Raw genomic sequence first — 114,207 nt, forward strand, 5'->3', positions numbered from 1 at the left:
AGGAGCTCGGCTTCCCCCGGCCGGACGAGGACCGCGTCAAGATCGGCCTGGCCTACACCACCCGCCACTTCCGCCTGCGCCGCGACCCGTACGGCGAGGACCTGTCGATCAACCCCGTCGCCTCGCCCGCGAACCCGCGCGGCGCGTTCTTCCCCAAGTTGCCCGGCGACATGAGCATGCTCTCCCTCACCGGCATCCTGGGCGACCACCCGCCGGCCGACCTGGAGGGCTTCCTCGCCTTCGCCAAGTCCCTGCCCGTGCCCGACGTCTACGACGCCGTCCGCGACGCCGAACCGCTCGACGAGGGCGTCACCTTCACCTTCCCGGCCAGCGTGCGGCGCCGCTACGAGCGTCTGCCCGCCTTCCCCGACGGCCTGCTGGTGCTGGGCGACGGCGTGTGCAGCTTCAACCCCGTCTACGGCCAGGGCATGACCGTCGCCGCCATGGAGGCGATGATCCTGCGCGAGCACCTCCAGGCGGGTGCGGTGCCGCCCTGGCGGGCCTTCTTCCGGGACATCTCGCGGGTCATCGACGTCCCGTGGGACATCTCCGCCGGCGCCGACCTCGCCTTCCCCGGGGTGGAGGGCCGGCGTACCGCCAAGGTGCGCATCGGCAACGCCTACATGGCGCGCCTGCACGCCGCGGCGGCCCGCGACGGCGCGGTCACGGCCGCGTTCATGCGGGTGGCCGGGCTCGTGGACCCGCCGCAGACGCTCATGCGGCCCGCGCTCATGCTGCGGGTCCTGTGCCAGAGCGGCGGCGGCCCCGCGCCGGCCGCCGCCCCCGAGCAGCGCCCGCAGGTGCCGCTGCTCAAGTCCTGACCCCGTCCGAACGACGAGAAGGACGCCGGCGGAGCCCGCCGGCGTCCTTGTCGTCGGTACGGCTACCTCAGCGAGCGGGCGAACGCGCGGACGTCGCCCACCAGCAGCTCCGGCTGCTCCATGGCGGCGAAGTGGCCGCCCCGCTCGAACTCGGTCCAGTGGCTGATCGTCGGGATGTCCCGGTCGGCCAGCCGGCGGACCGGCACGAAGATGTCCCTGGGGAAGACCGCCACGCCCACGGGCACGGTGATGGGCGGCGGCCGGTGCCCTTCGGCGGCCATCTTCAGCCCCGCCGCGCCCTCGTAGTAGAAGCGCGCCGACGACCCGGCCGTCGCGGTCAGCCAGTAGATCGACACGTTGGCAAGCATCCGGTCCCGGTCCACGGCGTCCTCGGGCGACTTGTCGGAGTCCGTCCAGTCGTGGAACTTCTCCACGATCCAGGCCAGCTGCCCCACGGGCGAGTCGGTGAGCGCGTACGCCAGCGTCTGCGGGCGGGTGGACTGCAGCTTCATGTAGCCCGACAGCTCCTCGTCGAACCGCGCCAGCCCGGCCAGCCGCCCCTGCTCGGCGGGCGTCAGGCCGGCCAGCTCGGCCGGGTCGCCCGAGGGGAAGGCCATCAGCATGTTGACGTGCGCGCCGATCACGTGCTCGGGGGCCAGCCTGGCCAGCTCCAGCGAGATCACCGCGCCGGCGTCGCCGCCCTGCGCCAGGTAGCGGTCGTAGCCCAGCCGGCGCATCAGCTCGGCCCACGCCAGCGCCACCCGGTACGGATGCCAGCCCGCCTCCCTGGTGTGCCCCGAGAACCCGAACCCCGGGATCGACGGGATGACCAGGTGGAAGGCGTCGGCCGGGTCGCCGCCGTGCGCGCGCGGGTCGGTGAGCGGCCCGATCACGTCCAGGAACTCGGCGACCGAGCCCGGCCAGCCGTGCGTCAGCAGCAGCGGCACGGCCTGCGGCTCGGGCGAGCGCACGTGCAGGAAGTGCACGTCGGCGCCGTCGATCTCGGTCACGAACTGCGGGTGCCGGTTCAGCTCGGCCTCGGCCGCCCGCCAGTCGAAGCCGTGCCGCCAGTGGTCGGCCAGCTCCTTGAGGTAGCCCAGCGGCACGCCGCGCTCCCAGCCGGTGCCGGGCAGCTCGTCCGGCCAGCGGGTGGCGTCGATCCTGCGGTGCAGGTCGGCCAGGTCGGCCTCGGGGATGTCGATGCGGAATGGACGCATGGGTGGGTTCGCCCTTCTCTTGTCAGGGGTGGGTCGAGCAGGTCAGCCGGTGCCGGTGCGCCGCAGCTCCTCGAAGGAGGACAGGTCGGGCACCGTCCAGCCGTCCAGGTCGTACTCGCCGAGGCAGCGGTCGACGAAGGCCGCGTACTCGTCCAGCTGGCCGCCGGCCATCTGCGAGAACAGCAGCTCGACCCGGGTGTTCTCGTGGTTGCCGCCGTAGTTGCGCTCGTAGAGCTCGTGGCGGCCGCCGAACTCCGAGCCGATCGCGTCCCACAGCAGCTTCATCACCTTGACGCGGCCCTCGGCGTCGGTGCCGTCCGAGCCGCGCAGGTATTTGTCCAGGTACGGGCGGATGTCGGGGTTCTTGAAGTCGGCCGCGCCGGAGTTGACGTAGATGAGCCCGCTGGCCACGTCCTGAAGGACGATCTCCTTGATCCGCGGGTAGCCGATCTGCATGAACCAGCGGTAGGCCAGACCGTACTGCGGGTTGGGCAGCAGCGCGCCGTTGCGCCACTCCACCGGGTTGCGGGCGGCGGCGTCCGACAGCGCCCAGAACAGGTTGCGCCAGGCCAGCACCTCGCCGATCCGGGTCTGCACGCCGCGGAAGTCCTTGGTGCCGGTGATCTCCAGCGCCCTGACCAGCAGCCCGGCGATGAACTCCAGCTTCACCGCCAGCCGGGTGCAGCCGTGGAAGGTGAACCGCTCGGTGAAGCCCGACTGGCCGGTGAACAGCTGCGCCTTGCCGAGGTCGCCGTAGATGAACACGTTCTCCCAGGGGATGAGCACCTTGTCCAGGACGAGGATGCTGTCGTTCTCGTCCAGCCGGGAGGAGAGCGGGTAGTCGAACGGGCCGCCGGTCAGCGCCGCGTTCATGCCGTAGGACGGGCGGCAGATCAGCTTCAGGCCCTGCGCGTCCATCGGCACGGTGGCCACCAGCGCGAACTCGCGCTTCTTGACCGGCAGGCCGTAGTGGGCGATGAAGTTGTAGTGCGTCAGCGCCGAGCCGGTCGCCACCACCTTCGCGCCGCTCACCACGAGCCCCGCGTCGGTCTCCCGCTCGACGTGCACGTAGACGTCGTTGACCTCGTCCGGCGGCCGGTTGCGGTCGACCGGCGGGTGCACGATCGCGTGGTTCCAGAACAGCACCTTCTCCTGCGACTCGCGGTACCAGCGGCGGGCGTTGCCGTCGAAGGGCGCGTAGAAGCCGGCGTTGGCGCCCAGCGTGCCGAGGAAGGAGGCCTTGTAGTCGGGGCTGCGGCCCATCCAGCCGTAGCTCATCCTGGCCCACGTCGCGATGGCCCGCTGGTCGGCGACCAGGTCCTCGACCGTGCGCGGGGTGGTGAAGAAGCGGTGCGTGTAGCCCTCGCCGCCGCTGTCGGTGGGGCAGGTCAGCAGCTCACGGGTGCCGTCGGCGTGGAGGGCGTCGTAGAGCCTGGCGGTCATCCGCACCGGGTTGTGGAACGCCGGATGCTCGGTGACGTCCTTGACGCGGTCACCGTAGAGGTAGATCTCACGATCGTCACGCAGGCTCTCGACGTACTCGCTGCCCGTGAGCGGGCGGGTCTTCGGCGCGGCATCGGGCATCGGACATCTCCCTGGGCAGGCAGCACGGTGCATCCTCAGCGTGGCACCCGCGCGCGCGGCGGCCATCTCGCGATGTGCGCTGTTCGGCCGGCGCGGGCGCGGGCGGCATTCTGGAAGGTGCCCGTGCGCGCGCCCCGATGTGACGATGACCGCGTGACGGAGCATCGCCTGTGGGCGCTGGCCCACCTCGGAACCCCGATGGCGATCCGGGTGGCCGCGACGCTGAGGATCGCCGACCGGCTCGCCAAGGCGCCGGCCACCGGCGCCGAACTCGCCCCCGCCGTGGGCGCCGACCCCGGCGTGCTGGAGCGCCTCATGCGCTACCTGGCCGCCAGGGGAGTGCTCGGCCGCGACGACGACGGCAGGTACACGCTGACCGCCATCGGGGAGGAGCTGCGCGACGACCATCCGGCCGGGATGCGCGCCATGCTGGACATCGAGAGCTGGGAAGGCCGGGCCGAGCTGGCCTTCGCCCACCTGCTGCACAGCGTGCGCACCGGCGAGGCCGCCTTCCCCCGCCAGTTCGGCCGCTCGTTCTGGGCGGACCTGGCCGCCGACCCGGCCCGCGCCGCCGCGTTCGACGCGCGCATGGCCGCCGAGGTCCCCGGCCGGGCCCCCGCCATCGTGGCCGGCTACGACTGGGGGAGCCTCGGCCGGATCGTCGACGTCGGCGGCGGCGACGGATCCCTGCTCATCGCCCTGCTCACCGCCTACCCCGGCCTGCGCGGCACGGTCGTCGACCAGCCCGCCACCGCGCGGGCGGCCGCCGCGGCGCTGGCGGCCGCCGGACTGTCCGGCCGCGGCGAGGCCGTTTCGGGCAGCTTCTTCGACCCGCTGCCGCCGGGCGCCGACGGCTACCTGCTGTCGTGGATCCTGCACGACTGGAGCGACGACGACGCCGCCGTCATCCTGGGCCGCTGCGCCGAGGCGGCCGGACCGGGCGGCTCGGTCTTCGTGGTGGAGGACTTCGGCCCCGACGGCGAGTCGCCGCGTACCGGGATGGACCTGCGCATGCTCGTCTACTACGGCGGCCGCGAGCGCGCCGTCGCCGACCTGCGGGCCCTGGCCGCGCGGTGCGGCCTGGAGGTCGCCTCGGTGCATCCGGCGGGCGCGCTGCGGATCGTCCGGCTGGTGGCACGCCCGTGACCCCCGCCGAGATCGTCGCCGCCCTGGTCGCCCCCGAGGGCCGCCGCGACCCCTACCCGCTGTACGAGCTGCTGCGCGCCCACGGCCCCGTCGTGCCGGTACGCCCCGGTCTCACCGTCGCCGTCGGGTACGCCGAGATCAACCGCGCGCTGCGCGACAACCGCCTCCGCGTCCAGGACGCCGCCGGGTACGACCACATCTATCCCGCCTGGCGCTCGCACTCCTCATTGCGCGGTTACACCGACTCCATGCTGTATCGCAACCCGCCCGGCCACACCCAGACCCGGCGCCTGGTCAGCAGCGGCTTCACGCCCGCCCGGGTGGCCGGGATGCAGGAGTCGGTCGAGCGGATGGTCCACCGGCTGCTGGACCGGCTGGCCGACCTGGGCGCCGGCGGCACGCCCGTCGACTACGTCGCCGAGTTCGCCTCCCGGCTGCCGATCGCCGTCATCAGCGCGCTCATCGGCGTGGCCGAGGAGGACCAGAAGTGGTTCCGGCAGGTCGCCTCGGACCTGACGATCGCCCTGGAGGGCATCACCAACGTCGCCAGGCTGTCCATCGCCGACAAGGCCATGGACGAGCTGGCCGGCTACTTCGGCGAGCTGATCGACGACCGCCGCCGCCACCCCGCCGACGACATGCTGACCGCACTCGTCCGCGCCCACGACGACGGCACCCGGCTCAGCCACGACGAGCTGGTCGGCAACCTCATGCTGCTGCTGACCGCCGGGTTCGAGACGACGAGCTTCCTGCTCGGGCACGGGCTGCGGCTGGCGTTCGAGCATCCGGGCCTGGCCGCGCGGCTGCGCGCGGAGCCGGGGTTCGCCACCGCGTACGTGGAGGAGGTCCTGCGGTTCGAGGCGCCCGTCCAGGCGACCAGCCGGTGGGCCGAGACGGCGACCGACGTCTCCGGCGTCCCGGTGCCGGGCGGGACGAAGGTCGTCCTCATGCTCGCCGCCGGCAACCGGGACCCGCGCCGCTTCCCCGATCCGGCCCGCTTCGACCCGGACCGTCCGGACGTCCAGCCGCTCAGCTTCGGCGCCGGGCCGCACTTCTGCCTGGGGGCGCCGCTGTCGCGCATGGAGGCCCGCATCGCGCTGCCGCTGCTCCTGCGGCGTTTCCCGGCGCTGTCCGCGGCCGAGCCGCCGGACCATCGCGACCGCTGGGTGGGCCGCGGCCTCCACCGCTTCCTCGTCACCACCTCCTGACCTCCAGGCGCCCGCAGGACATCGTGCGGGCACCAGGCGGTCACGCCCTGACGCGCATCCGCCGGGCCGCCGCCAAGGAGGTCACCACGAGAACGGTGAGCACGCTCCAGTACAGGAAACCGCTCACCCGGGTCACCAGCAGGTTCTCGGCCAGGTGGACCAGGCCGGGAACCAGGTAGACGGCGGCGGCCAGCGCCCAGCGGCCGTCCCGGGCGGCCAGCGTGGCGGCCAGCACCAGCAGCAGGGCCACCACCTCGACGCCGGCCCGTACCACGCCCCAGACCGTCTCGTCCGCCGGCCCCCGCGCGAGCTGCAGCGCCCAGCAGACCGGCGGGACGACCAGCCACCACGGCGACCGGACCGGCATCGTCGCGCCCCACCACCGGGCCTGCCCCGACGCGCGGCCCGCCCCGGTCCGCCGGACGGCGAGCACCGCCGACGCGGCCGCGACCACCCAGTAGGGCGCGACCGGCCCGAGGTCGCCGTACAGCGGGCCGACGTCGACCACCGGGCTGTGCCACCATCCCAGGACGATGGGCCAGCTCGTCAGGAGCGCGGCGATCGCCGCGACAGGAGCCGCGACCCGCGTCCATCCCCGCACCAGCGCCACCACCAGGACGACCCCGACCCCGGTCCACACCTTGAAGACGAGGTAGGGCAGGACGGGCAGCTGCGCGACGGTGACGACCGCCACGGCCAGCGCGCCGAGGTGCAGACCGTCGGCCCACCCCGGCACGCCGGCGCGGTAGCCCTCGGGACAGGCGCGCAGAAGACGGCGGTACCGCTTTTCGAGAACGTGGCCCATACGCTCCTCACCCCGTCCGGCCGCAGGACAAGTGCGGCGGCGCGCCACGACCGGACCATCGCCGCCCCCGCGCTGCTCACTGAGAGCCTGCCGCAAATGTCGCACAGGTGGATCGATCCCTCAATGCCGGCCGGTTGGCGACGTGGCTCATAACGCTTCACGACGATTCGTCCAAGTAGGGGTGTGGCACTCACAACTTTGCGAACAGGATTAGTGGCCGCCGTACTGGCCGGTTCCTTGGGAGCCGTCACGGCTCAGGAACCCTCCCTCGCCGCGGCCCCGGCAGGAACCGGCCCGGTCGTGACCGGTAGCGTGACGCTCCTGACCGGGGACAAGGTGACGGTCAGCGGCCGGGGCCACCGGGTGGAGAGCGCCCCCGGCCGGCGGGTCCGCTTTTCGACGCAATTTCGCGACGGACACCTCTACGTGATCCCCTCGGACGCGTTCCCGCTGGTCAGCGAGGGCCTGCTCGACGATCGGCTCTTCGACGTGACCCGGCTTCTGGCGTGGAAGTACGGCGACGCCGACACGGACGAGATCCCGCTGATCAGCCAGACCCTGGGGGAGCAGCCGGCCCCGGCACTGAGCGGCACCCGCCTGACCCGCAAGCTCGACGACCTCGGCGTGGCGGCGGTGCGGCTGCCGAAGAGCACCGCCGCGCGGACGTGGCGGGACCTGGTGAGCGGGGCTCGTACGCCGGCCGCGGGGAAGGGCAAGATCTGGCTCGACGGGCGCCGGTCCTTCTCGCTGGACCGCAGCACCGCGCAGATCGGCGCGCCCGAGGCGTGGAAGCAGGGGTTCACCGGCCAGGGCGTCACGGTGGCCGTGCTCGACAGCGGCTACGACGCCGGTCATCCCGATCTCAAGGGCGTCGTCACCCAGGAGCGCAACTTCTCCGACGAGCCGGACATGACCGACCGCGTCGGCCACGGCACGCATGTCTCCTCGATCGTCGCCGGAGCCGGGACGAAGTATCGGGGCGTCGCGCCGGGGGCCCGCATCGCCGTGGGGAAGGTGGGCGGCGTGGACGGCATCGCCGACTCGGCGTTGCTGGCGGGCATGGAGTGGGCCGCCACCGAGGTCCGCGCCAAGGTCGTCAACATGAGCCTCGGCACGGTGGACGAACCCGGCGACAATCCCGTCGAGCAGGCCGTGAACACCCTGTCGGAACGGACGGGCACGCTCTTCGTGGTGGCGGCCGGCAACGGCGGCGGCGAAGGGACCGTGTCCAGCCCGTCCACCGCGGACGCCGCGCTCTCCGTGGGCGCCGTCGACCGGTCGGACCAGGTGTCCAGGTTCTCCAACCAGGGCCCCAGAACGGGCGATCACGCGATCAAGCCCGAGATCACCGCCCCTGGCGTGGACATCGTCGCCGCCGCGGCGGAGGGCACCGCCGACGGGCCGTACGTGGCGCACAGCGGGACCTCCATGGCGGCGCCGCACGTGAGCGGCGCGGCGGCGATCCTCGCCCAGCGACACCCCGGCTGGACCGGGCAGCAGCTCAAGGCCGCGCTGGTCGACAGCGCCAAGCCCACCAGCGGGACCGGCCTCTACGAGCAGGGCGCCGGGCGGGTGGACGTGCCCCGCGCGCTGGCGCAGCAGGTGATCGCCGCTCCCGCCACCGTCTGGGCCGGTTTCCCGTGGCAGCACACCGGCGGCGACCAGGCCACCCGGACGATCACCTACACCAACGACGGGGACTCCCCCGTCACCCTGAACCTCACGACCGACACCGACGTGCTGAAGCTGCCGCAGGACAAGCTGGAGGTCCCGGCGCGCGGGCAGGCGTCCCTCACCCTCACTCTCGACGTCACCGGCAAGCCCGCGGGCGACTACCCGGGCGTGCTCACCGCCACCTCCGGCGACACGATCCTGCGCACCCCGGCGGGCGCGTACGTGGAGCCGGAGTCCCACGACGTCACCGTCACCGCTGTCGCCAGGTCGGGCGCCGCGCCCGGCGTGGTGTTCGGAATGGTCTACGACCAGGCGCGCGGCGCCCAGCGGATGCTCACCTTCCGCGACGGGGTGGCGAAGACACGGCTCCCGAAGGGCGCCTGGAACCTCTACACCGAGATCTACGACTTCGACCCCGTCGTCCTGACGGTCGGGCACCGGCCGCTCGCGGTCGGTGCCGACGACCTGCGCGTCACGGTCGACGCACGCGAGGGCAGGCAGGTCCGGTTCGCCGTGGACGACCCCACCGCCGTGGCCGACCGGGAGTTCGGCCTCTACCTCGCCAACGGTCCATGGCAGTACGGCTGGTACGCCTCCGGCCAGGACCCCAATGCGGGCTACTACGTCATTCCGGTCCGCCAACCCGGGCTCACCTACGAGTCCTGGACCGTCTGGCACAAGAAGGACGCCGCGCCCAGCCCCTACCGTTACGACCTCGTCGACCGCCGCACCGGCGGCATCCCGGACGACCCCACCTATTCCGCGCGGACCAGGGACCTGGTCAAGGCGTCCGAGACGTTCCGCTCCACGGGCGCGGCCGGCACCGGCACCATGTGGACGGGACCGCTGGACCCGGCCGGCACCGGAGCGCTCACCCTGCCCACCAAGGACATCCCGCTGCCCTCCGCCATGACGCACTACCGCAGCCCCGGGCTCGCCTGGTCCTCGGAGTTCCAGACAGGCGGTTCCCGGCAGATCGGCACGAGCCCGGTGCGCGAGCGCGGCTTCTCCGAGGTCTGGAACGCCGCGGTCGCGGGCCCGTCGTTCGCCACGCCCGGCGGCAGCCGCACCGGAGACACGCTCCAGTTCTTCGCGGGCCGGCTCCACACCGACGGCGTCGCGGGGCTGACCGGCATGGACGCCACCGCCACCGGCACCCTGACCCTCTCCCGCGACGGCAGGCAGCTCGCCACCAGCGACATCGCCGGGTGCGCGCCGGGCGACAGCGACCAGTGCGCGCTGTCCGCGACGCTGCCGCAGGACGCCGGCACCTACACCCTCGCCGCGTCCTCGCGCCGGGACACGTCCGTGAACACCCTGTCCACGGGCGTCTACGCCGTCTGGACGTTCCGCTCGGCCCGTACGGCGCAGGCCACGCCCCTGCCGCTGACGGCGGTCAGGTACGCGCCCAAGGGCCTCGACACCGCGAACCGGGCCAGACCCGGGTCGCGAACCCCGCTGTCGATCTGGATCGAACGCAACCCCGGCGCCCGCGGCGCCGCGGTGCGCACGGTCGAGCTGGAGTTCTCCACCGACGACGGCGCCACCTGGCAGCCCGTCAGGACCCGGGCGGCCGACTCCGGCTGGACGGCGACCGTCGCCAACCCGGGCTCCCCGGGGTTCGTCTCCCTGCGCGCGACGGCCAAGGACACCGCCGGTGACGGCGTCACCCAGACGGTGACCCGCGCGTACGCGGTCGGCTGACCGCGCCCGGGCCGCGGGACGTCCCGCGGCCCGGTCCTCGCCTGGGACGTCCCGCCCCGGCCGCGCCCCGGGGCGGTCTCAGCCGGTCACGGTGAGGACGAGCTTGCCGCGGGTGCGGCCGGTCTCCAGGCGGGCGTGGGCCGTGCCGGCCTGCTCCAGCGGGAAGGTCTCCGCCACCTCGACGGCGACCTCCCCGGCGTAGATCAGGCCGGCGATCGTGGTCAGCGCCGCGCCGTCCGGCTCGACCGGGTACGGAGTGACGCGCACGCCGGCCGCCTCGGCGGCCCGGGCCAGCTCCGGGGACACACCGGCCGTGAGGGCGACCAGCAGGCCGCCGGGCCGCAGGACCTTGAGCGATCGGGTGCCGGTCCGGTCATGGGCGTCGCCCACCAGGTCGATGACGACGTCGACGTCGGTGGCGGCGTCCTCGAAGCGGGTGGTGGTGTAGTCGATGGTCTCGTCGGCGCCGAGCTCCTTGAGCCACGGGTGGCGTGCGGCGCCGGCGGTGGCGATCACGTGGGCGCCCAGGCGCCGGGCGAACTGGACCGCGAAGTGACCGACCCCGCCGGCGGCGGCCGTGATCAGGACGCGCTCGCCGGCCCGCACGTGGGCGGCGTCGGCCAGGGCCTGCCAGGCGGTCAGCGCCGCCAGCGGCACGGCGGCCGCGTGCGCGTGGTCGAGGGTGGACGGTCTGCGGGCCCACTGGCGGGCCGGTGCGGTCACGTACTCGGCGTAGCCGCCGGCGGCGCGCGGGAACCACGGCATGGCGTACACCTCGTCGCCGGGGGCGAGCGTGGTGACGCCGAAGCCGACCTCTTCGACGACGCCGGAGACGTCCCAGCCCAGGATCAGCGGCAACGTCTGCAACTCCGCCATGCCACGACCCTCGCGGGTCCTCCAGTCCACCGGGTTGACGCCGGCGGCGTGCACCCGCACCAGCACCTCGGTCGGCAGCGGCTCGGGGCGCGCGACCTCCTCGACGGTCACCACCTCCGGCCCGCCGAACTCCCTGACGGTGACAGCCCGCATGATGTGCTCGCTCATGTCCGTCTCACTCTCTGTTCTGCCGGGACCGGCCGGCATCGACCTGTGCCTGCACCTGGTCCGGCTGGACCACGGGGCGGCGGTGGCCTCGACCGCCGCCCGGCACTGCGTGGTGGCGCCGTGGCGCGAAGGCGGGCAGGCGCAGTTCATCGAGCACCCGGTTCCGCAGGACACCGGCCGTTCCACCTCGGCGACCCGGCAGTGGGCGCTGGACCGGCTGGCCGAGCCGGTCACGCTGGAGGACCTGGCCCGGCACGCGCACATGAGCGTGCGCACCTTCACCCGGCGGTTCCGCGGCGAGGTGGGCAGCAGCCCGCAGAAGTGGCTGGCCCAGCGGCGGCTGGCGCACGCGCGGCTGCTGCTGGAGTCCACCGATCTGAGCGTCGCGCGGATCGCCACCGCCTGCGGCTTCGGCGACCCCGTCGCCCTGCGCAAGCACTTCCACACGTACCTGGGCCTGTCACCGCTGGCCTACCGTCGCGCCCACAACGCACCGGATCCGACGACGGCTCGTCAGGGTTGCTTCAGTCCGTAGGCCCTGTGGATCGTCTGGTCCACGGTGTTGCCCTCCTGGTCGGTGGCCTGGGCGCGGAGGCCGACGGCGCCGTCGGTCCGGGACAGGGGCGGGTGGGTGATGGTGCCGGTGAAGGCGTGGTCGCCGGAGGCCGACATGGGGACGGGCACCCAGTGGGCGCCGCCGTCGTAGGTGGCCGAGAGCCGGAGCGCGGTCAGCTTGGCGTCGGGCTGCCCGAAGGAGCCGTTGTAGCCGGTGACGGTGATGCGGCGGGTGGCCCCGGCCGTGGCCTGGTTGTCCAGGTCGAGGTCCAGGTCGTAGCTGAGGCTGAGCCGGCGTACCGGCGCGCAGGGAGCCAGGACCTGGGTGACGAGCCAGCCCGCGCACAGGCCGTCGGTGAGGTCCTTCATCCCGGATTCGGGGCGCTTGGAGCGGAACGTCCAGGCCGTTTCGACGTCGGTCGCGAACCGCTGTCCCGGTTGCGGGGTGTGGAAGGTGTCGGTGAGCCGGTATTCGGCCTCATCGGGCGGAAGGGTGAAGGTCGGCAACTTGATCGCGACGGGACCGAGCGCGCCGATCTTCTCCTCCAGGGGAACCTCTCGGCCGTCGCGGTAGAGGTGCAGCTCGTCCTTGCCGCCGGCCCACGCCTGGAAATTGGCGCTCCAGGTGAAGGGCTCCTGGTGGTGGGGTTCGGGGCCCATGACGGGCACCGCCGAGGTGAACAGGTCGCCGGTACGGCACGCGAAACAGGTGACCGTGCCCGAGTCGATCACGCGGTCGCCGTCGCGCGGGCCGCCGGGGACCCTGGGCTGCATGCCCCACCGCTCGGTCCGGCGTCCCGCCTTGGTGAAGACGTCGAGCGCGACCGTGTTGTAGCCGGTCCTGGAGAGGTCGCCCTCGTCGTACCGCATCCTGACCTCGCGCTGCCAGGTCACGTCGGGCGAGACCGGCCCGACGTACTCGGTCACGGTGGTCCGCGCCTGCCAGGCGCCGCCGAGACCCCACGCGGCGAACGGTTCGGGGCCGTTGATCAGCACGGGGGTCCAGCTCATGCGCACGGCGCCGGGGCGGTCGGAGTGGAAGCGGTCGTCGATCTCCTGGAGGTTCTTCCTGGTCACCCGGTAGTCGAGGCCGGCGGGGATCCGGCCGCGCTCGGGGAAGAACAGCGAGTACATGTACGGCGTGGCCGGGCTGCCCTCGACCTTGACGTCCACCGGCTTGCGGGCCAGCGCCCTGCCCTGGTCGGCGGGCAGGCTCATGGTCGGGATCGGGTAGAAGGCCCAGCTTCCGGTCGGGTCGAGGAAGGCCCGTCCCGACGCGCCGTAGCCGAGCACGCCCACCGCGCCGGCGGCCGCCAGGGCCTGCACGCGGTCGAGCCCGTCGCCGGAGCAGGTCGTGTCCGGGCAGAGGTCGCCGAGGTCGAGCAGGGCGAGCTTGCCCCGTACGTCCAGGCCGGACAGGTCGGCGCCGTGGCCCACGTCCACCAGCGGGAGGGTCTGCTTGCCGGTCAGCTTGGGGAGGTCGGGGGTGACGCCCGCGTAGCGGGGGGCGAGCGTGCGTCCGCCGGCCTTCATCGTGACGAGCGGCGCGCCCTGCCAGAACTGGCCGGTGAGGTCGAGAGCGCCCTGCTTGACCGGTTCGGTGGGCAGCATCCAGTAATGGTGCAGCCCGTACGCCGGGTAGGAGGAGAGGAAGTCGGCCACGACGCCGTTCGCGGTGGTGCGCCGCAGGGCGTAGTGGGACAGGTAGGTCTCGGTCGTGCGGGGGGTGTCCAGGCGGACCTCGCGGGCCTTGCGCAGGTCGAGGGTGACCGTGGTGTCCCGGTCCACCTTGACCTCGGGGGCGGTCGGCAGCGACTGCTGCCACTCGCCGTCCTCACCCCGCCAGGCGGCGATGGTGTTGACGCTGAAGGTGCCCGGGTAGACGCTCGCCTCGCCCTCGGCCGTCTGGTAGAAGGAGTCCAGGTCGTCACGGTCGTCGGTACGCAGGAACAGCCACGGGACGGAGACCGCGTCGGCCGCGCCGTCCGGCATGATCAGTTCTGTCTTGAGCTTGACCCTGCGCGGCTCGACGAACGCGCCCACGGCCGTGCGCACGACCACGTCGCCGCCGGTGGCGGCCACCGAACCCGCGTACCAGGTGGCCGGTCCTGACGGGTCGAAGGCGACGGCCACGTCCGCGGCGCCGTGGGCGGGGACGGTCACCGTGTCGCGGTCCAGCTTGAGCGCCTGCTCGGGGGCGGTGCCGCGGTGGGCCGTGATGCTCGCGCGCAGGGTCAGCGTCACCGGCTGGTCGCCGTCGTTGGTGTAGGTGATCTTCTTGGTGACCGGGCCGCTCTGCGGGGAGGTCAGGAAGCCGAAGTCGAGGTTGCCCGAGCCGCGTACCTGCTGGGTGACCGCCCTGGCCACGTCGATGCGCCCGGCGCCCTGCTGGTAGGCGGTCAGGCCGTCGTCCTTGGCGGTGCCGATGAGCGCCGCCTTGAGCTGCGGGCCCGTCCAGTCGGGGTGTTGCCCGGCGAGGATGGCCGCCGCGCCCGACACGTGCGGGGTCGCCATCGAGGTGCCGGAGGCGGCGGTGTGGAGCTCGTCCACGGGCGAGCCCATCGACGTCCCCCGCGCGCGGGCCGCGACGATGCCGACGCCGGGCGCGACCACGTCGGGCTTGAGCCCGTAGTCGAACGGGGCCGGGCCTCTGCTGGAGAAGGGGGCCAGTCTCTCCTCACGGTCGACCGCGCCGACCGTCAGCGCCGCCGCCGCGGATCCCGGCGCGTTGACGGTACGGCTTCCGCCGTCGTTGCCGGCGGCCACGACGAACAGCGCGCCCGTCTCGGCGCTGAGCGTGTTCACCGCCTGGTTGACGGGGCCGTTCTGGTCCTCGTACTCGCCGCCGATGCTGATCGAGACGACCTTGGCCTGCGCGGCGGCCCACTGCATGCCCGCGATGACCTGCGACGAGGTGCCCGTGCCCGACGAGCTGAGCACCTTGCCCACCAGGAGCGTGGCCTCGGGCGCCACGCCCGTGTACCGGCCGGAGCCGGCGATCGTGGAGGCGACGTGGGTGCCGTGGCCGTGGCCGTCGCGGGTGTCGGGATCGTCGGTGAAGTTGGCCGTCGCCCCGATCCGGCCGGCCAGGTCGGGGTGGCCGGGATCGACGCCGGTGTCGAGCACGGCGACCTTGACGCCCTTGCCCCTGTAGCCGGCGGCCCAGGCCTGCGGCGCGCCGATCTGCGGCACGCTCTTGTCGAGCACGGCCTTCATCTTGCGGTCGAGCCAGATCGCCGTCGGCGCGGTCGCGCGCACGGAGGGGGACACGGTGGGGGACACGGTGGGGGACGCGGTGGGGGACGCGGTGGGGGAAGCGGCGGCCGCGGCCCAGAACTCCCGCGCCGCCTTCTTGTCCACCTTGACGGCGGCGCCTCCCACGCTGGCCAGGGCGACGGGCGAGGCGGTGGCCGGGAGCGCGTCGGCCCGTGCCGACAGCGTCGCGGCGGCCTGCTCGGCGGCGCCGTACTGGACGATGACCGGCAGGGTCGGGCGTTCGGCGTCGGTGTAGCCGTTGGCGGCCAGGTACGCCACGTCGAACAGGCCCTTGTCCACCTGGCCCGAGGCCACCGGGGCCAGCGCGTCGGAGGGGAAGACGTAGAAGGAGTCGCCCTTGCGCAGGGTCATGAAGGACACCGGCGCTCCTCCGGCGCGCCTGGCCGGTTTCACGTCGGCGCGCGGGGTGCCGTCGGCGGCCTTGGCGTACGTCACCACGTCGCCGGTGATCAGGGTGAGCTGGGTGGCGGCGGGTAAGGCGCCCGGGGCGGGGGCCGGGGTGTCGGCGGACTCGGGTGAAGGGGAGGGCGTGGCCATCCCCATGGACAGGACCAACCCCAACGCGGTCAGCCCGGCGAGCGGGCGGCGAGCCATGGTTCTCCTCGGAGTAGTTCATGATCGAGCACACAAAACCTCCCATTCCGCGCCATATCCGGAAAGATGACCTTTCGTCCTCTTCACGCCGTTGGCGGGAAGAGGACACGATGGGCGCATGCTCGAATCCCTGGGCCTGTCGACGGCCGAAGAGGCGCTGTACCAGACGCTGATCGAGGTCTCGCCGATCATCGCCGCCGACCTTGAGCGGCTGGCCGGCCCGCAGGCCGCGCTCTGCGCGAGGCTCCAGGAACTCGGCCTGGTCACCCGGCTGCCGGAGGACCCGCCCAGGTACGCCGCGGTCGCCCCGAGCATGGGCCTCGACGCGCTGATCAGCGCCAGGGCCAGGGCGCTGACCGCCGCCCGGGCCCGCATCGCCGGGCTCAGCGCCGCCTTCCACCGGGCGGGCACCGAGCGCGACGACGCCGGGCTGGTCGAGGTGGTGATCGGCAGGCAGGCGGTGAACGACCGCTTCGAGCAGGTCCAGCGGGAGACGCGCCGCTCGATCCGGGTGTTCGACGCGCCGCCGTACGTGGGGGTGGTCGGGGCGAACGCGCGCGAGTTCGACCTGCTGGCAAGGGGAGTGAACTACCGCGTCCTGTACGACAGGAAGGCGATGGAGCTGCCCGGGGCGCTGACGGTGGTCACCGACTACATCACCGCCGGCGAGCAGGCCCGGGTCGGCGAGGTGCCGATGAAGCTCGTCCTGAACGACCGGCCGACGGCGATCGTGCCGCTGCGGCACGACCGGCACCTGGTCGAATCCGCGCTGGTGGTGCACGACCCGACGCTGCTGGCGGCGCTCGGCGCGCTGTTCGAGATGAGCTGGCAGCGCGCCGTCCCGCTGGGCGTGCGGCAGGGGCAGGCCCGGCTGCCCGAGGAGCGGAGCCCCGCCGACGCGCACGAGGACCTGCTGCCGCTGCTCATCTCCGGGCTGACCGACGCGGCCATCGGGGCGCAGCTCGGCTGGAGCGTGCGCACGGTGCGCAGGCGGGTGCAGGCGATGATGGTCCAACTCGACGCGCAGACCCGGTTCCAGGCCGGCTACCAGGCCGTCCTGCGCGGCTGGCTGCGGTGACGCTCGAAGCGCTCGGGCTGGGCCCGGCCGAGGAGGAGCTCTACGAGCTGCTCGTCGAGTGCTCGCCGGCCACCCTCGACCGGCTCGCCGCGGGCTTCGCCGGCTCCGGCCTGCCCGCGCTGCTGGCCGGGCTGGAGAGCAAGGGCCTGGTCGACCGGCTGCCGGACGAACCGGCGCGGTACGTCGCCGTCGCCCCCGACGTCGCGCTCGACGCGCTGCTCACCGTCGCCGAAGAGGGGCTCGCGCGAGCCAGGGAGCGCGCCGCCGACCTGGACGACGCCTTCCAGCAGCGCGCCTGCGGGCAGCAGCAGCCGCTGGTCGTGGAGGTGATCACCGGCGCCGCCGCGGTACGGCAACGCCTCCTCCAGCTCCAGCGCGCGGCCCGCCACCAGGTGCGGACCTTCTCCCAGCCGCCGTACTTCGACCGGCACGCCAGCGTGGCCGCCCACCGCGAGCTGCTGGAGCGCGGCATCACCAGCCGGGTCATCTACGAGCGCGACTTCATCGACCGGCCGGGCGCGCTGCGGCTGATCGAGGGGATGATCGGCGCGGGCCAGCTGGCGCGGGTGCTGCCCAGCCTGCCGATGAAGCTCTACCTGGTCGACGACCGGTTCGCGCTGCTGGTGCTGCGCTACGAGTCGCCCGACTCCGCGGCGCTCCTGGTTCACCCCTCCGGGCTGCTGGAGGCGCTGAGCAGGCTGTTCGAGGGGCTCTGGGCGCGGGCGCTGCCGATGCGGCTGACCGGTTCGCGCGAGGCGCCGCAGGACGACGAACGGCTGATCGCCCTCCTGCTGACCGGCCTGACCGACGAGGCCATCGCCCGCCAGCTCGGCATCGGCTACCGCACCGCCCAGCGGCGCATCGCCGAGCTCATGGCCAGGCTCGGCGCCCACACCCGCTTCCAGGCCGGCGTGCAGGCCGCCCGCTCCCAGGCCCGGAGCACCCCGCAGGACCCGCACGGCCCGTACGGGCGGCCGGGCTCATGAGCCTTCCCGGCCGGCCGACAGTGGGGTGACGGTCGGCCGCCTGGTGCGCATGGCCACGGCCCCGAGGACGGCCATCGCCGCGAGACAGAGCCAGGCGAACACGTCCCCGATACGCGCATATATCGTCGGATCACTGGCGACAGGCACATACGCCGCCATCGTCTGCTGCCTGGTGGTGAAGTAGTCGGCCGAGGTGAGCGTCCGGCCCTGCGGGTCGAAGACCGCGGCCAGGCCGTTGCCGGCCTGCCGGATCAGCGAGTAGCCGTTCTCCACCGCCCGGACGGCCGCCTTCTCGGTGTGCGTGGCGCCGAAGCCGTACCAGTCGTTGGACGGCACCAGCATCAGGTCCACGTCGGCGGCCTGCCTCATCAGGGCGGGGAAGTCGGCGTCGAAGCAGATGACGTTGGCCAGGCGGCCGAACGGGGTGTCGGCGGTGGGCACCCTGCCGTCCCCGGGGGCGAACGGGTCCATGCCCGGCACCGGGCGGGCCTTCTCGTACGTCCATCGGGCCCGTCCGTTCGGATCGACGAGCACCGTCTCGTTGCGCATGTACGGCGGCGCGCCGGTGATCACGATCAATCCGGCGTCCACATAGCTGCCGGTCCGGACGGCGACCGCGGCGATCGCGTCGATCAGCCGCTGCTTGTCGGCCTCGCGTGCCGCGCCGCCCGCCTCAGGCCAGACCACGATCCTGGCTCCGGCGCTCGCCTCCCGTTCGGTGGCGGTCAGCAGGGAGTCGTTGACCGGGGCGAACGCCCGCCGAACCGTGTCGGGATCGGCCCCGGCGAGCTGTTCCGGCGAGGGGAAGCCGTTCAGGGCCTTGTCGGACGCCTCCAGAACCGAACGTGCGGGACTGACCCCGGCCACCCGCACGGTCTCGCCGGCTGGCGCCGCGAGCGCCAGGCGCATGCTTCCGCCGACGAGCACGAGCGTCAGCACGGCACCGAAGGGCGCCACTCGCCGCCAGGTGAATCCGTCCTGCCAGAGGTGGTTGCAGACGGCGGCGAACCAGGCGATGAGGAAGCTGACGCCGTAGCCGCCGGTCACCGAGACGAGCTGGAGCAGCGGGAGGTTGTCGTGCTGGGTGGCGGCCAGCGAACTCAGGATGTTGCCGACGGGACTGACGTTCGCGAGCGCGTACTCCACGCCGACCACCCCGAGGGGGAAGACCAGCGTGGCCCACGCGCCGGGTAAGCGCGCCGCGACGAGACGGTCGAGGGCGTACGGCACGACGCCCGTCAGCGCCATGACCAGGGAGAGCGCCAGCACCGGGCTGAACACCGGCAGCCCGCTCTCGTAGAGCCAGAACGTGGTGGACACCACGGTGGCGAGTGCGATGCCGCCCAGCGCCGGAAGCGTCCGGCTCGTGCGGGAGAAGCGCAACAGCAGGATCAGATGGATCCACGCCGCCCCGGCCACCTCCCATCGGCCGTGCGCGGCCACGAGCGAGAGGGCGGTTCCGGCAGCGAGCGCCGCCCAGCGAGTCACATGATTCATGCGGCGAATGTAGGCAGCGCGGCCCTCACCTCCCCATCCCGAACTCCCCCGAACCGCAGTAGGGAATACCCCCGGCAGTGGCGGGCCGCCGGGACGGCAGGGTGCCGGTGGCGCGGCGGGGCCGCGCGGCATCACGGTGAACGTGGTCGCGCCGGGGTTCATCCAGGACACCGAGTTCTTCGGCGGCGCCCTGGACGACGACCGCCGCGCCACCCTCGTCGCCCAGACCTGCACCGGCCGCCCCGGGACGCCGGGAGACGTCGCCGAGACCGTCCACTGGCTCGCCTCGCCCGGCGGCAGTCATGTCACCGCCCAGGTCGTCCAGGTCAACGGCGGCGCCGAACGTGGCCGCTGACCTGCCCCGCGACGGAGCCGACGCGATCCAGGACGCCTGGCGGCGTGAGCTGCCGGGCGTCCCGGTGGACTCGACCGGGGTCATCACCCGCATCTGGTGGGCCGCCAAGGTCTTCGGCGACGAGCGCCGCCGCCTGCTCGCCGGTCTCGGCGTGGACGTCGCGACGCTGGACCTGCTGTCCACCCTGCGCCGTGCCGGGCCGCCGTACCGGATGAGCCCCGGCGCGCTGGCCGAGGCGTGCATGGTGACGCGCGGCGCGATCACCCAGCGCGTGGATCGGGCCGTCACGGCGGGGCTGGTCGAACGGACCACCGCCGGATCGGGCTACCACACCCGTGCGGTCACCCTCACCGAGGCCGGCCACGCCCTGCTCGACCGCGTCGTCGCCGGTCTGCTCACCGCGGAGGACCGCCTCGTCGGCCACCTGCCGCTCCAGCGCCGCGAGCAGCTCGCCGACCTCCTGCGCGAACTCCTCGCCGGATTCGGCGGCCCCGCGCCGACCGGCCAGGTCGGCGACTGACTCCCGGACGGCGGCTGCCACGCCGACGTGACGCTCGTCCACCTTCCCATCGACCGCAGGCGCGAGCCTCGGCGGCGGGTTCTTGCTCAAGAAGCCGGGGCTCGTCCCAGGCTTCTCCGCCGCCGGGTCAGGGCGGCCGCGGCGGTGAAGGCCAGGGCCGCGCACCCGAGCTGGGCAAGGGCCGTGAAGGTCGGCACCGACGGCAGGTCCCCGAGGTCGCCGAGGGCCGCCGCGGGCACGAACAGCAGCAGCGCCGCCCGCCGCCCCACGGCCGACCGGCACGCGTACCCGGCCGCCAGCCCGACCACGACGAGCCACGGCACGGGTTTCCAGCTCACGATGTCCTGGTGGGTGATCACGTCCACCCAGCGCACGATGGCCTTGCTGGCGGTCAGCCCGACCAGGGCGAGCGGCCCCCACAGCAGGAACGCGCGCCGCGGAACGGCCGTGATCGCGCGATGCGCCGCGGGCGCGAAGGCGATGGCGACGGACGCGAGCTGGGCCAGCAGGACCGGGCCGTGGTTGGGGAACAACAGTGTGTCCAGATCCAGGAGACCGGGAAATGGATTGCCTGCCTGATACAGCGCAAACGCGACCACGCCGAGCACGGCGATCCACCGCCGACCGAGCAGCACGGCCAGCGCCGGCAGGGCCGCGATGACGATCGGCCCGGCCAGGTACAGGATCCAGACCGGCCGCTCCACAGCGGCGGCCCCTACGCCTTCTACGGCTTCGGCCCCCTGAAGCAGCCCGGTCGCCAGCGCACCTGCCAGCATCAGGAACGGCCACAACGCCACGGCGAGCGCCAGCCCGGCGCGCCAGGCCGGCGAGGATACCGGGCCGAAGGCGCGCCGCCCGTGGACGCGCAGCGCGCCCCACAGTAAGTCCGCCGCGTCGGCCGGATGAGGACGGGTCTGGCCCGGCCGCGCTCCGGCGAGGAGCACGCCGATCATCTCTTCCTCATGCCGCGCCCGGTGGTCTCGCGGGTAGGTGGCCAGGAGGCGGCGGTAGCGGGCTTCGAGCAGGCTCATGCCACGCCCCCCGAACCGATCGCGCGCAGGCGTGCGGTGGCCGCCTTGGCGTGCCTGCGCATCCGCTCGGCCTCCGCCGCCAGTCTCGCGGCGCCGTCGCCGGTCAGCCGGTAGTAGCGGCGCACCCGGCCGTCGACGATCTCCTCCCGGTCCTCGGCGATCAGGCCCTCTTCCTGGAGCCGGTCGAAAGCGGCGTACAGGGTGCCGGCGCGCAGGCGGACCTGGCCGTCCGAGATGCGCTCCACGTCGGTGATGATGCCGTATCCGTGTTGTGGACCGGCAGCCAGCGCGGTCAGGATCAGGAAGGTCGGCTCCTGCATCTGTCTCATGTGATCAATATATACCGGTCACCTACCTATCGACGGTACGGCCTTCACAACCGATCCGCTCTAGCGGCGACGGCCGGTGGATTTCCTGGTGCAGGTGGTGCAGCGGCGGTTCCATGACGGTGTCGAACCGCCGTCGTCGTCCGCGCAGGAGGCGCCGATCGTCGTCGAGCAGCTTCCGCTGTAGGTACGCGTACGGGTGCCGCCGTCGTCAGTGACGGTCGGGGGCTCCTGCTCGACGATCGCCTTGCTGCCCTTGCCGCCGCTCGGGCGCGCCCTGAACCATGAGGAGTTCCCGTTCGAGAAGAAGGAGCCCTTCGCGGCCTTCTTGCCGACCGCGGGGATCTGGCCGGACAGCAGAAGGTAGTACCAGCCGTAACCAGACCTGTCGTTCTCGCAGTGCTTGTCGGCGGCGCGGACCCGGGTCTCCTCGCGGACGCAGATCTCGATGCGGTCGTCCTCGTCCAGGATCATGTTCGTCACGCCCTTGCCGCCCTTCCTGGGAGCTCGGTACGTCAGGCCGGTGTACTCGCCGGTCACTCCCTTGCCGACCTTCCTGCCGATGGCGGGGATCCTTGCGGTGCCGGTCAGGAGGCGGCGGGCGTAGCCCTTCACCTTGTCGTCGCAGAACTGGTAGTCGACCCTGACCGACGTGGCCTTCCTGACGCAGACCTCGACGCGATCGTCATCCGCGTCTTCCGTGCTGCCTGCCGCGGAGTCGCCGCTCCAGGCCTGCGAGGGCTGGACGGCCTGCTCGGTTGCAGGGGGTGCGGCGGAGCAGCCTGTGGCGAGGAGGAGTGCCGCCAGAGAGAGGCAGGCGAGGCGTAAGACGGTCGGCGACAAGGGACCCACTTTCCGGAGATGTCGGCATATCGCAGTCGTGACGATCAACGGCTCGCCTCAGAACCGGGGTTCCCCCATTCAGGTAGGGCGGACTTCCCCTTCGAGCCGGCCGCCGGCTAGGGACACGCCTTTCTGTACGGCAGCGCGTGTACGATCACCCGCCACTGGGCCGCGCTCAGCCCGCCCGCCTTCGCGCACACCGCCGCCGCCACCGCCTCCCCGCCCACGGCGTGCCGCCTGACGAGGCCGTTGCCGTCCACGGTCAGCACCGCCGACCCGTCGGCGGTGAACGCCACGTCGAGCGGCTGCCCGATCTCCGGGTCCTGACCGCCGCCCTCGTCGAGCAGCGTGCCCAGGTCCGTGCCCGACATCACGTCGACGAGCCGCACCCTGCCGCCCACCTGGAGGCTGGCCAGCAGGTCCTCGCGCGGCGAGTAGGCGGCGGGGACGTCGAAGCCGCGCGCGGTGGCGAGCCTGCGGCGCGTGGCCACGTCCCAGACCGTCATCCGACGCCGCGCGTCGAGCACCACGACCGCCCTGCCGGAGCGGGTGAAATACGCGCGCACCCCCTCGGCGTCCCTGCCGCCGCCGCCGAACGCCGGCGCCATGGCCTTGCCGCCGGCCGTCTCCAGCAGGTGCACCCGGTCGCCCGCCACCACCAGCGTCCGCCCGTCGGCGGAGAAGGCCGCGTACGTCGCCGCGCCCGCCTTGGCCGACCACACCCGCCGCCTGGTCCGCCGGTCCCACAGCTCGACCCCGCCCTGCTCGGTGACCACGGCCAGCCTGGCGCCGTCGGGGGAGAAGGCCGCCTGCGCGGCGGACGTGCGCAGCGTGCCCTGGACGGCGGCCGAGGCGGTGTCCACGATCCGCACCTCGGGCCCGTACATGGCGACGAAACGGGCATCCGGGCTGAACACCGCGTTCTCCGCCTCCGGCAACGCGCCGATCTTCCGCCCGCCGACGGCGGACAGCTCGCCGTCGCGGACCACGAGGCGCCCGTCGCCGCTCAGCGCCGCCATGCCCACGAGGTGATCGTCGTTCTCGACGCTCAGGTCGGCCACGTCCACCGAGAAGACCTGGTCGCCCAGCAGGTAGCGGAAGGTGCTTCCGTCGAAGGCCCCCTGCACCGCCCCCTCGCCCCCACGTACCTGGACCGAGGTGAGCAACTGCGTGTCCGACCTGCGCCAGAACTGGATGGACCGCGGTCCCGCCGTCGCGATGAGGCCAGGGCCGAACACGGCCGCGCCGCCGTTCCAGGTTCCCTGGGTGCCGGCGCCGTCCTTGTCGCCGATGACGTCCTTCGCCCCGGTCCTCAGGTTGGTCAGCTCCAGCAGGCGACCGCGCTGTGCGGCCCGCCAGACCCCGTCCCGGCTGAACGTGCCCGCCGGGGCGGGCCCGAGCGCCTTGGCGGCGCCGGTTCGCAGGTCCCAGCGGGTACGCCGGTCAGCCTCCTGGAGCAGGACGGAGTCGTCCCGCTCGAACGTCACGTCGACCCACTCGCTCGTGAAGTCCTTGGCAGTGGGGAAGGCGTGGTCGCTGATCGGCCTGCCACTGGCGAGGTTCACCGCGGTGGCGCGACTGGCCGTCACGGTCACCAGCACCTTGCCCGACGGGCTCAGCGTCACGCTGTCCAGCGGCTCGGCCGCCCGGGTGGCGAGCGTCCGCAGGAGGCGGCCGTTCCGCACGTCCCAGACGCGGGTCGTGGTGGAGTCGGCGCTGATCAGCGTGCGGCCGTCGGCGCCGAGCGTCCGTACCGTGTCGCCCGCGGTGGACGGGTCGCCGAACATCGCCGTCTCGCGTTGCGCCAGCGAGGCCACCAGGGCCGCTCTGGTGGCCGGCGTGTGGTCCAGTCGCCAGGCCGCGAGGCTCGCCAGCATCGCCTGGCGCGGGTCGCTCCGGCGGGTCGTGGCCGCCGCCGCCAGCCTGGCCGCCTCCGATCTGGTCAGCTGCCCGGCGATCTGCTCGGCCCGGTCGTCGGCCACCGCGCTCTGCTGCACGGCCAGCCCGCCGGCCACCAGCGCGATCACCAGCAGCCCGCCCAGGCTCAGCGAGGTCAGCCGGGCGCGCCTGGCCCTGTGCCTGGCCAGGGTGGCCGCCGCGGCCAGGAAGTCGCGTTCGGTGGGCGACAGGGTGATGTCGCGGCGGGCGGTGGCCGCCCACTGCATCGCGTTCTCCAGGTTGCTCCCCTGGAACAGGTCGCCGTCCCGGCGTCCCGCCGCCTCCCAGCGGCGCGCCGCGGTGAGGATCTGCCGGTGTACGGCCAGGCCGTCGAGGTTGGACTCGATCCACCGGCGGTACCGCGGCCAGGCATGGGGCAGGGCCGGCCTGGCCAGCCGCACGCCACCGTCCTGGTCGGCCAGGAGGTAGCCGAACACGGCCAGGATCCGCCGCACGGCGGCCGCCTCGCGCGGCGCCCGCCCCTCCACGAGCTCGGCCAGCTCGGCGTGCCGGGCCGACAGCTCGCCCGCCTCGTCCACCGTCACCAGCCGCAGGAACACCTCGGGGACCAGCTCGCGCTCGGCCGGATCGAGCATCGTGTACGCCTGCTCGGCCAGCGTGCCGAGCGCGGGATCGTGCCCCTGCGCGCCGATCCCGGCGGCCCGCCGGCCGCCCTGGGCCAGCAGGCGGGCCGTGTCGAGGGCGCCGTCGCCGCTGACCAGCGCCAGCAGCAGCTCGCGGGCGGTCGGCCGCTGGGCCGGCTCCTTGGACAGCGCCGAGGCGACCAGCCGGCGCAGCGTCCTGGGCAGCGCGGACAGGTCGGGGGTGGCCGACAACACCTGGTGCATGATGCTTCCCAGGTTCTCGGCGTGGAACGGATCACGGCCGGTGGCGGCGAAGACGATGACGCCTCCCCAGGCGAACACGTCCGCCGAGGCGTCCGCACGCTGGCCGATGAACACCTCAGGGGCCATGTAGGTGGGCGTGCCGCTCACCACGCCGGTCGCGGTGAGCGACATCTCGGCGGTCCTGGCGATGCCGAAGTCGATCACGCGGGGGCCGTCCGGGCCCAGCAGCACGTTGTCGGGCTTGAGGTCGCGGTGGATCACCCCGGCGTCGTGGATGGCGGTCAGCGCCGTCGCGATGGCGGTGGCCAGGCGGTGCAGGTCGTCGCCCGCGAAGATCCGGCCCGCCGTGCGCAGGCTCGGGCCCTCCACGTACTCGCTGACGATGTAGGGGCGCGGGCCCTCCAGCCTGGCCTCGATGATCGGCGCGGTGCAGAACGAGGCCACCCGCTGGGCGGCCGCCGCCTCCCGGCCGAGCTGGGCCGCCTGATCGCCGTGCAGCACCTTGATCGCCACCCGGCGTCCGTCCTCGGCGTAGGCCTCGTACACCACGCCCTGGCCGCCGGCGCCGAGCCGCCCCGCCAGCCAGTAGCGGCCGAGCCGCTGAGGGTCTCCTTCGATCAACACGCTGGGTTTGATGCGCTCATCACGGATGAAGTTCCGCCCAAAATGCCGTGAAAACAGTGCCGAACCCTTCTTGATCCGGACGCATCCAACCCTGACATGCACAAGATTCAGAACCTTGCCGCCCTGGCCGTGCTCCCCGTCGCCGCAGCTCTCGTGGCCCTCCCCGCGCAGGCGGCGGAGCGTCCCAGCTGTCCCGCCCCCTCCAAGGCGGACGTGCGGCGCTCGTCGGCCGCGAAGGTGGACAAGCCCGCGCGAGGCGCGGCGGCGATGAAGGGGGTCCGCGTCGACCACATCCCGAAGGGCTTCACCTACGGGCAGGTCCTCGTCAACAAGCACGACGGCATGGTCGAGTACAGCTACCAGTGGTCGGACGACCGCGACGACATGAGCCGCCGGCACCGGTCGCTGTGGGTCAGGGTGGTGTGCTGGCCGAAGGCGACCTCGGTGGCGCAGCTCAAGAACGCGCCGTTCCACATCGGGACCTTCTCCGGTGACACGACCACCACGAAGATCGGCGATCGCGAGGTGCTTCGCCAGGGGGGTGACGGCGCGCTGGGTGCCGGTGTGTACTCGGGCTGGGTCGAGCGCCCCGGGGTCGTCGTCACCGTGATGGCGACCCCGCCTCTCGTGCCGGGGCTGACGAAGATCATCAAGGGCATCCGGCTCTGATCCTGCCGATTAGGTTTCCGCGCCGCGTCCGTCTGTACACACGTGACATCGACTCACGGAAGGCCGGCACGATGCGGAAACTGATCTTCGGCATGAACGTGACCCTGGACGGCTACATCGCCGCGCCCGGCGACGACATCGGCTGGAGTGCGGGGGAGGGGCCGGACTCGTCGCCGAGCGCCGAGCTGTTCCAGTGGTGGTACGACCAGATGCGGGCGAGCGAGCTGACGCTGTACGGCCGCAAGCTGTGGGAGGCGATGAGCTCCCACTGGCCGACCGGCGACCAGCGGCCCGACGCCACCCCTGCGGAGATCGCGTTCGCGCGCCTGTGGCGGGACATGCCGAAGGCGGTGTTCTCGTCGACGATCGACAAGGTCGACTGGAACACCCGCCTGGTCACCGGCGACGCGGTCACCGAGATCACCAGGCTCAAGGCCGAGGACGGCGGCCCGATGGACATCGCCGGCGCGACGCTCGCCGCGGCGGCCATGCGGGCCGGGCTGATCGACGAGTACGCGATCGTCACCCATCCCGTCCTGGTGGGCGGCGGCACGCCGTTCTTCACCGCGCTGGACGGCTGGGTGAAGCTGAACCTGGTCGAGACGCGCACCTTTCCGGGCGGCGTGGTGCTGACCCGATACGAGACGCGGCGATGAGCACAGGGCCGACGCGCTGAGGACGAGGAGGACGGTGACGCCGGCCCGTGCGCCGGCCCTGTCCGATCACAGCGTCGCGGGCAGGCTCAGCCATGGTTTGTCGGTGGCGTCGAACCCGGTCAGCTCGGCGATCCTCCCGTCGGCGATGCGCAGGACCGCGATGGTGAACAGACGGTGTTCCGGGCCGTCGGCGGTGCGGAGGTACAGCGCGGCGGCGGGCATGAGGTTGACCGTCGTGGCGATGCAGCGCCAGTCGTCGTAGCCGCGCTGGAAGAGCCCGTGGGAGACCCAGCCGTCCACCGCGTCCTCGGCCGTGACGATCAGGGTGCCGGGGTCGGGCAGCATCGTGAAGCGCAGGTCGTCGCGGAGCAGGGCCGTCAGCCCGTCGAGGTCGTTGCGTTCATGGGCGTCCATGTACGACTTCACCACGCCGCGCTCGTCACGCGACAGCTCGTGCGTGGCAGGGCTCCGCCAGTCGAGGCGGCGGCCGGGCAGCTGCTCGCGCATCGTCACGCGGGCCCGCTGCAGTGCGCTGGTCACCGATGCGACGGTCAGCTCCAGGGCGCCGGCGGCCTTCGAGGCCGGCCAGCCGAGGACGTCGCGCAAGATGAACACCGCTCGCTGCCGCGGCGGCAGGTGCTGGACGGCGACGATGAACGCCAGCTCGATCGTCTCCCGCGCCACCACCGATTCCTGCGGATCCTCCGGGAGCATCCGGTCCGGGTAGGGCTGCAGGTGGCGCACTTCCGAGCCGGCGCCCGGCAGCTCGGCCGGCACGGGTGTGCGGTCGTTGCGCTTGTCCAGGAAGTCGAGGCAGGCGTTCGTCGCGATCCGGTACAGCCAGGTCCGCAGCGCGGCGTGGCCCTTGAACGACTCCCGCTTGTGCCACGCCCGCAGGAACGTCTCCTGCGTCATGTCCTGGGCGTCGTCGTAGTTCGCGAGCATCCGGTAGCAGTGCACCTGGAGCTCACGCCGGTAGGGCTCCGTGATGAGCGCGAACCGTGCCGCGTCATGCGAGCGGGCCACCGCGATGAACGTGGCTTCGTCGTCGTCTGCCGGTCTGGCGTCGGTCATGGTCGTCAATCCTTCCGCGGGTGGCGAGGGGCTGCCAGTACTGACGATGTGGCGGAGCATTTCTGAGCGGTGCACCCGCTGACACCGGGCCGCTCGTCAGGGAGGCCCGCTCGCCTTGACGTATCCGGCTCCGAGGACGTCCAGAAGCGCCAGTGCCTCGGTGCCAGTCCGGAAGGCGCCAGTGGCAGTCGCCCTCGATGCACAGTTCGGTGGTCGTCCCGCCCAAGCTGCTTGAAGGTGATCGCGCCGGTGACGGTTTCCCCGCTCAGCCGTCCGTTCTTCAGCAGGGCGGCCAGGGTCGCGGGCTCGGCCGGGTTGACGAGTTGCTCGTCATGGCCGAGCAATTCGGTGTGCCAGAGGTGCAGCCGGTGATTGTCCTTGCGCCGGCGTTCGGCTCGTTCGCCGGCGCCACCTGACAGGGTGGTCGTCTCGGTGAAACGCATGCCGTGTCCGGCCGCCAGCACGGCCTTCACCGCCTGCACGGGATCCTTGCTCACCCTGCGCGTGGGCCTGCGGAGGCGGGGGCGTGTTCGCGTTCTGGGGAGCGGTCGAGTGGGGGGCGATTGAGCAGTAATTTGTCCAATTTGTCCAAGCTTCGATCTTGTGAGCGGACGCGGGCTACAGTGACGACGGCCAGCAGTCAATGGCAGTAAAGGCTGGCCGAAACCCGAGGAGAAGATGAATGAGAAGAACGTGGCCAATGGCGTTGGTGGCGCTCGCCGCTGTCGTCATGGGCGGCGCGACGCCGGCGAGTGGCGACGCCGGCGATCCGGCGACCAAGACGGCGACGACGGCGACGACGGCGACGACGGCGACGACGGCGACGACGGCGACGACGGCAACCAGAACAGCCACGGCGACGGCGAAGGCCGCGGTCTGCGGAAGCGCGTCGCTGAACGGCCCCACCACCCCGCCCGCCGGCGCGGAGGTGGTGCCCGCGGGCGACAACAGCGGCGTGAATTTACGCAAGGCGAACACCACGTACTACTTCGAAACCGGCACGCACACGCTGGAACAAGCCCAATACGCCCAGATCCTGCCCGGTGAGAACGCGACGTTCATCGGCGCGCCCGGCGCGGTGCTGGACGGGAAGGGCGTGAACCAGTACGCGTTCGGCGACACGGCGACCGGCGTCACCATCCGGTACCTGACCGTCACCGGGTTCGTCGCGCCGCAGGAAGAGGCCGTGGTCAACCACAGCGCCGCCGACGACTGGATCCTGGAGCACAACACGTTCCGCGACAACTCCGGCGCGGCGCTGATGGCCGGGGCCAGGAACCAGATCCGCGGCAACTGCATCAAGGACAACGGCCAGCTCGGCCTGAACGCGTCCCAGCACGGCGACCACATCACCGGCCTGGTGGTGGCGGACAACGAGGTCACCGGCAACAACACCGACGACTGGGAGCACCAGGGCCAAGGGTGCGGATGCACCGGCGGCCTGAAGTTCTGGGCGGTGAACGGCGCCGACGTGACCGGCAACTGGGTGCACCACAACCACGGCCCGGGGATCTGGGCGGACACCAACAACAACGACTTCCTTATTGAGAACAACCTCATCGAGGACAACGAGTCGATCGGGATCTTCTACGAGATCAGCTACAACGCGGTGATCCGGAACAACACCCTCCGCCGCAACACCTGGAAGGCGGGTGCCGAGCGGGCGGCGAAGGGCGACTCGTTCCCCGACGCGGCGATCTACCTGTCCGAGGCGGACGGTGAGCCGCGCATCCCGGCGCGGACCGGCAAGATCGAGGTCACCGGCAACCTGCTGGAGAACAACTGGGGCGGCATCACCGCGTGGGCGAACGCCGACCGGTTCTGCGGCAGCGCGGCCTCGACCACCAGCGACTGCACGCTGATCGTCGGGCCGGCCAACACCTCGAAGTGCGCGCCGCCGGCCATCAAGGACGAGCCGCTCTACACCGACTGCCGCTGGTGGACGAAGAACCTCGACATCCACCACAACACCTTCTCCTTCGACCCCGGTGCCGTCGACGGCGGCTGCTCGACGCAGTACTGCGGGCAGATGAGCCTGCTGTCCAACTGGGGCACGGCGCACCCGGAGTGGTCCCCGTACCTGGGGGAGAAGATCGAGAAGTCGATCGTCTTCCAGTCGAACAACTCCTGGCACGACAACACCTACACGGGGCCGTGGCAGTTCAGGATCTACGACATGGGCAGACGCGTCACGGCCGCGGAGTGGGTCGGCCCCCAGTACGGCCAGGACGCCGGCAGCACGTTCGACGGCAAGGCGCCCGAGGTGCCGCCGATCACCGAGCAGACCTTCGAGGACGTCTCGACGGCGCCCTACTCCGCGTGGTACGGATCCAGCCTGGCGCACCAGACCGGCGACGCGCACGGCGGCACGGGCTCGCTGCAGCTGACCAGCACCGAGGGGTCGGGCAGCGCGGTGGCGCTCGACAAGTACCCCGGATACAGCGGGGTGATCGCCGGCAAGAGCTACCGCGTGTCGCTGTGGCACCGGGAGGCCGCGGCCACGATGCCCACCGTCACCTGGAACGTGCGCTGGCGCGACGAGGACGGCGCGGTGTTGCGCACCGACCCCGTCCCGCTGCCCCGGAAGACGGCCTGGACCGAGGCGGCCGGCACGTTCACCGCGCCGGCGGGCGCGACCCGCGTCGACTGGACCTTCGTCTGGAGCGCCCCCACCGGGTCCGCGTTCCGGATCGACGACGTGGCGATGCGGGCCGCGCAAACGTAGTAGGCATGAAGAACACCGAGGCCCCTCCGGTGGGGGGCCTCGTCCCGACGCCGTCGTTCCGGCACCGAAACGCAGACGGAGGAGATCACTCATGCCTGATCAACCCAGGCTCATGCGGACGGGACGGGCGATGGCGATCGCCACCTTCGTCTCAAGGGCCACCGGCTTCGTCCGCACGCTGGCGCTGGTCGCCGCGCTCGGGCTGGGAACCAAGCTGCTGGACGCCTACACCGCGGCGAACGTCACCCCCAACACCGTCTACGAGCTCGTCTTCGGCGGCGCGCTGGCCGGCGTGCTCGTTCCGCTGCTGGTCCGCACGGCCGCCGACCGCGACATCGACGACGACCTGTTCGCCCAGCGGCTGCTGTCGCTGGTGGTGTACGGCCTCGGAGCCGTGGTGATCGTGACGATCGTCGCCGCGCCGTTCGTCGTGGACCTCTACGTTCCGGGGTTCAGCCCTGACCAGCGGCATCTGGCGGTCGTGTTCACCCGGTACTTCATGCCCCAGATCCTGTTCTACGGAGTGAGCGCGACCCTGGCCGCGATCCTCAACGCGCGCAGCCGCTTCGTCTCGCCCATGTGGGCGCCGGTGGCCAACAACCTTGTCGTCATCGCCACCGCCTCGGTCTTCCTGCTGATCGGCGGCACCGGGAAGCTGGAGTCGCTGACCGGCGTCCAGGTGCTGCTGCTGTCGATCGGCACCAGCGCGGGGGTCGCCGCCCAGATGACGGTCCTCGTCGTGGTCAGCCGGCGAACCGGGTTCCGGCTGCGGCTGCGCGCCGACCCGCGGGGCATCGGCGTCCGGCGCATCGTCGCCCTGGCCGGATGGACCATCGCGTCCGTGGCCGCGGCCCAGGCCGTCTTCCTCGTGATCACCCGGATCGCCTCGCAGGCCGGGCCCGGCGCCGTCGCCGTCCACTCCAACGCCTACACCCTGTTCCAGCTGCCCTACGCGGTCATCGCGGTCACCGTCATCACCGCGGTCCTGCCCAGGATGAGCCGGGCGGCGGCCGATCGTGACCTCGCCCGGGTGACCGCCGACCTGTCCCGGAGTCTGCGGCTCACCGGCGTGGTCCTGGTTCCCGTCGCCGCGGCGCTGATCGTGCTCGGCCCGCAGCTGACGACCGTGCTGTTCGCCCACGGCAACGCCTCGCCCGCCGCCGCCCGCCTCACGGGCTCGGTGCTCGCCGTCCACGGCCTCGCCCTCGTCCCGTTCGCCGGCTACCAGATCATGGTGCGGGTCTTCTACGCGCTCGGCGACACCCGCACCCCGGCTCTGCTGAGCGTCGGCGTCTCCGCCGTCACCGTCGCCGCCGGCCTGACCGCCGCACGACTCGCGCCAGGACCGAACGTGGTCATCGCCCTCGCCGCCTGCTCCGCCGTCGCCTACACCGCGGGGATGCTCCTCACGGCCCAGATGCTGCGCCGCCGGATCGGCAGAGTCGACGGGCACCGCCTTCTCGGCACCCACACCCGGATGCTCGCCGCGGCGATCGTCGCGGGTCTGGCCGCGGCCGTCGTCAACCGCGTCCTCGGCGCCAGGCTCGGGACGGACTGGACTGGCTCGCTCGTCACCCTCTGCACCGCGGCCGCGATCGGCGCCGCCCTCTACGCCCTGGCCGCGCGGGTCCTGCGCATCACCGAGTTCAGAGCCCTCACCGCCGCCCTCCGGTGGCCGGTCAGGCCTTGACGGCGAGGCCGCCGTACATCGAGACCATGGAGTCCTCCACGAGCAGCGCCCGGTCGTCGGGCCGCCACCGGTGCACCGGCACCACACCCGGCTCGATGAGCTCGAACCCGGTGAAGAACTCCTCGATCTGCGCCCTGGTACGGGCCTTGGACATGATGCCGCGCCGGTTGTACTGGGCGACGGCCTCGCTCACCAGCCGGCTCGGCGCGCTGTCCAGCGTGATGGTGGACAGGGCCAGAAAGCTGCCCGGCGGCAGCGGCTTCATCAGGTGCTCGATGATCGAGCGCACGTCGGAGTCGTCGGGGATGAAGTGCACCACGGCGATCAGGCACAGCGCGACGGGACGGGTGAAGTCGAAGGTGTCGCGGACCTCGGCCGAGCCGATGATGGCGTCCGGGTCGTTCAGGTCGGCCTGGATGTAGCGGGTTCTGCCCTCCGGGCTGCTGGTGAGCAGGGCGCGGGCGTGGACGAGGACGAGCGGGTCGTTGTCCACGTAGACGACCCGGGCGGCGGGGTCGGCCTGCTGGGCCACCTCGTGCAGATTGGGCGAGGTGGGCAGCCCGGTGCCGATGTCGATGAACTGGTCGACGCCGCGCTCGGCCGCCAGGTGGCGGGTCACCCTGACCATGAAGTCGCGGTTGGCGCGTACGGACGTCGGCATGTAGGGGGCGATCTTGATGACCTCCTCGGCCGCCGTGCGGTCGGCCGCGAAGTTGTCCTTGCCCCCCAGGAGGTAGTCGTAGACCCGCGCCGAGTGCGGCACGTTCGTCCTGAGATCGACCCCCGTCCGCCTGTCGCCGGCCACCCCCGCACCTCCGCGTTGATCAACTGCCATGTGCCCCACGTTAGCGGGATTCAGGGGGTGGAATCCGGCGAATCCCACCTGGAACAACAACATCCTGGGCTCAGCGAGACGAGGGCTTGCTCTTCTTGCGGGCGCGGCGGTCGGGGACGGGGGAGCGGCCCGCGGAATGGTCGGCGAACGCCTCGGCCGCCTTGGCGGGGTCGCCGTCGCGCAGCAGCGAGACCAGGCGGCCGTGCTCGTCGGCCATCGCGTGCCAGTCGCCGTCGAAGAGCGGGTCGGCGATGGCGCGCAGCGCGCGCAGGCTCGGTTCGAGGACCTCCCACATCCGGGTCAGGAACGGGTTCCCCGCGATCTGGCTGACCCTGGTGTGGAAGGCGATGTCGATGTCGCGGAACTTGCCGACGTCGTTCATCGCCACGGCCTGGTGCATCTGCTCGACCAGGTCCTCCAGCTCGCGGAGCTGGTCGTCGGTGACGTGCCCGGCGGCGAGCTGGGCGGCCAGGCGTTCGAGCGGCTCGCGCACCTGGCGGGCGTACTCGGCGTGCTCGGTGGAGATCTCGACGACGAAGTTGCCGCGGCGTGGCACGTGCACGAGCAGCCCCTCGCGGGCCAGCTGCTTGACGGCCTCGCGAACCGGCGCTTGACTCACGCCCAGACGGCGTGCGATCTCCGACTCCACCACGCGCTCGTTCGGCGCGAGGTCGCCCTCGACGATGGCCTGGCGGAGCAGCTCGTACACCCGATCGGAGATCAAGGTGGGACGGACCGAGTCTTTGCTCGTGGCCAGTCTGGAGGCGAAGTCACTGTTGGCTTGCCGTGTCGATGCCATGAAGTCCTCATCATGCGATCTCGCGCGTCCCCGATCCCCGCTGTCATGATACGCGATCATCGGTTAGCAGGTATCGATTGCAGCCGGTCCGCCAGCCAGGCGAGCTTGACGGCCTCGTGCGCCGGGCCGCCGCCCTCGTGGTCGTTGAACGGGTAGACGCTGATCCGCTTGCGCGCCTCGGGCAGGTCGTGGAGCGCGCCGTAGTGGTTGAAGGCCGCGTACACCGTCGAGGGCGGGCAGATGCGGTCCATGAGGCCGACGGAGAAGAGCGTCGGCGCGTTGGCCCGGCGGGCGAGCGTCGCGCCGTCGAAGTACGACAGGGTGCGCATCGCCGTCTCGGCGTGTTCCCGGTGCAGCTTCACGAACCGGGTGAACTCCACGTACGGCGGCTGGTCGGTGAAGGTCGTCGCCCGCCCGAAGTGGCACAGGAACGGCACGTCCGGCATGACGGCCACGAGATCGGGGACGAGCCCGGCCACGGCCAGGGCGATCCCGCCGCCCTGGCTGGTCCCGGTCACCGCGATCCTGGACGCGTCCACCTCCGGATGCGTGCGCACCGCCGCGACGGCCCGCACGGCGTCGGTGTACAGGCGGCGGTAGTAGTACCGCTCGGGGTCGAGCACGCCGCGGGTCAGGAAACCGGGGGCCGCGACGTCGCCGGTCGCGGGATCGGGGTCGGGCGTCTCGGCGCCCTGGCCGCGGGTGTCCATGACGAAGTGCGCGTAACCGGCGCACGCCCAGAGCCGCTTCTCGTGGGCCACCCCGCGGCCGCTGCCGTAACCGAGGTACTCCACGACGGCGGGCAGGGGGCCGGTCCTGGTCACCGGCAGGTGCAACCAGCCCTTGACGGGGTGGCCGCCGTAGCCCGCGAACGTGACGTCGAAGGTGTCGATCGTGGCCAGCCCGTTCGGCGCCGGCTCGGCCGTCATGGCGAGGTCGATGCCGCTGGTCCCGGCGAGCGTCTTCGCCCAGAACGCATCGAAGTCCGCCGGTTCCGGCAGGGTCGGCAGGTACCGTTCGAGCTGGTCCTGGGGCAGGTCGAAATGGGCCATCGATTAACCAATCATCGCTTATCGATCAACTGTCGCATCGAAGCAGGGGCTCCGGAGCGTTGTCAACCGGGGGTGCCAGGCGGTACGCGCGTTCGGCGGTCGTGCGCAGCACCCGTTCGCGCTCCGCGGCCGTCAGCCCGGCGAGCCCGAGCGTGGCGAGCCGCAACGACTCGGCACGGGACCCCCGGGGCAGGCAGATCGGCCAGTCGGACCCGACGACGCACCGGCCCGCACCGAACGCCTCGACCACGTGGGCGACCAGTGCGGCCACCCGTTCCGGCGGCACGCCGTGCTGCTGGGTGAGCAGTCCGGAGATCTTCATGATCACGTTCGGGGTGCGGGCCGCCCGCCGCACGTGCTCGCGCCACTCGCCCGGGTCGGCCGCCAGCAGGTTCGGAGGGTTGCCGAGGTGGTCGACGACCACGGTCAGCTCCGGGTGCCGCGCGGCGACCTCGGCCGCGACGCCGACGGCGGCGGCGTGCAGGTTGAGTTCGAGCGCCACCCCGAGCTCGGCCAGCACGGGGACGAGCGCGCGGGCCGAGGCGGGCGTGGCCGCCCACGAGGGGCCGCCGAGCCGCATCCCGTTGGGGCGGGCCTCGTCCATGAGGTCCCGGAACCGGGACGGCTCGATCCCGGCGTGGACGTTGAGGTTGCCGACGTGCCCGGCGATCAGGCCCGGGTGACGCAGGCGCAGGTCGCGCAGCCGCCCGGTCTCGCCGCGGTCGCCCCTGGACGCCTCGACCAGGATCGTCCCGGTCAGCCCGAGGCCGTCGCCCGCCGCGGCCAGGTCGCCCGCCGTGAACGACCGGTGGTGGGGTGACTCCGGCGTGATCCACGGATAGCCGCCGTCGAGGTCCCAGAGGTGGGCGTGGCAGTCGATCACCTGTGCTCCGTATGTTCGGCCAGTATTGACACGTTGATCCGCGCTCATGATGATTCTAGTCATCGGCTATCGATCAGCGATTACAGGTGTTCTCATGCGCATGGCAGCAAGACGTCCCGGCGGCGCGGCGGAGCGGGGTGGCAGGCGGTGACGGCCTTCGACGCCTCGCGCGTGCCGGAGGTGCGGGCCTCCCGCGGACTGACGACCCCGCCGCGGTGGGCCGTGTTGGAGCGGGAGCTGTTCGCCGTCCAGGACAAGGCGTGGCGGATCTTCGCCGACCGCTACACCGAGGACGACGGCCGGCTGGTCTTCCGCGACAGGCTGGGGGAGGGGCTCGACGGCCGCGACGGCGTCGACGACTTCTACGAGGCGTTCTTCAACTGGCCGACGTTGTACCTGCTCGGCGGCAGCGCGGACGTCCTGGCGGCGGCGCGACGGCACTGGCGGGGCGTCACCGCCCAGCTGACCGGGATGGGCATGCTGGTCGACGAGTTCGAACGCGGCTACGACTGGTTCCACCAGGGCGAGGGCATGCTGCTGTTCTACGGGCTCTGCCTCGCCGCGCCCGGCGACGGCGAGCTCAGGGAGCTGGCCGGGCGCTTCGCCGACCTCTACCTGCCCGGCGCCCCCAACTACGACCCCGAGCACCAGATCATCCGCGCGCCGCACAACGGCGCCGCCGGCCCCCGCTGGGGTTTCAGCGACCACGACGTGTACTTCCCGTGGAGCCTGGCCCTGCGCCCCTACGGGCTGCCCCTCGACTGGATCGCCGAGGCCGCGCCCTTCGACGACCTGGCCGCCGATCCGGCGCGGGCCCGCGCGTACGGCCGCGTGATGTGGGAGCGCATGGGCCGCGGCGACACGATCGTCAACCTCTGCGCGACCAGCCTCGTCACCAACGCCTACCTGCTCGGCGGCGAGTCCCGCCACGCCGACTGGGTGGTGGAGTACGTCGACGCCTGGCGGCGGCGGCTGGACGGCCGCGACGTCGTCCCCGACAACGCCGGCCTGCACGGCGTGGTCGGCGAGCACCTGGACGGCCGCTGGTACGGCGGCCACTACGGCTGGTCCTGGCCCCACGGCCTGCCACCCGTCGGGACGGCGGCGATCGTCGGCGCGTCCAACGCGACGTTGCTGACGGGCGACGCCTCCTACCTGGACCTGGCCAGGAACCCGCTGGACGTCGTGCTCGGCCGGGCCGAACGGCGCCGCCCCGCCGACGTCTCCACCATCACCAAGCGCTGGCGGCCCCACCTGCGCGGGCTGGAGCACGAGCCGACCCTCATGGCGCCCATGCGCCGCGACGACTCCGGGTGGTTCGACCACAACATCATGCCGACCCAGCTGCCCGTGGCGTTGTGGCAGTTCAGCCGGGCCGCCGCCGACCGGGAGCGCGTCGACCGGCTCCGCGAGGAGGCGAGCTGGGACTGGACGGCGGTGCACACCCAGCGCACCAAGGAGGAGTCCGGGCACGAGGAGCCCTGGTACGAGTACCTCGCCGGCCGCAACCCCGGCTTCCCCGAGCGGATGCTGCGCAGCGCCATCGACACCTGCGCCCAGCGGCTGGAGTCCATCGCGGCCGACCCGGTGGACCCCGCCGTCGGCCCCGACGCGTTCGGCATCCACGACTGGCAGGACCGCAACCCGGTCGTCACGGAGGCGCTGCTGCAGCTGACCACCGGATCGCCGCAGGTGCTCTACAACGGCGCGCTGGCGCAGATGCACCTGCGGTACTTCGACGCCGAGGAGCGCCGTCCGGGCCTGCCCGCCGACGTCGCCGCGCTGGTCACGAGCATCGACGCCGAGCACACCGTGGTCGAGCTGGCCAACCTCGGCCAGGCGCCGCGCTCGCTCGTGGTGCAGGCGGGCACGTTCGCCGAGCACGTCATCCACGAGGTCCGCGCCGACGACGAGCCGCCCACTCCCGTCGGGGGGCCGCATGTCCACGTGCGGCTGCCGGGCTCGACGCACGTGCGGCTCACCCTGACGATGACGCTGCGCGGCGGGACAGCCACCTACGAGGCTCCGCCGATGCAGGTGCGGCGGTGAGGGCCGAGCTGCCGCGGCTGGGCCTCGGCACCGCCCCCATCGGCAACCTGTTCCAGGACGTCTCCGAGCAGGACGCGGCCGCCACGGTGGCCGCCGCCGTCCAGGAGGGCGTCACCTACTTCGACACCGCGCCCCGCTACGGCCACGGGGTCGCCGAGGAACGGCTCGGCCGCGCGCTCGCGACCGGTGGCGGGGCCGCCGAGCCGGTGATCTCCACCAAGGCGGGCTGGCTGCTGCGCCCCGGGCAGAAGGTGGTCACCGACTGGACGGAACGCGGCATCCGCCAGTCGCTGGAGTCCAGCCTGGAACGGCTCCGGCGGCCCTCCGTCGACATCCTGTACCTGCACGACCCCGACGACTTCCCCGAGGACGTGCGCCGTACCGCCTACCCGGCCGTGCGCAGGCTGCGGGAGGAGGGGCTGGCCGGGGCCGTCGGCTTCGGCATGAACCACAGCGAACCGCTGGCCGCGTACGTGGCCGAGTTCGACGTGGACGTCGTCCTCATCGCCGGGCGTTTCTCGCTGCTCGACCACGACGCGCTGACGACCCTGCTGCCGCTGTGCCTGAAGACCGGCACGGCGGTGGTCGTGGGCGGCGTCTTCAACACCGGGCTGCTCGCCGATCCGCGTCCGGAGGCCATGTTCGACTACCGGCCGGTGCCGGGCGGCGTGCTGGCGCGGGCCGAGCGCTGCCGCGCCGTCTGCGCGGAGTTCGGGGTGCCGCTCGCCGCGGCGGCCGTCCAGTTCCCCTTCCTCCATCCCGCCGTGCGGTCGGTCGTGGTGGGCTGCCGGTCGGCGGCCGAGGTGAAGGGGAACGCGGCCGCCTGGCGTACGGACATCCCGCCGGAGCTGTGGCGCCGGCTCGCCGAGGAGGGCTTCGTCCCTCCCGAGCTGCTGGACGGATAGAGGAAGACCCCGGCGGGGCGGGTTCGCCGCCCCGCCCCCGTTTCTCAGTCGTTCTCGCGAGCGGCCAGGTACTCGGCGAGGCCGGCTCCGGTCAGCGGGTAGTAGTCCGACAGCCGGCCGCCCTCGTCCAGGCGGCGGCGGGCGAACTCCTCGCGGTCCTGGTGCAGGAGGGCGTCCTCGGCCACGGCCAGGGCGCTGCGCTGCGGGACGACCACCGCTCCGTCCTCGTCGGCGACGATCAGGTCGCCGGGCGTCACCAGCGTGCCGCCCACCCCGACCGGGACGTTGAAGGCCGAGGGGAACAGCTCGGCCTGCGAGGCGTAGTGCGGCGTCACGCCCGTGCACCAGATCGGCACGCCGAGCGCGCGCACCCGCTCGGCGTCGCGCACCCGCCCGTCCACGACGATGCCGGCTCCGCCGCGCAGCTTGAAGTAGCGGACGAGCATGTCGCCGAGGCAGCCGGTGAAGTGGCTGGCCTGCGCGGAGACGACCAGCACGTCGCCGGGCCGGATGGATTCCAGCACCGCCCACAGCGCGGTCTTGCGTTCGGCGTCCTCCTGTCCGGTGCCGGAGAAGACGTCCTCGCGCTGGGGCAGGAACTGCAGGGTCACCGCGCCGCCGGTGATCCGTACGCCCGGCTCCCGGTGCAGGGGGACGGGGCCGTCGATGAAGGTGCGGGTGATGCCCATCTGGTGGAGCTTGGCGCACGCGGTGGCGGCGCTCACGTCCGCGAGGGCGTCCACCAGGCCCGCGCCGGGCCGGACGAAGGGCGAGGAGTGCGCCGGTCCCAGCATCGTCTCGTAGACGCCCGTCTCCGGTGCCCCGACATGCCCGTTCGTGGTCATTTCTGCCTCATCCCAACACATCGACAATTATCGCCTATCGATGGTAGATGTAACTGCCGACCGATGAGGGCTGTCAACCGTGAGAGGAGACCGGGATGCCGGCGGGGCCGACGGAGTGGTTCGAGGAAGCGCGGTTCGGGATGTTCGTCCACTTCGGGCTCTACAGCCTCGCCGCCCGGCACGAGTGGGTGCGCAGCCGGGAGAAGATGTCCGACGAGGACTACGACCGCTACCTGGAACAGTTCGACCCCGACCTGTTCGACGCGGCCGAGCTCGCCAGGAACGCCCGCGCCGCCGGGATGCGCTACGCGGTGCTGACCGCCAAGCACCACGACGGGTTCTGCCTGTTCGACTCCGAGCTCACCGGCTACACCAGCGCCCGCGCGACGGGCCGGGACCTGGTCGCCGAGTTCGCCGCGGCCATGCGGGCCGAGGGGCTGCGCGTGGGGCTCTACTACTCGCTGCTCGACTGGCGTCACCCCGACTTCACCATCGACCAGTACCACCCGCTGCGCGACAGCGCGCCGCCGGACGCGAACGCCACGCGCGACATGGCCCGCTACCGGGCGTACATGAACGGGCAGATACGCGAGCTGCTGACCGGGTACGGCCCGATCGACCTGCTCTTCTTCGACTTCACCTACCCGGCGAAGGGGCCCGCCGACTGGGGCGCGGAGGAGCTGATGGCGACCGCGCGCGCCCTGAACCCGCAGATCGTGGTGAACGACCGCCTCGGCATCCCCGGCGACTACGTGACGCCCGAGCAGTACCAGCCCGACCGGCCGCTCACCCGCGACGGCGTCCAGGTCAGGTGGGAGGCGTGCCACACGCTCAACGGCTCCTGGGGCTACGACCGCGACAACCACGACTACAAGGACCCGGCGCTGCTGATCCGGATGCTCGTCCAGTCCGTCGCGTGCGCCGGCAACCTGCTGCTCAACGTCGGGCCCACCGGCCGGGGCGCGCTCGACCCGCGAGCCCGGCACACGCTGGGCGCGATCGGGGAGTGGATGTCCCTGCACGCCAGGGCCGTGCACGGGGCTGGGCCGAGCGCGTTCACCCCGCCGCCCAACGCCCTCTACACCCAGCGGGCCGGCCGCCTCTACCTGCACCTGCTGTCCTGGCCGCTCAAGCACGTCCATCTGCCCGGCCTCGCCGGGCGCGTGCGCTACGCGCAGTTCCTCCACGACGGCTCCGAGGTGCGCTTCCACCAGGCGGACGGAGACCTGCACGAGCACAACAACCTCGCCCTGCCGGGCCAGCCGCCGGGCACGCTCACGCTGACCCTGCCCGTCGCCGCGCCGGACGTGCCGCTGCCGGTCGTCGAGCTCGTGCTGCGCGACGACGATGGTTCCTGACGTCACCGCGCGGCCGGTGTGGGACGCGGTGCCCGCCGAGGCCCGCGACGCCGTCCTGGCCGCCGCGGCCGAAGAGCTGGCCCGGCCGGCCCCGCGCCTGTCCCCGGACGACTGGGCCCGGACGTTCCGCGACGGGGCGCGGGCCGTCCACGAGGACAAGGCGCGGCGGCTGCGCGAACGCGTGGACGTCCTCGCCCTGGCCGCCGTGCTCACCGGCGAGGTGGCCCCCGCGACCGCGCCCCCCGGAGCGTGCCCGCACCTGGACGCCGTCGTGGACGGGCTGATGGCGCTCGCCGAGACGAGCACGTGGTGCTGGGCGCCGCACGATCGCGGGGCCGCGGCCCGGGGCGAGGTCGTGCCCGATCCCGACGACCCCTTCCTCGACCTGGGCGCGGCCGAGATCGCGGCGCTGTTCGCCTGGGCCGACCACGCGCTGGGCCCGCATCTGGACGTCAGGGCGCCGGGGCTGCGCCGCAGGTTGCGCCGCGAGGCCGACCGGCGGGTGCTCACCCCGTTCGAGCGGGTGCGCGACTGGCACTGGATCGGCCGCGGCGGCCGGGCGAACAACTGGAACCCCTGGATCCACGGGGCCGTCCTGGCGGCCGCGCTGCTGCTCTGCGACGACGTCCGGCGGCGCGAGCGCCTGGTACGCCTGGTCGCCGAGGGGCTGGACCACTACGTCACCGGGCTGCCCGACGACGGCGGGATCGACGAGGGCATCGCGTACTGGTGGCAGGGGGCGTGCCGGCTGCTGGAGGCGCTGGACCTGCTGGACGACCCCGGCCCGCCGGTGCTGCCTGCCCTGCTCGCCTACCCGCCGCGCATGCACCTCGGCGCGGACTGGTACGTCAACACCGGCGACGCTCCGGCCCGGCTCACCGGCGAGCGGCCGTGGCAGGTGCTCTTCCGCTGGGGCGAGCGCCTGGGGCGACCGGAGACCGTGGCGTACGCGGTGGCCGCCGCACGCGCGTCCGGCGGCGTCGTCCAGCCCAGGGCCGGGCTCGGGCGCGCCATGACCGCGCTGGCCGACCGGCGTTGGCGCCGGGCGGTCGCGGCCGGCGGGACGCCGGACGGCTCGCCCTGGCTGGCCCGCGAGTGCTGGCTGCCGCGCATCCAGGTCATGGTCGCGCGCGAGCGGGCCGGGAGCGCGGACGGGCTGACCGTGGCGGCGAAGGCCGGCCACAACGGCGAGCACCACAACCACCTCGACGTCGGCTCCTACTGGGTGGCGCTCGACGGACGTCCGATGGTCGTGGACGTCGGCCAGCCGACCTACACCGCCGCGACGTTCGGCCCGCGCCGCTACGAGGAGTGGCCGTTCCAGAGCGCCTGGCACAACGTGCCCGAACCGGGGCACGGGCAGCTCCCGGGGCCGGAGCACGGCGCGCGGGACGTCGCCGTCCGGTTCGACGAGGGCCAGGCCGTCCTGCGGGCGGACCTGAGCGCCGCCTATCCGGCGGGCCTGCTCACCCGCTGGGAGCGCGTCGTCCGGCTGGTGCGCGACGGCCCGGAGCCGTACGTCACCGTGGAGGACGAATGGGCCGCGGGCCCGCGGACCGTGCTGTTCCGGCACGTTCTCGCCGGCGAGGTCGAGTGCGGGCCGGGCCGGGCGGTCGTCACGGCGGACGGGGGACCGCCGCTCGAACTGCGCTGGGATCCCGCCGTCGGCGCCGCGTCCGTCGAGCACCGGGACATCGACGACCCGCGCCTCGCGCGCAGCTGGGGCTGCCGGCTGACCCGGCTGACGCTGGCCGTCACCGGCCCGGGGAGCGGCGGCCGGTTCGCCGTGAGCTTTCGCCGGCACGCACGAAATGACTCTTGAACAAGTTAGGTATGCCACATAACATCACCTATCGATAGGCGATGGACGTTGATGGTGGTCGATGTCGCCGCGTCGATCGTGTCGAGCCGTCACGCCGTCCGCCACGCCGGCCCGCGCAGCCCGACCCCCTCACTCAGGTGGCCCCCGGGCGGGCGGCTCCCGAAGACGGCCAGTCCACCCCCGACCTTCCACCGGTCATGACTATGCAATTGGAGCGTGCAGCGGATATGGGAACACAGTTGCGCCGGGCGTGCGCGGTCGCGGTCGCCGCCACCACCGTGGTGGCCGCGGCCACCGCCTGCGGCGGCGAGGACCCGGCGCAGGCCGGCGCCACGACTCTGCGGATCATCGTCAACATCAGCCCGAACCTGACCGAGCAGTACTGGAAGGGACTGTTCGCGAAGTACGAGCAGAGCCACCCGGGGGTGAAGGTCAACCTGGAGCTCACCGGGACCGTCTCGGCGACCGCCAAGCTCACCCAGGACCTCGCCGCCGGCGACCCGCCGGACATCGCCCAGCAGATCACCCCGACCAAGGAGAACGCCGCCCTGTTCGCCGACCTCACCGGCGAGGCGTGGACCGGCCAGACCCCGCTGGCCGACCAGTACGCCGTGGACGGCAAGCGCTACCTGGTCGGCGTCGGCCAGCAGATCCAGTCGCTGGTCTTCTACAACAAGGCCGCCTTCGCCAAGGCCGGTCTCGACGCCACCGCCATCAAGACGCTCGACCAGTTCCAGGACGCCATGGCCAAGCTGAAGAGCGCCGGCTACACGCCGCTGCAGAGCGCCGGGCAGTGGGTGCCGGGAGCGCAGTTCTCCCTGATCGCCGACTCCGGCGTGCTCACCGCCGACCCCGACTGGACGGTCAAGCGCAAGCAGAACCAGGTCTCCTTCGCCACCGGCGACTACCTGAAGTACCTCCAGCGCTTCCGGAGCTGGATCGACCAGGGCTACCTCGACAAGAGCGCGCTCGGCCTGACCTACGCCGACGGGCAGACGTCCTTCCTCGACGGCAAGTCCGCGATGTACGTCATGGGCTCCTTCTTCGTCCCGGCCGCCGACGCGGCGAAGAAGAGCGACGAGATCGGCGTCTTCTCCATGCCGACCGACGGCTCCCACCCCACCGGCCAGTACGGCAACATCGCCAGCCCGTACGTGGTCGTCAACGCCTCCAAGCACAAGGCCGCCGCGATCGACTTCGTGAAGTGGCTGGTCACCGACCCGGCCGCGATCGAGAGCCAGCTCGCCGCCGACGGCAACCTGCGCAAGGGCTTCACCTACAAGATGTCCAGCCTCGGCACGCAGGTCCAGAAGATCCTTGAGGAGGCGCCGTCCGTGCTGGTCAAGTCGGGCGAGCGCCAGCCGGTCGAGGGCTATCCGGCCGAGCTCAACACGCAGGTGCAGAAGCTGTACACGGGCGCCACGGCCGAGCAGGTCGCCGCCGGTTTGGACAAGTGGTGGAACTCGCAGAGCTGACCCGGCGGCCGGAGCGGCAGGCGTCCGAGCCGCGGCGCCCGCGCCGCGAGTGGCTGCCGGCCAGGTACCGGGCCAAGGCGGTGACCTTCGGGCTCGTGGCGCCGTCCGTGCTGGTCTACACGGTGATGACCGTCGTCCCGGTGGGCGTGGCGGTCTACCTCAGCCTGACGGACTGGAACGGCTTCTCCGACGCGGTGTTCGTCGGCTTCGAGAACTACCTGCACCTGTTCGACGACCCGAGCTCGACCAGCGCCTGGTACGTGACCGCCCTCGTCGCCGTCACCGGCACCCTGCTCATGATCGGCGGCGGCCTGGCGTACGCGCTGCTGCTCAAGGAGCGCTCGCGGACGAACTCGTTCTTCCGCACGCTCGCCTACTACCCGCACGTGATCAGCGCGCTGATCCTCGGCTTCCTCTGGGCCGCGATCCTCGGCACGAACGGCGCCGTCAACAGCACGCTGCGGCACTTCGGCGTCGGGCCCGTCGGCTTCCTCTTCGAGGAGAACCTCGCCCTGGTCTCGCTCATCGCGGTGATCGTGTGGGCCGGCTTCGGGTTCAACGTCGTGCTGTTCGTCGCCGCGCTCCAGACGGTCCCCGCCGAACTGCTGGAGGCCGCGGCGATCGACGGCGCGACCCGGCGCCAGGCCAACCTGCGCGTGGTGATCCCGATGATCTCCCCGGTGGTGACCGTGGCCACCGTGCTGAACCTCATCGGCCTGATCAAGACCTACGACCTGGTCGTGAGCCTCACCAACGGCGGGCCCGCGGGCGCCACGCAGACGTACTCGTTCCTCATCCTGGCCAGGTCCTTCGAAGGGACGAAGGTCGGTTACGCCAACGCGCAGGCCGTCTTCCTCATGGTCGTGTGCGCCGGCCTCGCCCTGCTGGTGACCGCCGCGCGCAACCGGCAAGACCGCGCCACGACGAGTTAGGGGACGGTGATGATCGAACAAACGCAAGCCGGCCACGGCAGGCGCCGCTCCTTCGTGCGCCCGGTCATGCTGGCGCTGCTCCTGGTGGCCATGACCGTGCCGGTCTACCTGCTCGTGGTCAACAGCTTCAAGTCCCAGGACGACATCCTCGGCAACCCCTTCTCCCTCCCGTTCGGCGACCTCACCTTCGACTCCCTCGCCAACGCCGTCGACAGCCCCCAGTACAACGTGATCCGCAGCTACGGCTTCACGCTGTTCCTCGTCGTCGTCGTGGACGTCCTGTGCATCCTGCTGGCCGGCCCCGCGGCGTACGCGATCGCGCGCAGCCTCAGCCGCCGCTCCCAGCTGCTGCTGCTGTACTTCCTCGCGGGCACCTTCATCCCGGGCGCCGCGCTGGTGATCCCGGTGATCTACGTGCTGCGCTCGGTCGGCCTGGCCAACACCGTGGCCGGCCTCGTGGCCCACGACGTGGCCTCGACCCTTCCGGTGAGCATCTTCCTGTTCGTCGGCTTCATCCGTACCATCCCGGCCTCCATCGACCAGGCGGCGATGATCGACGGCGCGGGGCGGCTGCGCACGTTCTGGACGATCATCTTCCCGCTGATGCGGCCCGCGGTGGTCACCGTGCTGATCCTCAACTCGATCGGGATCTGGAACGACTTCGTCAGCCCGCAGATCCTGCTCAGCCCCGGCTCCGGCCGGTACACGGTGACGACCGCCATCTACGCCGGGATCAGCCAGTACTCGACCGACCTGACGCGGGTGTTCCCCAACCTGCTGCTGGCGGTGGCACCGGTCGTCATCTTCTTCGTCTACATGCAGCGCCACATCATCAGCGGCCTCACGGTCGGCGCGGTCAAGGGCTGAACGGCCCGTCACGGAAAGAAGGACCATGACGTTCTCACGCAATCGGCGGCCGCTCGCGGCCATGGTGATCGCGACGGTGCTGGCAGCCCTCCCGGCCGTCCCGGCGGCGGCCGAGCAGGGCACGAGCGCGGGCGGCACCACCTACCACGTCGCGCCGTGGGGCAGGGACTCGGCCGGCGGCCGGTCGGCCGCGACGGCCTACCGCCACATCCAGCGGTGCGCCGACGTCATGACGCCCGGCGACACCTGCCTGATCCACTCGGGCACGTACAAGGAGACCGTCGTGCCCGCCCGGTCGGGCGCCGCCGGACTGCCCATCACCTACCGGGCGGCCCCCGGCGCGCGCGTGACGGTGAGCGGCGCCAAGCGGATCAGGGGCTGGTCCCCGGTCACCGGCCAGGACGTGGCCCGCATCGCGCAGTCGGACCCGTACGCGCCGGGCTCGCCCTTCGCCCAGGCCGTGCGCGACGGTCACGTCTACAGCGCCCGCGCCGACCTCGGACCCGACGTCACGACCGTGCAGACCTTCACCGACAAGCGGATGAACGTCGAGGCCCAGTGGCCCTATCCCGGCCTCGACCTGCTCGAACCCGCGGTGCGGTACGCCGGGCCGGGCAGCGCGGAGGCCACCGTCGCCGACGACGCGCTGACCCGCCCGGCCGGTTACTGGAACGGCGCCCGCGTGACGACGAACTACTGGTACATCACCGCGACCTCCACGATCAAGAGCTCCGACGTGGGCTCGGTCGTGCTCGACGTGGCGCCGCCGTGCGTCCACAAGGTGATCCCGAAGGACACCCGGTACGCGCTCACCGGCAAGATCGGCGAACTCGCCCACCCCGGCACCTGGTTCTACGACCCGGCCGGCAAACGGCTCTACCTGTACAGCGAGGACGACCCCGACCGGCACGTGATCGAGGCCAAGGCCCGCACGCTGGCCTTCGACCTGCGGAACGCGAGCCACACGACGATCGCCGGCGTCGGCCTGTTCGCCTCCACCGTCGAGACCGGGCCCGGCAGCAGCCACGTCGTGATCGACGGGATCACCGGCACGTACCTGTCGCACTACACCGACATCACCCGCGGCGCCGCCGACTGCGGCTCCACCGTCACCCGGGGCGTCGCCGACACCGGCATCGTGCTCAACGGCACGGACAACAAGGTCGTCAACAGCGACCTGTCACTCAGCGCCGGCAACGGCATCGCGCTGCGCGGCATGCGGAACACCGCGACGAACAACGTCATCCACGACGTGGACTACCTGGGCACCTACGCGGCCGGCGTCGCCGTGCAGGGCAACAGCCAGACGGTCACGCACAACACCATCTACCGGGTCGGCCGCAGCGGCGTGAACCTGCAGTGGGACAACGCCGCCGGCGGCACGCCGGGGCCGGACCGCATCGCCTACAACGACATCTCCCAGTACGCCCGGCTGAGCCTGGACGTGGCCGCGGTCTACACCTGCTGCGGCTCCGACATGCTGGGGACCTCGATCGACCACAACGTGCTGCACGATCCGGCGCCGAGGTGGGGCGCCACCAAGTTCGGGGTCACCGGCGTCTACGCCGACAACGGGCAGAGCAACATCACCATCGCCGCCAACGTGGGCTGGGGCAACCCCGAGGGGACCGTCATGCTCAACGGCCTCGGCGGCGGCTCGCACAACAACGGCGTCTACAACAACACCGGCGGCATGACGATGTTCTACGTCAAGGAGCCCGGCAACTCGACCGGCACCAAGGTCTACAACAACATCGGCCCGATCCGCGGCCTCGACGGCGCCACGAACGGCGGGATGGTGCTGTCCAACAACCTGCCGGCCGACGTCGACCCGCTGTTCGTCGACCCGGCCGGGCGCGACTACCGGCTGTCGGAGGCGTCCCCGGCGCGCAACCAGGCGATCCCGCTGCCCGGCGTCAACGACGGCTCGACGGACCCGCTCCCGAGTCTCGGCGCCTACCAGTACGGCGCCCCCAAGTGGGTGGCCGGAGCGACCCGGTAGGACAGAAGCGGCCCGGCGTCCGTGGCCTCCACCATGGGCGCCGGGTCCGGCGCGCGGTGCGCCTTCCGGGAGGTCGTCAAAGGGCGCGGTGCATGATGTGCAGCCCGACGTAGCCCTTCGCCGGGCTCCGGAAGCCCTCCGGCACGGTGCAGAGCACCTCGAACCCGAGCTTCCGGTACAACCGCACCGCCGTCTCGTTGGTCTCCACGACCGCGTTGAACTGCATCGAGCGGAAACCCGAGGTGCGGGCCCACTCGATCGTGTACTCGCACAGCGCGCGGCCCACACCACGCCCGGAATGGGCTGGATCGACCATGTAGCTGGCGCTCGCGACGTGCGAGCCGTTGCCCATCTGGTTGTTGTTCATCTTCGCGGTGCCGAGGATCGTCCCGTCGTCGTCGACCGCGACGACCGTACGGTTCGGGGCGGGCAGCAGCCACCAGCCGCGCCCCTCCTCCTGACCGAGATCGAGCGGATAGGTGAAGGTCTCACCGGCGGCGACGATCTCGCGGAAGAACGGCCAGATGGCCGACCAGTCGTCCACGGTGGCTTCCCTGATCAGCATCCGCCCAATATACCGGCGACGCCGAGACGTCAGCAGAGCCTCCGGAGCGCTCTGATGCTGTCCTCCCGCAGGGGCCGTACCCGGATGCGGACATGACGCGGCTGGCGCAGAACGGCTGCCTTCCCAGAATGCGCATCAAGAAGTCGAAAAGGGATGACATCGGGATGGCGTGGGTCGGGCCGGCCCCGGAGGACTGGCCTCGTCACAGGACCGTCTACTGCCTGGCCGTACGCATGGACGGCAAGAAGGCGACAGGCCGGGTGGTCGAGTGATCACCGATCCATGGCGGTCATGACCGCGGCCGTCGTCAGGTGGACTTGATGAAGGTGTGCAGGTCGTCGTTGAAGCGGTCGCGGTGGGTGACGAACAGGCCGTGCCCGCCGGTCGGGTGCTCCAGGTACGTCGCCCCGGGAACCAGCTTGGCGGTGCGCCGCCCGCTGACGGCCACCGGTATGGAGGCGTCGGCGGCCCCGTGCACGACCAGCGCGGGCACGGCGATCTCGGCCAGCGAGGCCCGGTGGTCGAAGGTCATGGCGGCCCGCTGGTACTGGCGGATCGCCCACGGCGAGACCTCAAGGCACTGCCGCAGCGTGAATTCCACCTGTGCGGGGGAGATCTCGTTGCCCAGGTGCGTGGCGAAGAACGCCTGCGCCCGCTGGGCCAGCCACTTGGGACGGTCGGCGTCCAGGGCCGCCATCGAGGCCTCCAGCGCGGCGCCCGGCACTCCCTCGGGGTTGTCGTCGGTCTGCAGCAGGAACGGCAGCATCGCCGAGACGAACGCCACCCGCGCGACGCGCTCGTCGCCGTGACGGGCCAGGTACCGGGCGACCTCGGCGCCGCCCATCGAGTGACCGACCAGGGTGATGTCACGCAGGTCGAGCAGCTCGATCAGCTCGGCCAGGTCGTCGGCGCCGGTGTCCAGGTCGTAGCCCGTCGAGGGACGGTCCGAGCGGCCGTGGGCCCGCCGGTCGAGGGCGACGCACCGGTAACCGCGCTCGACGAAGTACGGGATCTGGTACTCCCACATGTCCGCCGAGAGCATCACGCTGGCGACGAAGACGATGGGCTTGCCCTGGCCGTAGTCCTCGTAGGCGAGGCGGGTGCCGTCCGTGGTCTGGAAGAACATCTCATGACTCCTTATGTCGTGCGATGTCCTGAGTTTTTCAGTCAGAGGTAAGGGCGACAATTACGTCCCAGGTAAGCGTGCCCGCCATCCCTCGCCTCGGCATGTTGACGCTGTTGGCGCCGCATGTTGTGATCCACACAGGCGTATTTCGTACTTAATTAGTATGAAATGAGGTGGTCATGAGGCTCCTCCAGAGTGCGGCCGCGGTTGTCATGCTCCTGGTGAGCGCGGCCGGCATCCAGACCGTGCAGAGCGGACCGGCGCAGGCGGCTCTGCCCACCGCCGCCGTCGCGCTCGGCGACAGCTTCATCAGCGGCGAGGGCGCGGGGAACTACCAGCCCGTCGTCGACGCCTCCGGCACGGCACAGGCCTTCCCCGGCTGGTCGGCGGCCAACAGCAACGCCTACTTCTGTCACCGGTCGGCGAACGCCTCGGTGTTCGCGGCGTCGCTCCCGGGCATCCAGCAACGTTTCAACCTCGCGTGCTCGGGCGCCCGGCCCGCCGACATCGCCGCGCCCTCCAGCGCCCGGGCCGAGGGCCGCACCGTCGCCTCGCAACTCGACCAGCTGCGCGCCGTCGCCCGGACGAACGACATCGACGTCGTCCTCGTCGGCCTCGGCTCCAACAACACCCAGTTCACCTTCGGCGACGTGGCCACGCTGTGCGCCAACCGCTTCATCGCCGACGCCTGGACGGGCTGGTGGGAGTTCTGGGCCTACCTGAAGGGCGAGGTGCCGCAGCGGCCCTGCACCGCCTCCGACCTGGCCACCGACACCGAGGTCGCCGCCGCCACCGCCGAGACCACCGCGGCCCTGCGCCAGATCCTGGACACCCTCGACCAGATCGACGCCGACGGCGTCCACCAGGTGATTCTGCAGACCTACACCAACCCGCTGCCGCCCGACGTCGCCCCGCAGTACTACGACGAGGACGGCCGCACCGACACCCGCGACAAGTTCCGCGCCCTCGGCGCCGAGCGCTACGCCGCCGGGTGCCCGATCCACCGCGCCAGCCTCGCCCCCGGACACGTGTTCTCCCAGAACCTCGGCCAACTGGTCAAGAACGCGTTCACCACACTGGCAGCCGAACGCCCGGCGGCCGACCTGCGCGTCCTGGACGTCCAGAGGGCCTTCGACGGGGCCAGGCTCTGCGAGAACCCCGGCAGCCCGGCCGGTGCGCTCGCGACGCCGGTCCGGGTGCAGGACGGGCCGTCCGGCACGTTCATCACCAGCCTGTCCGGCTGGGACAAGATCGGTATCCAGCGGGCGGCGAACACCTGCGTCACCTACTTCCAGACCTGTCAGGAGTCGTGGCACCCCAACGCCGCGGGCCACACGGTCCTCGGCCAGTGCCTGGCCGGCGCCCTCGCCGCGACGCCCCGCGCGATCGTCACGTGCGCCCGTAATCCGGACGGCACGCTCACCATCTCCTGAATTCGAGGCGGGTGACCGGCGGGGACGCGCCGCGACTGAGGCGCCGGCTCAGGAGCCGCCGGCTTCGAGAAGACCGTGTTCTCGTACGAGGTCCAGGAAACCCGTCGTCAACGGGCCGGACCGCCCGTCCTTCCACACCACGGCAATCTGCCATTCGGCCGCCGGATGGCGAATCGGCGTGATCGTGACCGAGGACGGCGCGATTCGGCGGGCGCTGGCCGGCACGAAGGCGACCCCCGCGCCGGCCGCCACCAGCGCGAGCACGGTCTGCAGGTCCTGAGCCTCCTGGACGACGGCAGGGCGGACCGCGACGACGGTGCACAGGTGGTTGATCTGCCGTACCAGTCCGGGCCCTCTCTCCTGCGCCAGCTGGAGGAAGTCGTGGCGGGCCGCCCATCTCGCGAGATCTCCGACGTCGTGCGGGGGCCGGTCGTCATGGTCGGCCCAGGCGAGGGCGAGGCGGTCGCCGGCCAGCGGCAGCCGTCCCCATCCGCCGTCGAGCGGCAGCCGGACGAAACCGACGTCGAGGTCGCCCGCGTCGATCCGGTCAAGCTGGGCCTGTGACGACATGTCATCCAAAGTGACGTGCGCGTCGGGGTGGCGCCGCCGAAAGGCGGCGACGATCCGAGGGGCCAGATCGATGCTCGACAGCCCGAAGCCGACCGACAGCCTTCCGATCTCGCCGGTGGCCATTCTCGCCATCCGCCGGGTGAGCGCGTCCGCCCGCCGCAGGAGAGCCTGCGCGTCCGGGAGCAGGACGGCGCCCAGGTCGGTCAGCACGGCGCCGTGCCGGCCGCGGTCGAACAGCCGGCCTCCCGCCTGCGCCTCCAGCGACTGGATCTGCTTCGTGAGCGTCGGCTGGGTGACGTTCAGCGTTCGCGCGGCGCGGCCGTAGTGACCGTGCTCGGCGACCGTGAGGAAGGCGCGAAGCAGAACCAGATCCATTCCGCGACTCTATCGAACAGCGAAAAAGATTCATTGGACGAATGAGACGCGCATGCGGTCTGCTGGTGAACCACCCCGAGGATCCGGAGATTCGAGATGGCAGAAAACGACGAGGCGGCCGAGACCCCCACGCCGACGTTGCGGTGCGCGACCGTGCAGTTCGAGCATCGTCCCGATGACAAGACCTACAACCTGGCCCAGGTCGAGCACCACGTGCGCGTGGCGAGCGCGGACGGCGTGCAGGTCATCGCCTTCCCGGAGATGTGCCTGCTGGGGTACTGGCATCTCCGCCGCCAGACCCCCGAGCGGCTGCGGGAGCTCGCCGAGCCGGTGGACGGTCCGTCCGTCACGGCGGTCCGCGCGCTGGCGGCCGGGCACGGCGTCGCCGTAGGAGTCGGCTTCCTGGAGAGCGACACGGACGGGCGGCTGTTCAACAGCTATGCCCTCTGCCTCCCGGACGGATCCGTCCACCGTCATCGCAAGCTGCACGCCTTCGAGCACCCGGCGATCAGCAGCGGCGACGCCTACACCGTCTTCGACACCCCGTGGGGCGTCCGCATGGGCATCCTCATCTGCTGGGACAACAACCTGGTCGAGAACGTCCGCGCCACCGCGCTGATGGGCGCCTCGATCCTGGTGGCGCCCCACCAGACCGGCGGCACCGCCTCGCGCAGCCCCCACGGGATGCGCCCGATCCCCGTGGAGCTCTGGCGGAACCGGCACAGCGCCCCGGAGGCGATCGAGGCCGAGCTGCGCGGCCCCAGCGGACGCCAGTGGCTGATGCGCTGGTTGCCCGCCCGGGCTCATGACAACGGGCTGTTCGTCCTGTTCAGCAACGGCATCGGCGAGGACGACGACGAGATCCGCACCGGCAACGCGATGATCATCGACCCTTACGGCCGCATCCTCGGCGAGACCTGGGCGGCCGGTGACGACATGGTGACCGCCGACCTCGACCTCACCCTGCTGCCGCTCTCGACCGGCCGCCGATGGCTCCAGGGACGACGCCCGGAACTCTACGGCATCCTCACCCACCGGTTCGGGGACGAACGCGAGCCTCGCGCCGCCCGCTTCGCCACCGACCCGGTGCCACTCCTCCGCACCTCCGGCAGCGGGGCCGGCGACGATGTCCTCGGTCTGCCGCGCCACTGAGCCGTTCCAGCGAAAGGAGAACGCAGGCATCTCGTCGATCGGCGATGGAGGGCACATGCGCGATGAACGGTTCGTCCGCACGGGTCACCGACCCAGGCGTTCCACGACGACGCGTCGGCTCGTTCGGGCCGGCTGCTCCGTCCTGCTGCTGACCGCGACCGTCGGGCTCGGCCGGGCCGCCGCTGCCTCCGCAGGCGCCCCCGTCACCTGCGGGAGCGTCCTGACAGCGAGCGTCACCCTGACCGGGGATCTGACGTGCCCCGGTGACGCGCTGATCGTCGGCGCCGACGACGTGACCATCGACCTGGCCGGGCACACCCTCCAGGGCGCGGGCACCGGCACCGGCGTCCAGGTCAGCTCCCAGGGGACCGCCTGGACCGGAACCGTCATACGCGACGGCCGGATCGAAGGGTTCGCCACCAGCGTCGGCGACGACGCCCTCACCCCCCACATCACTGTCGCCCTTCGCGACATGACGATCACCGGCGGCCCCGTGAAGCTGCGCGGCGGCGCCTGGCCTGAGCTCTCGATCAGCGGTTCCCCCCGCCGATGCGACGTGGACGCCGTGGACGCCCGCCAGATCCGCCTGGCCATCGACGGCTGCACTCTGCACCGCGTCTCGGCCCGCAGCACCTACACGACGCTCACGTCGAGCAGAGTGATCTCGGGCAGCCTGTCCTTCAACGAGAACAACGCCGGACTCGTCACCGGCAACGTCTTCGACAACGCCCCGATCAGCTCGGACGACAACAGCTGGAACGTCGTGCTGCGCGACAACGTCTTCAAGAACGCCGACATCGCGGTACGGGCCGGCTGGGCGCCGGACACGCTCGTGGAGGACAACACGTTCAAGAACAACTCCATCGGCGTGTACGGCTACCTGATGGACGCCACCATCGCCCGCAACCGGTTCATCGGCAACCGCACCGCCGGCATCTACGTCAGGGACTCCACCACGTCGTCGTTCATCGACAACGTGTTCAAGGGAAACGGCCACGATCCCAGCGGGCTCACCGACGAGGCGGGCCTTCCCGTACGTGGCGCCATCCACATCGGCCGGAGAAGCTCCCCGATCACCCTGACGGGGAACGTGGGCAAGCACAACGCCGGCTACTTCGTCTGGATCACGCCGCCCTCAGGAGCGATCGACGGCGGCGGCAACCGGGGCCGTCCCTGCGGTCCCCAACCGCTCCCGCTGGCCTGCCGCTGACCCCTCGCGGACACGCTCCCGCCCGCGCCGCGACAGGCAGGCCGTGCCGCGCGCTCGGCCGCTGCCTGCCGAAGACCGCCGCCGAGGACCGCCCCGGCTGACGGTGCGCGCAACTTTGTCGGTCGTGCCCGCCATACTCGCCGCTGTCGATCAAGAGGACGACGGGATGCGGCGTGGAGGTATCGGCATGAGCGTGGAGCGCACGCTGACGTTCGTCGGCGGAAGTTCGGCCAAGTTCTGGGAGGTGCGCCAGGACGGCGCGGAGCTGCACATCCGGTACGGACGGCTGGGCGCGGCCGGTCAGACGCAGGTCAAGTCGTTCGGCTCGGCCGCCGCCGCCACTGCCGCCGCCGACAAGCTGGTGGCGGAGAAGATGGGCAAGGGCTACGCGGAGGACCAAACGGCCGCCTCGCCGCAGGCGGCTTCACCCGCGGCCGCCGGAGGCGTCGAGGACGAGGACCGGCTGGCGTTGCCGCCCGCCTGGTTGCGCGCTCTCCACCCCCGGCGAGGCGGAGCGAAGGCCCCGGTGCGGCGGCCGGACCCGGGCGCGCCGCAGAAGCTGGCCGCCGAGCTGGGCAACCGCGCGCAGCTGCTGGCCGACATGGTGGCGAAGTGCCCGGATCCGGAGCTCGCGGCCGCGGGCGCGGCGTACCTGGCGGGGGAGCCCGCCGGCACACCGCTGGGCGCGGCGGTGGTCGCCAAGGCGGTGGCCGCGTCCCTGCCATGGAACGAGCGCGAGGTGTCGTCCCTGTTCCCCGAGACCTGGCTGGCCGAACGCGGCCCGGTGTTCGCGGCGGTGGCCGTGACCGAGCTGGCCTCGCTGGACTACGTCCACGACGGGGGCACCTGGATGGTCCGCCGGCTGGCCGACGGCGAGGCCCCCGACCGGTGGTACGGCTGGGCCTCCGGCGAGCAGATCGACGCCCGGGTCCGCGCCGTGCTGGCCGCCGCGTCCGACGCCGAGTACGCCGAGGTCGTCGCGGCGCTGGCGGTGAGCCGCGCGGGCGGGCTCCACCACCGCGTGGCCGCCTCCTACCTGGCGCCCACCCAGACCGGGTGGGTCGCGGCCGACTGCGCCGAGGTGAGCCAGGTCCTCCCGGCTCTCGCCTTCCGCCTGATCGCCGCCATCAGCACGCCGGAGCACGCCGAGCTGATCGCGGACCACGTGCGTGGCCCCTACATGGGGGACTCCTTCGCCCTGCCGGCCACGGTCGTCGACGGCATGGGCGAGGCGGCCGTGCCGCTGCTGGCCGTCTGGGTGGACCACGCCTACGGCGCGGACAGCCGCAAGCGGCTGCTGCACGTGCTCGCCGACCTGCCGTACGACACGGCGATGCGGGCGATCCTCGACCGCGTCGAGCAGAAGTACACCCAGCCGGCCTTCCTGCGCGCGGCCTCCCGCTTCCCCCGCCGCGCGATGCGGATGCTGGCCGAGTCCGGCGGCAAGGTCGTCGACCTGCTGCTGCGCACCCATGTGGCGGCCCGTCCCGACCTGGTGGACGAGGTGCGCGCGAGCCTCGGCGACGGCGCCGCCGAGCGTCTCGACAGGATCGCGACCGCCGGCGCCGTCGCCGCCGCTGCGCCGGAGGCGCTGCCCGAGGTGCTGGTCAGCCCGCCCTGGACCCGCCCGCGCAAGGCGCGCAAGGTGGTCGTGGTCGACGGCCTGGCGTGCACCGACGGACCGGCCCTTGTGTGGGCGCCGGGCGAGAAGGACAACTGGCGTTCCTCCCGGGCGGAGAATTCCTGGGGCCGGTCCTGGCGCCGGAGCTGGCAGGACATCGCCCGCGCCATCGCCGAGGGCCGGGGCGCCCACTGGTCCGACGAGGTCGCCCTGTTCGTCGCCGGGCCCGAGGAGCTGGCCGCGCCGCTGATCGGGAAGTGGCGCCCTGTCGACCTGTGGGGGGCGGGCGACTGGATGCCGATGGTGGTGGCCAGGCTCGGGACGGCGGCGCTGCCCATGGTGGTCGACAGCGCCCGGCGCGGCCCCAGCTCGGTCGCCGCGTCGCTGCTGCCGTTCGCGGCGCCGGAGGTCGCCGTGCTGATGGCCGACTGGCTGGCCCGGCTGAAGTCGGTCCGTGCCACCGCGCTGGCCTGGCTGAACCGTCACCCCGCGGCGGCCGCCAGGGCGCTGGTCCCGGCTGCTCTCGGCAAGCCCGGCGTGGCCCGGCTCCGGGCCGAGCAGGCGCTGGCGGCGCTGGTCGCGGGCGGCCACCGCGACACCGTGGCCGAGGCCGCCGCAGGGTACGGGCCCGCCGCCGAGGCCGCCATCGCCGACCTGCTCGTGGCCGACCCGCTCGACGTGCTGCCCGCCAGGATGCCCGTGCTGCCCGAGTGGACGGAGGTCGCGATCACGACCCCGATCCACCTGTGCGGCGACGCGGGCGCGCTGCCCCCCGAGGCGGCCCGCCACGTGATGACGATGCTGGCGATCTCCAAACCGGGCGACCCGTACGCCGGTCTCGCCGTGGTCAGGCAGGCCTGCGACGGCCGCAGCCTCGCCGACTTCGCCTGGGCGCTGTTCCAGTGCTGGCAGGCGGCGGGCTACCCGTCCAAGGAGAGCTGGGTGATGGACGCGCAGGCGTTGCTCGGCGACGACGAGACCGTACGGCGGCTGACCCCGCTGATCAGGACCTGGCCGGGCGAGGGCGGGCACGCGCGCGCGGTCACCGGCCTGGACCTGCTGGCCTCCATCGGCTCGGAGGTGGCGCTCATGCACCTGCACGGCATCGCCGAGAAGGTCAAGTTCGGCGGGCTGAAGAACCGGGCCAAGCAGAAGATGGACGAGGTCGCCGCCGAGCTCGGCCTGAGGCCGCAGGAGCTGGCCGACCGGCTGGTGCCCGACTTCGGCCTGTCCGACGACGGCAGCCTGACCCTCGACTACGGCCGCAGGCGGTTCGTGGTGGGCTTCGACGAGCAGCTCAAGCCGTACGTGGCCGACGCCTCGGGCAAGCGGCTGAAGAACCTGCCCAAGCCGGGCGCCAACGACGATCAGGAGCTCGCGACCGCCGCCTACCGGCGCTTCGCCGGGCTGAAGAAGGACGTGCGCTCCGTGGCCGGGGACGCCATCCACCGCCTGGAGCAGGCCATGGTGAACCGGCGTCGCTGGAGCGCCGGCGACTTCGGCCGGCTGCTCGTCGGCCACCCGCTGCTCCGGCACATCGTCCGGCGGCTGGTATGGGGCCTGTACGACCCGTCGGGCCGGCTCATGGGCACCCTGCGCGTGGCCGAGGACCGCAGCTTCGCCGACGTCGCGGACGACACGCTGACGTTGCCCGAAGACGCCCTCGTAGGCGTGGCGCACCCGCTGGAACTGGGGGAGGACCTGGCCGCCTGGTCCGAGGTGTTCGCCGACTACGAGATCCTGCAGCCGTTTCCGCAGCTGGGCAGGGAGACGTACGAGCTGGATCTGGCGCTGGTGGCCGAGATCGAGGCCGCCAGGATCCCCACCCGCGCGGTGATCGGCCTGGAGCGGCGCGGCTGGCGGCGCGGCGCGCCTCAGGACGCCGGCTGGCAGGGCTGGATCGAGCGGGACGTGCCCGGCGGCAGGACCATCACGATCGGCCTCGATCCGGGCATCTCGATCGGCTACCTCGATCTCGCCGACGAGCAGACCCTGGTCGAGCTGGGGCTCGACGGCCTCGATCCGATCACCACCTCCGAGATCCTCCGAGACCTCAGGGACATCACCCGATGAACGGACACGCCCAGCGGCCCCCGGCCGAGATCCGCTACGCCGGCGAGCTGGCCAGGCTGCGGGAGCACGACACCGACGACCGGCCGCCCGGCTGGGCGCTCAGCCTGCGGGCCGCCCGCCGTTTCGTCCTCGGCGACGAGAAGCTGGGCATCAGCCGCAAGTTCGTGGGCGATCCCTCGCTGATCGACCGGTCCCTGGTGACGCTCGCGACCAACCGGGGGCTGATGCTGGTCGGCGAGCCCGGCACGGCCAAGTCGCTGCTGTCCGAGCTGCTCGCCGCGGCCGTCAGCGGCACCTCGACGCTCACCGTCCAGGGCGGCGCGGCCACCACCGAAGACCAGATCAAATACTCCTGGAACTACGCGCTGCTGGTCGCCGAGGGCCCCTCCACCCGATCGCTGGTGCCCGCGCCGCTGCTGCGCGGCATGGCCGAGGGCAAGGTGGTGCGCTTCGAGGAGATCACCAGGTGCCCGCTGGAGGTGCAGGACTGCCTGCTGTCACCGCTGTCGGACCGGGTGCTCGCCGTACCGGAGCTGAGCGGGCCCGAGTCGATGGTGTTCGCCCAGGAGGGGTTCACGATCCTGGCCACGGCCAACACCCGCGACCGCGGCGTCAACGAGATGAGCGCCGCGCTCAGGCGCCGCTTCAACTTCGAGACCGTCTTCCCGATCGCCGACTTCGACACCGAGCTGGCGTTGGTGGAGGCGGAGGCGGTGGCGCTGCTCGAACGCTCGGGCGTCACCGCGCCGCCGCGCCGCGACGTGCTGGAGGTCCTGGTCACCACCTTCCGCGACCTGCGCCAGGGGCACACCGCGCGCGGCGACGCCACCGACCGGCTGTCGGGGGTGATGAGCACCGCGGAGGCCGTCTCGGTCGCCCATGCCGTCGGGGTGCGCGGCTGGTTCCTGCGCCGCGAGCCGGGCACCGCCGCCGACCTGGTCTCCTGCCTGGCCGGCACGGCCGCCAAGGACAACCCGGAGGACCTGGCCAAGCTCCGCAGGTACCTGGAGCGCAGGCGACACGGCGACCAGTGGCAGGCCCTGTACGAGGCCCGCCACCTGCTGCCGGGCTGACCGATGGCGGTCATCTTCCTCGGCGTGCGGCACCACAGTCCCGCCTGCGCCCGGCTGGTCGCCGACACCATCCGTTCCGTACGTCCCGCGTACGTGCTGGTCGAAGGCCCGGCGGAGATGAACGACCGGATGGACGAGCTCCTGCTCGGCCACGAGCTGCCGATCGCCGTCCACACCGGCTACCGCGACCACGAGCGGCGCCACGGTTCATGGACGCCGCTGTGCGACTACTCCCCGGAGTGGGCGGCGCTGACCGCGGGCCGCGCGGCCGGCGCCGAGCTGCGCTTCATCGACCTGCCCGCCTGGCATCCCGCGCTGGCGGACGTCAGCAACCGGTACGCCGACGCCGAGGCCCGCTACGCCGAGGCGACCCGGCGGCTCTGCCGCGCCTTCGCCGTGGACAACATGGACGCGTTGTGGGACCACCTGTTCGAGATCGAACCGGCCGACGGGCTGGCCGAACGGCTGGCCACCTACTTCGACCTCGTACGCGGCGACACCGGGGCCGATCCCGGCGACACGGCCCGCGAGGCGTACATGGCGCAGTGGATCCGGGCGGCCGCCGGCGACGCGGGCGAGCGGCCGGTGGTCGTGGTCACGGGCGGCTTCCACCGTCCCGCGCTGATCCGGCTGGCCGAGCAGGGCGAGCGGAGCTGGCCGGAGGTGCCGCAACCGCCCGAGGGGGCGGCGGTCGGCAGCTACCTGGTGCCGTACTCGTTCCGCCGGCTGGACGCCTTCGACGGCTACCAGTCGGGCATGCCGTCGCCCGGCTACTACCAGGACCTGTGGGAGCACGGTCCCGACGGAGCCGCCCGCAGGCTCGTCGAGGCGGTGACGGCCCGGCTGCGCGGCCGGCGCCGGCAGGTCTCCACCGCCGATCTGATCGCCGCGCGCGCCACCGCCGACGGGATCGCGCTGATGCGCGGCCACCCGCATCCGGCCCGCGTCGACGTGCTCGACGGCCTGGCCACCGCGCTGGTCGGCGAGGCGATCGAGATCCCGCTGCCCTGGGCGTCCCGCGGGCCCCTCCAGGCGGGCCACCACCCGGTCGTCGTGGAGATGATCGCGGCGCTCAGCGGTGACCGGGCAGGCCGCCTGCACCCCTCGACCCCGCTGCCGCCGCTGGTCCACGCGGTGCTCGCCGAGCTGGGCGGCCCCGGCGACGAACGGCTCGACCTCGGCGGGCAAGCCGGCCGCGCGCGCAGCCGCTTCCTGCACAGGCTGCGCGTCCTGGGCATCCCGGGCGTCGTCCGCACCGCGGGACCCCGCCCCGCGGGCGGCGCCGAGCTGGTCGAACAGTGGACGTTGAGCGAGACCGACGACCGCCTGCCCGCCCTGATCGAGGCAGGCGGGTACGGCGTGGACCCGCAGGAGGCGGCGGCCTCCGTGCTCGCCGAGCGGATCAGGGGCGCCGACCTGGACCGGCTGGCCGACGTGCTGTTCGACGCCGCGCTGTGCGGCATCGGCGAGCTGGCGGGGCAGGTGCTCGACGATCTCGCGCGGGCGATCGCCGCGGCGGCCGACCTGGGCTCGCTGGGCCGCACGCTCACCGTCGCCCTGGCGATGTGGCGCCACGACGAGCTGTTCGCCACCAGCGGCAGCACCACCTTGGGGACCGTGGTCCGGGCCGCCGCCCTCCGGGTGTTGTGGCTGGCCGAGGGCGTGCGCGGCGGGCCCGTCCCCGCCGATCCGCGGCGCATCGGCGCCATGGCCGCCGTCCGCGACGCGCTCAGGCACGCCGGGCCGCCGCTGGGCCTGGACCTGGACGCGGCGCTGGGCGTCGCCGACCGCGTCGCCGCCTGCCAGGACGCGCCGCCCGACCTGCGCGGAGCGGCGCTCGGGCTGGGCTGGTCACTGCGCGGCGCCGCCGCCGCGGACCCCGCGTGGGCGGTACGCGGCGCGTTCGTCCCCGCGTCGGCCGGCGACTGGCTGGCCGGGCTGTTCGCGCTCGCCCGCGAGGAGGTCCTGCACGCCGGCGGCATGCTGGAGCTGCTCGACGAGCTGGTCGCGGCGATGAGCGACCACGACTTCCTGGTGGCCCTGCCGGCGCTGCGCCAGGCGTTCGGCTACTTCCCGCCCCGCGAGCGGCACCTCATCGCCAGCCGCCTGGTCGAACTGCGCTCCGGCGCGGGCGCGTCCGCGTGGGACCTGATGCGGCTGGAGGCGGCGCCGGAACTGGTGGCCGCAGGCATGGCACTGGACGAACGAGTCGATGCGGCACTGCGCCGGGAGGGACTGATCACGCCATGACCGACCCCACCCTCGTACGGTGGCGGCTGCTGCTCGGCGAGGCCGGCGGCGCCTGCCTCGGCGGCGGGCAGCTCGACGAGGCGGCCGCCGGCCGCGACGCCGCCATGGACTGGCTGTACGGCCGCGACGAGGAGCTGCGCAGGCGCGGCGTACGGCGGCAGGCCGGAAGCGGCCCGTCGAACCTGACCACCTTCGACTGGCTCGACGACATCACCCGCCTGTTCCCCAAGGAGACCGTCGAACGCCTGCAACGCGACGCCGTCGAACGCTACGAGATCCACGACCTCGTCACCGACCCCGACGTGCTCGCCCGCATCGAGCCCAACCCCGCGCTGCTCAAGGCGGTCCTGCACACCAAACACCTGATGAACCCGCAGGTGTTGCGGCTGGCCAGGCGCATCGTGGAGCAGGTCGTCCGGCAGCTCATGGACAAGCTCGCCACCGAGGTGCGCAGCGCCTTCTCGGGCACGAGAGCGCGCCGGCCGGGCCGGCTGCGGCAGGCCCGCAACTTCGACATGGTCCGGACCCTGCGCGCCAACCTCGGCCGCTACCAGCCCGACACCGGCAAGGTCGTGATCGAGACCCCGCTGTTCTTCTCCCGCACCCGCCGCCACCTCGAACAGTGGCAGGTGATCCTGCTCGTCGACCAGTCCGGCTCGATGACGGACTCGGTGATCCACTCGGCGGTCACCGCGGCCTGCCTGTGGGGCCTGCCCGGCGTACGCACCCACCTGGTCGCCTTCGACACCGACGTGGTGGACCTGACCTCCGACGTGGACGATCCCGTGGAACTGCTCATGAAGGTCCAGCTCGGCGGCGGCACCGACATCGCCCGCGCGGCCGCGTACGGCGCCGGGCTGGTGGACCAGCCGCGGCGGGCCGTCGTCGTGCTGATCTCCGACTTCTACGAGGGCGGCGATCGTCACCGGCTGGTACGCATCGTGCGTGACCTGGTCGAGCAGGGCAGCAAGGTCCTCGGCCTGGCCGCCCTCGACGAGCAGGCCAACCCCGACTACGACCGGGAGCTCGCGCAACGCCTGGCCGACGCCGGGGCGTACGTGGGCGCGATGACCCCCGGCGAGCTGGCGTCCTTCGTCGCGGAGCACGTGGGCCGATGAGAACGGATCTGCTCGGGCTCACCACCGACTCCCTCGCCGCGCTCACCAACCGCGGCCTGGTCAAGCGGGCGGGCAAGGAAGCCGCGCCGGACCTGCGTACCGACGCCGACGGGACCGTGCACGGCGACTTCGCGGGCGGGCCGACCGCGAGCCTGCCACCCGGCGGCCTCGACGCGGCCCGCTGCACGTGCGGCGCCACCGGGGTCTGCCGGCATGTCGTCGGTGTGGTGCTGGCGTACCAGCACCAGCACGCCGCGGCCGTCGAGACCGTCGAGCATCCGCAGGGTGAGGGCCCCGTCCCGGGACCCTCCGCCTGGTCGCCGGGGCAGGTGAGCGACGACGAGCTGACCGCCAGGATCGGCGCCCGCCTGATGGCCGCCGCCCGCCGTACCGAACGGGCCGGATACACCGCCCGCGTGCGCCGCGCCACCGCTGCCGATCCCGCGCCGCAGGTCGAGCTCGCCACCGTGACCGTGCGTTTCCTGATCCCCGGCGACCTCGGCTTCGTGCACACCGACGCCGTCGCGGGCAGCCGCGACGACGTCATCGCCCTCGCCGTGTGGGCGTTCCGGGTCGCCGACGAGTTGCATCCCGGGACGCCGGAGGCACGGGTCGACGTCGGCGGCGAAGCCGGGACCGGCGCCGGATCCGGGCTGGAGCGGGCCCTGGGGCTGGCCGGCACGGTCCTGCGCGACGGCGCGGCGCACCTCGGCCAGGGACTGGCGGCCACCATCGCCGACGTACAGCGCCATCTGGACGCCGCCGGATCGCGCTGGCCGCTGCTGGCCGTCGGCGACCTCGCCGAGCAGCTGGCCGCCTACCGCGACCGCGGCGCCCACTACCGTCCCGAACTGCTCGCGAGCCACCTCGTCGAGCTGCACGCCCGGCACCGGGCCGTGACCCGCCCCGACGCCACCCTCCGCAGCAGCGTGCTGGGAACCGCAGAGGCCGCCGAGACCCCGTTGCGCCGGGCCCGCCTGGAGAGCCTGGGCTGCCGGATCCGCAGCCTCGGCGACCGGCGGATCGCCGAGATCTACCTGGCCCACGGCGACAGCGCGATGGTCCTGGTACTCCGCCGCGAATGGGACGGCGAACGGGACGGCGACGACGGCGACGGCGCCGCCCTGGCACGGCGACGCGTCGCCGGCTCCACGCTGGCCGCCCTGGCCACCGGCAACCTCGTCACGGAATCCGCCGTCCGCAGCGCCAGCCGTACCGTGCGGCTGGCCACCGGGCGGATCGCCAGGACGACGGTCAGCCCGTCGCGGGGCGACTGGGGTGGGCTCTCGCCGTCCCTGGTGGTGACCGACCTCGCCGCGCTCGGCCGGGAACTCGACGCCCTCACGCTCCGGCCCGTCCGCCCGCGCGTCGAAGCGGAGCTGGTCCGCGTCGTCGCCGTCTCCGAGGTGGTGGCCATGACCTACGCCGCCGGTGACCAGCGCCTCGACGCCCTCATCGCCGACCAGGCGGGCAACCTCGCCACCGTCACCGCCACCCACGCCGGGGCCGCCCCCGGCCGCCTCGACTCGCTGGCCGCCGTGCTCGCCGAGGAGGAAGGCGAGCTGCGTTTCGTCAGCGGGGTGGTCGGCCGTACCGCGGGCGGCGTCGTCATCGACCCCATCGGCCTGGCCGCCGGCGACCGGGTCGTCGTGCCCGACCTGCGACCCGCCGGCGGCGGCGGCCGGCTCGCGGCCGCCGAGGACGTCCGGCACGACCCGCTGACCGCCGTGCTGATCGACACCCGCGGGCTGCTCGCGGAAGCGGCCCACCACGGCCTGTCCCACCTGCCGCCGACCTACGACGCCCGCCTCGGCACCGCCGCACGGCGGCTGACCACGCTCGGGCTCCACCGCATCGCGCGGGCCGTCACGGCGTTCGCGGCGGCGCGGGCGCAGGACTCGGGCGATGCGGCCGAGCAGACCTGGGTCGACGCCTACCTGCGCCTGGAGGTGGCCCTGGAACTGACCTGACCCGATCCGCGGCATCGCCGCGCACGTGGTGCTGATTTGACTTCTGTCGAAACAGTGGCACATGATGACTCCTGTTTAGATGAACTTCTATTCAGGAGGTCGCGTGATGCGCGCTCCGTTCAGCCGCCGCCCGTCCGTCGAGCGGGCCCGCCTCTACGTCACGTTCCCCTCCTTCCGCTGACCCCTCTCTCGCCACCTGGAGAAACAGTCATGAGCGACAGTTGCTGCGGCCCCGCCACGATGGCGATCGAGCAGCTCACGGCCCCTCGGCAGGCCACCTCAGGGTGGCGAAACGACCTGCCCGTGGTCGTGATCGGCGCGGGCCCCGTCGGCCTGGCCGCCGCCGCGCACCTGACCGAGCGCGGCATCGACTTCCTGGTCCTGGAGGCCGGCGATCGGGTCGCCGCGTCGATCGCGCAGTGGGGGCACGTACGGGTGTTCAGCCCCTGGAAGTACGACATCGACGCCGCCGCCCGCCGCCTGCTGGAGGCCGACGGCTGGACCGCGCCCGACCCCGAACGGCTGCCGACCGGCGCCGAGATCGTCGCCGGCTACCTCGCCCCGCTGGCCGAGCTGCTCGGCGACCGGGTACGCACGAACGCACGAGTGACCGCCATCAGCCGCCTCGGCCACGACCGCGTACGCACGGCGGGCCGCGAGCAGGCCCCCTTCCTGATCCGCCTGGCCGACGGCGGCGAACTGCGGGCAGGCGCGATCATCGACGCCTCCGGAACCTGGACCACGCCGAACGTGCTGGGCGCCGCCGGCCTGCCCGCCCACGGCGAGGACGACGTGCCCGTCGACCACGCCCTGCCCGACGTCCTCGGCGCCGACCGCCACCGCTACGAGGGCAGGCGCGTCCTGGTCGTCGGCGCCGGCCACTCGGCCGCCACCACGCTGCTCGCCCTGGCCCAGCTGGACGACACCCCGATCACCTGGGCCATCCGCGCGGGCGACGCCGGCCGCGCCTACGGCGGCGGCGACGCCGACGCACTCCCGGCCCGCGGCGCGCTCGGCACCCGCCTGCGCGCCCACGTCGCCTCCGGTCGCATCACGTTGCTGACCGGCTTCTTCACCCACCAGGTACGCGCCACCGGCGACGGCGTCGAAGTGACCAGCCGCGCCCCCTCCGGCGCCGAGCAGTCGATCATCGTGGACCGGATCGTCAGCGCGACCGGCTACCGTCCCGACCACTCCATCGCCACGGAACTGCGTCTCGACCTGGACCCCGTGCTCGGCTCCACCCGTGCCCTGGCCCCGCTCATCGACCCCAACCGGCACTCCTGCGGCACCGTCCCGCCGCACGGCGTGGACGAGCTGGCCCACCCCGAGCCCGGCTACTACGCCATCGGCGTCAAGAGCTACGGCCGCGCCCCCACCTTCCTGCTCGCCACCGGGTACGAGCAGGCCCGCTCCGTCGTCGCCGCGCTGGCCGGCGACTGGCAGGCCGCCCGCGACGTGCGGCTCGACCTGCCCGAGACCGGGGTGTGCTCGTCCAGCCCGGCCGAGGACCAGGAGCGGCGGGCCGGCCTGGCCACGGGCCTCAGCGGCGGCCTGCTGTCGGCCCCGCTCCCGCTCGCCACCGTCAGTGCCCCGGCCGGTGCCGGTGCCGAGTCCGGCGGCTGCTGCGGCTGAGAGGGACGCCGCGCCACGGCCGTGGCGTGTGCCGTCTCCGCGTTCGCGCCGGTCGCCTGCCACCGCCTATGATTTAGACCGGCATCGAATTAAGGAGTCACGCCATGGCCGCCCCCGCCACCGCCCAGTGCTGTGCGCCGATCGCCCGCGAGCCGCTCGGCGAGGCCGACGCCGCCGAACTGGCCGCCCTGCTCAAGGCCGTCGCCGACCCGGTACGGCTGCGCCTGCTGTCGCTGATCGGCTCCCATCCCGGCGGCGAGGCCTGCGTGTGCGACCTGACCGGCGTCTTCGACCTGACCGCTCCCACCATCTCCCACCACTTGAAGGTGCTGCGCACCGCCGGGCTGATCGACGGCGAACGCCGCGGCACCTGGGTCTACTACCGGATCATCCCCGAGACGGTGAACAGGCTGGGCGCGCTGTTCACGCCGCTCGCCGTCCCCGCCAAGGCGCAGAACGGCCCGGTGGACGTGGAACTCCTCACCGTATAGCTGACAGAACGCCTGCTCAGCAAGGACGACACCATGGCCGACCTCGGTTGGGCGGAGAGCCGGCCCCTCGCTGGAGGAGCAGGCCCGGCGTCTGGAGGAGCAGGCGGCCAGGCTGCGGGCCGGCGCGCGGCAGGACGGCCGGTGACTGACGCGACGCTCGGGAGCCGCCGCGCCGCGCGCCTAGACTTGGCACCTGTCCGAAGAAGGAGTGAAGGTGGCCGGCGCAAAGACCCCTGATCCGCCCGCCGAAGTGCTGGCCGAGGCTGCGGCCGCCTCCGCGCTGCTGGCCTCGCCGCCCAGGCTGCACATCGTGTGGGCGCTGGCGCAGGGCGAGTGCGACGTGTCCGGGCTGGCCGAGCGGGTGGGGGGCGCGCTGCCGGCGATCAGCCAGCACCTGGCCAAGCTGAAGCTGGCCGGCCTGGTCCGCTCCCGCCGGGAGGGCCGCAGGGTCGTCTACCTGATCGACGACGAGGACGTCGTGGCCACCGTGCGCGGGCTCGTCGGACGGCTCTCGCAACGGGCCGGCGCCTCCGGAGGACGCGTCCATGGTCTGGGCGCCTGACGCGCCGACCACGCCCGGCTCCGGTCCGGCCCCGCTGAGCCAGCTCCAGACCCTGCGCCTGCTGGACACCGGGCCACGCGGCCTGACGGAGGAGCAGGCCGAGGCCCGCCTGCTGGAACACGGCGAGAACACGATCCCCGCCCAGCGGCCGGTGTCCTGCTGTCTGTGGCTGGTGCTCGTGGCCGTTCTGTACGGCGGGGCGCTGGCCGTCCTCAACCGCCGCAGAAGGTTGTAGAGTTGCGCAATGTAGCAACTGTCATGGCCGTCGAACCGCTGGGGCGAACACACGCGCGCAGGGGAGCGTCAACGAGTCGCCGCACTCGTCATGTGGGCGCTGGTGTGCATGCTCGACCTCTGCCTGTGGGCCTGGGTCGACTGAGCCGTGTTCCGTCAGGCGGGCTCGTCGCCTCCTTCGATCGCCACAGATGGCTGGTCAGTTCGCCTCGGCGCGGCCGTCGGTCGTGACCGCCTCGCGCGACAGCAGCAGCTGGTCGAGTTTGGCGTTCACCGCCGCCAGCTGCTGCTTCACCTCCGCCAGCTCGGCCTGGGTCCGCGCTTCGGCCGGGGACGGCTCGGCGTCGTTCATGGCGTTGACCACCACCGCGATGAACAGGTTCAGCGCCACGAAGGTGGACATCAGGATGTAGGCGATGAAGAAGACCCACGCCCACGGCTTGTGCTCCATGACCGCCTGGGCGACGTTGCCCCAGTCGTCGCCGGTCATGATCTGGAACAGGGTGAACAGCGAGCGGGGCAGTTCGTCGAACCGTTCGGGCATGATCTCGCCGAACAGCTTGGTCGCGATCACCCCGGCGATGTAGATCATCAGGACGAGCAGGCCGATGATGGAGGCCATCCCGGGCACCGCCGACAACAACGCGCTGACCACGCGGCGCATGCTGGGCACCGCCGAGACCAGGCGCAGCGCCCTCAGGATGCGCAGCGCCCGCAGCACCGAGGCCGGGCCGGAGGCCGGGACGAGCGCGATCGCCACGATGACCGTGTCGAACCAGTTCCACGGGTCGGCGAAGAACGCGCGGCGGTAGGCGAACAGCCGGGCGGCGATCTCCACGGTGAAGACGGCCAGCGCGATCCGGTCGACGGCGTGCAGGAGACCACCGGCCCGGTCCATCAGGTAGGCGCTGGTCTCGCAGCCGATCGTGGCCGCGTTGAGCACGATGACGCCGATGACGGCCCGCTGGGTGAGCCGGTGTTCGAGCACGGCCCGCACGCGTTCTTGCCCGGACGACACTGGATAGCTCCTCACAGTGAAGATCACAAATCGCTGATCATGGTAGAGGCGACGAGAGGCTCCCCATGCAACCGAACCCGGCTGAGACGCGGAACACAACCGGTACTTACCCTCGCCCATATGTGTTGACCTGGGAGAAGACGCCCCGGTCAGGATCGGCCTGTCCGGGGTCGGTAACGTCCGGACCAGGAAGCCGCAGCCGACGCGCTGCGGCGGAGAACACGAAACGGGAAGGATCGGTGGTGGTGTCCGTGTCAGCGGACCCGAGCAAGAGCCCCAGCCTCAGGTACGGCCTTCGTCTGCGGGGTGCACAGCCGCGATGAGTGTCGCCCTCGGCCTGGTGGCCATCGTCCTGCTCACCCTCGCCACCGGCTACTTCGTCGCCCAGGAGTTCGCCTACGTCAGCGCCGACCGGCTCGCCCTGTCCCAGCGGGCCGCCGCCGGTGACAAGAAGGCGGCCAAGGCGGTCAAGGTGATGGAACGGCTGTCGTTCATGTTGTCCGGCGCGCAGCTCGGCATCACCGTCACCGCTCTGATCGTGGGTTTCATCGCCAGGCCCGCGCTGGCCGAGCTGATCGCCCCCGCGCTGGAGGCGGCCGGGGTGCCGCAGGCGGCGATCGGCGGCATCGCGCTCGGCATCGGGTTCGCGCTGGCCACCGTGATCCAGATGGTGCTGGGCGAGCTCGCGCCCAAGAACCTGGCGCTGGCCCGTCCGGAGCCGCTGGCTCGCGCCCTGGCCGGCTCCACCCTGGTCTACCTGGCCATCGCCGGACCGGTCGTCAAGCTGTTCGACACCGCCGCCAACAGACTGCTGCGCGCCGTCGGCATCGAGCCGGTCGAGGAACTGCACCACGGCGCCACCCTGGACGACCTGCTCACCACCCTCCTGGTGCCCGCCTGACGATCGGCCCGTGCCACCGGACGGCTGTGTCTGCGGAGTAGGCGCTCATATTCGGCATATCGGGAAATTCCTCTTTGTTTATAAATGCGCCCGCCTCCTCTCGTCGGCCTTTCTTTGCCATTGCCTTATCTGTCGGCGTGTGCTCAAATTATGATTCGATTTACCCATTCCGGCCGGGATGCTAGGCGGCAGATTTGCGACATGGATAGACATGTCGCTTTCGGCGGCTGCAGAATCGACATTTCGCACAATCGACGGAGGAAGATCGCCATGTTCAAGAAACTGCTGCGTTTCCTTCCCGCCGGCCTCGCGGCCGGCTCGCTGCTGGCCACCGTGGCCCTGCCCGCTCCGGCGTCGGCGTCAGCCTCCCGTGCCGCAACGCGGCAGAATGTCGTCACCGTACTCGGCTACAACAGCACCGACTGGAAATACCTCCAGGTGCCGTCCGGGGCCAACGCCCCGCGTTTCTACGAGCCGGACTTCGACGACGGCGACTGGGCGAGCGGGCAAGAAGGATTCGGCACCACCAACGGCACCTGTGCGTGGAACAATTCCACCAATGTCAAGACGTCCTGGGCGGTGAACACCGACATCCTGGTACGCCACTGGGTGCACATCCCGCGCAACGCACGACTGGTCCGCATCCAGGGAACGATCGACAACGATGCGCGGGTCTACTTCAACGGCCGCCTCGTCCAGACCGTCAGGAGCGGCCGCTGCGCCGCGGGCGCCATCAACGTCGTCCTACCCGCCAGACACCTGGAGCGCTGCAACCTCCTGGCCATCCGTGGCCATGACTACGGCGCCGCCACCTATCTGAACGTCGAGGTCAGCTACGTGAGGCTGACCCCCTCCGCCTGAACGAGCACCGCCGCGAGCCCCCGGCCCCCTCGAACTGCGAGAGGGCCGGGGGCTCTGGCGTGGCCGTCGCGGCGGGTTCGTCGAGGAGGGCGGCCCAGGCGGCCGTGGGCATGGCCCTTGAAACGATCCTCGTCAAGGCGTGGAATTTTGAACTGAGAGGAGAGGGCGGGCACAACCGGCCCGGCCTGTCCGCAATTGCCGCGCAGCGCTCGGCGTGAGCTTCGCCGCACAACAAGGCGAACCCCTTCGCCGTGTCCCATCAGCCCGCCGAAGCCCCCACCCGCACCGGAGGCACGCGTGACCCCCACGCCCGTGGTTCTCGACAGCAGCGGACGCCGCATCTATGAGCAGGCCGACTCCTTACGAGCCGCCGGACCGGCCGTTCCCGTCCGACTGCCCGGCGACCTCACCGCCTGGTCGGTGACCGACGGGGACGTCGTCAAGCACCTGCTGACGAATCCCCACGTCTCCAAGGACGCGCGCAAGTCCTGGCCCGGCTACCGCCCCTACGCGATCGTCGGCAAGGCGTTCACGCCCCGCCGCGTGGAGGCGATGCAGCAGCCGATCACCGCCATCGTCACCACGTTGCTGGACGCCCTGGCCGCCGAAGCTCCGGGCGACGTGCTGGACCTGCGGGCACGCTACTCCTACAAGGTCCCCACCCAGGTCATCTGCGACCTGTTCGGTGTGCCGCCGGACCAGCGGCCCGCCATGCTGGCCACCATCGACGCCGTGCTGGACACCAGCCTGTCGGCCGGGCAGACGACCCGCGTCCAGCAAGAGATGATCGCCTCGATGCACCGTCTCATCGAGGCCAAACGAGCCCAGCCCGGCGACGACATGACCAGCCGGCTGATCGCCGCCAGGGACAGCGGACTCGACCAGCTCAGCGACGACGAGCTCGTCAGCACGCTGCTCCTGATGATCGGCGCGGGCAGCGAGACCACCGTTTCTCTGCTCGACCATGCCGTCATCGCCATGCTCAGCCACCCCGAGCAGCTCGCTGTCGCCCGCCGCGACCCCGCACGCTGGGACGACGTCATAGAGGAGAGTCTGCGCCGGCACCCGCCCGTCATGCATCTGCCGATGCGCTACGCCACCGCGGACATCCCCTTGGACGGGCAGACCGTCATCCGCGCCGGAGACCTCATCCTCATCGGCTTCGGCGCTCACGGGCGTGACCCTGCCGTCAATGCCGATCCTGACCGCTTCGACATCGACCGGCACGACCGGGCGCACCTCGCCTTCGGCTACGGCATGCACCATTGCCTGGGCGCGCCGCTGGCCCGGCTGGAGGCACGCGTCGCTCTGCCCGCGCTGTTCGACCGCTTTCCCGATCTGCGGCTGGCCACCGGCCCGCAGGATCTCCAGCCGCTGCCCTCCTTCATCGGCACCGACGTGCTCCGACTGCCCGTGACGCTGACCTCCGGCCGCAGAGGTGGCGCCGACGAACGATGAGCGGCGAGCCGAGGTCGGGCTGGGACCGCACGCCGACTACGACAGCTTCCTGCGTCAGCAGTCGGGGTGAGACCGTCGGCCGGTCGCGGGGCCCGCGGTGCTGCGGAGGCGGCGTACATCACGAACACTGAACGCGGCCGCCGCACCGGCGACGACGCCGCACCGCCCTCCAGGTGGCGTGCCGCGTACAGCGGCCCCAGGACCGTGAACCCGGCTCCCCAGCATGCCGACGTCAGCGCCGGGAGGCCGGTCAGCGTCCACAACCAGCGGCGACCGGCGAACGCGGACAGACCCTCGATCAGCTCCCCGGCGAACCCGCGCCGCCCGGGACGGACGGCTGCGGCCGGCACGCGCACCATGAGGAACACCGCGCCGGACAGCCCCGTTCAGCCGGCACGTGCCGCTGGGGGGCGACCGTGGCGCTCGGGACGGAGATCCCCGGCGACGCCAAGGCGATCAGCTCGCCTGGCCGAGGAGGACCAGTCCGTGATCCCGCAGCTTCGTGCACGGCCCCTTCTCCGAACCTCTCACGCGCTTGCTCGGTCCAGCGTCTCACCTCGCCGATGTCCCATCTGGTCGGCGTGGCAGGCGCGCGCCGACCGGTCGCACCTGTACGGTGCGAAGCCTCCTCTCGGTCAAGGAGCAGACTGTGTCAGTGCTCATCGCTCATCTCGTCTCAGCCGTCGGTCACCAGGAGCTGCCCCGTCGGGCAGGTGCGGGAGCGACCTGTGGCGATCACTGACGCGGACATATCGAGCGCCGTCCGGGACCACCTCTCGCGTTTCCCGGACGAGGCCGCGCTGCTGTCCGAGCCGCTCCGCCTGCTGGCCGAGGGCCGCGATTTCGCCTCGCGGCGGAACTTCCCGATGCACGTGACCGCCGGCGCGCTGCTGGTCCGCGACGGCACCGAGGTCCTGCTCGTCGAGCACCGCGCCTACGGGATCCTGTTGCAGCCTGGCGGCCATCTGGAGCCGGCCGACACCTCACTGATCGACGCAGCGGTGCGCGAGCTGGCGGAGGAGACCGGAATCGACCCCGCGCAGGTCATGCCTGCGTCGCAGACCCCCGTCTACATCGAGTACGCCCGCGTTCCGGCCCGACCGCAGAAGGGCGAGCCGGCGCACCATCACCTCGACATCGGGTACGCGTTCGTGACGCACGCGGACCTGGGGCCGATCCAGGAGTCAGAGGTGACGGACGCGGCCTGGTACCCGCTCGGCGAGGCCGAGCGGCTCGTCGGCCCGCGCATCGCGCGAGCCGTGCCGGGCCGCGATCAGAACCCGTCAGCCGCGGCGTCCCTCAGTCGAAGGACGGTCTGACGCCCCGCCCCCGGCTCCGCTTGAGCTCGAAGAAGTCCTCCGTCCCGGCGACCAGGACCAGGCCGTCCCAGAGCCTGCCGGCTGCCTCGCCGCGTGGCGCCTGCCTGATCACCGGGCCGAACAGGGCCATGCCGCCGACGCGGAGAACGGGAGTTCCGACGTCGAGCCCCACCTCGTTGAAGGCCTCATCGTGGGAGTCCCTGATGAGCTGATCCAGCGCGTCGCTGTCGGCGGCTGCCGCCAACGCGGCGGGCAGGCCCACCTGTGCGAGGGCTTCGGTGACGACCGTGGGGTCGTCGCGACGCTTCTGGTTGTGGAAGCGGGTGCCGATCGCGGTGTACAGCGGGCCGAGCACGCCGCGGCCGGCGTGCTCGGCGGCGGCCGCGCAGACCCGCACCGGCCCCCAGGCCTTCTCCATCTGGTTCCGGTAGTCCTCGCTCATCCCCTCGCCCTTGCGCTGGACGAGGTTCAGGTGGGCCAGCGACATGACCCGCCAGTCGGCGCGCACCGGCCGTACCTTCTCGACCTCCAGCAGCCAGCGCGAGGTGACCCACGCCCAGGGGCACAGCGGGTCGAACCAGAACGGGACCTCGACGAGCTCCGGCTCTTCCGTGGTCGTCATGATGCCTTCCTTCCTCTCGGACCGATCTCGCAGAGGGGCGACGTGCGCCGGCAACGTGTCGGGTTCGTGGCTGGGCAGGCTGAGGATGAGGTGCTTGGCCATCGGGATGGTGTCCAGAAGGTCGATGCGGGCCAGCGTTCGCCCTGGTTGTATATCACGCCGGCTCCGGTCACGGCGTGCTGAGCCGCCGGCGAGATCCCGATCCGAGTGACCGTGCGCCCAGCTTCCACCGCCGGTTGAGGCTTTCCCGCCCGCCCTTCCGGCGCTTCCGGGCCAAAGTCTCCGGGGCTGGTTCAACGACAGCCTTGACGTATGAGCGCTGCGGACCACGACGGTTCCCACCGGTGGCCGTCCTCGGCCCTGCGCGGACGACACGACCGAGGTGAGGAGAGATCATGACCGATGCCCTGCCGGACCCGGTGACGTTCCCGATGCCCCGCGCGACCGGCCGCCCGTTCGACCCGGCGCCCGAGCTGACCCGCCGCAGCGCGGAAGCGCCCGTCTCACGCGTCCGTCTGTGGGACGGCACCACCCCCTGGCTGGTCACCCGCTACGACGACGTCCGCGCGGTGCTCGCCGATCCGCGCGTCAGCGTCGACGTGGCCGAGCCCGGCTTCCCGCACACCAACGCGGTGAGCAAGGCACGCGACGCGCGGATGAAGACGCTGATGCAGATGGACGCCCCCGAGCACACCGCGCACCGGCGCCTGCTGACCGCCGACTTCATGATCAGGAAGATGGAGGCGCTGCGGCCCAGGATCCGGCGGATCGTCGACGACCTCATCGACGACCTGCTCGCCGGTCCCAACCCGGCCGACCTGGTGCGGGCGGTCGCGCTGCCCGTCCCGTCCCTGGTGATCTGCGAACTGCTCGGCGTGCCCTACGCGGACCGGGCCTTCTTCCAGCGGGCGGCGGCCGAGCTCGTCATGGACGAAGGCGACCCCGCGCGGGCCCTGGCCGCCGCCGAGGAGCTGAACGGCTACCTGGAGGCGCTGGTGGCGGCCAAGAGCGACGACCCGGGCGACGACGTCCTCAGCAGGCTGGCCGTGGAGCAGTACCGGACGGGCGCGATGACCCTGACCGAGATCTCCACGATGGGCCAGCTCCTGCTGGTGGCCGGGCACGACACCACCGCCAACATGATCGCGCTCGGCACGGCCGCCCTGCTGGCGCACCCCGACCAGCTCGCGGCGGTGCGCGACGGCGACCCGGCGCTGGTGGCCAACGCCGTCGAGGAGCTCCTGCGCTACCTGTCCATCACCCACACCGAGGCCCGCCGCGTCGCCCGCGAGGACCTTCAGGTCGGCGGCACGACGATCCGCGCGGGCGAGGGCATCGTCGTCGTGAAGAGCACCGCCAACCGGGACCCGGCGGCCTTCCCGGACCCCGGCGTCCTCGACGTCCGCCGCGCGGTCCGCCATCACGTCGCCTTCGGGTTCGGCGCCCACCAGTGCCTGGGGCAGTCGCTGGCCCGGGTGGAGCTGCAGGTCGTCTACGGCACGCTCTACCGGCGCGTCCCCACGCTGGCGGCGGCCGTGCCGCTGGAGGAGCTGGCGTTCAAACAGCAGGCCGTCTTCTACGGCGTCCGCGAACTGCCCGTCACCTGGTGATCGAGCGAAGGAGTCAAGCACATGAAGGTCACCGTGGATCAGGACGCCTGCACCGGCTCGGGGCAGTGTGTCCTCGTCTGTCCCGAGGTGTTCGACCAGCGTGACGAGGACGGCATCGTCGTCCTGCTGCGGGACAGCCCGGAACCGGGGCTGCGCGAGGGCGTCGGCGAGGCCGCCCGGATCTGCCCGGCCCGGGCGATCACGCTGGGCGCGTCGTGAGCCGCCCCTCCCGGATCGTGGTCGTGGGCGCCTCGGCGGCGGGTCTGTCCGCCGCCGAGGCCCTGCGCCGCGACGGATTCACCGGCTCGCTGACCCTGGTCGGCGCGGAGCGGCGGGAGCCCTACGACCGGCCGCCGCTGTCCAAGCAGATCCTGCTCGGCAGGTGGGCGCCCGACCGCGTGACGCTGCGCCGCCACGAGCCTCGCGCCGCGCTGGGGGCCGACTGGCGGCTCGGCGTCGCCGCCACCGCCCTCGACACCGGCGCGCGCGAACTCGCGCTGTCCGACGGCGGCGTCCTGCCCTACGACGGGCTGGTGATCGCCACCGGCGTCGTCCCGCGCCGGCTGCCGTCGGGGCACGAACTCGGCGGCGTGCACGTGCTGCGCACCCTCGACGACGCCCTCGCCCTGCGCGAGGGGCTGCTCGCCGCCCGGTCGGTGGTCGTCGTCGGCGCGGGCTTCCTCGGTACGGAGGTCGCCGCCGCCGCCCGGCAGCTCGGCCTGGACGTCACCCTGGTCGATCCGCTCCCCGCGCCGTTGATCGACCGGCTCGGCGACCGGGTGGCGCGGCTGCTGGCCGGATTGCACGCCAGGCACGGCGTCCGCCTGCGTCCCGGCGCCCTGGTCACCGGCCTGACCGGCCTCGACGGCCAGGTGAACGGGGTCGATCTGGACGACGGCACGCACGTCCCGGCCGACCTGGTGCTCGTTGCCGTCGGCTCGGCCCCGGCGACCGGCTGGCTGACCGGCAGCGGCCTGGACGTGGAAGACGGCGTCAAGTGCGACCATCGGTGCCGGGCCGCGCCCGGCGTGGTCGCCGCCGGCGACGTCGCCTCCTGGCGGCACCCCAGCTTCGGCCGCCTGCGCGTCGAACACCGGCTGAACGCCACCGAACAGGGCACGGCCGCAGCCCGGACGCTCCTCGGCGGCCAGGCACCCTTCGCACCCGTGCCCTACTTCTGGACCGACCAGTACGACGTGAAGATCCAGGTCCACGGCGTCACAGGCGGCGACGCCCGGTTCCAGATCGTCGCCGGGGACCCCGCCACCGGCCGGTTCGCCGGTCTGTACGGCAGGGACGGCCACGTCATCGGCGCCATGACCTGGAACCTGCCCCGGCAGGCCCGCGCCCTCCTCCGGCACGTCGCCGAGCGCACCCCGTGGCGCCTGGCCACCGAGTGAAGACCTGCGGCGTTCGGGACGAGGACGACGCCTGCACACGCCCACACGGGTACGGCTGAGGGGCGGCGGCCAGGTTCACGTTCCCCGTGCCGTCGGCCCGGGCTCAGAACCGGTAGCGGAGAACGCGTGCCCCTTGCCGGGACAAGGTCGTGCTGCGGGCGGTGAGACGGGTCAGCGCCCGCAGGGGTTGCGGGAACCGGGCCACTTCCGGCGCGCGGGAGAGGACCTGCTCCTCGATCAGTTCCAGGCCGGCGTCCCAGGACTCGGGTTCGTGCGCGTCGTCGAAGCCCTGGGCGGCCTTGATGCCGAGTGCCTTGATGGTCGGGTGGTACTTCATGGCCCAGGCGGCGAAGCGGGTGTAGCCGTTGAGTGCGAGCTCACCCGCGGGGAAATGGCCGGTCAGCGCGCGGGTCATCGCCTGGAAGGAGTCGCCGGGCATGAAGGGGAGCAGCCCTTCGGCGACGATCACCGCCGGCCGGTCATCGGGGACGGCCGAGAGCCAGCCGGAGCCGGTGAGGTCGGCTCCGACCAGGTGGGAACGGCCGGGCAGGCGTTCGGCTCGCAGGTTCACCACTTCGGGGAAGTCGACGTCGTACCAGTCGACGCCCGGCGGCGGAGCACAACGGGACATCCTGGTGTCCAGGCCACAGCCCAGGTCGAGCACCACGCATCCGGGGTGAGCGGCGACGTAGGCGCGGACCACGTCGTCGAGCTTCCTGGCGCGCAGTGCCGTGGTGAGGACGAGGCTGGGCTTGACCTTCAGCCTGCCGAAGTCGTAGTCGATGGTGGCGGCCAGGTCGGCGGAGAGCGTGTCGCCGAGGATCGGATGGGGGAGCCCGGCGTCCAGGGCTCTTGCCTGGAGGGTGAGCAGCAGCGTTTCCTGGATCAGCCCGAGCTCGGGTTTCCAGCGGTGCATGGAGATTCCTTAACGGCGTAGCGGATGGTGGGCCGCGAGGTTCTGCAGCCATGTCAGGGAGTCGTGGGCGGCCTTGATGCGCTCGGTGCGCCGCCCCTCGCCGCCCGCGATGTCGAGCCCTTCGTCGGCGATCTCGCCGAACGCGCTCAGGCTGTCGAGCTTGCGCTGGATGACCTTCTGCCAGGCGTCGTCCTCGATGCGGTAGTAGGAGGTGCGATCCCCGGGCCTTCGCACCTTCTCGACCAGGTCGATGGCCGTGAGAAAGCGCATGTTCGAGGTGAGCGAGGCCCGGCTGGCCTGGATGGCCTCGGCGATCTGGCCGGCGGACTGCTCGGCCGGGTCACAGATCATGAGCCAGCCGAGGATGCGTCCGGTGATGGGCGGCAGCCCCCACTCCTCGACGCAGAATGCGGCCACCCGCTCCACCCATCGAAGCAGCCGGTCCTGCTGTTCCTCAGCGCTCATCGTCGCGTCCTCCCTTGGTGATCGTGTGCCGGTTCACTGTGTCATGGCGGCCACCGACTCGTAGGTGGGTGCTGGGGTGAGGCCGGCGAGCGCGGTCCTGCGCAGGTAGAGGTCGAACCAGTCGATGGCGAGCGCCATCGCCTCCTGCAGGCCGGGCCCGGTGTAGAGACCGAGCACGTCGTACGGCAGCACCGCGAGCCGCTTGGGCTCGCCCGCCTTGGCGAAGGCGCTCTGCGCCTCTTCGAGCATGTGGTAGGGGTCCCAGCCGCCGTTGGCGATCATCAGCAGCGGCGTCGGCGCGAGCCGGTGGATGAGGTTCTCCGGGGCGAAGGTGAGCAGGTGCTCGGCTGAGTCGAGGGTCTTCTCGTTGCGGTAGGCGGGAAACAGGCGGGTCGAGATGTCCGGAGCGTCCTTCACATTGTCGCCCTCCAGCGTCAGGTGCGGCACGCGAGCGCTCGGCTCGCCTTCGTAGCGCCGCTGCCAGTCCTGCTCCAGCCGGTCGCGCAGCGCGTGAACGCCGGCGCGGCCCAGGAGGCGTTCGGTGTACCGCCATCCGTCCCACACGCTGGGGCTCTGCACCACTACGCACTTGATGCGCCGATCGAGCACGGCGGCCTGGGCCGCCACCGAGCCGCCGATGCTCACCCCCCACACCCCGATCCGCTCCGGCTGCACTTCGGGACGGGTCCGCAGGTAGGACACGGCGCTGCGGAAGTCCTCCACCTGCCGCTCCGGGTGGTCCAGGCCGCGCGGCTCGCCCTCGCTGGAACCGACCGTGCGGTAGTCGATGGCCAGCACCGCGAAGCCGGCCTTGACGAAGTGCGGCGCGAAGAACGCCAGCGCCTCCTTGACCATCACCCCGCTGTGCCCGAGCACCAGCCCGGGGACCGGATCGCTCGTCTCCGGAAGGTAGAGATCGCCCGCGCAGCGGGTGCCGAGGCTGTTGAAGGTCACGTGTTCCATGGCGCGCTCCCTAGTAGTTGCTAGTCATTTCAATCATGACTGAAATGACTAGCAACTTCAACAGAGTCGACGCCCTGGCGCCATCAGGGCAAGGGCGTCAGCCGGCGACCCTGCCGAACAGGTGGTTGGCGGGAGCGTCCGGGTCGTCGCCGTAGAAGAATTCCGTGACCGCCTGGTGGAACTCGGCGCGGTCCAGCACGCCGGAGCCGTCTCGGTCCAGGGCGGCGAAGACCGCGGCGCAGTCCTCGCCGGGGACGCCGCCGACCGAGTCGAACATCTGCTGGAACTCCGCCTGGTCGATCCAGCCGTCTCCGTTGAGGTCGGCGAGGTCGAAGAAGCAGCTGGTCACCGGCTCGATCTGTGCCGGGTACAGGGCGCGGTCGGTCAGGGCCTGCCTGAACCCTTCGGTCATCTCCCGCAGATCGACCTTCCCGTCACCGTCGTGATCCATCGGGGCGATCACGTGCGTCCAGAATGCGTCCATCCTCTCGGTGAGCAGGCGGGCGGTCTCGGAGTCAGGCGCGGCGCCGCGGACGGCGATGTAACGCTCGCTCATCATCCGGACGTCCCGCTGGGTGATGAACCCGTCGCCGTCGACATCGGCGCCCCGGAACCACTGGCCGTACTTGAGGTCTTGCAGTCGAGTCATGATTACGCAAAGTATTCGATCGATTACGACAAGGCAAGCGGCCGGAGTGCTTTGGCGTCAACCTTCGAGGCGTGGCGGGGTGAAGGCGAGCACGTCGGGATGAGGGCCGTCGTAGGGCTCGACGTCGACCAGCGCACTGAGAGCGCTCGGCCCTTGGGACAGCTGCGAGCACGGCCGATCCGCCGTGAGGACATTGGGATTGCCGTGGCGGTCCAGTGTTCCGCTCACGCCTGGCTCGACCGGATCCCACCACGCGCCGGTGGACAGCTGGACGACGCCTGGCATGACGTCGTCCGACAGGACCGCGCCCGCCAGGCAGCTGCCCCGGTCGTTGTGGATGCGTACGATCATGCCGTTCTCGATGCCGCGCGACGTGGCATCCAACGGATTCATCGTCACGGGCTCGCGGCCACGGATCTTCGAATCGAGGCTGTGGCCACCGTTGTCGTACTGGCTGTGCAGGCGTGAGGCGGGCTGATTCGAGATCAGATGCAGCGGGAACCGGCTCGACAGGTCGGCGCCGAGCCACTCCGCTGGTTCGAACCACATCGGATGCCCGGCACAGTCGTCGTAGCCGAACGAGTCGATCTCCTCGGAGAAGATCTCGATCCGGCCCGACGGCGTCGGCAGGGGGAAACGCCGCGGATCTGCGCGGAGCGCCTCGAAGCTGCCGGGAAACGGTCCGGTCAACGCGGGCAGCTCGGCGGTGGAGCTGTGCCAGAAGTCGTCGAAGCCCGGCAACGCGGCATCGTCGCCGAGTCCGGCCCGCGTCTGCTCGTACAGGTGCCGGACCCATTCGAGCTCGGAGCGCGACTGCGTGAACTCCTGCTCGTATCCGAGCCGGGAGGCCAATGCGGCGAAGATGTGATGGTCGGTGCGTGACTCTCCCGCCGGCTCGCGGACCTTGGGCATCGCGACGAGGTGGGGATCGGAGAATCCGGCGGCGAAGTCGTCGCGCTCCAAGCTGGTGGCGACGGGCAGGACGATGTCCGCGAACTTGGCCGTGGTGTTCCACCAGGCTTCGTGCACCACCACCGTGTCGGGGGTCTGCCAGGCTCGGGCCAGCCGGTGGAGATCCTGATGGTGGTGGAACGGGTTCCCGCCGCACCAGTAGATCAGGCGAAGCTCCGGCAACGTGAGGCGCCGCCCGTCGTAGCCGATGGACCTGCCCGGATGCAGCAGGGCGTCGGCGATCCTCGCGACCGGGATGAAGTCCGGGACGGGGTTGGCGACCCCGGGCACCGCCGCCACGGAGGGGCGGCCTCTGGCCACGCCTGTCGCGTCCATCGTGGCGTAACCTGCTCCCCAGCCGCAGCCGGGCCGGCCCATCGAACCCGCCATGGCGGCCAGCACGACGGACATCCAGATCGGCTGTTCGCCGTGGTCCGCCCGCTGCACCGCGTAGTTGACCATGATGAGAGAACGCCGCTCGGTCAGGCGGCGAGCGAGGTCGACGATCGCCTCGCGACCGATGCCCGTGATCCTCGCCGCCCAGGCGGCGTCCTTGGGGACGCCGTCGAGCTCGCCGGTCACGTACGAGGCGAAGCGGTCGAACCCGACGCAGCACCGGCGCAGGAAGTCCTCATCGTGCCACCCGTTGACCAGCATCGTGTGGGCGATGCCCAGCATCGCGGCGGTGTCGGTGTTGGGGACGACGGGCAGCCACTCGGCGTCGAGGAAGCCGGCGACGTCGCTGCGGATGGGGCTGACGTTCACGAACCGCACCCCGGCCGCACGGCACTGTCGCTGCAGGACCTGCGTCTGGTGCCTGGCCAGCCCGCCGGGGTTGATCTGGCTGTTCTTGAGTGCCAGCCCGCCGAACGCCACCACGAGCTCACAGTTGCCGGCTATCTCGTCCCACATCGGCATCCGCGACTGGTAGCTCCAGGGATGCCCGCCGATCACATGGGGAAGGATGACCTCCAACGCGGCCGTGCTGTAGGTGTTGCGCGAGTCGGTGAAGCCCCCGCCCAGCGCCAGGAACCGGTGGAGTTGACTCTGCGCGTTGTGGAACACGCCCGCGCTCGCCCAGCCGTACGACCCGCCGAACACCGCGCTGTCCCCGTGCTGCGAACGCACTCGACGGAGTTCGTCGCTCACCAGCGTGATCGCGTCGTCCCAGCTCACTTCCACGAAGGTGTCCGCGCCTCTGGCGGCGTCGTGGACGCGCGGCCGGCCGTTGAGCCAGCCCTTGCGCACCGCGGGGCGCAGCACGCGAGCGCCGTCGTCGGCGGCTGTCACCATGCCGGGGCCGATGGGTGACGGCACGGGGTCGTCGTCCCTCGGCTCAATTCGTACTAATCGCCCGGAATCGACCACTGCGATGAGACTGCCCCAGTGCGTCGCGACCGACATGCGTCGTTCCACCATGCATCCACCCCATCCCTGAAGTTCCCCCTGCTTCGACCAGCGGTTGCTGGCGTGGCAGGGGCCTCCACTCCAGTCGACGGCCCGCAGGACGGAGACTTTCCCCCATGCCCGGCTGCTCAACCCCGTCAGGGGGCGCCGGCTGCCTCATGACCGGGACGCCTCGTCCAGCACCCGGGCCGGCAGCACCGGCTCGGTGATCATCGCCCGGTGCCCGGCGCCCTACGAGATCGGGCTGGTGTCCCCGGGGGCGACGTGGCCGTGCATGGCGGCGCCTGATGTCAGGGTTGCGATATCTGCGCGAACCGTACGGTGACCGACAAGCCGCCTTCAGGGCGGGCGTCGGCGGTGAGGGTGGCGCGGTGAGCTCGCGTGACGGCGTCGACGATGCCGAGGCCGAGGCCGTGGCCGTCGCCGCGGCCGTGACGGTCGGGCGCCAGTCTCTGGAAGGGCCGGCGCAGGCGCTGGAGATCGTCGGCGGGGACGACCGGCCCGCTGTTGGTGACCGTGAGAGCCACCTGCGTGCCGGACGTCTGGGTGGTGACCTCTACGTGCCCGTCCGGGTGGTTGTGGCGGATGGCGTTGTCGACGAGGTTGGCGACGAGGCTCTCGATCAGTCTCGGGTCCCCGGCCGTCACCGCGGGCGTCAGGTGTTCGGCGAGGCCGATGCCGCGTTCCGCGGCCTGTCGGCGGCGCGAGGCGAGCACTGTCCCGACGACGTGGGCGAGGTCGAGGCACCTGGGCGGCCGACCGGCGATCGCTCCGACGGGCGAAGGCGGTGTCGGGGTGCGTGAGCAGGCGGCGTGCCGGAGGTGAGGCACGATGGCGGATGCCAGGGCGAGGGGGTGCGATGGGATGATGGGCCCGTTATGACCGCCTCCTTGCCGTTCCGTCTCGCCCGTGCCGCGGTGTTCGCCGTGGTCTGCGTGGCGCTGGGCGTGCTGGCGCACCTGTTCGGCGGGGGATCGGTCACGGGGCCGGCGGTGGCCGGTGGGCTGCTGCTGGCGTTCGGGGGCGGGGTCGTGGCCTCGGCGCGTGAGCGCACGCTGGCGCTGATCCTGCCGTTGCTGGCCGGCATGCAGGTGGTGCTGCATGTGCTGTTCTCCCTCAGCCATGCCGCGGACGCCTACGCCGCGCTCGTCCACGGCCATTCGGGACTGGTGCCCGGCGTCGGCATGCTCGTCACGCACGCCGGCGCCACCGGGCTGATCGCCCTGTGGCTGGCCCGCGGCGAGGCCGCTCTGTGGGGGCTGCTGCACCGCCTGGCCGCGCGGCTCTGCCGGGTCCTCCTGGCGCTCTTCCCGCGTCCGCCGCACGAGCCGGTCGTCGTGGTGACGGCGCCCGAGCCGGGCCGGCTGCGCTCGGCGGTGCTGGCACACGCCGCGCCCACGCGCGGTCCGCCGTTCACGCAGGTGATCGCTTTCTCCGGCTGACCCTCATGGTGAGGCTGGAGTACGTCGTCATGCCCGGCTCCGGCCGGGTTCGCGCGGCCGCCGACGTCGCGGCCGCGTCAAGCGCCCCTGCCTGATCCGCCTCCGGCGCGGTGGGAAACGCCACCGCGCGCCGAGGCCTGCCTGGAAAGGCCCACCATGCACTCTCTCCGTTCGCGTTCTCCGCTTCTTCCCGCCGCGGCGCTGGCCGTGGCCGTGCTCGTGTCCGGCTGCGGCGGCCAGAGCACGACCGCGTCGACCGCGTCGGCGTCACCGGCGGCCGCCACCGCCGCCGCCACCCCTTCGCCCGCCCTGACCATCACCGACCCCTGGATCAAGACCGGCGGCAAGGGGATGACCGCCGCCTTCGGCACCCTGGTCAACAACACCGACGCGGAGCTGACGGTCGTCTCCGGCGCCTCGCCGCTGTCTCCGACGGTCGAGCTGCACGAAGTGGTGGACTCCGGGGGCAAGATGGTGATGCGCCCCAAGAAGGGCGGATTCGTGGTGCCTGCTCGCGGTTCTCACCAGCTGGCGCCCGGCGGCGATCACATCATGCTGATGGGGGTCACCGGGAAGGTGGAGCCCGGAGCCGAGGTGCCCTTCACCCTGACTCTCGCCGACGGTTCCACCCTCCAGTTCACCGCGATCGGCAAGGACTTCGCCGGCGGCAAGGAGAACTACCAGCCGGGCGAGGGCAAGCACTGATGGACGCCCACACCGGCAGCAGGTCCCGCCTGACCCGGCGGGGCCTGCTGGCCTCGACCGCGGCCGCCGCGGCCGGCGCGCTCGCGACACAGGCCGCTTCGGCGGGCCCGGCCCAGGCCGCTTCGCCGGGCTCGGCGGTGGAGCCCTTCCACGGCCCGCACCAGGCGGGGATCGCCACCGTCCCGCAGGCCCACGCCGTCTTCGTCGGCCTGGACCTGCGCGAGGACGTCGGCCGTGAGGCGGTGGCCCGGATGATGCGGCTGCTGACCGACGACGCCCGCCGCCTGAGCGCGGGCGGTCCCGCCCTGGCCGACACCGAACCGGAACTGGCGGTGCTGCCCGCCCGGCTGACCGTCACCTTCGGGTTCGGGCCCGGTCTGTTCGACGCGGTGGGCCTGGCGGAGGCGCGCCCGTCCTCGCTGAAGGCACTGCCCCGCTTCTCCATCGACAAGCTGCGGAACCAGTGGAACGGCGGCGACGTGCTGGTGCAGATCTGCGCCGACGACCCGCTGACCGTCGCCCACGCCCTCCGCATGATCATCAAGGACGCCCGCGCGTTCACCCGCGTCCGATGGGTCCAGCGCGGGTTCCGGCGGGCCGCCGGGGTGCAGGCGTCCGGGCTGACCCAGCACAACATCATGGGGCAGCTCGACGGGACCGCCAACGCCGTCCCCGGGAGCCCTGTCTTCGACCGGGTGGTGTGGGCCGGCGCGGACGCGCCCGCCTGGCTGCGCGGCGGCACCACGCTGGTGCTGCGGCGGATCCGGGTCGAACTGGAGACCTGGGACGCCGCCGACCGGGTCGCCAAGGAGTTCACGATCGGACGCCGCCTGGACACCGGCGCCCCGCTGACCGGGACCGCCGAGCACGACCCGCCCGACTTCGCCGAGCGCACGCCCGTGGGGTTCCCGGTCATCTCCGAGTACGCCCACATCAGGCGCGCGCACAGCGCCGACCCGGCCAAGGGGATCTTCCGTCGCCCCTACAACTACGACGAAGGGCTCACCGCGGCCGGACACTCCGACAGCGGCCTGCTCTTCGCCTCCTACCAGGCCGACGTCGGCGCGCAGTTCCTGCCGATGCAGCGCCGGCTGGCCGAGGCCGACCTGCTCAACGAGTGGACCACGCCGATCGGATCGGCGGTGTTCGCCATCCCGCCGGGCTGCCCGCCCGGCGGCTGGATCGGGCAGGGGCTGCTGGCATGACGCGAGGGGCCCGCCGACCTGGCGGCGCGACCTCGGCGTCAGGTCAGCGGTCCCCCGGTGACGGGCGGCGCAGCAGGTACGTGTCCATGATCCAGCCCTTGCGGTCGCGGGCCTCGGCACGCAGCCGCCGGATGCGGTCACCGACCTCCGGCACCGGCCCCGACACCAGGATCTCGTCCGGCGTCCCGAGGTAGGCGCCCCAGTAGATGTGGAAGTCGTCGAGACCGGTGAAGGAGCAGTGGGCGTCGAGCATGACCACCACGTCGTCGGCGGTGGGGCCCTGCTCGGCCAGGCGGCGGCCGGTGGTCAGGTGCGTGGGCCGGCCGACCTGGGTCAGGCCGATGCGGTGACGGGCGGTGAGGGCGGCCACGCTGCTGATGCCGGGGACGACCTCGACGTCGAACGTGACGTTCCCGCGTCGCCGGATCTCGTCGAGGATGGCGAGCGTGCTGTCGTAGACGGCCGGGTCGCCCCACACCAGGAACGCGCCGGTCTCGCCGGCGCCCAGCTCGTCGTGGATGAGCGCCTCGCAGGCCAGCGAGCGGCGCGAGCGCCAGTCCTCGACGGCGGCGGTGTAGGCGGGGGCGGTGCGGTCCCGTTCCGGGTCGCGGGCCTCGGCGATCCGGTACGGCTTGCGACCGTGCTCGGCGATCAGGTCGAGGCGGAGCTGGATCAACTCGTGCTTGATCTCGCCCTTGTCGACGATGAAGAACACGTCCGTGGCGGCGATGGCCTTGACCGCCTGCAGGGTGAGATGGTCCGGATCGCCGGCGCCGATCCCGATGACGAGAAGCCGTTTCACCCGCCAAAGTCTGCCAGATAGGCAGATATACGATATCCCTCGCACTTTGCCATCGAGGAGGATCGTGAACCTGGCCGAGCAGGGCGACGCCTTCGCCGCTTCCCGTCAGGAGCGGCTTGCCGAGGAGATCCAGCTGACACGGCGCGACGCGTGATCACGGTCGTCGGGATCGGCGCGGACGGCTGGGACGGGCTGACCCCGGGCTCGCGCCGCGCGGTGGAGGCCGCCGACGTGCTCATGGGCAGCGTGCGGCAGCTCGACCTCGTGCCCGCGACGGCCGCCGAACGCGTGGCGTGGCCGTCGCCGCTGCTGCCCGCCCTGCCCGCCCTCATGGACCGGTACGCCGGCCGCGAGGTCTGCGTGCTGGCCAGCGGCGATCCGATGTTCTACGGCATCGGCTCGACGCTGGTCCGGCTGCTGGGCGCGGAGCGCGTAACGGTGCTGCCGCACGTGTCGTCGTTGACGCTGGCCTGCGCCCGGCTGGGCTGGCCGGCCGAGCAGGTGGACGTCGTCAGCCTGGTGGGCCGTCCGCCCGCGGCGCTGGCCGCCGCGCTCCAGCCGGGCCGCCGGGTCGTCGTGCTCGGCGCGGGGCCCGGCTCGCCGCCGGTGGTCGCCGGGTTGCTCGTCCGGCACGGGTACGGACCGAGCCCGATGACGGTGCTGTCGGAGCTGGGCGGCCCGCGGGAGTCCGAACGGCGAGGCACGGCCGAGAGCTGGGCGGAGGGCCAGGCGTCCGCGCTGCACGTGATCGCCGTCGAGTGCGTCCTCGCCCGGGACGCCGAGCCCCTGGCCAGGGTGCCGGGACTGCCCGACGGCGCGTACGAGCACGACGGGCAGCTCACCAAGCGGGAGGTCCGCGCCGTCAGCCTGTCCCGCCTGGCCCCGAGGCCCGGCGAGCTGCTGTGGGACGTGGGCGCGGGGGCGGGCAGCATCGCCGTCGAGTGGATGCGCAGCCACCCGTCGTGCGCCGCCGTGGCGATCGAGAGCCGGGCCGACCGGGCCGCCGCCGTCCGGCGCAACGCCGAGCGGCTCGGCGTGCCGTCGATGCGCGTGGTCGAGGGCAAGGCCCCCGGGGCGCTGGACGGGCTGCCCGAGCCGGACGCGGTGTTCGTCGGCGGCGGCGCGACCGCCCCCGGCCTGATGGAACGCTGCTGGACCGCGCTGCGCCCCGGCGGCCGGCTGGTGGTGAACGCCGTGACCCTGGAGTCCGAGGCCGTCCTCGCCCACTGGTACGGCAGGCTCGGGGGCGACCTGGTGCGCCTGAGCGTCCAGCGGGCCTCGCCGGTCGGCGGGTTCACCGGCTGGCGGGCGGCGATGCCGGTGACCGTCTGGTCGATCACGAGGAAGGAACAGCCGTGACCGTGTGGTCGATGACGGAGGAGGACCGGCCGTGACCGTGTACTTCGTCGGAGCCGGTCCCGGCGCCGCCGACCTGATCACCTTGCGCGGCCTGCGCCGGCTGGAGGCGTCGCCGGTCTGCCTGTACGCCGGGTCGCTGGTGCCGCGCGAACTGCTCGACGCCTGCCCGCCCGGGGCCAGGCTGGTGAACACGGCGGACCTGACGCTCGACGAGATCGTCGCCGAGCTGGCCGCCGCGCACCGCGACGGTCTCGACGTGACGCGGCTGCACTCGGGCGACCCGTCGGTGTTCAGCGCCGTGGCCGAGCAGATGCGCAGGCTGGACGCCCTCGGCGTGCCGTACGAGGTGGTGCCCGGGGTTCCGGCGTTCGCGGCGGCCGCGGCCGCGCTGGGCCGGGAGCTGACCGTGCCCGGCGTCGGCCAGACGGTCATCCTGACGCGCACCTCCGCCCGCGCCACCCCCATGCCGGACGGCGAGGACCTCGGCACGCTCGGCGCGAGCCGGGCCACGATGGTGCTGCACCTGGCCGTGCAGCGGATCGACGCGGTGGTGGCCGAGCTGCTGCCCTCCTACGGACCGGACTGCCCGGTGGCCGTGGTCGCGCGGGCGAGCCGGGCCGACGAGGTGATCCTGCGCGGGACGCTGGCCGACATCGCCGGGCAGGTCCACGACGCCGGGATCCGGCGGACGGCCGTGATCGTCGTGGGCCGGGTGTTGTCGGCGACGCAGTTCCCCGACAGCCACCTCTACAGCGACGCCAGGGAGCGGGCGTGCGACGGGTCCTGATCCTCGGCGGCACCGCGGAGGCGCGGGCCCTGGCCGCCGAGCTGGCCGCCGATCCCGGGCTGCACGTGGTGTCCTCGCTGGCGGGGCGGGTGAACAACCCGCGGCTCCCCGTGGGCGAGGTGCGGGAAGGCGGGTTCGGCGGGCCGTCGGGCCTGGCCGCGTGGCTGCTGGAGGAGCGCATCGACGTGCTGGTCGACGCCACGCATCCGTTCGCGGAGCGGATGACCGCCTCGGGGGTCGCGGCCTCGTCGGCGACCGGGGTGCCGCTGCTGGTGCTGCGGCGTCCGGGATGGCGGGAGGGGCCGGGCGACGCGTGGCTGCGGGTCGGCTCCCTCCAGGAGGCCGCCGGGCTGCTGACCACGGCCCGGTGGGGCGCGACAGGCCGTGACACCCGGGTCTTCCTCACGACCGGACGCCGGAGCCTGCCGGTGTTCGCGCCGCTGCCCGGCGTGTGGCTGCTGGCCAGGTCGGTGGACCCGCCGGAGGGGCCGGTGCCGGCGAACGTGCACGTCCTGCTGGACCGCGGGCCGTACACCGTCGAGGGCGAGCGCGCCCTGATCCGGGAGCACCGCCTGGACGTGCTGGTGACCAAGGACAGCGGCGGCGGCATGACCACGGCCAAGCTCGGCGCGGCGCGTGAGCTCGGCCTGCCGGTGATCATGGTGGACCGGCCGCCGCTGCCCGCGGGCGTCCGGGCCACGGACAGCGTGGCGGCGGCGGCAGCCTGGGTTCAGGGGTAGCGGCGGGGGGTGTAGACGACGCCGCCTTCGGTGGCCCGGGTCGTGGACGAGCCGATGATCAGCAGGCAGCGCATGTCCACCTGGCCGGGGTCCAGCTCGCCGAGCGTGGTGACCGTGACGCTCTCCTGCGGCCCGCCGACGTCGCGGCCGATCACCACGGGGGTGTCCGGCGCGCGGTGCTCCAGCAGCAGGTCCCGGGCGGCGGCGACCTGCCACGTACGGCTGCGCGAGGCCGGGTTGTAGATCGCCAGCACCAGGTCCGCCCGCGCGGCGGCGGACAGCCGGTCGGCCACCACCTCCCACGGCTTGAGCAGGTCGGACAGCGACAGCACGCAGTAGTCGTGCCCGAGCGGCGCGCCCGCCCTGGCCGCCACCGCCTGGGCGGCGGTCAGTCCCGGCACGACCCGCACCGGCACGTCCGGGAAGTCGGCGGCGGCTTCGAGCACGGCGCTGGCCATGGCGAACACGCCCGGGTCGCCGGACGACACGACCGCCACGCGGGCCCCGTCCCGGGCCAGCTCAAGGGCGTGCCTGGCGCGTTCGGCCTCCACCCGGTTGTCGGTGCGGTGGCGGCGCTGGCGCGGGTTCGGAGCCACCCGGTCCACGTACGGGCCGTAGCCGACGAGGTCGGTGGCCGCGGCCAGCGCCTCCTGCGCCTCCGGCGTCAGCCACGGCCGCCCGGCCGGGCCCAGGCCGACCACGGCCACCTCGCCCCGCCCCTCGTCCGCCGGGCGCTCGGGGACGAAGGTGCGCTCGGCCGGGCTGGCGAGCAGGGCCAGCGAGAAGTACGGGACGCCGTCCGGGTCCACGTCCTTGAGCGGGGCGACCCGTTCGGCGCCCATGGTGGCGCGCTCGACGTACCAGGCGTCGTCGAGGCGGCCCGCCTCGGCCAGCGCGTCGCGCACCTTCCCGAACGTGCGGCCCAGCTTGAGCACGGCGGCCGAGTCGGTGTCGCGCAGCCGCTCGGCCAGCACCTGCGCGGGCAGCGTGCCGGGCAGCACGGTCAGCACCTCGTCCCGCTCGACCAGCGGCCGTCCCAGCACGGCGGCGGCGGCGCTCACCGAGGTCACGCCGGGCACCACCTCGGTCGGGTAGCGGTGGGCGAGCCGCTTGTGCATGTGCATGTAGGAGCCGTAGAACAGCGGGTCGCCCTCGGCCAGCACGACCACGGTGCGGCCCGCGTCCAGGTGGGCGGCCAGGCGTTCGGCGCAGTCGGCGTAGAAGTCGTCGAGCGCTCCCTGGTAGCCGCCGGGGTGGTCGGTGGTCTCCGTGGTCAGCGGGTAGAGCAGCAGCTCCTCGATCTGGCCTGCGCGCATGTACGGCAGCGCGATCGAACGGGCGATGCTGCGGCCGTGCCGGGCGGCGTGGTAGGCGATCACGTCGGCCTCGCCGATCAGCCGGGCCGTCCTGACCGTGACCAGCTCGGGGTCGCCGGGGCCCAGGCCGACTCCGTACAGGCGTCCTGACATGGTCGTCACTCCGTCTCGTTCGCGATGGCGTTGATCGCGGCGGCCGTCATCGCACTGCCGCCGCGACGGCCGTGCACCACCAGGTACTCCAGGTCGCCGCCGGCCAGCGCCTGCTTGGACTCGGCCGCGCCGATGAAGCCGACCGGGATGCCGAGCACGGCCGCGGGGCGTCCGGCGCCCTCGGCCACCAGCTCCAGCAGCCGGAACAGGGCGGTCGGCGCGTTCCCGATCGCCACCACCGCGCCCTCCAGGCGGTCGCGCCACAGCTCCAGGGCCGCGGCGCTGCGGGTGGTGCCGAGGCGTTCGGCCAGCTCGGGCACGCGCGGATCGCCCAGCGTGCACAGCACCTCGTTGCCCGCGGGCAGCCTGCGCCGCGTCACGCCGGAGGCGACCATCATGGCGTCGCACAACACCGGCGCGCCGCCGCGCAGCGCCTCCCTGGCCCGCGCGACCACCTGCGGCGACCAGGCCAGGTCGGTGACGAGGTCGGTCATGCCGCACGCGTGGATCATGCGCACCGCCACCTGGGCGACCTCGGGCGGCAGGCCCGTGAGGTCGGTCTCGGCGCGGATGGTCGCGAACGAGCGCCGGTAGATCTCGGCTCCGTCGCGGATGTAGTCGCTCACTCCTGGCGTTCCTCGTATCCGTTGATGGTTGCGATCAGCTGGCGGACCGGGCCGCGTGGCAGGCCGCAGCGCCGCTCGCAACCGGCCCAGTGGACGGGCGTGGCGGGTGCGCGGCCGAGGCCCCGCACCCATTGCCGGGCATCGGCCCGCACGTCGGCGAGCGCCTTCGCGCAGCCGGGACGGCCGGTGCAGGCGGTCACCCCGGCCCAGGGAGAGTCCGGGTCGGTGGCGAGCCCGGCGGCGGCGAGCGCCCGCTCGGTCCGGTCCGCCTCGCCGGGGGAGAGGTCCGGCAGGACGACGGTCCGCCAGGGTGTCAGGCGCACCGGCCGTCCGAGGTCCGCGAGGGCTGCGGCCTGGTCGGACGTCAGGCGGCCGAGCGGCACGAGCGCCTCGATCGCCACCCGGCCGTCCCGCTGGGCGATCCTGCCCGCGGACGGGCGGCGTGCGGCGTTCGCGGCATCCGCGGCATCCGCGGCATCCGAGGCGTTCGCGGCGTTCGCGGCGTCAGGGGCGTCGATCAGGCTTGGTTCGCCGGCGCGCAGGCGGGTGGCGATTCTGGCGGGGCCGTCCGGGAGGTCGCGGATGCGCCAGGCGCGCGGGCCGTCGGGGGACAGCTCGTCCAGGAACGCCTCGGCGGCGTCGATCATGAGCGGGACGGCCGCGTCCGGGGCGACGGTCAGCCCCGTGTCGGCGCCGGCGAGCAGCAGCCGTCCGGTCGCCACGTAGGTGACGTCCGCGCCGAGCCCGGCGACGTCCCGCGTGCCGTCGTCCAGGGCGAACAGGAACCGTCCCGGCAGCGCGGCCAGCCGGGGCCGCGCGCACAGCGCCCGGTCCAGGGCGTCCGCCATCGCCGGCACGTCCAGCAGCCCGTCGGGACCGCGCCCGCCCAGCGGCGAGGCCAGGATGTTGCGCACCCGCTCGTGCGCGGGCGACGGCAGCAGCCCGGCCGCCGCGATCCGCCCGGCGAAGACCTCCGGCGCGCGCAGCCCCCGCACCTGGACGTTCGCCCGCGACGTCAGCTCGATCACGCCCGATCCCAGCTCGGCCGCGCACCCGGCGAGCACGCGGAGCTGCGCGGCCGACACCGCGCCGCCGGGCAGGCGCACGCGGGCGAGCGGGCCGTCGGCGGCCTCGTGCACCTGGAGCGCCCCCGGACAGGCATCGGGACGCGTACGTCCGGAAGATTCACCTACGGGCACGAAGGGATCGTAACGCCACTTCTGGGACGGGTCGCTCCTGTCGTAAGCTTCGGCGTAGACGATGGCAATGGGAGGAAGCCGGTGTGAATCCGGCGCGGTCCCGCCACTGTGACCGGGGAGCGAACCCCACCACGAGGCCACTGTCCGGCGACGGGCGGGAAGGCCGGGGTGAGCGTCGATCCGGGAGCCAGGAGACTCCTGCCGTCGTGTCACCCGCGACCGGGGCGAGGACCCCGAGGGAGGAATGCGCCGTGCCTGGCGACAGCCGTACCGTTCTGCTGCTCTCCACCTCCGACACCGACCTGCTGAGCGCTCGCGCCTGCGGGGCGGGCTACCGCCTGGGCAATCCCGCCCGGCTGACCGCCGAGGACGTCCCCGGCCTGACGGAGGGGACCGACCTCGTCGTGGTGCGCCTGCTGGGCGGGCGGCGGGCCTGGCCGGAAGGGCTCGACGCGCTGCTGGCCGGGCCGCGCCCGGTGGTGGTGCTGGGCGGGGAGCAGGCTCCCGACGCCGAGCTGATGGAGCTGTCCACGGTCAGCGGCGGGGTGTGCGCCGAGGCGCACGCCTACCTGGCCCACGGCGGCCCGGCGAACCTGGCCGAGCTGCACGCGTTCCTGTCCGACACCGTCCTGCTGACCGGGCACGGGTTCGAGCCGCCCGTCCCCGCTCCCACCTGGGGACGGCTGGACCGCCCTGCCAGGACCACCGGCGGTCCCGTGGTGGGGGTGCTCTACTACCGGGCCCACCACATGGCCGGCAACACCGCGTTCGTCGAGGCGTTGTGCGACGCCGTCGAGGACGCGGGCGGGCAGGCGCTGCCGGTCTTCTGCTCGTCCCTGCGCGCGGCCGAGCCGGAGCTGCTGGACACGCTGCGCGCGGCGGACGCCCTGGTCGTCACGGTGCTGGCGGCGGGCGGCTCCCGTCCGGCCACCGCGGGGGCGGGCGGCGACGACGAGGCCTGGGACGTCGGCGCGCTGGCGGAGCTGGACGTGCCGATCCTGCAAGGACTCTGCCTGACCACCACCCGGCAGGCATGGGAGGAGAACGACGACGGGCTGTCGCCGCTGGACGCCGCCTCCCAGGTCGCGATCCCGGAGTTCGACGGGCGGATCATCACGGTGCCGTTCTCGTTCAAGGAAATCGACCCCGACGGGCTGACCGTCTACGCCGCCGACCCCGAGCGGGCCGCCCGGGTGGCGGGCATCGCGGTGCGCCACGGCCTGCTGCGGCACACCCCTCCCGCAGAGCGGCGGCTGGTGGTGATGTTGTCGGCGTACCCGACCAAGCACTCCCGCGTCGGCAACGCGGTCGGGCTGGACACCCCCGCGAGCACCGTCCGGCTGCTGGCCCGTCTCGCCGAGGCGGGTTACGACCTGGGCGACGGCTTCCCCGGCGTGGCCGACCAGGACGGCGACGCGCTCGTGCACGCGCTGATCGCCGCCGGCGGCCAGGACCAGGACTGGCTGACCGAGGAGCACCTGGCGGGCAACCCGGTGCGCATCTCCGCCGCCTCCTACGAGCAGTGGTACCGGACGCTGCCCGCGGCCCTGCGCGAGGAGATGGAACGCCACTGGGGGCCGCCGCCCGGAGAGCTGTTCGTGCACGAGGGCGACAGCGGGACCGACATCGTGCTGGCCGCGCTGCGGGCCGGGAACCTGGTGGTGATGGTGCAGCCGCCGCGCGGCTTCGGGGAGAACCCGATCGCCATCTACCATGACCCCGACCTGCCGCCCAGCCACCACTACCTGGCCGCCTACCGCTGGCTGTCGGCCGAGTTCGGCGCGCACGCGATGGTGCACGTCGGCAAGCACGGCAACCTGGAGTGGCTGCCCGGCAAGTCGGCGGGGATGTCGGCCGCGTGCGGCACCGACGCCGCCATCGGCGACCTGCCGCTGGTCTACCCCTTCCTCGTCAACGACCCGGGGGAGGGCACGCAGGCCAAGCGGCGCGCGCACGCCGTGCTGGTGGACCACCTGGTGCCGCCGATGGCGCGCGCCGACACCTACGGCGACATCGCCCGGCTGGAGCAGCTCCTGGACGAGCACGCCACGATCGCCGCCATGGACCCCGCCAAGCTGCCCGCGATCCGGGCGCAGATCTGGACGCTGATCCAGGCCGCCCGGCTCGACCACGACCTCGGGCTGGCCGACCGGCCGCACGACAGCGAGTTCGACGACCTCATCCTGCACGTGGACGGCTGGCTGTGCGAGGTGAAGGACGCCCAGATCCGCGACGGGCTGCACGTCCTCGGACAGGCGCCCACCGGCCAGGTGCGGGTGGACCTGGTGCTGGCCATGTTGCGCGCCCGGCAGATGTGGGCCGGCAGGGAGACGCTGCCCGGCCTGCGCGAGGCGCTCGGCCTGGCCGAGGACGGCACGGCGGCGCTGGGCGACGTGGACCGCGCCGAGGCGACCGCCCGCGCCCTGGTCGAGGCCATGGAGCAGCACGCCTGGGCCCCGGACGCCGCCCCCGCCGTCGCCCGCGCGGTATTGGGTGGCGTGGCCGAGGGGCGGGTGGAGCTGGTGGCGCGGGTGCTGGCGTTCGCCGCCACCGAGATGGTGCCGCGCCTGGCCCGCACCACCGACGAGCTCGACCACGTCCTGCACGCCCTGGACGGCGGCTACGTGCCCGCCGGCCCCAGCGGCTCCCCCCTGCGCGGCCTGGTCAACGTGCTGCCGACCGGCCGCAACTTCTACTCCGTGGACCCACGGGCGGTGCCCAGCCGCCTGGCCTGGGAGACCGGCCAGGCGATGGCGGAGTCGCTGCTGGAGCGCTACCGCGCCGACACCGGCGAATGGCCGCGCTCGGTCGGGCTGTCGGTGTGGGGGACCAGCGCCATGCGCACGGCGGGCGACGACGTCGCCGAGGTGCTGGCCCTGCTCGGCGTCCGCCCCGAATGGGACGAGGCGTCGCGTCGCGTCATCCGCCTGGAGCCGATCCCGCTCGCCGAGCTGGGCCGCCCGCGCATCGACGTGACGGTCCGCATCAGCGGCTTCTTCCGCGACGCCTTCCCGCACGTGGTCGGCATGCTCGACGACGCCGTACGGCTGGTCGCGTCGCTGGCGGAGCCGGCCGCGGACAACTACGTCCGCGCCCACGTGGCCGCGACGGGCGGCGACGAGCGGCTGGCCACGATGCGCGTCTTCGGCTCCGCGCCCGGCGCGTACGGGGCCGGGCTGCTGCCGCTCATCGACAGCCGCAACTGGCGCGACGACGCCGACCTGGCCGAGGTGTACGCCGTGTGGGGCGGCTACGCCTACGGCCGCGACCTCGACGGGGTCGCCGCCCGCCCCCAGATGGAGGACGCCTACCGCCGTATCGCCGTCGCCGCCAAGAACGTCGACACCCGCGAGCACGACATCGCCGACTCCGACGACTACTTCCAGTACCACGGCGGCATGATCGCCACCGTGCGCGCGCTCACCGGCAAGGCCCCGGCCGCCTACGTCGGCGACAGCACCCGCCCCGACGCCGTGCGCACCCGCACCCTGTCGGAGGAGACCTCACGGATCTTCCGCGCCAGGGTGGTCAACCCGCGCTGGCTGGCCGCCATGCGCCGCCACGGCTACAAGGGCGCCTTCGAGCTGGCCGCCACCGTCGACTACCTGTTCGGCTACGACGCCACCACCGGCGTGATGGCCGACTGGATGTACGACAAGCTCACGGAGACGTACGTGCTCGACCCCGAGAACCAGGCGTTCATGGCCCGCTCGAACCCCTGGGCGCTGCACGGCATCGCCGAACGCCTCCTGGAGGCCGCCGAGCGCGGCATGTGGCAGCACCCGGACCCGGAGGTCCTGCGCGGCCTGCAGGAGGTCTACCTCAAGACCGAGGGCGACCTGGAGGACGACACCAGACGCTGAGCCAGGCGCGGCGCGCCCGCCCAGTGCAGATGCAGGTAGGACGCGGTCACGCCGGGGTCGCCGTACCCGTCGTGGCCGCCGTCCCAGCGGAACAGCGGCTCGCCCGCGTACGTGACGGCCGTCCGGTGGAACTCGTGCCCGCGCAGCCGCTCGCCCGTCCTGGTGAGCGGCGAGCGGCGCAGCGCGACGGCGTCCCGGTAGCCGAGCGTCAGCCGGGACGTCATCCGCGCCTGCCCCGGGACGCGCCCGCACATGCGCTGACCGTCCAGCTCGTCGCACAGGTACAGCAGGCCCGCGCACTCGGCGGCGATCGGGCCGGGGAAGGCGGCCACCTGCTGCCGCAGGGGCTCGTTGGCGGCCAGCTCGGCGGCGTACACCTCCGGGAAGCCGCCGCCGATCACGATCGCGCCGGTCCCGTCCGGCAGCCGCGTGTCGCGCAGCGGGTCGAAGACGGCCACCTCCGCCCCCGCCGCCCGCAGCAGCTCGACCTGCTCGGCGTAGCCGAACGTGAACGCCGCCCCACCGGCCACGGCCACCACCGGCCGGCCGCCCGTCGCGGTGGGCGTCGCGGTGGGCGTCGCAGTGGGCGTCGGGGTGGGCGTCGGGGTGGGCGTCGGGGTGGGCGTCGCGGCGGGAAACGGCGGCGTCCAGGTGGGGCCGCCCAGCGGGGGAGCGGAGCGCGCCAGCCGCAGCAACGCGTCCAGGTCGCACGAACGCGCCACCAGGGCGGCCAGCCGGTCCACGGCGGCGACCGCCTCGGTCCGGCGCTCGGCGGCCGGCACCAGCCCCAGGTGCCGGGAGGGCGTGGCCACGGCGTCGTCGCGGCGGATCGCCCCCAGCACCGGCACGCCCGCCGCCGCCAGCGCCGACCGGCACAGCTCCTCGTGCCGGTCGGAGCCCACCCGGTTGAGCACCACCCCGCCCACCCGCACGTCCGGGTCGAAGGTGGCGAACCCGTGCACCACCGCCGCCACCGACCTGCTCTGCCGGGCCGCGTCCACGACCAGCACCACCGGCGCGTCCAGCAGCGTCGCGACGTGCGCGGTCGAGGCGAAGCCGGTGTCCCCCCTGCCGTCGAACAGGCCCATCACGCCCTCGACCACCGCCACGTCGCACCCGGCGGCGCCGTGCAGGAACAGCGGGGCGACGAGCTCCTCCCCGACGAGCCACGGATCCAGATTGCGGCCGGGACGGCCGGCGGCCAGCGCGTGATAGCCCGGGTCGATGTAGTCGGGCCCCACCTTGTGCGGCGAGACCCGCAGCCCGCGCGCCCGCAACGCCGCCATGAGCCCGGTGGCCACCGTCGTCTTGCCGCTGCCCGACGACGGCGCGGCGATCACCAGGCGGGGAACTACCACTCGATGCCCTTCTGCCCCTTCTGCCCGGCGTCCATGGGGTGGCGTACCTTGCCCATCTCCGTCACCAGGTCGGCGACCTCGATCAGCCGTCCGGGCGCGTCCCTGCCGGTGATCACGACGTGCTGGCTGCCCGGCCGGTCCGTCAGCGTCTTCAGCACGTCGTCCAGGTCCAGCCACCCCCACTTCAGCGGGTAGGTGAACTCGTCCAGCACGTAGAACCGGTACGTCTGCGCCGCCAGGTCGCGCTTGATCTGCTCCCAGCCCTCACGGGCGTCGGCCGCGTGGTCCTCCTCGCTGCCGGGCCGCTGGATCCACGACCAGCCCTCGCCCATCTTGTGCCAGGTCACCGGGCCGCCCTCGCCCGTCTCGCCGAGCACCTTGAGCGCCCGTTCCTCGCCGATGCGCCACTTGGCCGACTTCACGAACTGGAACACCCCGACCGGCCAGCCCTGGTTCCAGGCCCGCAACGCCATCCCGAAGGCGGCCGTGGACTTGCCCTTGCCCGGTCCGGTGTGCACCATCAGCAGCGGACGGGTCCGCCGCTGGCGCGTGGTCAGGCCGTCGTCGGGCACGACAGCCGGTTTTCCCTGAGGCATGTTCAGACCGCCTTCCTGTGGTCACGGACGACCGAACCGAGATCGGCCAGAGAGTCGAGAGGCACGAGCCGCGCGCGCAGCCGTGAGGCCAGCCGGACGGCCAGGCCGAGCCTGACCGGCCCGCTCTCGCAGTCCACGACCACCGACGCGGTGCCGGCCAGCAGCGCGGCGGCCCGGTCCACGTCGCCGCCGGCCGTGGCCCGTCCGTCGGTGACCAGCACCAGCAGCGGACGCCTGGCGGGGTCGCGCAGCCGTTCCACGCGCAGCACCTCCGCCGCGCGCACCAGCCCCGCCGCCAGCGGCGTGCGCCCTCCGGTGGGCAGGGAGCGCAGCCGGGCCGCGCCCGCCTCCACCGACGAGGTGGGCGGCAGCGCCACCTCCGCGACGGCGCCCCGGAAGGTGATCAGTCCTATCTTGTCCCGCCGCTGGTAGGCGTCGAGGAGCAGGCTGAGCACGGCCGTCTTGACCGCGGTCATCCGCTTGCGCGCCGCCATCGAGCCGCTCGCGTCCACCACGAAGAGCACGAGGTTGCCCTCCCTGCCCTCGCGCACCACCTCGCGCAGGTCGTCGCCGCGCAGCGCCAGCCCGGGGCCGTGGTGGCCGCGTTCCCGCTGGTGGGGCGCCGCTGCCAGCAGCGTCGCCGGCACATGGAGATCGCGTACGGGGCCGGGCGGGCGGCGCGCGCCGGCGCTCCGGCCGCGCCGGGTCCGGGACCGCGACCGCCGGCCCACCGCCCCCTCGCCGACCCCCGGCACCTCCAGCAGCGGCACCCGGTACGGCGCGGCCACGCCCGCCACCTGCGCGGCCGCCTGCGAGGCCGTCTGGGAGGCCGCCTGAGGCGCCGACGCTCGGAAGGTCGCGGCCCCCGTGGCGGTCGCCGCGTCCGGAGCGGGGTCTCCGGCCATCGGCGGCGCGTCCGCACCGGCGGCCGTGGACGCCGGTGGGCCAGCGGCGGCCGTCCGGCCGTCCGCCGAGGGCTCGGCGCCGGTCGGGTGGTTCCGCGTTTCGGGTCCGGTGCCGTCGCCCGGTGGCGGCGTCCCGCCAGGTCCGCCGTGGCCAGAGCCGTCGGGGCCGCCGCCGGGCCCGGAGCCGTCGGGGCCGCCGTCCGGGGCGTCGTCGCCTGAGGTGCGTTCCAGCAGCTCGTCGAGCAGCGCCTCGTCCAGGCCCGGAGCGTCGAACGGATCGCGCCGCCGGCGATGCGGCAGCGACAGCCGGGCCGCGGCCCGCACGTCCTCGGTCGTCACCGTGTCGCGGCCCTGCCAGGCGGCGTGGGCGATGGCCGCGTTCGCCGTCACCAGGTCGGCACGCAGGCCGTCCACCTCGAAGGCGGCGCACACCGTCGCGATCTGCCGCAGCCGGGCGTCCGGCAACCGCACGCCGGGAACCCGGGAGCGCGCGGCGGCGATGCGGGCCGACAACGCCGATTCCTCCGCCGTCCATCGACGCGCGAACGCCGCCGCGTCCGCCTCGAAGGCCAGCCGCCGCCGCACCACCTCGGCGCGCTCCTCCGGGTCGCGGGACGCCCTGACCTCGACCGTCAGCCCGAACCGGTCCAGAAGCTGCGGACGCAGCTCGCCCTCCTCCGGGTTCATGGTGCCCACCAGCAGGAAGCGGGCGGCATGGCGGACCGACACCGACTCCCGCTCGACGTAGCACGTGCCCAGCGCGGCCGCGTCGAGCAGCAGGTCCACGAGGTGGTCGTGCAGGAGGTTCACCTCGTCCACGTACAGGACGCCGCGGTGGGCGGCCGCCAGCAGCCCCGGCTCGAACGCCTTCACCCCCTCCGTCAGCGCCCGCTCGACGTCGAGCGAGCCGGCAAGCCGGTCCTCCGACGCGCCGACCGGCAGCTCCACCAGGGCGGCCGGCCGTTCCACCCGCCCGGCGCCGGGCTCGTGCGGCCCGTCCGGGCACTCAGGGTCGGGTACGACGGGGTCGCAGGCGAACCGGCAGCCGGGCACCACGCACACCGTGGGCAACTGGGCCGCCAGTGCCCGCACGATCGTGGACTTCGCCGTTCCCTTCTCCCCGCGGACGAGCACCCCGCCCACCCGGGGCGACACCGCGTTCAGCACCAGCGCCAGCTTCAGGTCGCCGAGCCCGACGACGGCGCTGAACGGATAGGTGACGATCAAGACTCAGCCTTCCGGTTGACGTGGACCACCCGCCAGCCGTCCCGCGCGACGGTCAGCTCGGTGGTGGACAGAGGAGCCAGGTCGAAACGGGCCGCGCGCAGCGGATCCAGCCCCAGGGCATGGCCGAGCGCCGCTCTGATGACGCCCGCGTCGCAGACCACGACGGCCCGCGGCACGTCCCGTACCGAGTCGAGCCAGCCCGCCACCCTGGCGGCGAGCGCGCTCAGTGACTCACCGCCGTGCGGGGCGGCGTGGGGGTCGGCCAGCCAGCTCGCCAGCGCGTCCGGCTCCGCCAGCGCGACCCGTCCGTACGGCAGGCCCCGCCACCGGCCGCAGTCCGCCTCCGCCAGGGCGGGAACCTCGCGGGCCGCCAGCCCCATGGCGGCGGCCGTCTGCCGCGCGGCCCTGCAGGGAGCGGCCCATGCCGCCGCCGCCTCGACGGGCCCCGGAGCGGCGGCCCTGGTCAGGCTCGCCGCGTCGGCGTCCTCGTCGGCGGGAAAGCACCCGGCCCGCATCCCCGGTGTCGTGGCATGCCGGACGAACAGCACCTTGCTCAGCTCGGCGCCGCGACCAGCGGGTGAGCCGCCGTACGCCGCTCCGCCCGGTCGCTCGCCCAGCCGAACAGCACGCCGAACGCCGCCCAGAAGACGAGCTGCGTGCCGAGCGAGGCGAGCCGGAACTCCCACAGCAGCGTGGCGGGGAACCCGTCGGGCACCTCATCGACCGCCGGCAGCAACCACCACGCGGCGACGACGGGCACCAGGAACGCGACCGCCGCCGCCGTCCAGCGAGCCCATGGGCCGCCGTCGACGCGGCGGGCCGTCGCCACCGCGATCGCCGTCGCCGCCAGCCCGACGAGGATCATCACCACGTAGAGCAGCGTGCGGCTGTTGATGGTGTCCGGATCGCCCACCGCAGGCGGGTTGGCCGGATATTTCACGAAGGGCACGAGGATGATCGCGGCGAACGCCGTACCGGCCGCGGCGACCGCCAGCCGCCCGTCGGAACGCGGGCCGACCCGCCCGCGCAGTCCGGCGAACACCAGGGCGAACACTCCGCCCACGGCCAGCCCGTAGAGCCCGGTGGCCAGGAACAGCCCCGCCTTCTGCACGGGCCTGCCGACCACGGCGTCCTCGCCGTGACTGTGCTCGGCCGCTTCGGCGTGGCCGTGCCCGGCCGTCCCGGCGTCCGGATCGGGCGCCTCGGCCTGGGCGGCGGCCTCCTCCAGGGCGATCGCGTGGTCCACGCGAGGTTCACCGAAGGCGAAGGCGAAGGCGCCCGCGATCAGTCCGGCCAGGAGTCCGACGAGCAGACCTCTGGCCAGGAAGGTGCGTACCATGACGGGCCCTCAGTGGCAGGGCACGCCGAGCAGGTGACGCCCGTCGTGCATCAGCTCGTGCAGGAAGGTGCCGGTCTGGGAGATGGCGCCGTTGTCCATCAGAACCAGGTAGGCGACCAGCAGCAGCACGGGCACGGCCAGCAGCAGCCAAGGGCGCAGGCGCGGAAAGGGAATCGTCGACGGGGTGGACAACCCGGTCATGTCAAGCCTCCTCAGGGGTCACGCGTCCCATATCACGAGGTCACGGCTGCCAAGCGACCTGGCTCCCGGGATCTACGTCCCGGATACAGTGGCGCGTCCGCACCGGCATCTCACCGGATTTCCCTTGGACAACCGTGAAATCTACCGGAACGTATCCTTTCCTCACGTTCGCGTCAACAGGCGACCGGTGCCCCTCGGTCTCCTGCCGCTCCGCCGCGCGCCTTTGCGAAAGGCCCAGAATTCTACCTCGCCGAGTATGCGGATCTAGCTTGCGTTGGTCATTCGACCGCATATCGACAGCCACGCTGGGCATCGAGGGAATATAGGAGGACCCGGTGCCATGAATGTTGCCCGCGAGGTGCGCGACCGCTATACGGACGCGTTCAACGCCCACGACATGACGGCACTGCTCGGCACTTTCAGCCCGGCCGGAGTGTCCATCAGCCCCGAAGGCGTATCTCAGGGACACAGCGAGCTGGCCTCCTATCTGGAGGAGTTCTGGACGGCGTTCCCCGACGTCCGGGCCGTGATCACGGAGTCCTCCGAGGGTGAGGCGACAACCGTCGACGAGCTTCTCATGGTCGGAACTCACCGAGGCCCATACACCATGCCCGACGGTCAGGTGCTGCACGCGACGGGCCGCCCTGTGCGTTTGCGATGCTGTTATGTCTGCACAGTGGAAGACGGACTCATCACGAGCTTGCGCCTCTATTTCGATCAACTGGAGTTGCTCACCCAGCTCTCCGACTCGGTGATTCTGCAGCGTCCTTAGCGAATTGCCGGACGCGACGGATCGCCCCCCGCGTCCGCCCGTCCTGCACCTGACAGATGTACCCTCAGCAGGGCTCTGGTCGATCTTCGCGGCCGGCCGCACTCCGGCCGCATGACGACGGACACACACGACCTGACCGCCGCTGACACGACCCCGCGATGGGGGCTGCGCGGCGGTGAGGGTCATGACGCCCACCTCCGGATGCCGGTAGTCGCGCGAGATGGAGGCGCGGTTGCTCACCGGGTGCTCGGTCCACATCGCACGGAACTCCAGGCTGAGCGCCGGCAGCTCGTCGACCAGCGCGTTCAGCCCTTCGTCGGTGGGGAAACGGATGTCGCCCCGCCGGCCGACCGCGATCGCGGGCCGGTCGGTGAAGGCGTCCGCATCAGCCTGATGCCGGGACGCGGCCGCTCGGGCTTGGCCCTCGCCCCGGCCCGGGCGGCCCTGGCCAGCCGGTGCAGGTGGGGCAGCTCGTCGTCGTCCAGCCGCAGGACGCGGGCGACAGCGTCCAGGACGTCGTCCGAGACGTTGGAGCTCTGCCCCTGCTCCAGGCGGGTGTAGCAGCCGACGCTGACTCCGGCCAGCGGCGCCAGCTCCTCCCTGCGCAGCCCCGCCACGCGCCGATGCCTGACTCCTGAGCTCAGGCCCACGTCCTCGGGACGCAGCCGGGCCCGTCGGGACCGCAGGAACTCGCCAAGCGCAGAAGCGGGATACATGGCAGCAAGACTGCCAAACTCCCCACCCGCACAAAGCCACCCGCCGCCCTCGGCGGCTGGCTGAAACGGATGTCCGGTTCGCCTCGCCCGGGATCTGATACGGCGGTCGTTCGGCCGAGTTGCCGGGTGCGACGGCCACCGCGTCGAGGGCGAGGCTCAGATTCTGCACCCCGCCCGTTCCATGAGGTGGTGCGCTTGCCGGAAGGCGCACATGTCGCCGCGCATGGCTCCACTGCGGTGGGGGAGACGCTTCCGCTGGTGCTAGCGTGCCGCGAATGATCGAGGTACCGGAGGCGTTCGCGCGGAGCACCGTCGAGCGTGAAGGGGAAGGCGCCGCGAAGTGGCTCGCCGAGCTGCCCGGGATCGCGGAGGAGTTGCTGGCGTCATGGAGCTGTGTGCCGGACGGCGCCGTCCTGCATGGAGGGGTCGGGATCATCGTCCCGGTGCGGCGGGCCGGGGAGGCCGCTGTGCTGAAGGTGTCTTTCCCGCATCCCGGCAACGTCCACGAACCGGACGCCTTCGCCGCGTGGGGCGGCCGCGGCGCCGTCCGGCTGTACGAGCGCGACGACGAGCGTTTCGCCATGCTGCTCGAACGGGCCCGGCCGTCGAGGCTGGCGGAGCTTGAGGACGGTGATGAGGTCGTCACGGTCGCCGGACGGATCAGTCGCCGGCTGGCCGTCCCCGCGCCACCCGGTCTGCCCCGGTTGCGGGAGCAGGCCGACGCCTGGGAGGAGCAGCTGCGTAAGGACGCCGCGGAGGTGACGCGCGCACCGGGGCCTCAGGTGGTGGAGGCCGCCGTGGCGACCGTCCGCGAGCTGGGCCGCGTGCAGCCGGATCTCCTCGTCCACGGCGATCTGCACGCCGGCAACATCCTGCGGGCCGATCGCGAGCCCTGGCTGGCCGTCGACCCCAAGGGGTACGCGGGTGACCCCGCGTATGACGGCGGCACGCTGCTCAAGTCGCGCGCGCTGACGCTCCTGGAAGCCGGCGACCTGCGCAAGGCCGTCCATCGCGTGCTGGACGTCTTCGCCGAGGCCGCGGAGGTCGATCGGGAGCGTGCCCGGCGGTGGGCCCAGTTCCATGCCGTCCAGGCCGCGTTCTCGGGGCGGCGCCACGGCTTCCGCATCGCCCGGAGCGGAGCACGCCTGGACTGGCTCACCGCCTTCGCGGACCGCCTGGCCGAACTGCTCACCGAACGCCCCTGAGCCGGGGGAGCCGCCTTGTCCTGCGGGCCCGGACGGCTGACAGCAGCCGACGGCAGGTCCAACTCCTCACAGGTGTGTCGCCTCGCCTGTCACGAGGCCGGCGTTCTGGAGAATCAGCCCGACGGTCCGGGCCAGGCTGCTGCTCTCGTCGATGATCGTCTCCGTCGCGCCGGGCAGGACGTCCTGTTCGAGGTACCACCGCCGCATGTCGTCGAAGCTGGACTGGGTGCGCTGAGGCCGCGTCCGGTGCCTGGCGAGCGTCTCCTCTGGGGATCCAGGATGACGTGGTAGCCGGTGTTCAGTGCGTGGCGGCACATCACGTCGAGCAGCCCGATGTTCACGCCGTCCGCCGTGTCGCGCTCGCGGAGGATCTCCCGGCGTACGACGTCCTGACCGATGAGGGCCATGCCGCGCTGCTTCACCCGTCACCTGGTCCTCTGGACGGCGGTCGGCGCGGCGCGGCGGGTGGGCGGGGAGTCAGACGGCGATCGGGGCTTGGTGTTCGGCGGTCTTCGGTGACGTCCGTGGCCGGGGCAGGACGAGGTAGGTGAGGGCCAGTCCGATCAGGCTCAGTGCTGCGCCCGCCAGGCCGGTCCACCGCAGGGCGCCAGCGGCGACGATCGCGCCGCCGATGACCGAGCCGGCCGCGGCCCCGAGGTTGAAGGCGCCGACGTTGGCGGAGACCGCCAGGTTCGGGGCGGCGCCCGCGTGGTGCAGGATCAGTCCCTGGAGCGGGGCGATGGTCGCGGTGGCGAGCAGGCCGAGCACCAGGACCGCGGCCACCGCGGCAGGCTGCCACACCACGGCGAACGGGACCAGCAGGAGCGTCCCCGCCAGCCCGCCGAAGACCCCCCGTACGGTGGCGCTCATCGACTTGTCGGTCAGCCGTCCGGCAGTGAGGTTGCCGATGAAACTGCCCGCGCCGTAGGCGAGCAGCAGACCGGAGACCGCCGCGGCGGAGAAGCCGGAGACGCGGATCAGCAGCGGGGCGATGTAGGTGAACACCGTGGCGACCCCGGAGAAGCCCACCGCGGTGGTGGCGATGGCGAGCATGACCGGCCGGCGCGTCACCACGCGTATCTCCTCACGCAGTCGCGTGGACGGCGCCTCCTGCCGGGGCAGGACGACGGCCAGGAGCATGGCGCCCACCAGGGACAGAACGGTCAGCACGGCGAACGGAGCCCGCCAACCGGCGCTCTCCCCGAGCAGTGCGCCCAGGGGCACTCCGAGGAGCGTGGCCACGGTGAAGCCGGAGGCCACTGTGGCGATGGCCGAGCCCGTCCGCTCGGCCGGGACCACCCGGGTGGCCGTCACCAGCGCCAGAGCCAGGAAGGCGGCGTGGCTGAGCGAGGACACCACGCGGCCCACCAGGAGCAGGCCGAACGACGGCGCCGCCGCGCTGATCGCGCTGCCCGCCGCGAACAGCAGCATCAGCCCGACGGCGAGCCCCTTGCGCGGCAGCCGCGAGGTCAGCAGGGCCATGAGCGGCCCTCCGGCCACCACTCCGAGCGCATATGCGGTCACCGCCTGTCCGGCGGTTCCCACGGAGACGTCAAGATCAGCTCCGACCTGGGGCAGCAACCCGGCGATCAGGTACTCCGAGGTGCCCACGACGAAGACGCTTGAGCACAATGCCGCGAGCGTCGCGAAACCCTTGTCCATCTTCATGGCGTAGACGCTAAAGTCTCACATCGATATGAGAGTCAAGAGGAGCAGGGTGATGACCGGCTCGCCGTCAGGAGGTCGTCGTGCGCATCGGTGAGCTGTCCCGGCGGACCGGCGTGGCCGTGCACCTGCTGCGCTACTACGGGGAACAGGGGCTGCTCCACCCGCAGCGGCGCCCCAGCGGCTACCGGGAATACGCCGAGGAGGACGTCGCCGTCGTCCGCCGCATCCGCAGCCTGCTGGCCGCCGGCCTGAACACCTCGACGATCATGACGGTCCTGCCGTGCCTGCGGGACGCCGGCGACCGCCTCGTCCCCACCTGCTCGGACCTGCTGGCCGACCTCCACCAGGAGCGCGCCCGCATCGCCCAGGCCATCAGCGACCTTCAGACCTCCATGGACGCGCTCGACGACGTCATCGCCGCGGCCCCGGCCGACGTCACCCGCCGGGCCCTGGCCTCACTCGGCGGCTGAATCCCCTGTCGTGCTGACGCGGCACGTGGAAGATCGTCAGGATGGCGGCATGAGTTCATCGCAGCCCTTCGCCGACCACGGGCCCGAGCCGGACACGACCTCAGGGGAGGCGGTGGATGGCGCCGGCGCGGCGTCCCACACCTCCGGGTCCGCCCCGGATCACCGCTACCTGCTCGACAACGCCAGGAGGGAGGCGGGCGAGCGGTTCACCTGGCTGGCCGAGCTGTTCGACGGCGTCACACGGGGGCACTTCGACCGGCTCGGCGTGCAGGCGGGCTGGCGTTGCTGGGAAGTCGGCGCGGGAGGCACCGGCATCCCCGAGGCGCTCGCCACGGCCGTCGGGCCGACCGGTCACGTGCTGGCCACGGACATCAACCCCACCTGGCTGGACCCGCACGCCGGGTACGAGGTGCTGCGGCACGACGTCGTCGCGGACCCGCCGCCGCAGCCGGGCACGTTCGACCTGGTGCACGCCCGGCTCGTGCTCGTCCACGTGCCCGACCGGGCCAGGGCGCTGGCGACGATGGTGGCGGCGCTGCGCCCCGGCGGCCGGCTGCTGGTCGAGGACGCCGACACCGAGCTGCAGCCGCTGGCCTGCCTCGACGAGGCCGGCCCGGCACAGCAGCGAGCCAACCGGCTGCGGCGCGCCGTCCGGGAGTTGCTGACCCGCCGTGGTGCCGACCTGCGCTTCGGCCGGACGCTGCCGCGGGCGTTGCGCGCGGCCGGCCTGGTCGACGTCGCGGCGGCCGGCTGCTTCCCGGTCGGCGGGGTGGCCTGCGACCGGCTGGAGGCCGCGACGGTGCGCATGGTCCGCGCCGAGTTGCTCGCCGCCGGTCTGGCCGACGACGCCGAGATCGACGCGCACCTGGCCGCCGTCGAGGCCGGCGAGCTCGACCTCACCCTCGCGCCGCTGATCTCGGCATGGGGACGCCGCCCGGAACAGCCCGAGGCGTCCGACCCGCGGTGAGGCGCGGCCGGTGAACACGCCGCCGGCCGGGACGGGGACGACGCCGCTGACGTGCTCTCCTCCCGGCGGCTCCCCGGTGGTCGTCAGGCGAGGACGGGGAAGTTGCCGCGGAAGGTGCCGCGGGGGTCGCGGGACCGCTTGACGTCCCGGAGGCGGGCCAGGTCGTCCGGGGCGAAGGCGGCGGCGGCGCGCTCGCCCGGCGCGAGGAAGGTGAACGGCTTGCGCCCTGACGTGCAGGGCACCAGCGCTCCCGTCAGCCGGTCCATGCGCTCGCGCACGGCGGCGCCCCCGTCCTGCCCCGGGATGCCGAACAGGTACAGCGCGTACGGCTCCGCCAGGTGCCCGGCCGGGATGCCGGAGGGCCGGGCCAGCGCGCCGCCCAGGTGCCGGACCTGGACGCTGAGCAGCGGGTCGATGGGCTGCTCCAGCAGCACGGCGGCCACGTCGTCGGTCAGCCCGGTCAGCAGTTCGGCGCGGGACATGCCGGGGCCGGGGTCAGTGGGTTCGGCGGTGATGGCGCCCAGTCCGGCGACCGGCAGCACGGCGCGGGAGTCGGACAGGCGTCCCGCGATTTTCTCCAGTGGCCGCATCAGCGTCTCGGCGTCGCCGCCCGCGCCCAGGTAGGTGGCGTCCACGGCCACCAGCGGGGCGGCGCCGGGGAACTGCAGGAGGTCGTACCAGAGGGTCAGTTCGTCGGGTGCGGTGGCGGTGATCTCGCGGTAGGCCTCCAGGACGGCGGGGGCCGTCGCGGCGGGCCACAACATGCGGCCGCCGTAGAGGTCGGGGGCCGGGTACAGGTCGAATTCGAGCGCGGTGACGACGGCGAAGTCGCCGCCGCCGCCGCGCAGGGCCCAGAACAGCTCAGGGTCGTCGTCGGCGGTGATCCGGGCGCGCGTGCCCGTGGCGTCCACGATGTCGAAGGCGCGGACGCTGCCGGCCGCCCAGCCGTGCCGGCGGCCGAACCAGCTCAGGCCGCCGCCCAGGGTGTAGCCGGTGACGGTCACCGCCGGGCTGCTGCCGGCCAGTCCGGTCAGCCCGTGCGGGCTCGCGGCCTCCTGGACGCGGCCCCACTTCACGCCGGCCCCCGCGCGGGCGACGCGTTCGGCGGGGTCCACGTGCAGGTGGTCGAGGCGGCCGGTGCGCAGCAGGATCGCCTCGCCGGTGTCGCCCGTGGCTCCGTGGCCGCTCGGCTGGGTGGTGATGGTCAGTCCTGCCAGGTGGGCGTGCCGGACGAGCGCGGCCACGTCCTCGGCGTCGGCGGCCTCGACCACGGCCCGCACGGGCTGGTCGATCGCCAGGTTCCAGGGCCGCCGGGCCTGCTCGAACCCTTCGTCGCCGGCCGCGAGCACCGTGCCCCGGACCACTCCGCGCAGTTCGTCCCCGATGTTCATGTTCACGCCTCTCTCGTCGATGGCTCCACTTTGTCGGGTGGGGGCTGGGGTCGAGCTGGGATCGAGTTGAGGTGCCGTAGGGTGGGGACGGACATGGCAGGGTTGGAGTTTCGGCTGTTCGGGCCGCTTGAGGTCGCCGGCGGGCAGGGTGTGCTGGATCTCGGTACGCGTAAGCAGCGTGCCCTGGTCACGATGCTGGCCCTGGAGCCCGGCCGGGTGGTGTCGCTCGACCGGCTCATCGACGAGCTGTGGGCGGGGGAGCCGCCCGCCGGGGCGACCCGCACTCTGCAGGCGTACATCGCCCATCTGCGCCGGGTGCTGGAGCCCGACCGGCCGCCGCGTACCCCGCCGCGTGTCCTGCTCACCCGTGAGCCGGGCTATCTGCTGGCCGTCGCGCCCGGTCAGGTGGACCTGTGGCGGTTCGCCTCCTGGGCCGGCGAGGGCCGCGCGGCGCTGGCGGGTGGCGCGCCCGGCCGGGCCGTCGAGCTGCTCGACCGGGCGCTCGGGCTGTGGCGGGGCGAACCGCTGGGGGAGTTCGCCGGTCAGGAGTTCGCCCAGCCGGTCGCCGCGCGGCTCGCCGAGATCCGCCTCACCGCTCTGGAGGACCGTTTCGACGCGCGCCTTGCTCTGGGGGAGGACGCGCCTCTGATCCCCGGTCTGGAGGCGCTGGTCGAGGCCGAGCCGTACCGGGAGCGGGCCTGGTCGCTGCTCGTGCGCGCGCTCTACCGGGCCGGACGGCAGGCCGACGCGCTGGCCGCGCTGCGCCGGGTGCGTGAGCGGCTGTCGGCCGATCTCGGGCTGAGTCCCGGCCCCGACCTGCGGGAGCTGGAACGCGCGGTGTTCGACCAGGCGCCCGAGCTGCGTCCGCCGGTGGCCGAGCCGGTGGCGGCGTTCGTCCCGGCCGCGCCCGAACCGGAGGGCGAGGTCCTCATCGCCCGCTCGGCCGAACTGGAGCTGGTGGCGCGGCGGCTGGGCGCCGCGCGGCGCGGCGACGGCGGGGCCGTGCTGGTCATGGGGGAGGCGGGCATCGGCAAGACCCGGTTCGTCCGGGCCGCCGCCGACCTGGCCGCCGCGCGCGGGTTCCGGGTGGCGTGGGGACGTTGCGCCGATCGCGCCGCCTCGGCCTTCTGGCCCTGGACGCAGATCCTGCGCGAGGCGGGCGATGCCACCGGGCTGCTGTCCGGCCGCGCCCGCGACCCCGAGCAGGATCTGTTCGGCCTGTACGAGCAGGTCCTGGACGTCCTGACCCGGCCGCAGGCGCCTTTGGCCGTCGTCTTCGAAGACCTTCACTGGGCCGACGTGTCCTCGCTGCGGCTGCTGGAGTTCGTCGCCGAGTCCGCGCTGCGGCGTCCGCTGCTCGTCCTGGTCACCTGCCGTCCCGAGCCCGGCGACCACCCCGGCGAGCTGCGCGGGACGCTGGCGGCGCTGACCCGGTCGGGCGAGCGCCTGGAGCTGCCGCCGTTCACCTCCGGCGACGTGGCCGCCTTCCTGCGGGCCAGGCGGGTCGCCGACGAGCCCGGCCTGGTCGGCGACCTGCTCGACAGGACCGGCGGCAACCCCTTCTACCTCGGCGAGGTGCTGCGCCTGCCGCGCGGCGAGCGCACGGTTCCCAGCGGCGCCCGTGACGTGATCGAGCGTCGCGTCGCGCGCCTGCCCGACGAGACCCGGGTCCTGCTCGCCGCCGCCGCCGTGGCCGGCCGTGACGTGGACGCCGGCCTGCTGGAAGCCGTCACCGGCAGCACCGCCGAGCAGGTGATGGCCGCTCTGGAGCCGGCCGTCACCACCGGTCTGCTGACCGAGCCGCCCGCCGGGCCCGACTACCGCTTCTCGCACGCCCTGGTCCAGGAGGCCCTGTACGCCGGGCTCGGCAGGCTCGACCGTTCACGCCTGCACCTGCGTACGGGCGAGGCGCTGGAAGGCGTCCTGCCCGAGTCGCGGTCGGCCACGCTCGCCCACCACTTCTCCCAGGCGGGCCGTCTCGACGTCGCGGGCAGGACCGTCAGGTACGCCTCCCGCGCCGCCCGGCACGCCGGCGCGCAGCTCGCCCACACCGAGGCGGCCGGTTTCTGGACGCTCGCCCTGTCGGCGCTCGAACCCGGCCGCGACGCCGAACGCGCCCGCCTGCTCACCGAGCTCGGCCACGCCCACCGCGCCGCCGGTCAGCCGCAGGACGCGCACCGCGACTGGGAGGAGGCGATCGGCCTGGCCAGGGCCGCCGGCGACCGGGAGGCGCTCATCTCCGCGGTCACCGCCATCGGCGGCCCGGCCCTGTGGAACTGGCGCCCGTACGGCGTCGTCGACCCCGATCTGGTCGCCGTCATCGAAGAGCTGCTCGACGGCCCGCTGCCGGACGCCGACCGCGCCACCCTCCTGGGCACCCTCGCCCTCGAACTGCACTACGGTCCCCGCGGCGCCGAGGGCGAACGCCATGCCGCCGAGGCGGTCGCCCTGGCCAGGCGGACCGGTGACACGCCGCTCCTGGCCCGCACGATGAACAACTACCTGCTCGCCGCGTTCCGCCCCGGCGGCAACGCCGCGCGGCGCGCGATGGCCGAGGAACTGGCGGCCCTGCCCGGCCTGCCGGTGAGCGGCGAGGTGCTGGCTCGGGTCTCCCTCATGTCCTGCCTGCTGCGCGACGGCGACCTGCCCGGCTGGGACCGGGAACTGGCCCGCTGCGAGGCGCTGCTGGCCGGATCGCCGCGCCCGGAGCTGGAGTCGATGGTGCGCATCGCCCAGACCCCCCGTGCCACCCTCGACGGCCGGTGGGAGGAGGCCGAGGACCTGCTCGCCCGGTACGGCGACATGCGGTTCGCCCCGACCATGTGGGGCCGCCGGTTCCACCGGCTGGTGACCACGTTCACCTGCCGGCGCGGCCAGGGGCGGGTGGCCGAGATCCTGGAGGAGCTGGTGGCCGCCGCGGAGGAGCCGCGGTTCGTGCCGCTGCGGCCCGTCGCCGTGCTCGCCGCCGCCGAGTCCGGCCGCGTCGAGCTGGCGCACGAGCTGCTGACGCGGTGGGGGACCGACGTCCCCGACGACTGGGTGGCCGACTTCCTCGTGCCCGTCTGGGGCCTGGTCGCCGCCCGCCTGGGCGTGCCCGATCCGCGGGCGCTCTACGACCGGCTGCTTCCGTACGCCGACCTGCTGGTGGTGGCCGGCATGGGCACCGCCTGCTGGGGGTCCACCCATCTCGTGCTGGCCGAGCTGGCCCGCCGCCTCGGCGACGAGGACGCCGCCCGCGCCCACGCCGCCGCCGCTCGGCCGGCACCGGCGGGCGGCCGGCGGATCTCGCGCAGGACCACGCCGAGCAGCCGGTCGGCGCTCGGATAGCCCGCCCGGCCCGAGTCGTGGGAGCGCGCCGCGGCGCCGCCCGCACGCCGGCGTGCGCCGCCCGTCTCAGCGCAGTCTCAGTGCTTCCTCAACGCTCTGGCCTGCTCCCTGACCTGCTCCGCGCGGGCGTCGCCGAGCTGGTCGAACCACTCCGCCGCGCGTTTCCACGCGTCGAGCGCCGCCTCGGCCTCACCGGCCTGCGCGTGCGTCTGGCCCAGCCTGACCAGCGTCTCCGCCGCGGGATACAGGTCGTCGCAGCTCCGCAGCAACTCCGCGGCGCGTTCGTAGCAGGCCACCGCCTCGGCGTGCTGGCCCATGGCGTCCAGGACGTAGGCGACGCTGTCCCAGGCGTGCCCCTCGCCCTGCGGGTATCCGAAGCCGGCCAGCAGGCGCTGCGCCCGGCGGCAGTCGGCCAGCGCCTGCTCGTACTCGCCGCGCTGGGCGCGCCACCAGCCCGCGTTGTTCAGCGCCCGCGCCTCGCCGACGACGTCGCCGCCCTGCCTGAACAGCTCCATCGCCCGTACGGCGTGCCCCAGCTCCCGCCCCGGCCTGATCCGGCTCAGCGGGACGGTCAACCCCAGGTGGACGTGCGCCTCAAGGACCGGCTCGGTGAACCGGCGGTGCAGCTCCAGCGCCCGCTCGTAGTGCGCCACCGCCTCCCGGTCGTGTCCCAGCTTGACGTGGGCGCGGGCCATGGCGTTGTGGCAGCGCGCCGCGGCCAGCCCCTCGTCGAGGCGCTCGGCCGCCGACAGCGCCACCGCCTGGACGCCGAGGATCTCGGCCCACGGGCCGCGCCGCTGCATGAACTCCGTGAACGCCCAGGCGAGCTGCCAGGCGTGCCGGTCCAGCCCGGCGTCGGTGGCCTCGGCGAGCAGCGCGGGCAGGGGCAGCGACTCCGCGGCGAACCAGCGCAGCGCCTGCGCCGCGCCGGCGAAGCGCTGCACCACGACGCCCGCGACCGGCGGTGGCGGGTGCAGCCGCTCCCGATGGGGATAGCAGACCTCGCTCGCGGCCAGGCCGGTGTGCACGTAGTGGTCGAGGAGGCGGTGCGTCGCCGCCCGGCGCACCTCCTGGTCGTCGGTCGCGCGGCCCTGCTCGGCCGCGTAGACCCGGAGCAGGTCGTGCAGGCGTACGCGGCCTTCCGCGCGCAGCTCGACCAGGTTGGCGTGGTCGAGCCGGTCGACCGTCTCCCGCGCGCGGTCGACCGGCAGCCCGGCCAGGCTCGCCACCGCCGCGAGCGGCAGGTGCACGCCCGATTCGCGGCCGAGCAGCCGGAAGAGGCGGGCGGCCGGTTCCGGCAGGTCGTGGTAGGAACGTCCGAGCACCTGACGCAGGTCGATGGCCGGATCGGCGTGGACGAACGGCTCCAGCCCCGGACGCGCCAGATCGGCGGCGGCCTCGGCCAGCGACAGCTCCGTCCTTCGGGACAGGCGCGCCGCGACGATCGCCAGCGCCAGCGGCAGGTGGCCGCATCGGCGCACGATCCGCGCGGCGGCCTCGGGCTCGGCCGACAGGCGTGCCGCGCCCAGCCGCGCCGACAGCAGCCCGCGGGCGTCGC

The 114,207-nt window shown here is 72.8% G+C and carries 96 protein-coding genes, 1 pseudogene and 2 riboswitches (2 of these 99 cut by a window edge); of the genes and pseudogenes, 52 read left to right on the plus strand and 45 right to left on the minus strand.

The features are described 5' to 3' along the window. Positions 1-821, plus strand: the 3' portion of a protein-coding gene (locus ACIBQ6_RS27890; RefSeq protein WP_397215897.1) for an FAD-dependent oxidoreductase. It extends 559 nt beyond the left edge of the window; 821 of the gene's 1,380 nt are visible here — the last part of the coding sequence; the start codon falls outside the window, past its left edge; it ends in the stop codon at positions 819-821. A 62-nt stretch (positions 822-883) separates the two neighbouring features. Here the strand turns inward: ACIBQ6_RS27890 and ACIBQ6_RS27895 are convergent, their stop codons facing one another. Both ACIBQ6_RS27895 and ACIBQ6_RS27900 read right to left on the minus strand, forming a co-directional pair. Then, a complete protein-coding gene (locus ACIBQ6_RS27895) occupies positions 884-2,038 on the minus strand; it encodes an epoxide hydrolase family protein (protein ID WP_352359654.1) in 1,155 nt (384 codons plus the stop codon). Positions 2,039-2,080: 42 nt separating this feature from the next. Then, the gene (locus tag ACIBQ6_RS27900) at positions 2,081-3,622 is read right to left on the minus strand and encodes a 4-hydroxyphenylacetate 3-hydroxylase N-terminal domain-containing protein (RefSeq protein ID WP_352359656.1); all 1,542 of its coding nucleotides are present in this window, start codon (positions 3,620-3,622) and stop codon (positions 2,081-2,083) included. A 153-nt stretch (positions 3,623-3,775) separates the two neighbouring features. Here ACIBQ6_RS27900 and ACIBQ6_RS27905 point away from each other — a divergent pair, with 153 nt between their 5' ends. Then, entirely contained in the window at positions 3,776-4,768 is a 993-nt protein-coding gene (locus tag ACIBQ6_RS27905) for a methyltransferase (protein ID WP_397215430.1), read from the plus strand. Further along, entirely contained in the window at positions 4,765-5,976 is a 1,212-nt protein-coding gene (locus tag ACIBQ6_RS27910; protein ID WP_358295182.1) for a cytochrome P450, read from the plus strand. Before ACIBQ6_RS27905 ends, ACIBQ6_RS27910 begins: the two co-directional genes overlap by 4 nt. 40 nt (positions 5,977-6,016) lie before the next feature. Here ACIBQ6_RS27910 and ACIBQ6_RS27915 read toward each other — a convergent pair whose 3' ends face one another. After that, positions 6,017-6,781, minus strand: coding sequence for a hypothetical protein (locus ACIBQ6_RS27915; protein WP_397215432.1), 765 nt, complete (start codon positions 6,779-6,781; stop codon positions 6,017-6,019). Positions 6,782-7,081: 300 nt separating this feature from the next. On the opposite strand from ACIBQ6_RS27915, the gene ACIBQ6_RS27920 reads away from it, so the two are divergent. Beyond that, entirely contained in the window at positions 7,082-10,159 is a 3,078-nt protein-coding gene (locus ACIBQ6_RS27920; protein ID WP_397215434.1) for a S8 family serine peptidase, read from the plus strand. A gap of 78 nt (positions 10,160-10,237) precedes the next feature. On the opposite strand, the gene ACIBQ6_RS27925 is transcribed toward ACIBQ6_RS27920, so the two are convergent. Next, positions 10,238-11,203, minus strand: coding sequence for an NADP-dependent oxidoreductase (locus ACIBQ6_RS27925; RefSeq protein WP_397215436.1), 966 nt, complete (start codon positions 11,201-11,203; stop codon positions 10,238-10,240). Here ACIBQ6_RS27925 and ACIBQ6_RS27930 point away from each other — a divergent pair. Beyond that, the gene (locus ACIBQ6_RS27930) at positions 11,202-11,738 is read left to right on the plus strand and encodes a GlxA family transcriptional regulator (RefSeq protein WP_397215438.1); all 537 of its coding nucleotides are present in this window, start codon (positions 11,202-11,204) and stop codon (positions 11,736-11,738) included. The genes ACIBQ6_RS27925 and ACIBQ6_RS27930 overlap by 2 nt on opposite strands. Here the strand turns inward: ACIBQ6_RS27930 and ACIBQ6_RS27935 are convergent. Next, the gene (locus tag ACIBQ6_RS27935) at positions 11,717-15,628 is read right to left on the minus strand and encodes a S8 family serine peptidase (RefSeq protein WP_397215440.1); all 3,912 of its coding nucleotides are present in this window, start codon (positions 15,626-15,628) and stop codon (positions 11,717-11,719) included. The two genes, ACIBQ6_RS27930 and ACIBQ6_RS27935, sit on opposite strands and share 22 nt — an antisense overlap. A gap of 118 nt (positions 15,629-15,746) precedes the next feature. Between ACIBQ6_RS27935 and ACIBQ6_RS27940 the strand changes: the two genes are divergently transcribed. Then, on the plus strand, positions 15,747-16,706 hold the full coding sequence (locus ACIBQ6_RS27940; RefSeq protein ID WP_397215442.1) for a hypothetical protein: 960 nt from the start codon (positions 15,747-15,749) through the stop codon (positions 16,704-16,706). Then, positions 16,703-17,692: a transcriptional regulator gene (locus ACIBQ6_RS27945; protein ID WP_397215444.1), complete on the plus strand. Its 990-nt coding sequence runs from the start codon at positions 16,703-16,705 to the stop codon at positions 17,690-17,692. Before ACIBQ6_RS27940 ends, ACIBQ6_RS27945 begins: the two co-directional genes overlap by 4 nt. Here the strand turns inward: ACIBQ6_RS27945 and ACIBQ6_RS27950 are convergent. Further along, on the minus strand, positions 17,687-19,189 hold the full coding sequence (locus ACIBQ6_RS27950) for an apolipoprotein N-acyltransferase (protein ID WP_397215445.1): 1,503 nt from the start codon (positions 19,187-19,189) through the stop codon (positions 17,687-17,689). The two genes, ACIBQ6_RS27945 and ACIBQ6_RS27950, sit on opposite strands and share 6 nt — an antisense overlap. 136 nt (positions 19,190-19,325) lie before the next feature. On the opposite strand from ACIBQ6_RS27950, the gene ACIBQ6_RS27955 reads away from it, so the two are divergent. Together ACIBQ6_RS27955 and ACIBQ6_RS27960 are read left to right on the plus strand one after the other, a co-directional pair. Next, complete coding sequence (locus ACIBQ6_RS27955; RefSeq protein ID WP_397215447.1) at positions 19,326-19,544, plus strand: SDR family oxidoreductase; 219 nt, start codon at positions 19,326-19,328, stop codon at positions 19,542-19,544. Then, entirely contained in the window at positions 19,534-20,064 is a 531-nt protein-coding gene (locus tag ACIBQ6_RS27960) for a MarR family winged helix-turn-helix transcriptional regulator (RefSeq protein ID WP_397215449.1), read from the plus strand. The genes ACIBQ6_RS27955 and ACIBQ6_RS27960 overlap by 11 nt, the downstream gene beginning before the upstream one ends. An 86-nt stretch (positions 20,065-20,150) precedes the next feature. Here the strand turns inward: ACIBQ6_RS27960 and ACIBQ6_RS27965 are convergent, their stop codons facing one another. The 4 genes from ACIBQ6_RS27965 to ACIBQ6_RS27980 all read right to left on the minus strand — a co-directional run bounded on the left by ACIBQ6_RS27965 (position 20,151) and on the right by ACIBQ6_RS27980 (position 25,674). Then, a complete protein-coding gene (locus tag ACIBQ6_RS27965; protein ID WP_358295211.1) occupies positions 20,151-21,095 on the minus strand; it encodes a hypothetical protein in 945 nt (314 codons plus the stop codon). Beyond that, positions 21,092-21,424 carry a helix-turn-helix transcriptional regulator gene (locus ACIBQ6_RS27970; RefSeq protein ID WP_358295214.1) on the minus strand — a complete coding sequence of 111 codons (333 nt, stop codon included), beginning with the start codon at positions 21,422-21,424 and terminating at the stop codon, positions 21,092-21,094. The genes ACIBQ6_RS27965 and ACIBQ6_RS27970 overlap by 4 nt, the downstream gene beginning before the upstream one ends. A gap of 60 nt (positions 21,425-21,484) precedes the next feature. Then, entirely contained in the window at positions 21,485-22,264 is a 780-nt protein-coding gene (locus ACIBQ6_RS27975) for a hypothetical protein (protein ID WP_397215452.1), read from the minus strand. Between the two features lie 116 nt (positions 22,265-22,380). Then, entirely contained in the window at positions 22,381-25,674 is a 3,294-nt protein-coding gene (locus tag ACIBQ6_RS27980) for a WD40 repeat domain-containing serine/threonine protein kinase (RefSeq protein ID WP_397215454.1), read from the minus strand. Positions 25,675-25,770: 96 nt separating this feature from the next. Here ACIBQ6_RS27980 and ACIBQ6_RS27985 point away from each other — a divergent pair, with 96 nt between their 5' ends. After that, positions 25,771-26,343, plus strand: coding sequence for a hypothetical protein (locus ACIBQ6_RS27985; RefSeq protein WP_397215456.1), 573 nt, complete (start codon positions 25,771-25,773; stop codon positions 26,341-26,343). A 71-nt stretch (positions 26,344-26,414) separates the two neighbouring features. Next, positions 26,415-26,999: a dihydrofolate reductase family protein gene (locus ACIBQ6_RS27990; RefSeq protein WP_358295225.1), complete on the plus strand. Its 585-nt coding sequence runs from the start codon at positions 26,415-26,417 to the stop codon at positions 26,997-26,999. A gap of 66 nt (positions 27,000-27,065) precedes the next feature. Here ACIBQ6_RS27990 and ACIBQ6_RS27995 read toward each other — a convergent pair whose 3' ends face one another. The 3 genes from ACIBQ6_RS27995 to ACIBQ6_RS28005 all read right to left on the minus strand — a co-directional run bounded on the left by ACIBQ6_RS27995 (position 27,066) and on the right by ACIBQ6_RS28005 (position 29,051). After that, positions 27,066-28,073 carry an RNA polymerase subunit sigma-70 gene (locus ACIBQ6_RS27995; RefSeq protein WP_397215458.1) on the minus strand — a complete coding sequence of 336 codons (1,008 nt, stop codon included), beginning with the start codon at positions 28,071-28,073 and terminating at the stop codon, positions 27,066-27,068. Between the two features lie 5 nt (positions 28,074-28,078). After that, positions 28,079-28,555, minus strand: coding sequence for a hypothetical protein (locus tag ACIBQ6_RS28000; RefSeq protein WP_397215460.1), 477 nt, complete (start codon positions 28,553-28,555; stop codon positions 28,079-28,081). Positions 28,556-28,691: 136 nt separating this feature from the next. Further along, complete coding sequence (locus ACIBQ6_RS28005; protein WP_397215462.1) at positions 28,692-29,051, minus strand: hypothetical protein; 360 nt, start codon at positions 29,049-29,051, stop codon at positions 28,692-28,694. Between ACIBQ6_RS28005 and ACIBQ6_RS28010 the strand changes: the two genes are divergently transcribed. Beyond that, the gene (locus ACIBQ6_RS28010) at positions 29,029-30,798 is read left to right on the plus strand and encodes a right-handed parallel beta-helix repeat-containing protein (protein WP_397215464.1); all 1,770 of its coding nucleotides are present in this window, start codon (positions 29,029-29,031) and stop codon (positions 30,796-30,798) included. The two genes, ACIBQ6_RS28005 and ACIBQ6_RS28010, sit on opposite strands and share 23 nt — an antisense overlap. 91 nt (positions 30,799-30,889) lie before the next feature. Then, positions 30,890-32,488, plus strand: coding sequence for a murein biosynthesis integral membrane protein MurJ (murJ, locus tag ACIBQ6_RS28015; protein ID WP_397215466.1), 1,599 nt, complete (start codon positions 30,890-30,892; stop codon positions 32,486-32,488). Here murJ and ACIBQ6_RS28020 read toward each other — a convergent pair. The 4 genes from ACIBQ6_RS28020 to ACIBQ6_RS28035 form a co-directional block, all read right to left on the minus strand. Beyond that, entirely contained in the window at positions 32,478-33,323 is an 846-nt protein-coding gene (locus ACIBQ6_RS28020) for an SAM-dependent methyltransferase (protein ID WP_397215468.1), read from the minus strand. The two genes, murJ and ACIBQ6_RS28020, sit on opposite strands and share 11 nt — an antisense overlap. A 70-nt stretch (positions 33,324-33,393) precedes the next feature. Continuing rightward, entirely contained in the window at positions 33,394-34,122 is a 729-nt protein-coding gene (locus tag ACIBQ6_RS28025; protein WP_352323582.1) for a GntR family transcriptional regulator, read from the minus strand. A 56-nt stretch (positions 34,123-34,178) separates the two neighbouring features. Continuing rightward, a complete protein-coding gene (locus ACIBQ6_RS28030) occupies positions 34,179-35,174 on the minus strand; it encodes an acetylxylan esterase (protein ID WP_358295247.1) in 996 nt (331 codons plus the stop codon). 25 nt (positions 35,175-35,199) lie between these two features. Then, complete coding sequence (locus tag ACIBQ6_RS28035; protein WP_397215471.1) at positions 35,200-36,057, minus strand: amidohydrolase family protein; 858 nt, start codon at positions 36,055-36,057, stop codon at positions 35,200-35,202. Positions 36,058-36,204: 147 nt separating this feature from the next. On the opposite strand from ACIBQ6_RS28035, the gene ACIBQ6_RS28040 reads away from it, so the two are divergent. Both ACIBQ6_RS28040 and ACIBQ6_RS28045 read left to right on the plus strand, forming a co-directional pair. Further along, positions 36,205-38,106, plus strand: a complete 1,902-nt coding sequence (locus ACIBQ6_RS28040) for a hypothetical protein (RefSeq protein WP_397215473.1) — start codon at positions 36,205-36,207, stop codon at positions 38,104-38,106. Further along, entirely contained in the window at positions 38,103-39,011 is a 909-nt protein-coding gene (locus tag ACIBQ6_RS28045; RefSeq protein ID WP_397215475.1) for an aldo/keto reductase, read from the plus strand. Before ACIBQ6_RS28040 ends, ACIBQ6_RS28045 begins: the two co-directional genes overlap by 4 nt. 44 nt (positions 39,012-39,055) lie before the next feature. Here the strand turns inward: ACIBQ6_RS28045 and ACIBQ6_RS28050 are convergent, their stop codons facing one another. Then, positions 39,056-39,856, minus strand: a complete 801-nt coding sequence (locus tag ACIBQ6_RS28050) for a hypothetical protein (RefSeq protein ID WP_397215477.1) — start codon at positions 39,854-39,856, stop codon at positions 39,056-39,058. 95 nt (positions 39,857-39,951) lie between these two features. On the opposite strand from ACIBQ6_RS28050, the gene ACIBQ6_RS28055 reads away from it, so the two are divergent. The 6 genes from ACIBQ6_RS28055 (at position 39,952) to ACIBQ6_RS28080 (ending at position 48,312) form a co-directional block, all read left to right on the plus strand. Next, on the plus strand, positions 39,952-41,214 hold the full coding sequence (locus tag ACIBQ6_RS28055; RefSeq protein WP_397215479.1) for an alpha-L-fucosidase: 1,263 nt from the start codon (positions 39,952-39,954) through the stop codon (positions 41,212-41,214). Further along, the gene (locus ACIBQ6_RS28060; RefSeq protein WP_397215481.1) at positions 41,204-43,036 is read left to right on the plus strand and encodes a heparinase II/III family protein; all 1,833 of its coding nucleotides are present in this window, start codon (positions 41,204-41,206) and stop codon (positions 43,034-43,036) included. Before ACIBQ6_RS28055 ends, ACIBQ6_RS28060 begins: the two co-directional genes overlap by 11 nt. A gap of 227 nt (positions 43,037-43,263) precedes the next feature. Further along, positions 43,264-44,511 carry an ABC transporter substrate-binding protein gene (locus ACIBQ6_RS28065; RefSeq protein WP_397215483.1) on the plus strand — a complete coding sequence of 416 codons (1,248 nt, stop codon included), beginning with the start codon at positions 43,264-43,266 and terminating at the stop codon, positions 44,509-44,511. Further along, on the plus strand, positions 44,493-45,443 hold the full coding sequence (locus tag ACIBQ6_RS28070) for a carbohydrate ABC transporter permease (RefSeq protein WP_397215485.1): 951 nt from the start codon (positions 44,493-44,495) through the stop codon (positions 45,441-45,443). The genes ACIBQ6_RS28065 and ACIBQ6_RS28070 overlap by 19 nt, the downstream gene beginning before the upstream one ends. 9 nt (positions 45,444-45,452) lie before the next feature. Next, positions 45,453-46,310 carry a carbohydrate ABC transporter permease gene (locus tag ACIBQ6_RS28075; RefSeq protein ID WP_397215487.1) on the plus strand — a complete coding sequence of 286 codons (858 nt, stop codon included), beginning with the start codon at positions 45,453-45,455 and terminating at the stop codon, positions 46,308-46,310. A 25-nt stretch (positions 46,311-46,335) separates the two neighbouring features. Continuing rightward, entirely contained in the window at positions 46,336-48,312 is a 1,977-nt protein-coding gene (locus ACIBQ6_RS28080; RefSeq protein WP_397215489.1) for a right-handed parallel beta-helix repeat-containing protein, read from the plus strand. Positions 48,313-48,388: 76 nt separating this feature from the next. On the opposite strand, the gene ACIBQ6_RS28085 is transcribed toward ACIBQ6_RS28080, so the two are convergent. Both ACIBQ6_RS28085 and ACIBQ6_RS28090 read right to left on the minus strand, forming a co-directional pair. Next, a complete protein-coding gene (locus ACIBQ6_RS28085; RefSeq protein WP_397215491.1) occupies positions 48,389-48,877 on the minus strand; it encodes a GNAT family N-acetyltransferase in 489 nt (162 codons plus the stop codon). A gap of 307 nt (positions 48,878-49,184) precedes the next feature. Next, positions 49,185-50,003 carry an alpha/beta fold hydrolase gene (locus ACIBQ6_RS28090; protein WP_397215493.1) on the minus strand — a complete coding sequence of 273 codons (819 nt, stop codon included), beginning with the start codon at positions 50,001-50,003 and terminating at the stop codon, positions 49,185-49,187. A gap of 179 nt (positions 50,004-50,182) precedes the next feature. Here ACIBQ6_RS28090 and ACIBQ6_RS28095 point away from each other — a divergent pair, with 179 nt between their 5' ends. After that, a complete protein-coding gene (locus ACIBQ6_RS28095) occupies positions 50,183-51,436 on the plus strand; it encodes a hypothetical protein (protein WP_397215495.1) in 1,254 nt (417 codons plus the stop codon). A 48-nt stretch (positions 51,437-51,484) separates the two neighbouring features. On the opposite strand, the gene ACIBQ6_RS28100 is transcribed toward ACIBQ6_RS28095, so the two are convergent. Beyond that, positions 51,485-52,381 carry a LysR substrate-binding domain-containing protein gene (locus tag ACIBQ6_RS28100; RefSeq protein WP_397215497.1) on the minus strand — a complete coding sequence of 299 codons (897 nt, stop codon included), beginning with the start codon at positions 52,379-52,381 and terminating at the stop codon, positions 51,485-51,487. 96 nt (positions 52,382-52,477) lie between these two features. Between ACIBQ6_RS28100 and ACIBQ6_RS28105 the strand changes: the two genes are divergently transcribed. From ACIBQ6_RS28105 to ACIBQ6_RS28155, 11 genes are all read left to right on the plus strand, one after another. Beyond that, entirely contained in the window at positions 52,478-53,533 is a 1,056-nt protein-coding gene (locus tag ACIBQ6_RS28105) for a nitrilase family protein (protein ID WP_397215499.1), read from the plus strand. Between the two features lie 55 nt (positions 53,534-53,588). Continuing rightward, positions 53,589-54,743, plus strand: coding sequence for a right-handed parallel beta-helix repeat-containing protein (locus tag ACIBQ6_RS28110; RefSeq protein WP_397215501.1), 1,155 nt, complete (start codon positions 53,589-53,591; stop codon positions 54,741-54,743). Positions 54,744-54,930: 187 nt separating this feature from the next. After that, positions 54,931-58,437 (plus strand): DUF4132 domain-containing protein, encoded by a 3,507-nt coding sequence (locus ACIBQ6_RS28115; protein WP_397215503.1) that lies wholly within the window; start codon positions 54,931-54,933, stop codon positions 58,435-58,437. Then, the gene (locus tag ACIBQ6_RS28120) at positions 58,434-59,510 is read left to right on the plus strand and encodes an AAA family ATPase (protein WP_358295318.1); all 1,077 of its coding nucleotides are present in this window, start codon (positions 58,434-58,436) and stop codon (positions 59,508-59,510) included. The genes ACIBQ6_RS28115 and ACIBQ6_RS28120 overlap by 4 nt, the downstream gene beginning before the upstream one ends. Positions 59,511-59,513: 3 nt before the next feature. After that, positions 59,514-61,760, plus strand: coding sequence for a DUF5682 family protein (locus tag ACIBQ6_RS28125; RefSeq protein WP_397215505.1), 2,247 nt, complete (start codon positions 59,514-59,516; stop codon positions 61,758-61,760). Further along, positions 61,757-62,878 (plus strand): VWA domain-containing protein, encoded by a 1,122-nt coding sequence (locus ACIBQ6_RS28130; protein ID WP_397215507.1) that lies wholly within the window; start codon positions 61,757-61,759, stop codon positions 62,876-62,878. Before ACIBQ6_RS28125 ends, ACIBQ6_RS28130 begins: the two co-directional genes overlap by 4 nt. After that, positions 62,875-64,848: a hypothetical protein gene (locus tag ACIBQ6_RS28135; protein WP_397215509.1), complete on the plus strand. Its 1,974-nt coding sequence runs from the start codon at positions 62,875-62,877 to the stop codon at positions 64,846-64,848. Before ACIBQ6_RS28130 ends, ACIBQ6_RS28135 begins: the two co-directional genes overlap by 4 nt. Before the next feature lie 210 nt (positions 64,849-65,058). Beyond that, on the plus strand, positions 65,059-66,483 hold the full coding sequence (locus ACIBQ6_RS28140) for an FAD-dependent oxidoreductase (protein WP_397215511.1): 1,425 nt from the start codon (positions 65,059-65,061) through the stop codon (positions 66,481-66,483). 104 nt (positions 66,484-66,587) lie between these two features. Further along, entirely contained in the window at positions 66,588-66,974 is a 387-nt protein-coding gene (locus ACIBQ6_RS28145; protein ID WP_358295334.1) for a metalloregulator ArsR/SmtB family transcription factor, read from the plus strand. A 214-nt stretch (positions 66,975-67,188) separates the two neighbouring features. Beyond that, entirely contained in the window at positions 67,189-67,536 is a 348-nt protein-coding gene (locus tag ACIBQ6_RS28150; protein ID WP_397215513.1) for an ArsR/SmtB family transcription factor, read from the plus strand. After that, a complete protein-coding gene (locus ACIBQ6_RS28155; RefSeq protein WP_358295337.1) occupies positions 67,520-67,771 on the plus strand; it encodes a cation-transporting P-type ATPase in 252 nt (83 codons plus the stop codon). Before ACIBQ6_RS28150 ends, ACIBQ6_RS28155 begins: the two co-directional genes overlap by 17 nt. Before the next feature lie 198 nt (positions 67,772-67,969). On the opposite strand, the gene ACIBQ6_RS28160 is transcribed toward ACIBQ6_RS28155, so the two are convergent. Continuing rightward, the gene (locus tag ACIBQ6_RS28160; protein ID WP_397215516.1) at positions 67,970-68,788 is read right to left on the minus strand and encodes an ion transporter; all 819 of its coding nucleotides are present in this window, start codon (positions 68,786-68,788) and stop codon (positions 67,970-67,972) included. A 319-nt stretch (positions 68,789-69,107) separates the two neighbouring features. On the opposite strand from ACIBQ6_RS28160, the gene ACIBQ6_RS28165 reads away from it, so the two are divergent. From ACIBQ6_RS28165 to ACIBQ6_RS28180, 4 genes are all read left to right on the plus strand, one after another. Next, positions 69,108-69,689, plus strand: a complete 582-nt coding sequence (locus ACIBQ6_RS28165) for a CNNM domain-containing protein (protein WP_397215518.1) — start codon at positions 69,108-69,110, stop codon at positions 69,687-69,689. A gap of 270 nt (positions 69,690-69,959) precedes the next feature. Next, positions 69,960-70,550 carry a hypothetical protein gene (locus tag ACIBQ6_RS28170; protein ID WP_397215520.1) on the plus strand — a complete coding sequence of 197 codons (591 nt, stop codon included), beginning with the start codon at positions 69,960-69,962 and terminating at the stop codon, positions 70,548-70,550. 297 nt (positions 70,551-70,847) lie between these two features. Beyond that, complete coding sequence (locus ACIBQ6_RS28175; protein ID WP_397215522.1) at positions 70,848-72,008, plus strand: cytochrome P450; 1,161 nt, start codon at positions 70,848-70,850, stop codon at positions 72,006-72,008. Between the two features lie 728 nt (positions 72,009-72,736). Further along, the gene (locus ACIBQ6_RS28180) at positions 72,737-73,327 is read left to right on the plus strand and encodes an NUDIX domain-containing protein (RefSeq protein WP_358295354.1); all 591 of its coding nucleotides are present in this window, start codon (positions 72,737-72,739) and stop codon (positions 73,325-73,327) included. Here ACIBQ6_RS28180 and ACIBQ6_RS28185 read toward each other — a convergent pair. Then, the gene (locus ACIBQ6_RS28185) at positions 73,308-73,949 is read right to left on the minus strand and encodes a DsbA family protein (RefSeq protein WP_397215524.1); all 642 of its coding nucleotides are present in this window, start codon (positions 73,947-73,949) and stop codon (positions 73,308-73,310) included. The genes ACIBQ6_RS28180 and ACIBQ6_RS28185 overlap by 20 nt on opposite strands. Positions 73,950-74,344: 395 nt before the next feature. On the opposite strand from ACIBQ6_RS28185, the gene ACIBQ6_RS28190 reads away from it, so the two are divergent. From ACIBQ6_RS28190 to ACIBQ6_RS28200, 3 genes are read left to right on the plus strand one after another with little or no spacing between them, the layout of a single operon-like run. Beyond that, positions 74,345-75,559 carry a cytochrome P450 gene (locus ACIBQ6_RS28190; protein ID WP_397215526.1) on the plus strand — a complete coding sequence of 405 codons (1,215 nt, stop codon included), beginning with the start codon at positions 74,345-74,347 and terminating at the stop codon, positions 75,557-75,559. 21 nt (positions 75,560-75,580) lie between these two features. Then, entirely contained in the window at positions 75,581-75,778 is a 198-nt protein-coding gene (locus ACIBQ6_RS28195) for a ferredoxin (RefSeq protein WP_397215528.1), read from the plus strand. Further along, positions 75,775-76,959 carry an NAD(P)/FAD-dependent oxidoreductase gene (locus ACIBQ6_RS28200; RefSeq protein ID WP_397215530.1) on the plus strand — a complete coding sequence of 395 codons (1,185 nt, stop codon included), beginning with the start codon at positions 75,775-75,777 and terminating at the stop codon, positions 76,957-76,959. Before ACIBQ6_RS28195 ends, ACIBQ6_RS28200 begins: the two co-directional genes overlap by 4 nt. 103 nt (positions 76,960-77,062) lie before the next feature. On the opposite strand, the gene ACIBQ6_RS28205 is transcribed toward ACIBQ6_RS28200, so the two are convergent. The 6 genes from ACIBQ6_RS28205 to ACIBQ6_RS28230 all read right to left on the minus strand — a co-directional run bounded on the left by ACIBQ6_RS28205 (position 77,063) and on the right by ACIBQ6_RS28230 (position 83,026). Further along, positions 77,063-77,875: a class I SAM-dependent methyltransferase gene (locus ACIBQ6_RS28205; RefSeq protein WP_358295645.1), complete on the minus strand. Its 813-nt coding sequence runs from the start codon at positions 77,873-77,875 to the stop codon at positions 77,063-77,065. A gap of 9 nt (positions 77,876-77,884) precedes the next feature. Beyond that, positions 77,885-78,340, minus strand: coding sequence for a transcriptional regulator (locus ACIBQ6_RS28210; RefSeq protein WP_358295366.1), 456 nt, complete (start codon positions 78,338-78,340; stop codon positions 77,885-77,887). 33 nt (positions 78,341-78,373) lie between these two features. After that, positions 78,374-79,303, minus strand: a complete 930-nt coding sequence (locus ACIBQ6_RS28215; RefSeq protein ID WP_397215534.1) for an alpha/beta hydrolase — start codon at positions 79,301-79,303, stop codon at positions 78,374-78,376. A gap of 97 nt (positions 79,304-79,400) precedes the next feature. Beyond that, complete coding sequence (locus ACIBQ6_RS28220) at positions 79,401-79,952, minus strand: EF-hand domain-containing protein (protein ID WP_397215536.1); 552 nt, start codon at positions 79,950-79,952, stop codon at positions 79,401-79,403. A 57-nt stretch (positions 79,953-80,009) separates the two neighbouring features. Continuing rightward, positions 80,010-82,322, minus strand: coding sequence for a molybdopterin-dependent oxidoreductase (locus tag ACIBQ6_RS28225; RefSeq protein ID WP_397215538.1), 2,313 nt, complete (start codon positions 82,320-82,322; stop codon positions 80,010-80,012). Positions 82,323-82,600: 278 nt separating this feature from the next. Continuing rightward, positions 82,601-83,026, minus strand: a complete 426-nt coding sequence (locus ACIBQ6_RS28230; protein WP_397215540.1) for a sensor histidine kinase — start codon at positions 83,024-83,026, stop codon at positions 82,601-82,603. Between the two features lie 174 nt (positions 83,027-83,200). Here ACIBQ6_RS28230 and ACIBQ6_RS28235 point away from each other — a divergent pair, with 174 nt between their 5' ends. From ACIBQ6_RS28235 to ACIBQ6_RS28245, 3 genes are all read left to right on the plus strand, one after another. Further along, positions 83,201-83,752 (plus strand): MFS transporter, encoded by a 552-nt coding sequence (locus tag ACIBQ6_RS28235; protein ID WP_397215542.1) that lies wholly within the window; start codon positions 83,201-83,203, stop codon positions 83,750-83,752. A gap of 156 nt (positions 83,753-83,908) precedes the next feature. Then, positions 83,909-84,457, plus strand: a complete 549-nt coding sequence (locus ACIBQ6_RS28240; protein ID WP_397215544.1) for a copper chaperone PCu(A)C — start codon at positions 83,909-83,911, stop codon at positions 84,455-84,457. Then, positions 84,457-85,662 (plus strand): Dyp-type peroxidase, encoded by a 1,206-nt coding sequence (locus ACIBQ6_RS28245; protein WP_397215545.1) that lies wholly within the window; start codon positions 84,457-84,459, stop codon positions 85,660-85,662. Before ACIBQ6_RS28240 ends, ACIBQ6_RS28245 begins: the two co-directional genes overlap by 1 nt. A 43-nt stretch (positions 85,663-85,705) precedes the next feature. On the opposite strand, the gene cobF is transcribed toward ACIBQ6_RS28245, so the two are convergent. Then, entirely contained in the window at positions 85,706-86,464 is a 759-nt protein-coding gene (gene cobF, locus ACIBQ6_RS28250; RefSeq protein ID WP_397215547.1) for a precorrin-6A synthase (deacetylating), read from the minus strand. Positions 86,465-86,614: 150 nt separating this feature from the next. Between cobF and cbiE the strand changes: the two genes are divergently transcribed. Genes cbiE through ACIBQ6_RS28265 form a run of 3 tightly spaced genes read left to right on the plus strand, consistent with a single transcriptional unit; the run spans position 86,615 to position 89,350 of the window. Further along, positions 86,615-87,823: a precorrin-6y C5,15-methyltransferase (decarboxylating) subunit CbiE gene (gene cbiE / locus ACIBQ6_RS28255; protein ID WP_397215549.1), complete on the plus strand. Its 1,209-nt coding sequence runs from the start codon at positions 86,615-86,617 to the stop codon at positions 87,821-87,823. 31 nt (positions 87,824-87,854) lie between these two features. Then, complete coding sequence (cobM, locus tag ACIBQ6_RS28260) at positions 87,855-88,610, plus strand: precorrin-4 C(11)-methyltransferase (RefSeq protein WP_352359788.1); 756 nt, start codon at positions 87,855-87,857, stop codon at positions 88,608-88,610. Next, on the plus strand, positions 88,595-89,350 hold the full coding sequence (locus tag ACIBQ6_RS28265; protein ID WP_397215551.1) for a cobalt-precorrin-6A reductase: 756 nt from the start codon (positions 88,595-88,597) through the stop codon (positions 89,348-89,350). The genes cobM and ACIBQ6_RS28265 overlap by 16 nt, the downstream gene beginning before the upstream one ends. Here the strand turns inward: ACIBQ6_RS28265 and ACIBQ6_RS28270 are convergent. Genes ACIBQ6_RS28270 through cobG form a run of 3 tightly spaced genes read right to left on the minus strand, consistent with a single transcriptional unit; the run spans position 89,341 to position 92,644 of the window. Further along, positions 89,341-90,819 (minus strand): precorrin-2 C(20)-methyltransferase, encoded by a 1,479-nt coding sequence (locus tag ACIBQ6_RS28270; RefSeq protein WP_397215553.1) that lies wholly within the window; start codon positions 90,817-90,819, stop codon positions 89,341-89,343. The genes ACIBQ6_RS28265 and ACIBQ6_RS28270 overlap by 10 nt on opposite strands. Positions 90,820-90,824: 5 nt before the next feature. Then, positions 90,825-91,445, minus strand: a complete 621-nt coding sequence (locus tag ACIBQ6_RS28275) for a precorrin-8X methylmutase (RefSeq protein ID WP_358295401.1) — start codon at positions 91,443-91,445, stop codon at positions 90,825-90,827. Continuing rightward, positions 91,442-92,644, minus strand: coding sequence for a precorrin-3B synthase (gene cobG / locus ACIBQ6_RS28280; protein ID WP_397215556.1), 1,203 nt, complete (start codon positions 92,642-92,644; stop codon positions 91,442-91,444). Before cobG ends, ACIBQ6_RS28275 begins: the two co-directional genes overlap by 4 nt. Positions 92,645-92,654: 10 nt before the next feature. Continuing rightward, positions 92,655-92,865: riboswitch (cobalamin riboswitch) on the plus strand. A gap of 30 nt (positions 92,866-92,895) precedes the next feature. On the opposite strand from cobG, the gene cobN reads away from it, so the two are divergent. Beyond that, the gene (gene cobN, locus ACIBQ6_RS28285) at positions 92,896-96,507 is read left to right on the plus strand and encodes a cobaltochelatase subunit CobN (RefSeq protein ID WP_397215558.1); all 3,612 of its coding nucleotides are present in this window, start codon (positions 92,896-92,898) and stop codon (positions 96,505-96,507) included. On the opposite strand, the gene ACIBQ6_RS28290 is transcribed toward cobN, so the two are convergent. From ACIBQ6_RS28290 to ACIBQ6_RS28315, 6 genes are read right to left on the minus strand one after another with little or no spacing between them, the layout of a single operon-like run. Beyond that, complete coding sequence (locus ACIBQ6_RS28290) at positions 96,462-97,850, minus strand: cobyrinate a,c-diamide synthase (RefSeq protein ID WP_397215899.1); 1,389 nt, start codon at positions 97,848-97,850, stop codon at positions 96,462-96,464. The two genes, cobN and ACIBQ6_RS28290, sit on opposite strands and share 46 nt — an antisense overlap. A gap of 8 nt (positions 97,851-97,858) precedes the next feature. After that, positions 97,859-98,461: a cob(I)yrinic acid a,c-diamide adenosyltransferase gene (gene cobO, locus ACIBQ6_RS28295; RefSeq protein ID WP_358295410.1), complete on the minus strand. Its 603-nt coding sequence runs from the start codon at positions 98,459-98,461 to the stop codon at positions 97,859-97,861. Between the two features lie 2 nt (positions 98,462-98,463). Beyond that, the gene (locus tag ACIBQ6_RS28300; RefSeq protein WP_397215560.1) at positions 98,464-100,593 is read right to left on the minus strand and encodes a VWA domain-containing protein; all 2,130 of its coding nucleotides are present in this window, start codon (positions 100,591-100,593) and stop codon (positions 98,464-98,466) included. Next, a complete protein-coding gene (locus ACIBQ6_RS28305; RefSeq protein ID WP_397215562.1) occupies positions 100,590-101,141 on the minus strand; it encodes a histidine phosphatase family protein in 552 nt (183 codons plus the stop codon). Before ACIBQ6_RS28305 ends, ACIBQ6_RS28300 begins: the two co-directional genes overlap by 4 nt. Before the next feature lie 5 nt (positions 101,142-101,146). Continuing rightward, positions 101,147-101,932, minus strand: a complete 786-nt coding sequence (locus tag ACIBQ6_RS28310; RefSeq protein ID WP_397215564.1) for a CbtA family protein — start codon at positions 101,930-101,932, stop codon at positions 101,147-101,149. Positions 101,933-101,941: 9 nt separating this feature from the next. Further along, entirely contained in the window at positions 101,942-102,133 is a 192-nt protein-coding gene (locus tag ACIBQ6_RS28315) for a CbtB domain-containing protein (RefSeq protein ID WP_352320001.1), read from the minus strand. A 34-nt stretch (positions 102,134-102,167) separates the two neighbouring features. Then, a riboswitch (cobalamin riboswitch) is annotated at positions 102,168-102,297 on the minus strand. A gap of 176 nt (positions 102,298-102,473) precedes the next feature. Between ACIBQ6_RS28315 and ACIBQ6_RS28320 the strand changes: the two genes are divergently transcribed. Next, a complete protein-coding gene (locus ACIBQ6_RS28320) occupies positions 102,474-102,905 on the plus strand; it encodes a nuclear transport factor 2 family protein (RefSeq protein ID WP_358295421.1) in 432 nt (143 codons plus the stop codon). A 231-nt stretch (positions 102,906-103,136) separates the two neighbouring features. Here the strand turns inward: ACIBQ6_RS28320 and ACIBQ6_RS28325 are convergent. Together ACIBQ6_RS28325 and ACIBQ6_RS28330 are read right to left on the minus strand one after the other, a co-directional pair. Further along, positions 103,137-103,262, minus strand: a pseudogene (locus tag ACIBQ6_RS28325) (hypothetical protein); the annotation flags it as partial. Next, positions 103,211-103,621: a helix-turn-helix domain-containing protein gene (locus ACIBQ6_RS28330; RefSeq protein ID WP_397215566.1), complete on the minus strand. Its 411-nt coding sequence runs from the start codon at positions 103,619-103,621 to the stop codon at positions 103,211-103,213. The gene ACIBQ6_RS28330 and the pseudogene ACIBQ6_RS28325, both read right to left, overlap by 52 nt. Before the next feature lie 275 nt (positions 103,622-103,896). Here ACIBQ6_RS28330 and ACIBQ6_RS28335 point away from each other — a divergent pair, with 275 nt between their 5' ends. Beyond that, positions 103,897-104,826 (plus strand): aminoglycoside phosphotransferase family protein, encoded by a 930-nt coding sequence (locus tag ACIBQ6_RS28335; protein ID WP_358295427.1) that lies wholly within the window; start codon positions 103,897-103,899, stop codon positions 104,824-104,826. Between the two features lie 66 nt (positions 104,827-104,892). On the opposite strand, the gene ACIBQ6_RS28340 is transcribed toward ACIBQ6_RS28335, so the two are convergent. Next, positions 104,893-105,033, minus strand: coding sequence for a hypothetical protein (locus tag ACIBQ6_RS28340; RefSeq protein ID WP_397215568.1), 141 nt, complete (start codon positions 105,031-105,033; stop codon positions 104,893-104,895). Positions 105,034-105,303: 270 nt separating this feature from the next. Further along, positions 105,304-106,494 carry an MFS transporter gene (locus ACIBQ6_RS28345; RefSeq protein ID WP_397215570.1) on the minus strand — a complete coding sequence of 397 codons (1,191 nt, stop codon included), beginning with the start codon at positions 106,492-106,494 and terminating at the stop codon, positions 105,304-105,306. An 80-nt stretch (positions 106,495-106,574) separates the two neighbouring features. Here ACIBQ6_RS28345 and ACIBQ6_RS28350 point away from each other — a divergent pair, with 80 nt between their 5' ends. Continuing rightward, complete coding sequence (locus ACIBQ6_RS28350; protein ID WP_358295435.1) at positions 106,575-106,964, plus strand: MerR family transcriptional regulator; 390 nt, start codon at positions 106,575-106,577, stop codon at positions 106,962-106,964. Between the two features lie 49 nt (positions 106,965-107,013). Then, positions 107,014-107,931, plus strand: a complete 918-nt coding sequence (locus ACIBQ6_RS28355; protein WP_397215572.1) for a methyltransferase — start codon at positions 107,014-107,016, stop codon at positions 107,929-107,931. Positions 107,932-108,014: 83 nt separating this feature from the next. On the opposite strand, the gene ACIBQ6_RS28360 is transcribed toward ACIBQ6_RS28355, so the two are convergent. Further along, positions 108,015-109,322, minus strand: coding sequence for an FAD-binding oxidoreductase (locus tag ACIBQ6_RS28360; protein ID WP_397215574.1), 1,308 nt, complete (start codon positions 109,320-109,322; stop codon positions 108,015-108,017). A 93-nt stretch (positions 109,323-109,415) separates the two neighbouring features. Between ACIBQ6_RS28360 and ACIBQ6_RS28365 the strand changes: the two genes are divergently transcribed. Beyond that, a complete protein-coding gene (locus tag ACIBQ6_RS28365) occupies positions 109,416-112,649 on the plus strand; it encodes a BTAD domain-containing putative transcriptional regulator (RefSeq protein ID WP_397215576.1) in 3,234 nt (1,077 codons plus the stop codon). Between the two features lie 77 nt (positions 112,650-112,726). Here the strand turns inward: ACIBQ6_RS28365 and ACIBQ6_RS28370 are convergent, their stop codons facing one another. Further along, on the minus strand, positions 112,727-114,207 hold the 3' portion of the coding sequence (locus ACIBQ6_RS28370) for a BTAD domain-containing putative transcriptional regulator (RefSeq protein ID WP_397215578.1). It continues 1,213 nt past the right edge of the window; 1,481 of the gene's 2,694 nt are visible here — the last part of the coding sequence; the start codon falls outside the window, past its right edge; the stop codon is at positions 112,727-112,729.

Source organism: Nonomuraea sp. NPDC049655 (assembly GCF_044465465.1).
Classification (GTDB): Bacteria; Actinomycetota; Actinomycetes; order Streptosporangiales; family Streptosporangiaceae; genus Nonomuraea.

Coding starts and splice junctions, on each gene's coding strand:
- ACIBQ6_RS27895 (WP_352359654.1), bottom strand. CDS start 2,038: ATGCGTCCATTCCGCATCGACATCCCCGAGGCCGACCTGGCCGACCTG.
- ACIBQ6_RS27900 (WP_352359656.1), bottom strand. CDS start 3,622: ATGCCCGATGCCGCGCCGAAGACCCGCCCGCTCACGGGCAGCGAGTAC.
- ACIBQ6_RS27915 (WP_397215432.1), bottom strand. CDS start 6,781: ATGGGCCACGTTCTCGAAAAGCGGTACCGCCGTCTTCTGCGCGCCTGT.
- ACIBQ6_RS27930 (WP_397215438.1), top strand. CDS start 11,202: ATGTCCGTCTCACTCTCTGTTCTGCCGGGACCGGCCGGCATCGACCTG.
- ACIBQ6_RS27925 (WP_397215436.1), bottom strand. CDS start 11,203: ATGAGCGAGCACATCATGCGGGCTGTCACCGTCAGGGAGTTCGGCGGG.
- ACIBQ6_RS27935 (WP_397215440.1), bottom strand. CDS start 15,628: ATGGCTCGCCGCCCGCTCGCCGGGCTGACCGCGTTGGGGTTGGTCCTG.
- ACIBQ6_RS27940 (WP_397215442.1), top strand. CDS start 15,747: ATGCTCGAATCCCTGGGCCTGTCGACGGCCGAAGAGGCGCTGTACCAG.
- ACIBQ6_RS27950 (WP_397215445.1), bottom strand. CDS start 19,189: ATGAATCATGTGACTCGCTGGGCGGCGCTCGCTGCCGGAACCGCCCTC.
- ACIBQ6_RS27965 (WP_358295211.1), bottom strand. CDS start 21,095: ATGAGCCTGCTCGAAGCCCGCTACCGCCGCCTCCTGGCCACCTACCCG.
- ACIBQ6_RS27970 (WP_358295214.1), bottom strand. CDS start 21,424: ATGAGACAGATGCAGGAGCCGACCTTCCTGATCCTGACCGCGCTGGCT.
- ACIBQ6_RS27985 (WP_397215456.1), top strand. CDS start 25,771: ATGCACAAGATTCAGAACCTTGCCGCCCTGGCCGTGCTCCCCGTCGCC.
- ACIBQ6_RS27990 (WP_358295225.1), top strand. CDS start 26,415: ATGCGGAAACTGATCTTCGGCATGAACGTGACCCTGGACGGCTACATC.
- ACIBQ6_RS27995 (WP_397215458.1), bottom strand. CDS start 28,073: ATGACCGACGCCAGACCGGCAGACGACGACGAAGCCACGTTCATCGCG.
- murJ (WP_397215466.1), top strand. CDS start 30,890: ATGCCTGATCAACCCAGGCTCATGCGGACGGGACGGGCGATGGCGATC.
- ACIBQ6_RS28020 (WP_397215468.1), bottom strand. CDS start 33,323: ATGGCAGTTGATCAACGCGGAGGTGCGGGGGTGGCCGGCGACAGGCGG.
- ACIBQ6_RS28025 (WP_352323582.1), bottom strand. CDS start 34,122: ATGGCATCGACACGGCAAGCCAACAGTGACTTCGCCTCCAGACTGGCC.
- ACIBQ6_RS28030 (WP_358295247.1), bottom strand. CDS start 35,174: ATGGCCCATTTCGACCTGCCCCAGGACCAGCTCGAACGGTACCTGCCG.
- ACIBQ6_RS28050 (WP_397215477.1), bottom strand. CDS start 39,856: ATGACCACGAACGGGCATGTCGGGGCACCGGAGACGGGCGTCTACGAG.
- ACIBQ6_RS28055 (WP_397215479.1), top strand. CDS start 39,952: ATGCCGGCGGGGCCGACGGAGTGGTTCGAGGAAGCGCGGTTCGGGATG.
- ACIBQ6_RS28060 (WP_397215481.1), top strand. CDS start 41,204: ATGGTTCCTGACGTCACCGCGCGGCCGGTGTGGGACGCGGTGCCCGCC.
- ACIBQ6_RS28065 (WP_397215483.1), top strand. CDS start 43,264: ATGGGAACACAGTTGCGCCGGGCGTGCGCGGTCGCGGTCGCCGCCACC.
- ACIBQ6_RS28075 (WP_397215487.1), top strand. CDS start 45,453: ATGATCGAACAAACGCAAGCCGGCCACGGCAGGCGCCGCTCCTTCGTG.
- ACIBQ6_RS28080 (WP_397215489.1), top strand. CDS start 46,336: ATGACGTTCTCACGCAATCGGCGGCCGCTCGCGGCCATGGTGATCGCG.
- ACIBQ6_RS28085 (WP_397215491.1), bottom strand. CDS start 48,877: ATGCTGATCAGGGAAGCCACCGTGGACGACTGGTCGGCCATCTGGCCG.
- ACIBQ6_RS28090 (WP_397215493.1), bottom strand. CDS start 50,003: ATGTTCTTCCAGACCACGGACGGCACCCGCCTCGCCTACGAGGACTAC.
- ACIBQ6_RS28095 (WP_397215495.1), top strand. CDS start 50,183: ATGAGGCTCCTCCAGAGTGCGGCCGCGGTTGTCATGCTCCTGGTGAGC.
- ACIBQ6_RS28100 (WP_397215497.1), bottom strand. CDS start 52,381: ATGGATCTGGTTCTGCTTCGCGCCTTCCTCACGGTCGCCGAGCACGGT.
- ACIBQ6_RS28105 (WP_397215499.1), top strand. CDS start 52,478: ATGGCAGAAAACGACGAGGCGGCCGAGACCCCCACGCCGACGTTGCGG.
- ACIBQ6_RS28110 (WP_397215501.1), top strand. CDS start 53,589: ATGCGCGATGAACGGTTCGTCCGCACGGGTCACCGACCCAGGCGTTCC.
- ACIBQ6_RS28115 (WP_397215503.1), top strand. CDS start 54,931: ATGAGCGTGGAGCGCACGCTGACGTTCGTCGGCGGAAGTTCGGCCAAG.
- ACIBQ6_RS28120 (WP_358295318.1), top strand. CDS start 58,434: ATGAACGGACACGCCCAGCGGCCCCCGGCCGAGATCCGCTACGCCGGC.
- ACIBQ6_RS28125 (WP_397215505.1), top strand. CDS start 59,514: ATGGCGGTCATCTTCCTCGGCGTGCGGCACCACAGTCCCGCCTGCGCC.
- ACIBQ6_RS28130 (WP_397215507.1), top strand. CDS start 61,757: ATGACCGACCCCACCCTCGTACGGTGGCGGCTGCTGCTCGGCGAGGCC.
- ACIBQ6_RS28135 (WP_397215509.1), top strand. CDS start 62,875: ATGAGAACGGATCTGCTCGGGCTCACCACCGACTCCCTCGCCGCGCTC.
- ACIBQ6_RS28140 (WP_397215511.1), top strand. CDS start 65,059: ATGAGCGACAGTTGCTGCGGCCCCGCCACGATGGCGATCGAGCAGCTC.
- ACIBQ6_RS28145 (WP_358295334.1), top strand. CDS start 66,588: ATGGCCGCCCCCGCCACCGCCCAGTGCTGTGCGCCGATCGCCCGCGAG.
- ACIBQ6_RS28155 (WP_358295337.1), top strand. CDS start 67,520: ATGGTCTGGGCGCCTGACGCGCCGACCACGCCCGGCTCCGGTCCGGCC.
- ACIBQ6_RS28165 (WP_397215518.1), top strand. CDS start 69,108: ATGAGTGTCGCCCTCGGCCTGGTGGCCATCGTCCTGCTCACCCTCGCC.
- ACIBQ6_RS28170 (WP_397215520.1), top strand. CDS start 69,960: ATGTTCAAGAAACTGCTGCGTTTCCTTCCCGCCGGCCTCGCGGCCGGC.
- ACIBQ6_RS28185 (WP_397215524.1), bottom strand. CDS start 73,949: ATGACGACCACGGAAGAGCCGGAGCTCGTCGAGGTCCCGTTCTGGTTC.
- ACIBQ6_RS28190 (WP_397215526.1), top strand. CDS start 74,345: ATGACCGATGCCCTGCCGGACCCGGTGACGTTCCCGATGCCCCGCGCG.
- ACIBQ6_RS28195 (WP_397215528.1), top strand. CDS start 75,581: ATGAAGGTCACCGTGGATCAGGACGCCTGCACCGGCTCGGGGCAGTGT.
- ACIBQ6_RS28205 (WP_358295645.1), bottom strand. CDS start 77,875: ATGCACCGCTGGAAACCCGAGCTCGGGCTGATCCAGGAAACGCTGCTG.
- ACIBQ6_RS28210 (WP_358295366.1), bottom strand. CDS start 78,340: ATGAGCGCTGAGGAACAGCAGGACCGGCTGCTTCGATGGGTGGAGCGG.
- ACIBQ6_RS28215 (WP_397215534.1), bottom strand. CDS start 79,303: ATGGAACACGTGACCTTCAACAGCCTCGGCACCCGCTGCGCGGGCGAT.
- ACIBQ6_RS28220 (WP_397215536.1), bottom strand. CDS start 79,952: ATGACTCGACTGCAAGACCTCAAGTACGGCCAGTGGTTCCGGGGCGCC.
- ACIBQ6_RS28225 (WP_397215538.1), bottom strand. CDS start 82,322: ATGGTGGAACGACGCATGTCGGTCGCGACGCACTGGGGCAGTCTCATC.
- ACIBQ6_RS28240 (WP_397215544.1), top strand. CDS start 83,909: ATGCACTCTCTCCGTTCGCGTTCTCCGCTTCTTCCCGCCGCGGCGCTG.
- ACIBQ6_RS28245 (WP_397215545.1), top strand. CDS start 84,457: ATGGACGCCCACACCGGCAGCAGGTCCCGCCTGACCCGGCGGGGCCTG.
- ACIBQ6_RS28270 (WP_397215553.1), bottom strand. CDS start 90,819: ATGTCAGGACGCCTGTACGGAGTCGGCCTGGGCCCCGGCGACCCCGAG.
- cobO (WP_358295410.1), bottom strand. CDS start 98,461: ATGCCTCAGGGAAAACCGGCTGTCGTGCCCGACGACGGCCTGACCACG.
- ACIBQ6_RS28310 (WP_397215564.1), bottom strand. CDS start 101,932: ATGGTACGCACCTTCCTGGCCAGAGGTCTGCTCGTCGGACTCCTGGCC.
- ACIBQ6_RS28315 (WP_352320001.1), bottom strand. CDS start 102,133: ATGACCGGGTTGTCCACCCCGTCGACGATTCCCTTTCCGCGCCTGCGC.
- ACIBQ6_RS28320 (WP_358295421.1), top strand. CDS start 102,474: ATGAATGTTGCCCGCGAGGTGCGCGACCGCTATACGGACGCGTTCAAC.
- ACIBQ6_RS28330 (WP_397215566.1), bottom strand. CDS start 103,621: ATGTATCCCGCTTCTGCGCTTGGCGAGTTCCTGCGGTCCCGACGGGCC.
- ACIBQ6_RS28335 (WP_358295427.1), top strand. CDS start 103,897: ATGATCGAGGTACCGGAGGCGTTCGCGCGGAGCACCGTCGAGCGTGAA.
- ACIBQ6_RS28340 (WP_397215568.1), bottom strand. CDS start 105,033: ATGCGGCGGTGGTACCTCGAACAGGACGTCCTGCCCGGCGCGACGGAG.
- ACIBQ6_RS28345 (WP_397215570.1), bottom strand. CDS start 106,494: ATGAAGATGGACAAGGGTTTCGCGACGCTCGCGGCATTGTGCTCAAGC.
- ACIBQ6_RS28355 (WP_397215572.1), top strand. CDS start 107,014: ATGAGTTCATCGCAGCCCTTCGCCGACCACGGGCCCGAGCCGGACACG.
- ACIBQ6_RS28360 (WP_397215574.1), bottom strand. CDS start 109,322: ATGAACATCGGGGACGAACTGCGCGGAGTGGTCCGGGGCACGGTGCTC.
- ACIBQ6_RS28365 (WP_397215576.1), top strand. CDS start 109,416: ATGGCAGGGTTGGAGTTTCGGCTGTTCGGGCCGCTTGAGGTCGCCGGC.